The organism is Kangiella koreensis DSM 16069 (assembly GCF_000024085.1).
Lineage (GTDB): Bacteria > Pseudomonadota > Gammaproteobacteria > Enterobacterales > Kangiellaceae > Kangiella > Kangiella koreensis.
Map to the genome: position 1 here is coordinate 1,613,515 of NC_013166.1, position 115,343 is coordinate 1,728,857.

Sequence of the window (115,343 nt, forward strand, 5' to 3'; positions counted from 1 at the left end):
GTACCCAAGAGATATATCACCAATCTACGCTAAGCATAAAACCCAGACACAAAAAAACCGCTAATATTCCCATTAGCGGTTTTTGCTTCCCTCTCCAATAGAAGGGGAAAAGATTTGGTGGGTTGCACAGGGATCGAACCTGTGACCACCTGATTAAAAGTCAGATGCTCTACCAACTGAGCTAGCAACCCAAATCTCTTGTCAGGCCATGGCCTAACTCGATGGCGCGTATAATACCGTTTTGAGCTGAAAACTCAAGCCTAAATTCCGATTAAATTTCACTTAATTGAACATTTCTATCAGCTGATTATTTTAGGGGCAGTTTAAGTGGGGAGCTCAGACATCAAGTAAGCAATAATGATAGGCATAAAAAAACCGCTAATATTTCCATTAGCGGTTTTGTTCCCTCATGCTTTGAGGGAGAATTTGGTGGGTTGCACAGGGATCGAACCTGTGACCACCTGATTAAAAGTCAGATGCTCTACCGACTGAGCTAGCAACCCAAATTCTCTTACGAGAGTCACCAAAGTGCGTTTTTGGTGAGACGCGTATAATACTGTTTTTTGCAGAAAATACAACCTTTTGTTGGCTCTTTTCGGCTTTTTCTAAGCTCTGGAATCGCCCTATTCAGCCTCTTCTATCCAAGCCATCTGAATAGCTTCTAGAATACGCTCACCACAACGCTTTGGGTCATCATCAAACTCTTCTAAACCCATGACGAACTTCTGCAAATCCACGAAATTAACGGTTTTTGGGTCCACATCAGGATGCTTTTCATATAACTCAATGGCAATATCTAAACTATCGATCCATTTCATAGGAGTTCTCTCATAAAAAATAGGCCTCTCAAAAACTGGCCTCTAATGACGCTCAGAGACTTGGTTGATGGTGTATTTAGGGATTTCCACCGTCAAATCTTCATCATCAACCACTGCCTGACAGCTTAAACGTGACTCAGGCTCAAGCCCCCACGCTTTATCCAGCATATCATCTTCAAGCTCATCGCTCTCTTCCAACGAGTCGAAGCCTTCTCGGACAATGACATGACAGGTTGTACAGGCACACGACATTTCGCAGGCATGTTCGATCTCAATATCGTTGCGTAAGGCAACATCCAGAACCGTTTCACCCTCTTCGGCCTCAAATACAGCGCCTTCTGGGCATAACTCTTCATGGGGTAAGAAAATAACTTTAGGCATGTTTAACCCTTATATTTCATCAATTTCATGGCCGACCAAGGCTTTTGCGATACTCGCATCCATCCGGCGGCTGGCAAATTCTTCTGTACTCTTATCGACTACTTTAATAGCTTCTTCAATAGCTTCAATGTCACCATTGTCACTGATGTAGGCAAGTTGTTTCAATGCTTGCTCAATGGCGTGACGCTCATCTTTGGACAGTAACTTGTCACCACTTTCAGCTAAAGCAGCCTGCACAGCTTCAATCACGCGTTTGGCTTCGACCTGTTGCTCACGCAACATGCGCGCCTTCATATCGTCTTCAGCATGACTCACGGAAGACTGTAGCATCGTCGTAATTTGTTCATCATTCAGGCCATAAGAAGGCTTAACCGTAATATCAGACTTGACACCAGTTATGGTTTCTTCAGCGGTTACTTTAAGCAAGCCATCGGCATCCACCTGATAAGCCACTTTAATGCGTGCTGCACCCGCAACCATTGGCGGAATACCACGCAACTCAAAACGTGCCAACGAGCGACAGTCTTCAACCAATTCACGCTCACCCTGCACTACATGAATCGCCATAGCCGTTTGACCATCTTTATAGGTGGTAAACTCCTGAGCTCTAGCAATTGGGATTGGCGTATTTCTAGGGATGATCTTTTCTGCAAGGCCACCCATAGTTTCAACCCCGAGCGATAAAGGAATAACGTCTAACAACAACATATCCTCATCACTTTTATTACCAATTAAAACGTCTGCTTGAATCGCAGCGCCAATGGCAACTACTTTATCAGGGTCAATATCGGTCAAAGGCTTCTTGCCAAAATAATCTTCAACTTTTTGGCGGACAAGCGGAACGCGGGTTGAACCACCGACCATCACAATATCCTGCACCTCTGACGCTTTGAGTCCTGCATCTTTTAAGGTGCGGCGACAAGCGGCCAAGGTTTTATCAACAATGGGCGCGATCAATGATTCCATGAGCTTTCGATCCATTGAGCCTTTCCAGTGTTTAAAATTAATCTCAACACTATCATGATCAGTCAAAGCTTCCTTAACGTCGCGCGCTTTAATCATGGCCATCTGATAAGCACCCCGATCACCTTTATCGATATCGGCTTGCTCTACCAAGTAACCCGCTATAGCTCGATCAAAGTCATCGCCACCCAGGGCACTATCGCCGCCAGTTGACATCACTTCGAACACGCCTTTTTCAAGACGTAAAATGGAAATATCAAAAGTGCCGCCACCCAAATCATAAATGGCATGGATACCTTCACTACCAGTGTCTAAACCGTAAGCCAGAGCCGCAGCGGTTGGCTCACTGATCAAGCGCAAGACTTTAACCCCAGCAATTTGTGCAGCATCCTTAGTCGCCTGACGTTGAGCTTCATCGAAGTATGCTGGCACCGTTATTACGACACCGCCTAATTCACCTTCCAATGAATCCTCAGCACGTTTAACTAAGGTTTTTAAAATCTCGCTAGACACTTCAACCGGATTTTTAATACCGCAGTCCGTTTCAACCGCAGGCATTCCGGTACCAGATGCTGTTAATCGGTTGGCGCTAAACTCTTTAATCTTCTGAACATCTTTAAGTCCACGGCCCATTAATCGCTTAACCGAACTGATGGTATTGAGAGCATCAGAACAGACAAATAGTTTTGCCGACTTTCCAACTGAGACCGTTCCATCTTTTGCGTAGTGAACAATGGAAGGCATTATGTGATCGCCTTCCAGGTCAGGCAACGTTTTAGCCTTACCGCTACGTACAGTCGCAATCAGAGAGTTGGTCGTTCCAAGGTCAATACCTGCCGCCAATTTGTGTTGGTGCGGGTCAGTGCTTTTGCCAGGTTCTGAAATTTGTAATAACGCCATAAATATAGTTACTGGTTCAATGTATTTAGCTTATAAGCTTGTCTTCTGCTTGCTCAATATCAGACAAGGTTTTATGCAAGAATTGGAGCTTATAAATCGCTTTTTCAAGTTCTTCAGTATTCAGGGGCTGATGAGCAAATAATTCTGACATCTGCTCTTCCTGCTTTTCTTCTAACTCACTGATTTTATCAGCAAATTGATTTAATCGGGAAATGTCACCACTGGCAACAATATCTTCCAGCTCTTCCCGTAATTCTAACTGTTGCATCAAAAATTCAGGGTCATTGACCGTATGATCTTTTGCGGTATCAATACCTGTTTTCAGGCGCAACAAATACTGAGCACGTTTGACAGGATTTTTTAACACAGCAAATGCATCGTTCAGTTGCGTCGTCTTCTGCATGGAAAGCATTTGTTGCTGAGCGCCAGAGCTGGCAAATCGATCGGGGTGCACACTATTGAGGAGTGTTCTTAGCTTAGCTGAAACTTTTGGAATATCGATAGAAAAGTTCGGCTCAAGGCCGAACATTTCAAAATAGTTTTGCTGTGAATTAGCCATAACAGGAATTCTTATTGAAGAGTTAAAAGCAAGTCGCGCGACAAACAGTCTTATTACTTTGTGAAAGCTTCACAGACTATCAAACTGTGAAAGACTCACCACAACCACACTCGCCCTTAACGTTCGGGTTCACAAACTCAAAGCCCTCATTCAGACCTTCCTTTATAAACTCCAGACGAGTGCCGTCGAGATAAAGGCTACTCTTGGGATCAACAATCACCTTAACGCCTTTATCTTCGAAAACAACATCATCTTCATTCAGTTCATCAACGAACTCCAAGACATAAGCTAAGCCAGAGCAACCTGTGGTTTTAACGCCCAGACGAACGCCAAGTCCTTTGCCACGATTGGCTAAGAAACTTTTAACACGCTCTGCTGCTGCATCGGATAAGGTGATTGCCATATTAAATCCTAACCTTCTTACCTTGTTGTATTACTTGATGAATAACAAGCGACGAATAATCAATTACTGACCGTGCTTTTCTTTGTAATCTTTCACTGCAGCTTTAATTGCATCTTCAGCTAACACTGAACAGTGAATTTTTACTGGAGGCAAAGCTAACTCTTCAGCAATCTGGGTATTCTTAATGGTCTGTGCTTCATCGACTGTCTTGCCCTTAACCCACTCAGTGATTAAAGAACTCGAAGCAATCGCAGAACCACAACCGTAAGTTTTAAATTTCGCGTCTTCGATAATGCCCTGCTCATTGACTTTAATTTGCAGTTTCATGACATCGCCACACGCAGGCGCACCGACCATACCTGTACCAATGCTAATGTCAGTCTTTTCGAAAGAACCAACGTTGCGTGGGTTTTCATAATGATCAATTACTTTTTCGCTATAAGCCATAGTAGTATCTCCTACAATTGTTTAGTGGGCCTGCCACTCAACTTTAGACAAGTCCACACCCTCTTTGTACATTTCCCAAAGAGGTGATAATTCACGTAAACGGCCAATTGAGTTTTGAACTTTCTCAATGGCATGATCAACTTCTTCTTGCGTCGTAAAGCGACCGATAGTGAAACGAATTGAGCTGTGCGCCAATTCATCATCACGACCTAGCGCTCGCAATACATATGAAGGCTCCAAACTGGCTGATGTACAAGCCGAACCTGAAGAAACTGCTAAATCTTTAAGCGCCATAATCAATGACTCACCTTCAACAAAGTTAAAGCTGATATTGATAATACCGGCGACACGTTTTTCCGAATGACCGTTCAGATACACTTCTTCCATATCTTGAACACCATTCCATAAACGCTCACGCAAACTAATAATGCGTTCGTTATCGCTCGCCATATCTTCTTTTGCTATACGAGCCGCTTCGCCCATACCGACAATCTGATGAGTAGGTAAAGTACCAGAACGCATACCGCGCTCATGGCCACCACCGTGCATTTGCGCTTCTAAGCGAACACGCGGTTTACGACGTACATATAAAACACCGATACCTTTTGGGCCATACATTTTATGACCTGAAATCGACAATAAATCGACTTTAGTTTTCTCAACATCAATCGGCAACTTGCCAGCACTTTGCGCTGCATCGACGTGGAAAATAATTTTTCGTTCACGGCACATTTCACCAATGGCGTCGATATCCTGAACCACACCCGTTTCGTTATTAACATGCATCACGCTCACTAGAATAGTGTCATCACGCATAGCATTTTCGAGCGCTTTAAGGTCAAGCAAGCCGTCTTCCTGTACATCCATATAAGTGACTTCATAACCTTCACGTTCAAGTTGGCGAGTTGTGTCCAAAACCGCCTTATGTTCTGTTTTTACGGTAATGATGTGTTTGCCTTTCTTACCATAAAAATGTGCAGCACCCTTAATCGCCAAGTTGTCAGACTCAGTTGCACCTGAGGTCCAGACAATCTCACGCGGGTCTGCGTTGATTAATTCAGCTACTTGTTGGCGAGCAATGTCTACCGCCTCTTCCGCTTCCCACCCAAATTTGTGAGAACGAGAAGCCGGGTTACCAAAGATACCGTCAACACCCATGTATTGAACCATCTTCTCGGCAACACGCGGATCAACCGGCGTTGTTGCTGCGTAATCAAGATAGATGGGTAATTTCATGTTTTTCTCCGCTGTTTTGTTTGCCTATTAACTGCTAACCACTAACAGTTGATAAATCGTTAACTAAATAAAATAACGTCTTCTTCGCGAAAACGATGATTTTGACGTTCTGCAACCTTTTGCACGAACTGTCTTTGAATCACTTGTTCTAAAGTGATGCCACTTAAGAACTGATAGATCTGGTCACTTAGCTCAGTCCATAGCTGATGTGATAAACACAGGTCGCCATCTTGGCAGCCACCTTTTCCGTTACACTTAGTCGCGCTAATCGGTTCATTGACCGCAAGCACCACCTCTGCAATAGAAATCTGGCTCGATGGACGTTTGAGCTCATATCCACCACCGGGACCACGCACACTATCGACCAAGCTGGCTTTTCTCAACTTGGAAAATAACTGCTCAAGATAAGACAAAGAAATATCCTGTCTACTCGAGACTTCTGCTAATGTGATCGGGCCATTTCCGCTATGTAGCGCCAAGTCCAGCATGGCGGTCACAGCATATCGGCCTTTAGTACTTAGTTTCATAAGCTCTTCCTGTAAATTACCCACTAATGATCCCATACCTGACTAAATTAGTCAACTTTGAGAATGGCAATAAAAAGCTTGGAGTAAATGTAACCCATTGATTAAAAAGAAACTAATGCAAACATCAAAATCCATTATAATATTTAATGATTTAGATCAACAATATAACTTAATAAATTACTCGGATATTTATAGATTATTCGCTTTTATCGGACTTTTCGTCTGAAGCGCTATTTTGAGCCTCTCTGGGCTTATTGGACTGCTCATTACAATCATCCTTGGAACCCGTTACTTGGCTAGCATCTTGCTGATTGGTTTGTGGCTTACCATTTCCATCAAGGATCTTACTGCAATCCATATCAGGCAGATCGAGTTCAGTCAGGTCAAAACCTTTCGATTTCATAGCACAACAAATAGCATGAAGCTGCGCTTCCATAGCATTAGCATGAGAATACATGGTACGAATGGCCTGGGTTATAGGATCTTGCTGATCGGCACTGATACCGTAGGCTTCGAAAATTTCATCACCATCATGTTTAGCGCGGGAGCTTTCGCGTGCAGGAATACCGATTACCGTAGTATCTTCAGGAACATCTCTTATGACCACAGCGTTTGAACCGACACGCGCATTTTTATGTAAGGTAATCGGGCCCAGGACTTTTGCACCAGCGCCGATGACGACACCATCTTCTAAGGTTGGATGACGCTTACCCGCTTTCCAGCTAGTGCCGCCCAATGTCACTCCATGGTACAAAGTACAGTCATCGCCAATCTCGGCGGTTTCGCCAATCACCACCCCCATGCCATGATCTATAAAAAAGCGACGTCCAATTTTAGCTCCGGGATGAATTTCTATGCCAGTTAACCAGCGAGCCAGAGTAGATAAGGTTCGAGCTAACCATTTCCAGTTAGCCTTCCATAGTTTATGCGCCAAACGATGAAACCAAACGGCATGCAGGCCAGGATAATTGGTCAAGATTTCAAAGTTGTTCCGCGCCGCTGGATCGCGGTGGTACACACTTTTAATGTCTTCTTTCATGCGCTTAAACATACTATGAGCCTTTTACTTTACATGCCGCTTTATATACTTATCGATAGAGGATAGAAACCCTCGTAAAATATTGACCTCACCTTTATTAAGGCGAGCCTTTGCTAAAATCCTGCGTATTCTAGCAGGTAATAATTTAGGTTGCTCGGGGTTGTAGAATTCCGTTTTGTTCATAGTGGATTCTAGATGGTTATAAAGCCCATCAACTTCTTCAAAACTGGCCAACTGTTCACTCTCTTTGTCATGCTCTGACTCAGCTTGTGCATCATAACCTAGCTCAGCATCAACAGGCTGTGAATCTTTCCTAACTATTTCGGCTATCATTTTACTGGCCAATCTTATTTCATAGGCAATAAGCTGAACCGCCGAAGCAAGGTTCAGTGACATGTACTCCGGATTGGCTGGAATATTGACGTGGTAGTGACACAGCTGTAACTCTTCATTAAGCAAACCGGTGCTTTCACGACCAAACATAATGGCCACAGGACGTGCTTCAACGTGTTCTTTTATCAGCTCCCCCATTTCCCGCGGCTCAATCAGTGGCCATGGCAAGGCGCGATTACGAGAGCTAGTACCGATGATTAGTCTGCAATCGGCCAAAGCCTCCTCAACAGTGTCAACAACCTGTGCATTCTCAAGAACGTCTAAAGCGCCGGATGAACGAACCATAGCTTCTTCAGATGGGTAATCTTTAGGTTTAACCAGAACCAGGTGCTTCAAGCCCATAGTTTTCATAGCGCGAGCTGCCGCGCCGATATTACCCGGGTGGCTAGTCTGGCAAAGTACTATCTTAATGCTATCTAGTAGTTGCGGATCAAATTGTGGCTCTTGAGGCGTGGAATTACTCATAAGGTGTTGAAAAGAAGCAAAAAATTAAAGCAATATGATAACAAAGCGTAAACGATTACCCTATTTAATAATGATAAATATTTTACCTGGTATAAATATTTGGTATGATGCGCCCGTTTTTGGCCTTAGAGCCAACAGTTCTTTGACAGTGGTGGTGTATCAATATGAATGCGTACAAAACAATTGCCGTGCGTGCGGCTAATCGTGCGGGTGACTATATAGCGAAAGCGTTTAATGATCGTGATCGTATTATTTCGCAAAGCAAAGGTCTAAATGATTTTGTCAGCAACATCGACGAACAAGCAGAATATCTGATTATTGATACCATTAAAAAGAGTTATCCTGATCATGCCATCTTCGCTGAAGAAAGTGGGCACCAGGGTAACAGTGACACTGTTTGGGTTATCGACCCGCTCGATGGCACTACCAACTTCCTACGTGGCATTCCTCACTTCTCTATATCCATTGCTGTTCGCCAGAAAGGCAAAACGGTTGCTGCAGTGGTTTACGACCCAATGCAAGACGAAATGTTCAGCGCAGCTAATGGCTCGGGAGCCCAGTTAAATAACAAGCGCCTACGCGTTAGCAATGCCAAGAAACTGGAAAATGCCCTATTAGCCACTGGCTTTCCATTCCGCGAAGGTCAAGACTTGTCCAAATACCTTGAATACTTCCAAGCGCTCTACCCACATTGCATTGATATGCGTCGCGCAGGTTCAGCGGCCCTTGATTTGGCTTACGTAGCGGCTGGTCGTCTTGATGGCTTCTGGGAGTTTGGCTTGAGTGATTGGGACACCGCTGCAGGTGCTTTAATCGTTAAAGAAGCTGGCGGAATGGTCAGCGACATCAAAGGTAACCAATACACGGGCGATTCAGCGAGCATTCTGGCCGCGAACCCTGGCTTATTCAAGCATTTCCTACAAACAGTCAAAAACATCTAAAACATCGCAAAACTCAATCTTTTTCAGATATCACTAGAGAACGACGGGCCAATTATTATACAATTGGTCCGTCCTCTTACCAGATTCACACAAAAGTACAAAGGTAGTTATTGATATGAATACTCTTTTTAATGCACTTTGGGAAGATTACATCCAAATCACTCCAGACGCATTGACTATTCACAATAAATTCAAAGCGTTAGGTGAGGAAGTTATCACCAACGATCACATAGCATTAAGAACCTACAATGATGGTTTGATCAGCCTTAAGCACATAGCTGAACACTTGAAACAGTTTGGTTATCAGGAAGCAGGCGAATATCATTTTGAAGAAAAAAAGCTTTATGCGAAGCATTTTGCTCATGAAAGCGAATCCGACGCACCAAAAATCTTTGTCAGCGAACTATTGCTGGAAGAATTTTCTCCTGAACTGCAAATGTTCTGTCGCGGTCTAATCGCCGAAGCTAATTGGAATATCAACAAGAACGGCTTACAACTTCCAAGCCGACCTTGGGGTAAAATTTCTCGTACAGCTTACGAAAAGTTATTAGAAGAAAGTGAATACGCCGCATGGCTGGCAGCTTTTGGTCTGCGTGCAAACCACTTTACCGTTTCAGTAAATCATTTATCCAAACTGGGTACGCTTGAAGACGTCAATGAGTATCTTAAACAGAATGACTTTGAGCTCAACACTAGTGGCGGCGAGATCAAAGGCAATGAAGACGTCTGCTTAAAGCAAAGCTCAACTATGGCCAATATGGTTGAGTGGAAATTTGAAGACGGCACCTACCCTATCCGATCATGCTTCTATGAATTCGCAGAACGCTTTGCGATGAACAATGGCGAGCTATATCAGGGGTTTGTTGCTGCAAGTGCCGACAAAATTTTTGAGTCAACCAATGCAGCAGCTTAATTTAAGACTGTTCTGACTGACATAAAAAAACCGCCAAATGGCGGTTTTTTTATTGCTTGGAATAGTATTACTAAAGCGATTCTATTAGCTCTGGAACCACTTTGAACAAATCAGCTACTAATCCATAATCTGCGACCTGGAATATTGGAGCTTCTTCATCTTTATTGATGGCAACAATCACTTTGGAGTCTTTCATGCCAGCCAGGTGTTGAATGGCTCCTGAAATACCGATAGCGATATACAATTCCGGGGCAACGATTTTACCGGTTTGACCAACCTGGTAATCGTTTGGAACAAATCCTGCATCAACGGCTGCACGTGAAGCGCCAACAGCTGCGCCTAGCTTGTCTGCTAATTGCTCGAGCATGGCGAAGTTTTCACCACTGCCCATACCGCGACCACCTGAAACAATCACTTTGGCAGAAGTCAGTTCAGGACGCTCAGATTCTGTCAGCTCTTCGCCGACGTAGTCTACTAAAGCACTATGCTGCGTTGCGTCTACAGTTTCTACTGAAGCTGAACCGCCTTCATGAGACAAGGCATCAAATGCTGTGGCACGTACAGTAATCACTTTCTTGCTATCGTTACTTTTTACCGTAGCAATCGCATTACCTGCGTAGACTGGGCGTTTGAAAGTATCATCACTTTCAACAGAAATGATGTCAGAAATTTGTTGAACGTCTAGCAGCGCTGCAACTCGAGGAGCAATGTTTTTACCGAACGTGGTTGCTGGCGCAAGAATATGACTGAAACTCTCTGCTTGCTCAACCACAAGCTTGTCCAAATCTTCGGCCATCAAATGCGCGTAATGCTCAGCATCTGCTAATAAAACTTTATCAACACCTTCCGCTTTAGCGGCTTCATCGGCGACTGATTTACAATCATGACCGGCAACTAAAACTACGGTTTCGCCAGCTAATTGTTTTGCTGCTGCAATGGTATTAAAAGTTGCAGGCTGAAGTTCGCTGTTATTGTGTTCTGCAATGATTAAAGTGGCCATTAGATCACCTTCGCTTCATTCTTAAGTTTGTCCACCAACTCAGCAACCGTTTCGACTTTGATGCCTTCTTTACGTGCCGGAGGGTTTTCAACAGTTAATGTTTCAGTGCGAGGAGCAACGTCAACACCCAAATCAGCAATCGCCAGCTCATCAAGCGGCTTGCGCTTTGCTTTCATGATATTAGGTAGTGATGCGAAACGAGGCTCGTTCAAACGCAAATCGGTTGTGATAATGGCTGGCAATTTAACGGATAAAGTTTGTAGACCACCATCAATCTCACGAGTCACCTGAGCTTTACCATCAGCAACTTCAACTTTTGAGGCAAAGGTACCTTGCCCCCAACCTAATAAAGCACCAAGCATTTGACCAGTTTGGTTGTTATCTCCATCAATCGATTGCTTACCAAGAAGCACCATTTCTGGCTGTTCTTTTTCGACAACGGTTTTAAGAACCTTAGCAACAGCCAAAGGCTCTATGTCATCTTCTGATTTAACCAGAATGGCACGATCAGCACCCAGAGCCAACGCTGTACGCAAGCTTTCCTGACACTGTTGATTACCAATCGAGACTACTATCACTTCGCTGGCAACGCCCTGCTCTTTCAGGCGCACCGCTTCTTCAACAGCAATCTCACAGAATGGATTCATGGACATTTTAACATTGGCCATTTCCACGCCAGTATTGTCCGCCTTAACGCGAACCTTAACATTCGCATCAATAACACGTTTTATTGCAACGAGAATTTTCATGAAAACCCTATCTATGTATAATTTCGCCAGATATAGACGACTGCGGCGTCTATCTTTAGTAAAATAGGCGGCAATGGTGACGTTTTAAGGCCTTAAGGTCAATAGTAAACGGTCAATTTGCGCCAAATTTGAACAGATTTTAACCGTTTTTGAGTAAAAAAACAGATAAGGGGAGAATTAAGTGGAACGTGAATTTATGGAGTTTGATGTCGTTATCGTTGGTGCAGGCCCTGCGGGCCTCTCAGCAGCGATTCGTCTTCGCCAACTGGCAGTCGAAAAAGACCAGGATTTGATGGTCTGTGTGGTTGAAAAAGGCTCCGAAGTTGGTGCGCACATCCTATCCGGTGCCGTTTTCGAACCTACCGCATTAAATGAACTCATCCCTGACTGGCAAGAAAAGAATGCTCCTCTGTTAACCAAAGTTTCAGAAGATAATATTTACCTCTTTAGAGGCGAGAATAAATCAATTAAGATTCCAAACCTCTTTGCTCCCAAAACCATGCACAACCATGGTAACTATATCGTCAGCTTGGGTAATGTTTGCCGATGGTTGGCCGAACAAGCTGAAGCATTGGGCGTAGAAATCTTCCCGGGCTTTGCTGCTTCTGAAGTACTCTATAACGAGGACGGCTCAGTAAAGGGTATTGCTACCGGCGATATGGGCATCAGTCGTGACGGTGAGAAGAAAGATAGCTACATGCCAGGCATGGAGCTGCATGCTAAATACACATTGTTTGCAGAAGGCTGCCGTGGACACTTGGGCAAAGAGCTTATTGCAAAATATGAATTAGATAAAGGCAAAGAGCCGCAGCATTACGGCATCGGTATTAAAGAACTGTGGAAAGTTCCTGCTGATCAACATAAAGAAGGCTTGGTGGTGCATACTGCAGGATGGCCTTTAAGCGAATCGGGATCAGCTGGTGGCGGCTTCCTTTACCATATCGAAGACCATCAGGTAGTTGTTGGGTTAATCACTGACCTTTCCTACTCTAATCCACACGTCAGTCCATTTGATGAGTTCCAGCGTTACAAACATCAGGCAGTCATCAAGCAATACCTTGAGGGCGGTGAGCGTATCTCTTACGGAGCTCGAGCTATCACTAAAGGCGGACTTCAATCGCAGCCAAAAATGTCTTTCCCTGGTGGCTTGTTGATTGGCGATGATGCTGGAACCTTGAACTTTGCCAAAATTAAAGGCTCTCACACAGCCATGAAATCCGGCATGATTGCTGCTGAAACGGTTATCAACGCTATTGCCAGCGAAAAAGATAATGATGATTTAGTTGAGTACGCCGATAATTACAAACAGTCTTGGGCTTGGAAAGAACTCCACACACAGCGTAACTTCGGCCCAGCGCAACACAAGTGGGGCAATCTGTTAGGCTCTGCGTATGCCTTTATTGATTTAAATATATTCAATGGCAAGTTGCCTTGGACTTTAAATGACCCTGAACCAGACTATGCACAATTAAAGCTGGCATCAGAGTGCAAAAAAATAAACTATCCAAAACCCGATGGTAAATTATCCTTTGATAAACTGTCCTCGGTCTTTGTCTCCAATACTAATCACGAAGAAGATCAACCGGTACACTTAAAACTTAAAGACCAGTCAATACCGATTGAAGTTAATTTGGAAAAGTTTGACGAGCCGGCTCAGCGCTACTGCCCTGCGGGAGTTTACGAGGTCGTTCGTGACGATGATGGGAATAATCCTAAGTTTATTATTAATGCGCAGAACTGCGTACACTGTAAAACTTGTGATATTAAAGACCCCAGCCAGAACATTCATTGGGTTACTCCAGAAGGAACCGGTGGTCCTAACTATCCTAATATGTAAGCCTGAATTATCACCCATAAAAAAAGCGGCAAATTGCCGCTTTTTTTATGACACTAATTTCATATGGACGGGCTAACTTTTCTTTCTTCTTAAACCAAACAAACTTAAAAGAACAAGCATCATAAATGGAACACTACCACCACCAGAATTATTATCTTCTTCGATATCGCAGCTTTCAACTGCTCCTCCTGTAGGGTCGAGTCTGAAAGCTCTTATCTCTCCATCTTTTGCTCCAAAGCCTATAATTTGACCTGCGTTGTTAATGTCGGTTGCTTCAGTTAATTTCCAACCTGAGTTACATGGAATTAATTCATTGAGATTTTTCATCTCTTCATCTTCATAAATAAAGGCAGCAAACTCATTCAATGTAGGTGCGGATACAAGTGCTCTGCCGACAATTTGTCGGTTATCATTAATAGCTCTAGCTCTAGAGTCAGTAAAATCTGAGCGCAAGAAGCCTAAAAAGGTTAACTCTTCGGAGCCACTCTGTGCATCATAATAAAAAGCTTCTTGATTGTCTCGAGTACCCGAAATGTAGACGCTTCCTACAACCTCATCATGAATATTGATTCCATGGGCAAAAGTAGCACGATTGTCTACGGTTGGAATCTCGCTGATGCTAAAGTTATTATTAGCATCTACAATAAAAGACTGGATAGTAAATTGCCCAGAGTTTGGCACAATTGCGTCGGCAAATCCAATCGCCTTCCCAGAGTTATTAATGGCAGTCATGTACGATTTTCTAGAGACATCATCTGCCAAAGATGGCACCATAAAATAAGTTTGGTCGTTATTATTATATACGAACCCTCTATCAACAGCCTCGTTATCATCTTCTGTATCAACATCAAACATGCCGTAACCCACGATCAAGTTGCTATCATTGATGTCAGAAACACGTGTTTGTGAAAGGTTATCCTTCTCAATTAATTTTTCGATTCCGCCATCAAAAATAATCGCGAAAAGTTTTTCCTGTATTACTGTATTACCGTTTTCTTGTTCCACTTCGCTTAGCTGATTAGCGTAACCCACGGCAATACCAGAAGAATTAATGCCCACAGCCTCACTAAAGGTTCCATCAGTCAGAACACCAAGATCCTCATTGCCTCCTTGCTGAAACTTTACGGCATGACCAAAAAACTCTCTTCCACCATCGTCGGTTTCGGGACCATTAGCAACACCCACAGCAATTCCCTGCTCATTAAGCTTATAGGCTACACTATAATTACCATCAAGACCGCCCAAGTCTACAATCTCATAAGGTGCGGATAAGGCAAGTCCCGTGCTTAATGTAAGCAATGAGGCAAGTAAAGTTTTCTTAAATCGCTTTTGTTTCATTCTATTTCTCTTATATTAACGAATTTGGTGTAATCAATGCACTTCTGTCATGCGACATCAGGATGTCATCATCAGATATCACTCAGCGTCAGGCTGTGATTCTGGCCTGGCGTCTTTAAAGGCGTCTAATGTTAAGCAGTGCTTCTCTACTTCAACCAGACGCGGGTAATCAGTCAAATCGACATTAAAGCGTCGAGCATTGTACATTTGTGCCACAATAAAGACATCCGCTAAAGTAAGCATCTCGCCAAAAGCGAAAAAGCCCTGCTCTTTGTAGCTTTGTAACTCTAGCTCAATCGCTCTGAACCCTTCATGAATCCAGTGTCGGTACCATGTATCTTTAGCTTCATCACTGACATTCAACTCACCCTTCAGATACTTAAGCACTCTCAAGTTATCGAGTGGATGTATGTCGCATGCAACGATTTGACATAAGCTTCTGACTTTAGCTCTCAAAAAAGGTTCATCGGGTAATAACTTTGGCCCCTTGAAACTTTCATCCAAATACTCACAAATTGCCAAGGATTGACTCAGTAGTTTGCCATTGTCATCAAGTAAAGGCACAAGCCCTTGTGGGTTTTGCTCCAGGTATTCGGGCTTATGCTGCTCACCACCATCTTTCACTAAATGAACAGGGATCATTTGGTAAGACAGGCGCTTCACATTAAGCGCAATACGCACTCGGTAGGCTGCCGTTGAGCGCCAGTAACTATAAAGTTTCAGCATAAACCCTCCTGAGTTCTATATTGCGTACTATGCTTTTGGGTCGTACTTTTCAACAACTTGGTTAATTTGCCCGAAAATACTATCGCCATTACTATCAAACATTTCAATCGTAACCCGATCGCCAAACTGCATAAATGGTGTTGTCGGTTTGCCATTGGCAATAATTTCCAGCATGCGAACCTCGGCTAAACACGATGAGCCCGTTGACTGATCTTTGTTCGAAATAGTACCTGATCCAACAATAGTGCCCGCACTTAATGGGCGAGTTTTTGCAGCATGCGCAACCAGAGTTGGAAAGTCAAAAACCATGTCTACACCACAGTCAGGCTTGCCTAATAAGTTTTCATTGAGATGTGTTACTAAAGGTAAATAAACTTTTTTGCCGTCCCACTTATCGCCTAACTCATCAGGAGTCACTGCGACTGGTGAGAATGCAGAAGAAGGTTTTGCCTGGAAAAAGCCGAAGCCTTTAGCTAACTCGCCTGGAATCAGGTTACGCAATGAAACGTCGTTCACTGTCATCAACAAACGAATTTCTTTTTCAGCTTGCTCTGGTGTTGCATCCATTGGCACATCGCCAGTGATTACAGCTACTTCAGCCTCCATATCAATTCCATACTCTTCGCTGGCCATTTTGATTTTCTCACGTGGGCCAAGGAAAGTATCGCTACCGCCTTGATACATCAAAGGGTCTGTCCAGAACGTTTCTGGCATTTCTGCACCACGTGCTTTACGCACTAATTCAACGTGGTTTACATAAGCACTGCCATCGGCCCATTGATAAGCGCGCGGCAAAGGTGACTCACAGGCAGCTTGGTCAAATTCAAAGGCATCATTGGCCTTGCCTTCGTTAAGGTCTGCGTACAATAACTCAAGCTGTGGTTTGAAGTTATCCCAGTCATCTAATGCTGCCTGCATGGTTTTAACAAAGCCAGGTTTAACAGCACGCGTTAAATCACGACTAACGACTACTAATTGCCCATCTCTTGAGTCATCTTTTAATGTTGCTAATTTCATTGTTACTTCCTAAATTCTTATCAAATCAATTGAATGGTATGAATGAAGTTATTTGCTGGCTTTCCAGCTATTACAGTACTCTTCATTTTCAACACTGCTCATCTCATCCGAAACTTCTAGCGCATCGCGAGTATCAATCATCACCGCCACTTCATCGGTTGCTTTCTTGGCATAGTTACGCCCTGCTTCAAATGCTTTTGGGTGTGGACCATGCGTAAAACCAGACGGATGGAATGTGACCATACCAGCATCAATATTGTCGCGGCTGAAGAAATCACCTGCGTGATAAAAAATCACTTCGTCAAAGTCATCGTTATTGTGATAGAAAGGCACTTTCAATGCACCAGGATCCGACTCAATCGGACGCGGCACAAAAGTACAAATCACAAAACGACTAGCGACAAAAGTGGTATGAGCCGATGGTGGCAAATGATAGCGGTGTGACATCAATGGACGAATATCACGCCAGTTGATGCGAACAACCGATAAGTCACCGTGCCAACCGATCGCATCAAGCGGCGAATAGTTGAAGTGGACTTTTGAAAGTTGATCACGACGTTTAATTTCTACCGACCATGGCTTGTCATCCTGCTGCGCCAGAAACTTATCATTGACGCTTGGAACATCCAACATCGCCGGATCGAAAATGGCCTGCGGACCAACCAATCCTTTTTCAGGCAGCTGATAGCTATCGTTGGTCGCTTCGATTAACAGCATAGTCATCGGCTCTTGTGGCTCAAGACGCCACATGGTTCCGCGTGGAATAACCACATAGTCACCATCTCGAATTTCCATATGCCCATAGTCACAGAATAAATCACCTTTACCCTTATGAATAAAAAGCAATTCATCGCCATCGCCATTACGCGCCAATGCTGGCATAGCTTCAGCGCATTCCCAGATACGGAATTTGCAGCTGGCGTTATGCAACAATTCTTTGGCGCTCCAAGGCGAGAGGCTCGCCTTGTCGAGGTCGTTTAAGTCAAACGCTCGTGGGCGTAATGGGCCTTCCCACTTCTCCCACGAAGTTGGCGCACGTTTATGATGAAAGTGTGCGGTTGGACCAAAGAAACCACTTCGCCCTGCTTCGCGCTCGTAGATCGCCTCTTCAGGCAAGTCCGCGTGCGCCTGACGTGAAATGGTTCCTTCTTTATGAGGGAACGCAATCCATTTACGCATCTTAAATCACTCCGCGCTGGATTTGGTCTAACTCGATAGACTCAAACAGTGCTTTAAAGTTTCCTTCACCGAAGCCTTGGTTGCCTTTACGCTGAATGATTTCGAAGAAGATAGGACCAATCACTGTATTAGTGAAGATCTGAAGCAGGATGCCTTCTTCATGATCTAAAGACCCATCAATCAAGATGCGGTTTTTGCGCAATACATCAACGTCTTCATGATGCTCTGGGATACGCTTTGGAATCATATCGTAGTAAGTATCTGGCGTATCCATGAACTTCATGCCACCAGCACGCAAGTCTTCAATAGTCTGATAAATATCGTCTGTTGATAGAGCGATATGCTGGATACCTTCACCGTTGTATTCTTTCAAGAACTCTTCAATCTGTGATTTCTCATCTGAAGATTCGTTGATTGGAATACGCAGCTTGTTGCATGGGCCAGTCATTGCTTTTGAGAATAGACCCGTTTGCTTACCTTTAATATCAAAGTAGCGGATTTCGCGGAAGTTGGCGATGTTTTCATAGAAAGTTGCCCAAACGTCCATACCACCACGTTTAACGTTATGTGTTAAATGGTCAAGGGTAAGCAGGCCTCTGCCTTTAGGAAATTTCTCGACGCCATCATAGTACTCAAAGTCGTCATCATAGAAACTGTTCGGCTTATTGCCCCATTTATCAATGAAGTACAGCACCGAGCCACCGATACCATAAACTCCAGGGTGAGACATGTGCTCTTCCTGATCAAAAGGCTTGGCACCTTTTTCTACCGCATAATCAAAGGCTTTTTGTGCATCTTCTACACGCCATGCCATAGCACAGGCGCAAGGACCGTGATCTTTACTAAACTCATGGAAGTAACCACTCATTTCGCTATTCACGATGAAGTTGATGTCGCCCTGACGGAATAAAACCGCATTCTTAGATTTATGCTTGGCGATTTCGGTAAAACCTAGTAACTGGAATAATTCTTTTAACTTCTCAACGCCCTCTTCATTTGGCGCTGTGTATTCAACAAACTCAAAACCATCGGTGCCTAGCGGATTAAATGTTGTATCAGTCATGTTTGACTCCTAAATCTTATGTGAGGCTTAACTCTTCTGTTCTAAACCTCGAATTTAAAGCTATGTGGCGAATGTAAACTATCTTGTACTAACATTCGCCTATTTAAAGGGTTGGTCCATAATTTTAATAACTGGATGAAAGATTACAGACCCGGCGCAGGAAACCATACGCTAAGAAACTGAACGCTAGCTCCATTGAGCGCGAATTTGGTCGGCAACGATAAACGTTGGTGTGATTTGTTTGGTAAACATCAATAACATATAGTTTTTTTGCCCTGTAACAGCTTGATTTTAAAGTAGCTATTTACGATCCCTTCATTATGCAACAGCCCGCCAATATTAACAATATCGCGGGCTGCTTCGGTAGAATGTTCAGCTATATCTTAACTGGCCATTTTCTCTTCTTTTGGTGGAAACAATGGTTTATGCAAACCTAAACGCTTGGCCTCTTTCACCATCGCCATGACGTCAGAGTTAGCTAATTCAAAAAGTTGCTTGAAATCATCCAGCACGAAGTACTGCGGCTGCATGATATCGATACGATATGGGGTACGCAGCATATCAATCGGATCAAAAGGCTTACGAATCACTTCTGGGTCTTCCAGGCTATGCGGCGTCTCACCAATTGATGACAAAATACCACCACCGTATATACGCTGACCTTCTGCAGTATTAATCAAACCGAATTCAACAGTGAACCAATATAGGCGAGCAAGGAAAACTCGGTCTTCTTTTGACGCTTCATAGCCTAATTTACCGTAAGCACTGGTAAATTCTGCAAAATAAGGGTTGGTGAGCATGGCGCAGTGGCCAAAAATTTCATGAAAAACATCAGGTTCTTGCAGATAGTCCATTTCTTCACGGGTACGAATAAAAGTCGCACAAGGGAATTTTTTATCCGCCAACAAAGCAAAGAATTTATCGAAATTAATTAAAGCAGGAACCCAGGCCACTTCCCAGCCGGTTTCCTTTCTAAGTACGCTGGAAACCTCTTCTAACTGTGGAATGCGGTCTTTAGGTAAGTTAATCTTATCAAGTCCTTCGAAATACTCTGGACAGGCACGACCTTTGATCAGCTTCTCCTGGCGTGTGATTAACTCATGCCAAACCTGATGTTCTTCGTCTGTATAGTGAATAAAGCCATCTTCATCCATTGGACGAGCTTTATACTTGGTACCTGTACCCATGTAACTACCTCTTCAATGTTTCAATTAGTTTATCTAACCTTTATCTAACTTCGCGCATCTCGCGGCACATTATCAATACCTTGGACCACGAAAACAAGTAAAAATTGCCAAACATTTCAATTAACCGACGGAACTTTTAAGTGCCTTGCAATACTAAAGTTTAGTAACACTTTTCACATGAATTACACTTTAAGTTACATAAGCTTCTTGATATAAATTCCATCGCTAATTTATTTAACAAACAACCCACGCAAAACGTACCTAAACAGAAAACAAACGATGCAAAATATTCAAACAAGCGTATTGTATAAGAACGACACTCAAATTAACGTAAACCTGCAATTAGTCACTCAAGGATGTTAATGACAATGCGAACATTAGCTATTGCTTTATCTCTTACCATTGTAACCCTTTTTAATATAGCACAGGCCAAACCAGCCTATACCACGGACCAACAAGCCTATCTAGAAGCTGAAAAGGCCTTTAAACAAGGAAAAAGTACAGAATACCAAAAGCTCAAGCAGAGCCTTGCTAACTATGCGCTACTTCCTTATCTGGAATACGAAGAAATAAAGAAAAACCTCAATAAAAACAGCCGACAAGCAGTGGACGACTTTATTCAAAAATACGAGTCTTCACCACTAAGCAACAGGCTTCGTTGGGACTTTGTACGCTTGCTCGCTAAGGCAAACAAATACGACTTGATGGCACAGTACTACTCCTTTGGTTCTGTCACTAGCTATGACTGCATGTTGTTAAACCACCAGCTCAAACAGGGAAAGCCTATCAGCGCTTTATCCGAACAGATCTCCAATTTATGGAATGTGTCTAAATCACAACCTAAAGAGTGCGATAGTGTTTTTGAGAAATGGATTGATAACAATCAGTTACAACAGGATATCGCCTATCAACGATTTTATCAGACCGCTCACGAAGGTCCTGTAGGCTTACTCAGTTATCTTAAGCGCTACCTGCCTCGCGATGAACAATACCTAGCTGACCTATGGCTGAAAGTTCGCCGTAACCCTAAAGTAGTCACCCGCTCTAACTTTTTTCCAGGCAAAAACCCTGAGAAGGAAGCCAGTCTTTTGGTCTATGCCGTTAAGCGCTTAGCCTGGGATGATCGTGACGATGCTTATAGTGCCTGGAAGCGGACACAAAGCCGAATTCCCTTGGCTGGAGGCCACACATCTGATGTAGAAAGAACGCTGTTCCTTGCTCTTGCTACCGAAAATAACGCTAAAGCTGTTGATATGGCTAAAGACCATATTAATGACTATTTAGATGATGAACTGGTCAATCACTGGAAGTTGGTCACTTTATTAAGAACCGAAAATTGGCAAACCATTACCGAGCTGTATGATCTATTACCTTTTGAACAACAAAGTAGCGAGCAATGGCGCTACTGGTATGCCGTATCGTTAGATCATCTGGGAAAAAAAGAAGAAGCCAAGATTCTACTAAGCGATCTAGCAAAGGAACGTGATTATTATGGTTATAAAGCAGCCACAAGACTAAAGCTTCCAATTCTTCTCAATCACACTCCTCTGATCATCCCCGAAGAAACTATGAACTCTGTCCGTCAATCAGCTAATGTCGAGCGTGCAAAAGAATTATACGCCATCGAGCGCTACCTTGATGCTAGCCGAGAATGGCGAAGCCTAATGAGCAAACTGGAATCACCGCAAGAGTTTCATGCTGCTGCGGTGATAGCAAACCAATGGGGCTGGTATAACCAAAGCATTCTAACCATTGCCAGAGCTCAGTCGTGGGATGATACAGACATTCGTTTTCCAACGGCTTTTAAAGATGACTACATTAGAATGGGCAAGCAGGTGCAACTACCACCTCACTGGCTAATGGGAGTTGCTCGACAAGAAAGTGCTTACGGACCAAGGGCTGTTTCGCCCGCTGGAGCTTACGGCTTAATGCAGGTAATGCCCAATACAGCGAAAACCTTCGCACGGAAGTTCCAGATCCCCTATTCGCATCGCAGTGACTTGTTAGATCCGGCAATCAACATTCAAATGGGCAGTCGCTACCTGCAAATGCGCTACGAAGAACTTGAACAGAACCCTATTTATGCTTCAGCCGCCTATAACGCCGGTAAGAGCAGGATTGAACAATGGAAAACATTTGGTCGTTACCCAACGGAAATCTGGATAGAGGCGATTCCGTACACTGAAACTCGCGAATACATTAAGCGTGTTATGACCTATCGCCAAGTATATGCTCTCAAGCTCGGGCTTGATGACGATATATTTGAGTATATTTTAACCACCGAAACTGGTGACAAAAAATAAAGGCGCCAATTGGCGCCTTTTGCATTTCACACTCGGTAAACACCTTAGAAATACCTTTCGAAACTAATCGACAAATAGTCATCATTTCTGAATGGGTATAAAAAGCTATCCATAGGCCTAGTTTCGTCAATTCCCTCAAACCAACGTCCTTCAATCACCAGCTTCCAGCTATCCCCTAACCGGCGACTGGCTTCAAGATTAATAAACTGTTGGTTTTCCGCATATGAGTACCCCAACAATACTTCTGTCGATGGAATATCATTCATGGCCAAGCGTAACCCCCCGACCCAGATATCTTCCTGTCTAAAACCTCCAGGAAGCACATCACGGGAATCATACTGATACTCCATGATCACTCCTAAATCCGCACCGGATTCAGTAATCCCATAAAATGAATACTCAAATCCGCCAACTGCTGCCGAGTAACGACCTTGCTCAAAGCCCGAACGCGACATAGCCTCAAGCTTCCATAACCAGGCACCTTTGGTTGCTTGAACATCGATACTGGTTTGATCAATGGTTACATAAACAGGCCTTAACTTAAGATCTTGTGGATTGCTGCTATCCAGTACAAATTGTGGATCACGACTGGTTCCTGAAAAATGTGCAATACCAATATCCCAGTCCCCGATCCAATGCGACCAGCGGATAGCACCATCTAGTCTCGACTTACCATCTGGATCAGCATAGATCGGATTGTCAGTATCAATCACATAAGGAAAACGCAGTCGTCCCTCTTCGCCAGCAAAAGTTCTCTCGCGGAAACCGGGTAAGGCAAAAATGCTCAGCAAGCCCCAATCGCGTTCAGTAGATAATGTGAGCAGAGGCTGACCAAGCTTGTCCTCACCATCGATATTTTCGACAAAATCAGTCTGATTAATGATATCCACTAAGTGTTGTGATTCAGCAACTCCCCAAAACACTTTGCCAATCCCAGCCTTAACGTCCCACTCATCACCAACGTATTGCAACATCAGCTCACGAATATCGCCATGAGTACGCTCGTTGTCCATGCTGTCCCATCGATAGAATGGCTTGAAAACTAGGCTGAGATTGTGTTCATCCCAGCTATGGTAAAATTCAGGCTCAATCATAATTGAAGCGAGCTCCTGATCCTGCCCAAAGTCACCCTCTTCAAAATAATACCTCACGTCTGTGGCAACAACGCCCCGCCACTCAGCAGACAAAGACGGTAAACTTAATAAAATCAATACACTAGAAATGATAGCTTTCAGCAGTTTGGTGGTAGACATTTTCTTCCATACTAGTTGGTCTGTTATTTGTCGCCATTGTAAATAATGAAGGGCCGAAATACTAGCTGCCATTGTTTGTTAATCCACGTCGCATAATAGACAATATCAATTGTCGATATCGTGCATTTTTTAAACAATATTGATACTCTGAACACATAGCAATAAAGGAGGTCACATGGCACAAGAACTACTGCCCTTACGTGGCCATTGGTATAAACGTTCAGACCTAAACACTATCTTTGAAGTCGTCGCGATTGACGACGATGACGGAACCATTGAAGTTCAGTACTTCGGTGGTGAAATTGAGGAACTAGACTTACACAGCTGGGAATTGCTTGAACTGAGTCAAGCAGCCCCGCCTGAAGACTGGAGCGGTGCTTTAGAGGTAGACGATTATACCCTTGGCGATGAACTCGAATTAGCACCAGGCTCATTAGACGATGTTTTAAACATTATCGACTCCAATGACCATTAAAATTGAATTAACAACCAATAATTCAATTCCTTACAGCTAAAAGAACATAAAACACTTAAACGCTAGCCATCACCTGCTCATTCGCTATAATCTAAAAAACAAAAGATAAGCTCCTCACTTTATGACAGAGTCGTTTTCCACCTGGGCAGATGCTCTAGCGGCAGTAAAAAAACAAGACTTTTTCCAGAACCTATTAGACTTGGTGCAATCTGAGCGACAAGCTGGCAAAACCATTTACCCACCCCAAGACCGTATCTTCGCCGCACTAAAACTGACGGAGCTAAAAGATGTCAAAGTCGTCATCTTGGGACAGGATCCCTATCACGGCCCCAACCAGGCTAATGGCTTATGCTTCTCAGTCAATCCCAATCAGCCTCTACCTCCTTCCCTGCGAAACATCTATAAAGAGCTTGCAAGTGATTTACAGTGCCCCATACCCATTAACGGCGACTTATCTCACTGGGCGACACAGGGAGTACTGCTTCTCAACACGGTATTAACAGTGGAAGCCGGCCAGGCAAACTCACATAAAGGGCGAGGCTGGGAAATCTTTACTGATGAGGTGATAAAAAGTCTCAATAAGGCCCCACAGCCCATTGTATTCTTGCTATGGGGGTCACAGGCTCAGGCCAAATCCAGCTTGATAAATAACCCTAAACACACTATCTTAAGCGCTCCGCATCCGTCGCCTCTTTCGGCACACCGCGGTTTTTTTGGCTGTAACCATTTTTCAAAAACGAATCAAATACTTGTTGATAATAACCAAACACCGATAGAATGGATTTAGGCTCATCTCAAAATACAAGTATAGCTGGCGTTACCAAGATAGATTTTATATAACTACATGAATAATCATAGTTTTAGTGCGCATCTGTAACAAGGAATATAGAAATATTGATGGATTATGAACTGCTTTTTTAGGGCTTTTAAAAACACCTCCTATCTGCTCATAGCTTTACTCCTATTTGCGGGCGGGTTTCGTTTTGCCTATTCGGCAGAGCCCCAAGTTTCAAAGGGTGACAATGAGCCACTCCATGAAAAAAAACAAATCACTATCATTGCTCAGCACTTCTCTAGCCACTTCTCTAATATTGCAAAAAGCTTATCGCTTTCCTCTTTATCTGATACCCATAGAGTGGTTAACATGTCGCTATCTGACTGGAAGCAGCAGCAACCTGAATCAGCACTCATTATTAGCTTAGGCCGTTCCCCGCTAGAAGAGCTGGTTAAAACAGGGTATGAGGAGCCTATTTTAGCCGCAGTGATCACTTATCAGGACTTCAGGGAAATTGTTACACAGGAGTCCGCTCAAAATAGCTTAAGTGCAATATTCTACGACCCAGATCCTTTAAGGCAGCTCATATTAGGTAAATTATTGCTGCCATTTTCAGACGCTGTAGGCGTTATGCACTCAATGGAAACTCCTTTCTTTATTGAAGAATACCAAGCCATAACAGAAACCTTAGGCTTATCACTGAATGCCATACCACTAAAGCAAACGACCGAGGTGGCTATTCAGTTCCCCAGACTGGTCCAGAAGGCCGACTTTATCATTGCTCAACCTGACTCAGTAATTTATAACAGTCAGACATTACCTAGAGTCCTGTTAACCAGTTATAGGCAAAGAAAAGTGGTCATAGGTTATTCAACTGGTATTGTTAAAGCAGGCGCAGTAGCAACCACCTATACTACAGCAGAAATGCTGATTGATGACCTAGAAGAATCAGCTCTGGAGATATTGAGTAATAAAAAAGACTCGTTTACCAGGCATAGCAAATATTATGATATCAGTTACAATCTTGAGGTAGCTAATTCACTGGGACTGGATATAATTTCTAAAGAAGAACTACAAACAAAAATTGCAGAGCTATATCTAGAACCCCTAAACGAGACCAACTCCCAATAAACAGGTACTGCCTTTGAGACGCTCTAAATATGTCAATCAATATAATCTGGCTTTCATAGTTGCGGTTATTACGTTACTGCTACTTGCCAATTATCTGTTTACAATTCTGACGCAAAAACAGCACTTGTTTCAGCAACAAAACTTAAGCCAGTCTATCCTATCTAACCTGACAATCGAACTGGAGTATGGCTTATCTTTTGGTAACAAAGTTGACTTGAAAAACTCACTGGAAGCACTAAGAGATAATAAAGGCGTCGCAATAATAACGGTTTATGATAACCAAAAAAATACGATGGCAGAGTTGGATAACAGAGAGTCTTTATCCATTCCCGATGACCAAGAATTGATCGAAATAATCAAACCGATCGATCAGAGCCCAAGTAGCTCACTGAGCGACTCTTTGCTGCTCAATGAAGAAATCCTCAAAAGTGTTAAACTTGAGCGACGCTTGGGTGAAGTCAGGCTGGGCATGACGCCTCTTGCATACAGTCAAGTCTCTGAAGTTCTGCAAAACTATAGAATGGCGCTTAGCGGCTCCATCATATTACTCATGGCCATGCTTTGGATCTATATGTACTACCGACTAAGCTATACCAGTCGAGTCATGAAAAAAATGACTGAATCACTCAATCAATCAGTCTTACCACGTAATATACTTTATAACATTAAGACACGTGAAGCACAGGCATTAACAAAAGCTATTATTGATGTATTCCTACACAACAAAAATCTTGAGCATCAATTAACTTTACTTAAAACCGAAGTGACCCAAGCGAGAAAAGATGCCAATACTGAGCTGCAGGAGTTTTTAGGCTTTTTATTGAAAAACCCCATCGAACATGATGATGAAACCATTCAACTTTTTTATCAGTCTATTACTCAGGAGATGGGTGACAGAAAAAGTTCTATCTGGTCTAGAGACTTGCTCAAACAAGTCATCACTGAACTATCCAGCTTAACAAAAAATGAAAACGTTATTATTTATGATAATTACGGTGGAGACCGAATTAATAGACAGGTGATTATCGATAAAGATAACTTTAAACGTTTTTTGTTGTTATTACTACAAGAATTGGTAACAGTCTGCAAAGGTTATCAGTTAACAGTCTCTTTTGACCAAAGACAAGCACTTAATGATGCTACCGTATTGCGTATTGCCATTGACTCTGATGCGCCAAACTTTATTCAAGGTCTCAATACACAAAGCTTGTTCCACTTTACACATGATGCACCCGTAACTTGTTATAGCAACAATATCCACCTCATTGCAGCGAAGCATCTCCTTAGAAAATTTGGCGGTGAATATTTTTACTTCGAGAAGGAGGTTAGATTAGAGATTCCTGTAGCGACACTGGCAACTGATGAGCCTGAAGTTTGGACTGATAGTGTTAGCCCCATTGATACTAATATCAGCGCCTTAATTTTCGACTCTGATCCGATTGATAAGATGGTATTGCTGGGATATTTAGAAAAGCTTGGTGTCATGACGGATAAAGCCTCAACCAAACAAGTAATCCTACAAAAAATCCGTCACGAAAGGTTCGATGTAATCATGGTGAACTCTGACTTTTTTAATGAGCCAGATCCATTCTTTTTTACCAACCTGCTAAGCGAGCTCAACCAGCAGGCTGTACCAATAAAGATTCTTGTCATTAGCAGTGACAGCGATGTACAGAATAACGAGCTGTTTAAATCTCTAAATGCCAGTTATATTGCCAAACCTATTGATATTCACGAGCTAAAATCAAAGCTTATTAAGCTATGCACTGACTCAGACGATTAATAGCTTTATGATATTGATGTCTTATTCTTTCTTCATTTCGATGAACTCCATCGCTAACCTGGCACTCACCATTAACCCAGACTGAGCGAATAACATCATTGTTGAACTGATGATTAAAAATAAAGGCATCAATCAATTGGTGATCACTTTTTCCTAACAATGCAAAACTCTCAGGGTTTAACTCAATAAAGTCTGCTTTGTTGCCTACCTTAATGGCCCCTGCTTTACGACCAAGGGATTGCGCCCCTGCTCCCGCTGCCTGTTGCCATAACCACAAGCCATTAGAACTGTTCTCTTTTTCAACCAACAAAGTGCGCGACTGCTGTGCTAATCGCTGTTGATACTCAAGCCAACGCAACTCTTCAACCGCATCAACTGAAATATGGCTGTCACTTCCGACTGACCAGCGACCTTGATGCTTTCTGTAATCCAGCATTGGGAAAAAACCATCACCAAGATTGGCTTCCGTTGTAGTGCAGATTGCGGCAACGGCGTTCGATTGAGCGACTCTTTGCGTTTCTTGCTCTGTCATATGAGTGGCATGAACCAAACACCAACGCTCACTCACATTCAGATTATCCAGCAACCACTCGACTGGTCGCTTGCCATGAAAAGCTAAACAATCATTTACTTCTTTCATCTGTTCAGCGATATGTATATGAATAGGAGCTTTGTCATTAAGCGAGTTTAAATGGTCAATTGCGAAACTTAAGTCCTGTTGATTTACGGCGCGAAGTGAATGAGGCGCGATACCAAAAGACTGCTGATATTGCTCAGACAGTTTCGCCACATTATCAATCAAGGTCGCATAAGCTTGTTGGTCATGAATAAAACGCTTCTGTCCATCGTTTGGAGCCTGCTCCCCAAAGCCGCTATAACGATAGAAAACCGGCAATAGTGTAAGACCTATACCAGATTCTTTGGCTGACTCAAGAATGCGCTGCGACATTTCAGCAGGATTGTCGTAGGCTGCACCGTTAGTATTATGGTGCAAATAATGGAATTCACCGACCGAGGTATAACCCGCTTTCAGCATTTGCATGTAAAGCGCTGAAGCTATCGCCTGCAAATCTTCGGGGCTGATGGCATCAACAAAACCGTACATCGCCTGACGCCAGGTCCAGAAACTATCACCTCCCTTGCCACTTTTTTCGCCTAAGCCCGCCATCGCCCATTGAAAGGCATGAGAGTGACTGTTTGGTAAGCCTGGAATCACACTGCCCTGCAACTGTACGCCAGAAAAATCAGCATCAAGCCGCGAGTCAGGTTTCAATTCTAAGACAACGCCATTACAATCTAGCTTGATTAAAACATCTTTAGCCCAACCCGACTCGGTGAGAAGGTGTTTGGCAAACAGTTGCTTATCATTGTTTTCAGGCATAATAGCGTCAATCCAAAGTTGAAAGTAAAGTCAAAAGTTAAACGAGATCATAATATGAGCCAAGCAGAAACGAAACCCTTTGATTACCTTATTCATAATGTCAATGTCGCTACCATGGCCAATGGCACCGATTATGGTCTCATCAACAATGCCTGTGTTGGTGTAAAGTCAGGTGTCATTCGCTTTATTGGCACTCAAGAACAATTGGTGTCGCCTAATAACTTGGAGCAGAATGCTGAGAACTTAGTAAATGCGCATAATCAGTGGCTAACGCCAGGTCTGATTGATTGCCACACTCACCTGGTTTACGGCGGGAACCGTGCTAATGAATTCGAAATGCGTTTAAACGGCGCTGCTTATGAAGAGATTGCCAAAGCAGGTGGCGGTATTCTTTCTACCGTTCGAGCAACTCGCAGTGCAAGCGAACAAGATTTATTTGATAGTGCCTCAAAACGATTAAAGTCATTATTGAAAGAAGGCCTGACCACAATTGAAATCAAGTCCGGTTATGGCCTTGATACCGAATCAGAAATTAAAATGCTAAAAGTTGCTAAGCGACTGGGCAAAGAATTTCCAGTTCGAGTGGCCACCACATTTCTAGGTGCTCATGCGTTGCCAGAAGAATACAAGGAACGTGGTGATGACTATATTGATCTAATCTGTAATGAAATGCTTCCCACCATTGCTGAACTTGAACTAGCCGATGCGGTTGACGCCTTTTGTGAAAACATTGGTTTCAGTTATCAACAGACGAAAAAAGTTTTTGAAACGGCTAAACGGTTAGGTCTCCCAGTCAAGCTTCACGCCGAACAATTGACCGATCAATCAGGTGCAGGACTCGCCGCAGATTACAATGCTCTTTCTGCTGATCATCTAGAGTATTTATCACAAGACTCCATTGAGAAGATGGCTAAGAGTGGTACAGTCGCCGTGCTATTACCTGGGGCTTTTTATTTCCTACGAGAAACCAAACTGCCACCCATTCAAGCACTTCGCGATGCCAATGTACCAATGGCAATTGCAACGGACAGTAATCCGGGTACATCACCAGCAGAATCCATTTTGTTGATGCTTAATATGGCCTGTACCTTCTTTAGAATGACACCGCTTGAATCGCTACAAGGAGTGACCATCAATGCGGCAAAAGCGCTTGGATTACAAAAAGAAATTGGTTCCATTGAAATTGGGAAAAAAGCGGATATGGTACTGTGGGATATTGAGCACCCTAATCAGTTAAGTTACCAACTGGGTGGTAGTAACTGGACGCGAACTTTTAAGAGTTGAGCTTTTAAAGCCAAGGCTTTGAAAAACACATTTTTTAAGAAAAAACACTTCCATAAAAAAGAGCGCCTTTCGCGCTCTTTTTTTTCACTGCTTGAATTAGCTTGGTATCAGCTTTCTCAACCACCTACTCTACAATGATGACACCTTTCATCATGAAAGAATGGCCAGGGAAACTACAGATAAACTCGTAAGTACCCTTCTCTTTCAAAGTGAAACTAATGGTATCGCTTTCACCGCCGCCAATCACTTTGGTGTGTGCTAAAACACTGTCGTTACCTTCTGGAATATAATCATTGGCTTTAGCCTGAATTGCAGCGTTAGAAAAGGCTTGAACATCGGTGCCTTGAGCTAACACAACGAAGTTATGGCCCATAACATCTTTGCCCAACTTACCCGTGTGATTCAAGGTCAGTTTAATTTCTTCGCCAGCCTTAACTTTGATTTCACTGACGTCAAATTTCATAGCATCATCACTGTTTACAACAACGTCTTTTGCAAACAATGGCAAAGCAAATAAGGCTAAAACAACTGTTAATAGAATCTTACGCATTTTGTCACCTTTCGGGTTAGATTAAACACGCATTCAGCATACCAGTTTAGTGTGAACAAGGCATGAATTTGAGCACATTTTCACGGTATATCTTTTCATAAATAAATCAAAATAGATTACTTCTACTTATGCAAAGACAGCCTTAATTCTTCAAACAGTTTTGCTATAACCTTTTGCACACTCTGTGTCTTCGCTTTATCCAACAATCGCAACTTTTCATTAAGATAAGTAATCTGCGAAAGTTCAAGCTGCAAACAGTAAACTTGGTTCCCTGGATCAGCGTAATGGCGAGTAATATACCCCCCTTTAAAGCGACCGTTGATGATTTTGCTATACTGCTGGGTATCGAAATTTTCTAATACTTTTGCAAGCGGCTCATTAAGAGTTGCACCGCTATTGGTACCGAAATTAAAGTCTGGTAACTGACCTTCAAAAAAGCGAGGCACTTCCGATTGAATAGTATGCGCTTCAAACAACAGACAAAAGCCATGCTGTTGTTTCGCTTTCTCTATTAAGTGCACTAACTGGTCATGATAAGGCTGCCAATATTGCTCAACTCGGCGCTTTATCTCCGCCTCAGTTGGCACCTTCTCTACAGCGTATAAAGGCTCACGATCAAAGTTGCTGGTTGGACATAGCTCAGTATTGTCAGCGCCAGCATAGAGAACTTCACCCGACTTATCGCGATTTAGATCAATCAGATAGCGCGAGTAGTTAGCGTTAATCCGAGTGACGCCTATCTTGTCCAAAAAACTGTACAAATCGACCAGATACCAGTCGGTATCTGCGCTGTCGAAAGCTGCAGACTGCATTTGCTTAATCACATCATGGGGAATGAATTGCCCATGATGAGGCATCGACACAATAATAGGTGAATCGTATTGCTGACAGTCAAAAACAGGATAGTCAGCTGCTTGTAGCTTTAAGGTCGCCCTGTCTAAAGACAGTTTGTCAGGTTTAACAAAGTCTTCACGAGCTCTCTGCGAATCAATCACTTCAGGTGAATAGTAGATATTAAGCAATGACTTAGCATCCGTCATTAAGAAGCCACAACGTGCTTCAACCTCATCCCACGATTCACTGTTTAAATACCATTTAACCTGCAATAGATAGTCAATGAAAAAATCGGTTAGGGTTCTATGATATTTATTTTCTGCACCGAGAGCTTTAGTAAGCTCAATCAACCCTTGATGAATTTTCTCACGGGCTCTATTGATCGAGTAATGATTAATGTAGAACCAGGCAACTCTCAAGTGATTGCGATGATTAAAGTCACTTGCCGCAATAGACTGGGCTTCAAATTGTGTAACTAACTCATTGATATTCATATCGTAACTAAATTCTCTTAAGTTTAGATGTTTAACATTAAGGAAGTTTGTTTATAAAAAATTGGCTACTGGAGTTGCTTTTAAGCAGCGTTTTTGGTTGTATATACAACCTAGCATACAAGATTGATTTTATTAGTCAAACAGACTCTAGCAGACAGCTTGTAAAATGAGCTGAAACTGGCTAATAACTAACAATATAGGCTCCAACAATGACTGAACAGAATACTCGCCTTTATATCACGGTGAAAGAGTTTATTAAGCAAGGTATTGAGCAGCAGCGCTGGAAAGAACACAAGCGCGTACCTTCGGAAAATGAACTGGTGGAAACCTGCAAAGTGAGCCGCATGACAGCACGTCGTGCCCTTGATGAGCTCACTGAAGAAGGCGTTCTCTATCGCGTACAAGGCCGCGGCACTTTTGTGGCGCCTAAAAAACTCTACTCGCCGATGCTCAAGATTAGGAACATTGCCGAAGAAATCATAGAGCGTGGTGGCGACTATTCAAATGAGCTCATTTTATTGCAACAAGAACATTGCCCTACTCATCTGTTGGATCGCTTCGAACTTAAAGAAGGTGAAAACATTTATCACTCGATCATGGTTCATAAAGATAATGACAAACCCATTCAAATTGAGCAGCGCTACGTCAACCCTAAAGCCGCGCCAGATTATTTGAAGCAGGATTATGCCAAGATCACGCCGAATGTTTATTTATCTAAAGTTGCACCGCTAACCGAGGCGGAACACCAAATTGAAGCCCGCCAGGCCGATCCATTTATGCAAGTAACCTTAAAGCTGCAAGAAAACGAGCCTGTACTGTGTATTGATAGAGCGACCTGGTCAAATGATACTCTGGTCAGTTACAGCCAGCTTTATCATCCAGCGAGCCGCTTTCAAATTACTGGCCGCTTCAAAACTGAACATCAATTAACCGAGCTATAGTAGCTCGATAAAGAGGATATGAATATGACTGACAAGAATCGCTTAGATACCGATCGCGTCATTCGAGCACCGCATGGCAAAACTCTCAGTGCAAAGTCATGGCTCACAGAGGCGCCACTTCGCATGTTAATGAACAACCTTGATCCCGATGTTGCTGAACATCCGCAGGGGTTAGTGGTTTATGGCGGTATCGGTCGCGCTGCTCGTAATTGGGAGTGCTATGACAAGATTGTTGAAACGTTAAAACGGCTAAATGACGATGAGACTTTACTGGTTCAGTCTGGTAAACCGGTAGGAGTATTCAAAACTCATAGCGATGCACCGCGAGTGTTAATTGCTAATTCGAATCTGGTTCCACACTGGGCTAACTGGGAGCACTTCAACGAGCTCGATAAGAAAGGCTTAATGATGTATGGCCAGATGACAGCCGGCTCCTGGATTTATATTGGCAGTCAAGGCATTGTTCAGGGTACCTACGAAACCTTTGTCGAGGCGGGACGCCAGCATTTTGATGGCAATACCAAGGGCAAATGGATCTTAACTGGAGGCCTTGGCGGCATGGGGGGCGCACAGCCACTGGCTGCAACTATGGCTGGCTACTGCATGATTGCTGTTGAGTGTGATGAGACTCGAATCGATTTTCGTATCCGTACTGGTTATGTCGATAAAAAAGCAACCAGTGTTGATGAAGCTATTGCTCAGCTCAACGAAGCACTGGATAAAGGTGAGGCAATCTCGATCGGTTTGCTAGGCAATGCCGCGGATGTTTTCCCTGAACTACATAAGCGAGGAATCAAGCCCGATCTGGTTACCGACCAAACCTCTGCGCATGATCCGGTGAACGGCTACTTGCCGATTGGCTGGACAGTTGAAGAGTGGCGCAAAGAAGCGCAAGCTAATCCTGAGCGCGTCAGTAAAGAAGCAAAGAAGTCAATGGCGGTTCAAGTGCAAGCCATGTTGGACTTTTATCATGACGGCATCCCAACGGTAGACTATGGCAATAACATTCGTCAGATGGCGCTTGAAGAAGGTATCAGCAATGCCTTTGATTTCCCCGGCTTTGTTCCGGCCTATATTCGCCCTCTTTTCTGCCGTGGTGTTGGCCCGTTTCGTTGGGCAGCTCTATCTGGTGACCCGGAAGATATTTATAAAACCGATCAAAAAGTTAAAGAAATCATTGCCGACGACCCACACCTGCATAACTGGCTGGATATGGCCCGTGAACGTATTCAATTCCAGGGCTTGCCAGCACGTATCTGCTGGGTAGGTCTTGGCTTGCGCCACAAACTGGGCTTAGCGTTCAATGAGATGGTGCGTAACGGCGAATTAAAAGCACCTGTCGTTATTGGTCGCGACCATTTAGACTCTGGCTCAGTTGCCAGCCCTAATCGCGAAACAGAAGGCATGATGGATGGCTCTGATGCCGTTTCTGATTGGCCATTATTAAACGCTATGCTCAATGTCGCGGGCGGCGCAACCTGGGTCTCGTTACATCACGGCGGCGGCGTTGGAATGGGCTTCTCGCAACACTCCGGTATAGTCATCTGTTGCGATGGTAGCGAAGAAGCCGACAAACGTATTGAGCGGGTATTGTTCAACGATCCAGCTACAGGCGTGATGCGCCATGCCGATGCGGGTTACGATATCGCTATTAACTGTGCCAAAGAGCAAGGTCTCGATCTTCCCATGCTCAACGACAAAAATTCCTAAGAGGTTATGCTGATATGTTTCAATTTACTTTAACCCCAGGCGAGCTTTCATTAAGCGACTGTAGAAAAATTTATCAAGAGTCGGTATCCGTAAAATTGGAAGAAAGCTTTTATCCTGTCATAGACCGTGCCGCACAGACTGTAGCTGATGTCATAAAGAATGATGAAACCGTTTATGGGATTAATACTGGTTTTGGCTTACTGGCTTCAACTCGCATTCCGAAAGAAAAGTTGGAGCTACTTCAGGAGAGTTTGGTGCTTTCTCACGCAGCTGGTATCGGTGAATTACTACCAGACAATGTTGTGCGCTTGTTGATGGTATTAAAACTCTCCAGTTTAGCTCAGGGCCATTCAGGCGTACGTCGTGAAACTGTCGATGCATTGGTTAGCCTGGTGAATCATGAAGTCTATCCTTGTATTCCAGAAAAAGGCTCGGTTGGCGCATCAGGTGATTTAGCACCACTGGCCCATATGAGCTGTACTCTAATTGGTGTGGGCGAAGTTCGTCATCAAGGTAAAATCATTTCTGCTGTTGAAGGCTTAAAAATCGCTGGGCTGAAGCCTCTGACACTGGGTGCCAAAGAAGGGTTAGCTTTATTGAACGGTACACAATGCTCAACTGCGTTGGCTCTTGCTGGCTTATTCGGTGCTGAAAATAACTTTGCCGCAGCAATAGTTGCCGGTGGTCTTTCTGTTGACGCAGTGATGGGTAGTGTTGCACCTTTTGATGCTCGTATTCATGAAGTTCGCGGCCATAAAGGGCAACAACAAGTAGCATTAAGTCTGCTAAACCTAATTAAAGGCAGCGAAATAAACGAATCGCACGAAGATTGCGAAAAAGTTCAAGACCCCTACTCTCTTCGCTGCCAGCCTCAGGTCATGGGTGCTGCGCTTGATCACATGCGCTTTGCGGCATCGGTATTGCTCACTGAGGCCAACGCCGTTTCAGACAACCCACTTGTGTTCCCTGAAGAAGGAGACATTATTTCTGGCGGTAACTTCCATGCTGAGCCAGTAGCAATAACGTCTGATTTATTAGCAATTGTCATCTCGGAAATTGGCGCCATTGTAGAACGCCGAATTGCTTTGATGCTTGATAAGCACCTAAGTGGGTTACCCGCATTTTTAGTGCAGGATGGTGGCGTCAATTCTGGCTTTATGATTGCTCAAGTTACAGCAGCGGCCTTAGCCTCCGAAAACAAGACTCTGGCACACCCAGCGTCAGTTGATAGCTTACCAACGTCAGCAAATCAAGAAGACCATGTATCGATGGCAACTTTCGCTGCTCGTCGCTTGCGCGATATGAATTTTAATACCGCAGGAGTAATTGCTGTTGAATTATTGTCTGCGGCACAGGGGATTGACTTCAGAGCCCCCCTGAAAACTTCGCCACGCTTAAAGAAAGCCTATGATCTAGTTCGTGAAAAAGTATCCTATTACGAGAAAGATCGTCACTTTGGGCCTGACATTGAGGTTATCAAGGGATTGATTGATCAGGGAGTGTTCAATGAGATGGTTGATGAACTGGAGCTTCCCAGCATCCAATAAATCATGTTAAGCAGAAATGCAAAGGCGCTCAATTAAGAGCGCCATTTGCTCTGCTTTACTATCGCTATGTTAGTAAACTGGTGGGAGTTTCTTCTTTTATTCAAATTTCTTAAACAATTACTCACTGAAGCTCGCCAATCCTAGTGATACTTCAGCAATTCTACGTCGAGCCTGACTTAAATATTTAGCGAACTTTTGATTCTCTTTTAACTCACTGAACTCTTCAGATTCATAAAGTTCTTTAACTTGTAATTTCTGCTCAGTAAATTCATCTGGCAAGTAATCAACCCCTACTTTACACCAAGCCATTCCTTTAAGACGCAAGTCTTCAGGATGACCTTTTCCTTGAACAAATTTGCAAATAGAGGTGATTTGACTTGCCATCTGGGAGTCAATTTTAAGAACGTTCGCTTGTGCGTTGAGTGATATTAAAAACATCACAGCAACTGTTAAAACAGAATGTTTCATACGGGCTTTTGCTATATGGTTTTAAGCCCGCTAAAACTTTAACGAGCCAGGGTTATTGTTTTAAAACTACTTTATAATCCACTTCGACCTCATGCTTCACCCAATCAGGGTTCTTCCAAGCACCAAGTCCAAGCTTAAAATCGAGTCTGTTTAATGTATAGTTTCCTGATAATTCTATCAAGCCACTCAGTTCCACATAATTCATGAACAGTGTCACAGGTTGTTCAATTCCCTTAATAGAAAGCAAGCCTTCAACCTTATATTTCCCATCACTTTCAGCTTCAATTTTGTTGCTAACAAATATCCCCTGTGGAGTATTTTCAACATCGAACCAATTTCCCTTTTTGAGCATCCCGTCACGCTTTTCGCTGCCACTTTCTACACTCGCCAAATCGACTTCTACACGAATAGAGCTCGCCGCCAAATTGTCCTTGTCGAACATAATGATCGGTGAAAAAGATTGAAATTTCCCGTTAAACTCAGTTTTCTTATTCTGCACACCGCTAAACTTAATGTAGCTCTCGTCAGCTTTGACTTTAAGCGGCTCATTGGCTGAAAGGCAACTGGCAAATAAAGCAGTCGCAAGCACTAATCCAGTCATCAGAACCTTATTAAAAAACTCCATAACACCTCTTTATCAATTCAATTATTGGCCGTAGTAACCCTTTTCGGTTAATCTGGCGTTTATATGGACACGATTACAACATAAGGTAATGAGCATGAAAATAACATCAAGCACAAAGTCGTTATTACATAAAAGAATAGTACTTGAGCGTATAGTACCTCAAAGAATCATCGCGACGGCCCTAACCCTCACTCTAATTGGCTGCAACACGGATGCTGTTGCTGAGGAACAGGATGCAGTAACGATTTATAGCAGCGCTCAACCAGGCGCCATAGACCCAGACCTATACCGTCCGATACCGGGCCAAAATCGCGGCCATTACACGATTCCAGGGTATGGGGTTGTTAAATCAACTCGCAATTATGATCTCAGCAAAGGTCAGAGCCGTATTCAGGTTAGTGATGTAGCTGCTTTTATCGACCCGACAACAGTTTCATTCCGATCTCTTAATAATAAACAGACGCGAGTGTTAGAGCAAAGCTACCAGTTTGATCTGGTCAACCAACAGCAACTTCTACAACGATTTCTAGGCAAAACGGTCACCGTTCAGCAGGCACAAGGCGATGATATGGTTGACATTAAAGGTGAGCTACTAAGCGCTGATGGTAACCTGGTAGTCAAAACTGATAAAGGAAATATCCGAAGTATTGGTTATTACGCTGGAATTATTTTCCCAGACTTACCTGAAGGACTACGAACTAAACCGACTTTGATCTGGGACCTTTACTCCCCTTCCGCTGGCAAACAAACCGCTGAGCTAAGCTATCAAACTGAAGGTATGACATGGTGGACGGATTACAATGTCACTTATGATGAATCTGACAACTGCAAGATGGATTTATCCAGCTGGGTGAGCATTATTAATCAGTCGGGTGCCAGCTATAACAATGCAAAGCTTAAATTGATTGCCGGCGACGTTAATCGCGCACAAAAAAATGAACCTCTAAGAGTGATGGCCTCACGGGTTGCGGAAGAAGCAAGGATGGATAAAGGGTTTGAAGAAAAAGCCTTCTTTGAATACCACCTATACACTTTGGGACGCCCTGCTAACTTGCCCAACAACTCTACGAAACAACTTGAGCTTTTCCCATCGGTTAAAGATGTTCAATGTAACAAAGAACTAGTATTTGACGCTTCCAAGCAGTTCTATAGCTATTCAGGCATCAACACTAACGAAGGTTATGGCAAGAATTCCTCTGCTGACGTCAATGTTTATTTACGCTTTGCGAACGAAGAAAAGAATGCATTAGGCATTCCCTTACCGGCTGGCAGAATTCGAGTGAATCAACGTGATACCGATGGTAGTCTAGAGTTCATTGGTGAAGATATTATTGACCACACGCCAAAGAATGAAGATGTGCTAATCAAAGTAGGTAATGCTTTCGATATTAAAGGCGAACGTAAACAGACAGACTATAAAATTAATACCAGTGGTAAAGAGCTTACCGAAAGCTTTGAAATTACGCTGAAGAATCATAAAGATAAGACCGTTGAAGTGGTTATCAGAGAAAACCTCTATCGTTGGTCAAACTGGAGCATTACACGAAAATCTCATGACTATAAAAAGCAAGATTCGCGTCATGTCCATTTTAACGTCAAAGTACCAGCGAACGGGGAAACTAAAGTAAGCTATACCGTTGAATATGACTGGTAAACAATATGGTTATCGAAGGAAGGAACAAAAAAGCCACGAATAAATCGTGGCTTTTTCTTATCCGAAGCTCTAAAGTTAATCAGCTTCTAGCTTTGCTTTATCACCTGCTTTAATGATTGAAATATTATCCATCTTGATATGACGGCGGAAGGCTTCATTCACATCCTTTAGAGTTAAAGCTTTCAGTTTCTCTTCGTATTCCTTCGACCATTTCATAGTGCGGTCAAGATCCAGGTTGCCAGCTAAAGTACTCACTAAACGCGAATCCTTAGAACGATCAATTCGATTATTCTGCAAAACACCATCACGTGCTTTATCCAGTTCTTCTTGAGTAAAGCCATCTTTTAATGCACGCACTAGCTCTTCCTTGAAGCCTAACTCAACACGAGGCAAGTTCTCCGGGGCAGAAATAGCATAAGCACCAAACAATGCATTTTCATCTTCAGAACTCGCATTAAAGAATGAGCCGGCTCCATAACTTAAACCATCTTTTTGACGAAGACGCGTTGCTAAACGACTATTTAAGAAACCGCCACCAAAGATTTCATTTGCCATTTTAAGCGCTGGATAATCTGGATGTTGGTCACTTAGTTCTATCTTGGTCATAGCAGCAAATGCTGCACCGGCTTTATCGGGCGTATCAATAAACTTATTGATGGCTTCAACGTCAGCCACTGTTTGCTTGATGCGCTGATAGGCAACTTTAGCATTCCAGTCGCCTAGAGTGGCTTCTAATTGATTCTGCAATGAGTCACGCTCAAAATCACCAACTATTGCTATATCTGCATCTTTCGCGCCCATAAAGTTGTTATGAAAGGCTTTCAGGTTATCCACATCAACAGCTTTAATCGCTTCAATCTGTTCGTCTATGCTCATACTATAAAGTGGATGGCTAGAATCATAAGGATTCAAATGTTGGCTAAGCTGCCTGAAAACTTGCGATTGTGGCTGTTGCTTTTGCTGCTCAAGCGAAACGATTTGTTGCTTTTTAAGAACATCTAATTCTTTGGAATCAAATGCTGGTTTCTTAAGAACTTCTTCAACCAATGTTAGTACTTTTGGTAAGTTTTCTTTCACCGTTTGGATTCGTACAGAAGTGCTAGTTGCTCCACCTGAAACACTCACATTGGCTTTAAGACGATCAAATTCAGCTTGCAACTCTTCTCGAGTATAGTTTTCTGTACCACGCATTAACATGCTAGAAGTGATTGATGGAACAACACCAGAATTACGTAAGTCTTCAAGGTTGCCGATATCAAGCTTAACAGTCATAACTACAGACTCACCACGGGTTTTCTTTGGCAAGAAAACGACCTTGGCACCGTTTGATAAGGTTGTACGCTCGCTACGGGCATCAATGTTGGCATAAGATGCATCAAAATCTTCACCTTGAGCTACAGCCTCACGGCCTGTATAACCTTCTAGCATTTCTTTAACGTCTTCATCGTTCAGTCTAACAATTGAGTCCGCTCGGTCAGGCTGAGCTTCCGGAATAAACAATGCTAAAGTGCGGTTGTCGTTCACCAAGTATTCTTCTGCTGCTTTTTGAACATCTTCTGCAGTGACTTTCTCTAAGCGATCACGGTTTAAGAAAAGTAATCTCCAGTCACCCATGCCAACCCACTCGGTTAATTGAAGTGCAACACTTTGAGTATTGTTGAAGCTAAGCTCTATACCTTTTAATAGCTTGGTTTTTGCACGCTCAACTTCTTCTTCAGTGATTGGATTGTCAGATACACCTTCCAATGTATTAACAAAGGCTTGCTCTGTTTTGGACAACTCTTTGTCTTTGGCAACTTGTGCCATAAATAATAAGGCGCCAGGCTCCGCTAACTGAAAAGCAAATCCGCCAGCAGATGCTGCTAGATCTTTCTCAACTAACTCTTTACGCAGACGTCCGGTTTGAGAGTCACCCATGATTTGTGATAACACTTGAACTGCCGCAAAATCTTTGTGTGGGCCAGCTGGAGTTTTAAACAAACCACCAACGACTTGCACATCACCAGTTCTGCGAATAGTTACTTTACGCTCACCATCCTGAATTGGCTCTTCGGTATATAGCTCAGGAAGCTGACGTTTGGGCTTTTTAATGTCGCCAAAGTATTTGTCGACCTTCTTGATCGTTTCTTCTTCATCGATCTTACCGGCAATAATCAAAGTCGCGTTGTCAGGCTGATAGTATTTCTTATAAAAACCCTGGAGGTTTGAAATATCTACATTTTCAAGGTCTGCGCGAGCGCCAATAGTCGACTTACCATAATTATGCCAATCATAAGCAACAGCCATTAAACGCTGCATCAAAACACGAGTTGGACTATTCTCACCATTTTCAAGTTCATTGCGAACAACCGTCATTTCACTGTCTAAATCTTTCTTGGCTATAAAGGAGTTGATCATACGATCAGCTTCAAGATCTAGAGCCCAGTTTAAATTGTCCTCTGTAGCAGCAAATGTTTCATAATAGTTAGTGCGGTCAAGCCAAGTGGTGCCGTTTGGCTCAGCACCTCGTTCACTCAATTCTTGAGGGATATCTTTATGATTTGGTGTACCTTTAAATACTAGGTGCTCAAGTAAATGGGCCATACCTGTTTCACCATAATTTTCATGTTTTGAACCCACATGGTAGGTGATATTGACGGTAATTGACTCCTGAGTCTTATCAGGAAACAGTAATACTTGTAGACCATTATCAAGGCGATATTCAGAAATACCTTCAACTGTAGTAACTTTTTCTACACCTTTGGGTAATTTTGCAAAAGCAACAGAAACACTGGTAGTAAGCACCAGAGCCAAAGCTGCACTTTTAAGCTTTAGAGTCATATATCCCTCTTAATTTTCAATAACTATAAGACATTCCAATACGAGCTTGGAGTATCCTTGAAAGCGATGTAACTGTGTAGTCGCTATTTGTTAATAAATATTACAATTTCTTTCTGCAAATATTACAAACACAAAAAAAGCCGCTCAGGGCTCCCTGAGCGGCTTTAATTTCAAACAGGCTGCTAATTACCAGCCTGTCACTTCTTTCAGTCCATTACCAATATCAGCTAATGAACGAACGGTCTTAACACCTGCGTCTTCCAAGGCAGCAAACTTCTCAGCAGCTGTACCTTTACCACCGGCAATGATAGCACCGGCATGCCCCATACGCTTACCGGCAGGCGCTGTTACACCAGCAATGTATGAAACTACGGGCTTGGTAACGTTTTCTTTAATGAACGCAGCGGCCTCTTCTTCTGCAGAACCACCAATCTCGCCAATCATTACGATAGCTTCGGTTGCTGGATCATCCTGGAACATTTTCAAAATATCAATGAAGTTAGAGCCTGGAATTGGATCGCCACCGATACCAACACAGGTCGATTGACCAAAGCCAAAGTCTGTAGTTTGCTTAACGGCTTCATAAGTCAAAGTACCTGAACGAGAAACGATACCGACTTTACCCGGCAAGTGAATGTGACCTGGCATGATACCAATCTTACATTCTCCCGGAGTGATAACACCAGGACAATTTGGACCAATCAAACGAACACCTAAATTGTCACAAACAATCTTGGCTTCAAGCATGTCCATAGTAGGAATGCCTTCTGTGATACAAACAACCAGTTTAATACCACCGTTTGCGGCTTCTAAAATAGAGTCCTTGCAGAATGGAGCTGGTACATAGATAACAGAAGCTTCTGCGCCTGTTGCTTCTACTGCATCCTTTACTGTATTGAATACCGGCAAGCCCAAGTGAGTTTGTCCACCTTTACCAGGAGTCACACCACCAACCATATTAGTGCCGTATTCAATCGCTTGTTCAGTATGGAAAGTACCTTGTGAACCAGTGATACCCTGACAAATAACCTTAGTGTCTTTATTAATTAAAATACTCATTATTTGTCCTCCGCTGCAGCAACTACTTTTGTAGCCGCATCAGTTAAACTTTCTGCCGCGATGATGTTCAAACCTGATTCAGCTAGAACCTTTCTACCTAACTCAGCATTGTTGCCTTCAAGACGAACAACAACTGGAGCTTTAACGCCAACTTCTTTAACCGCACCAATAATGCCTTCAGCAATCAAGTCACAACGAACAATACCGCCAAAGATATTAACCAATACAGCTTTTACGTTAGAGTCTGAAAGGATAATCTTAAACGCTTCCGTGACACGCTCTTTAGTAGCGCCACCGCCCACGTCTAGGAAGTTAGCAGGCTCACCACCATGCAACTTAATGATATCCATGGTACCCATTGCCAAACCAGCACCATTAACCATACAGCCGATGTTGCCATCAAGTGCTACATAGTTAAGTTCGAACTTAGCTGCATGAGCTTCGCGCTCATCTTCTTGCGAAGGGTCGTGCATTTCGGATAATTTAGGATGACGGTACATTGCGTTTCCGTCGATGTTGATTTTGGCATCAAGACAATGCAAGTCGCCATCTTCTTTAATAACCAATGGATTGATTTCAAGAAGTGCCAAATCTTTTTCCACAAACATCTTGGCAAGCTGCAAGAAGATATGAGTGAATTGCTTAACTTGTTTGCCTTCCAAGCCTAACTTGAATGCAAGTTCACGGCCCTGGTAAGGCTGAGCGCCAACCAATGGGTCGATAGTTGCTTTAAGAATCTTCTCAGGAGTTTCTTCTGCAACTTTCTCGATTTCAACACCACCTTCAGTTGAAGCCATAAATACAACACGACGGCTTGAACGGTCAACAACTGCGCCCAAATAAAGTTCTTGAGCAATGTCGGTGCACTCTTCAACTAAAATTTTGCTAACTGGCTGACCGTTAGCATCGGTTTGGTAAGTAACCAAATTTTTACCAAGCCATTGCTTAGCAAAATCTTTAACTTCTTCTTTGGTCTTAACAAGTTTTACACCGCCAGCTTTACCACGACCACCGGCATGTACCTGGGCTTTAACCACCCACACATTGCCACCGATGCGACCAGCTGCTTCAAACGCAGACTGAGGATTATCTACCGCGTAACCCTCGGATACTGGTAAACCATACTCATTAAAAAGCTGTTTACCTTGATACTCATGTAGGTTCATGTTTATGTTCCTATTGCTTTGGCATAAGTGCTTTTACAAGCACATAAAATTTAAAACTTAGGGTGATTAAAAACACCAATGCCGAACCTAGGTTCGGCATCAGCGCTTACATTCTGGAATTTACAAATCCAGTAACATACGAGCTGGGTCTTCAATGAATTCTTTAATCGTTTTCAAGAAGCCTACAGACTCGCGTCCATCAATAATTCTATGGTCATAAGATAGCGCGACATTCATCATCGGACGAATCACAATCTCGCCATTTATAACCACAGGACGATCTTCCATACGGTTCATACCAAGAATAGCACTTTGCGGTGGGTTAATAATGGGCGTAGCCATTAATGAACCGAAAACACCACCGTTTGAAATAGTAAATGTACCGCCGGTCATATCTTCAACTGTTAGCTTGTTATCACGAGCTTTTACGCCAAACTCACGAATCTTAGCTTCAATTTCAGCAAGACTCAGAGTATCTGCATCACGCAAAACTGGTACAACTAAGCCACGTGGAGAAGAAACGGCAACACCGATATCATAGAAGCCGTGATAAACAATATCATCTCCATCAATTGATGCGTTGACAGCCGGATAACGTTTTAGTGCTTCAACTGTTGCCTTCACGAAGAACGACATAAAGCCTAAGCGTGTGCCATGAACTTTCTCAAACTGTTCTTTATAGCGCGAGCGTAGCTCTACCACTTCTTTCATATTGATATCATTAAACGTGGTTAGAATTGCTGCTGTTTGCTGCGCTTCGACTAAACGCTCAGCAATACGCTTACGAAGTCGCGTCATTGGGACACGCTTTTCTTCGCGCAAACCTGCAGATACAGGCGCAGAACCAGAATCTTTCTTGCTCTCAGATGATTTAGCAGAAGCGCCACCATCCTTAATAAATTTCTCTACGTCTTCTTTGGTTAAACGGCCACCTTTGCCACTCGCTGGAATCTGCTTAGGATCAAGGTTATGCTCGGCAACCAAACGACGTACTGCTGGTGATAGAACATCCAGGTCTGCAGAAGAAGCTTCTTCTTTATCAGATTTTGCTTCTTCTTTATCGTCTTTCTTGCTCTCTTTTGAAGAGTCATCTTTCTTTTCATCACTGCTATCAGCTTTGGCATCGCCTGATGCACCCGCTTCAAACTTAGCGATTGCTTCTTCCTGAAGTACTGTGTCGCCCTCTTCTTTAATGATTTCAGAAATCACGCCATCATCTGGAGCAACCACCTCTAAAACGACTTTATCTGTTTCAATATCAACCAAGTTTTGGTCACGTGATACAGACTCACCTGGCTTAACGTGCCATGTAGCAATAGTAGCGTCTGCTACTGACTCAGGTAACACAGGAACTTTAATTTCGATAGCCATGTTTTAACCTTTTACCTTACCTAAATAAATTCAATTCGATTATTTGATGCCGAGTGCATCTTTAACAAGTTGTGCTTGCTGCTCATTATGGATAGAAGCGTAACCGACAGCTGGTGCTGCTGATGCCTCTCGTCCTGCATACTCTACTGACACATCAGCTGGAACTGCTTCGTCCAAGTTATGACGTGAACAATACCAAGCGCCTTGATTTTGTGGCTCTTCTTGACACCAGACAAATTCTTTCGCCTTCTTATATTGAGCAAGAATCTCCTTCACCTCGTCATGAGGGAAAGGATAAAGTTGTTCAATACGGATAATGGCAACATTATCCAACTCTTCAGTGCGACGTTTCTCTAACAAGTCATAATAAACTTTTCCTGAACACATCACGATACGAGTTACTTTCTTTTTATCCAAGCTATCAATTTCATCGATAGCATTTTGGAATTGACCTTTGGTCAACTCGTCGATTGTTGAAACTGCCAACTTATGACGCAACAAACTCTTTGGCGTCATAACAATAAGTGGCTTGCGTAATGGTCGAATCATTTGACGACGAATCATATGAAACGCCTGAGCCGGCGTTGATGGCACTACAACCTGAATATTATGTTCAGCAGAAAGTTGCAAGAAACGCTCTAATCGTGCAGAACTATGTTCAGGGCCTTGACCTTCATAGCCGTGTGGCAAGAACAAACTTAAGCCCGACAAACGGCCCCATTTTTGTTCTCCTGAGCTTATAAACTGATCAATAACAACCTGAGCACCGTTCGCAAAATCACCAAACTGAGCTTCCCAGATCACCATAGAGTTCGGTTCATTGGTTGAGTAGCCATATTCAAACGCTAACACAGCTTCTTCAGAAAGAACCGAATCAATCACCATGAATTGTGGCTGGTCGTCTTTAATATTCTGAAGTGGGATATAAACTTCAGCATCGTCTTGATCATGCAAGACCGCATGACGATGGAAGAAAGTACCACGACCACTATCCTGACCACACAAGCGAACTTCGAAATCCTGATCCAGCAGAGAGGCATACGCCATTGTTTCTGCAAAACCCCAGTCCATGTTAATTTCACCCGCAGCCATTTTCTTACGTTCGCCCATGAGTTTTTTAACGCGCGACTGTAATGGAAGATCGCTTGGATAGTGGCAAATTTTTTCAGCAAGCTCTTTGAACTTAGACTTATCCAGCTTAGTATCTGCCGGAGATTGCCAAGTTTGTTCTAGGAATGGAGACCAATCGACGTTGAACTCACGCTCCCTATCTTCAATCCGATTGAGTACCACACTCTTTCCAGCGTCGAGTAAATCTCGATAGTCGTCTAACATCTTTTTTGCATCGCCTGAGGATACAACGTTATTATCGACCAACCGATCCTCATAAATCTTACGAGGTGTAGGATGCTTTTTAATTTTTTGATACATCAATGGCTGTGTCGCGTTTGGCTCATCAGCTTCGTTATGACCATGGCGGCGGTAGCACACCAAATCAATCACAACATCTTTCTTAAATTTCTTGCGGAATTCTAATGCAAGGCGCGATACATACAACACTGCCTCAGGGTCATCGCCATTAACGTGAAAAACTGGCGCTTCGATCATTTTGGCAACGTCTGTGCAGTACGCGGTAGATCGGGTGTCGTGCAGCTTGGATGTCGTAAAGCCAACCTGATTATTAATCACAACATGGATTGAACCACCAATATAGAAGCCGCGCGCTTGCGACATATTAAAGGTTTCCATGACCACACCCTGACCAGTTATGGCAGAGTCACCATGGATTAGAATAGGGATCACTTGATCGCAATCTTTATCCTTGCGACGTTCCTGACGAGCTCGAACAGATCCAAGCACCACAGGACTAACGATTTCAAGGTGAGACGGATTAAATGCCAAGGCTAAATGAACTGGGCCACCCTCTGTTTCAACATCATTGGAATAACCCATATGATATTTAACATCGCCTGAAGAACCATTTTTAACAACCGCATTTTTTCCTTCAAACTCGTCAAACAACACTTGCGGATTTTTGCCAAGAACATTGACTAATAAATTCAAACGACCGCGGTGCGCCATTCCGATAACGATTTCTTTTGCGCCCACAATACCGGCCTGATTGACAAAATCACGCATCATCGGTACTAAGCTATCGCCACCTTCCAGTGAAAAACGTTTTGCGCCGGGGAATTTTGAGCCTAAATATTTCTCCAGGCCTTCCGCGGCTGTTAAGCCCTCTAAAATTTTCTTGCGGGTTTCTTCGCGGAAACTATGTGATGAGTTCGCTTCTTCCAGCTTTTCCTGGATCCAGCGACGTTCAGTTAGATCATTAATATGTAAGAACTCAGCACCAATCGTATTGGAGTAAGTTTCTTTTAAGCGCTGAAGAATCTCTTTGATGGTTTGCTGGTCTGGCCCGGCTAAATTACCAACATGGAATTTCGTATCCAGATCAGCCTCTGATAGCTCGAAACTCTCAAGGCTCAAATTAGTAGGATAAGGATGTTTCCACAGACCTAAAGGGTCGATATTAGCGTGGTGATGACCACGAGCACGATATGATTCAATCAGGTGCAATACCTTGACCTGCTTTGGGTCTGCAACCGAAGAGCCACCGCCCTGAGTAAAGGCAATCTTCTGGCGATTTAAGCCAATCTGACGAAAGTGCTCACGAATATCGCTATGAGGAACATCTTTCGCATCACTGCTCTTTGCAAACTCATCGAATTTTTGTCTCCAGTCAGAATCAACCGACTGAGGATCTTCTAAGTATTGCTCGTATAGTTCTTCTAGATAGCCAGCACTGCTACCTGATAGGTAGGCGCTCTCAAACATCGCCTCTAACCCATTTTTCATGTACGTAACACCACTCTTGGTATTTATAAGTCGCTATGATAACTAAAAATCAGGGGTCTTAACACAGTATTAGCTCTTTAATTGTTAAAAGTACTGGGTAAAAAAGCCTGATTAACTCATTGTTTTTATGATCTAGTGGCAAATCCAGTTCTGCACCAAACCTGACAATCTCTTAAGGTGATAACAGCTATGTATCAAAAAGTAGCCTGTTTATCGCAAAAAAAGACGAAAAGAACAGAGATAAACTCCAATCTTTTCGTCTCGTAGCCTTAATTAAGAATCAGTCGAACTAGACTCCGCTTTTCAGAAGCATTGAGCGTATGTGGCCGATAGCTCGAGTCGGGTTCAAACCTTTCGGGCATACATCCACACAGTTCATAATGCCACGACAACGGAATACGCTGTATGCATCATCCAGATCCGCCAAGCGTTCCTCAGTCTGTGTGTCGCGACTATCGATCAAGAAACGATAGGCTTGCAACAAACCTGCTGGACCAACAAACTTGTCCGGATTCCACCAGAATGATGGGCAAGAAGTTGAACAACAGGCACACAGGATGCACTCGTAAAGACCATCAAGCTTTGCACGATCTTCAGGTGACTGAAGACGCTCTTTTGCAGGTGGCTCATCATTCGCAATTAAGAAAGGTTTAATTTTCTCATACTGCTTGTAGAACTGAGCCATATCAACAACCAGGTCACGAACAACTGGCAGGCCGGGTAATGGACGAACAACAATCGGCGTTTTTAAGCTTGATAATGAGGTAATACAGGCCAAACCATTTTTACCATTGATGTTCATGCCATCTGAACCACAAACGCCTTCACGACAAGAACGACGGAAAGACAAGGTTGGATCCTGATCTTTTAACGCAACCAGTGCATCCAACACCATCATGTCTGACCCTTCAGGAACCTCTAAATCATATTCCTGCATGTAAGGCTTTTTATCCGTTTCAGGGTTGTAGCGATAAATACTAAATTTCATTTGCTTCACTCCGTATTCTGTTGCTACAGATTAATATGTACGGGCTTTCGGAGGGAAAGCTTCGATTTTGGTTGGGCTCATATTCACATCACGCTTACCCATTTCTTCAGTGGCTGGATAATAGACAGAGTGAACTAACCAGTTTTCATCATCACGATCTGGGAAGTCTTCACGACTATGAGCACCACGACTTTCAGTACGGAACTCAGCAGCCTTAGCGGTTGCATAAGCAACTTCCATCAAGTTCTCAAGCTCAAGACACTCCACACGCTCTGTGTTGAAGGCTTTGGACTTATCTTTCAGGCGAGCATTTTTCATACGCTCACGAAGTTGCTTAACTTTGTCCAGACCTTCTTTCATCAAATCGCCAGTTCGGAATACACCGAAATGGTTTTGCATGGTGTTTTGTAGCTCGCGACGAAGCTCAACCGGATCTTCACCCTCGTTAGAATCATTCCAACGCGTATAACGATTAAGCGCGCGCTCAGCATCGGTGTCATTAAAGTCAGCGAACTGCAAGCCTTCACGTAGTGACTCTTCAAGGTGTAAGCCTGCTGCACGACCAAATACCACCAGGTCAAGCAATGAGTTACCACCCAAGCGGTTAGCACCGTGTACCGATACACAGGCAACCTCACCGACTGCATAAAAGCCTTTAACGATTTTTTCGCTACCGTCTGGAGTGCGGTCGATTACCTGACCATATTTATTGGTTGGAATACCACCCATCATATAGTGACAGGTTGGAACCACAGGAATTGGGTCTTTGGTTGGATCAACGTGTGCAAAGATTTTGGCTAGCTCGCTGATGCCTGGTAAACGAGTATTAAGAACTTCTTCACCAAGATGATCGAGTTTCAAGAATACATGGTCGCCATTAGCGCCAGCACCACGTCCGGCTAAAATTTCTTTCATCATTGAGCGAGCAACTACGTCACGTGACGCCAGGTCTTTCGCGTTTGGCGCATAACGCTCCATAAAGCGCTCGCCATCTTTATTGATCAGGTAACCACCTTCACCACGGCAACCTTCTGTAACCAGAACACCTGCACCGGCAATACCAGTTGGGTGGAACTGCCACATTTCAATGTCTTGTACCGGCAAGCCAGCACGCAATGCCATACCAACACCATCACCAGTATTGATCAAAGCATTAGTGGTTGATGCATAAATGCGACCGGAACCACCTGTTGCAAAGACTGTAGCGCGCGATTTAAACAAAGCAATTTCGCCGGTTTCGATGCACATTGCTGTAACACCGCACACATCACCGTCTTCATTACGTACCAAGTCCATTGCATACCACTCGTTAAAGAACTGAGTGTTAGCTTTTAAGTTGGCTTGATATAAGGTGTGTAATAGTGCGTGACCAGTACGGTCAGCAGCAGCAGCGGTACGAGCAGCCTGCTCACCACCAAACTCTTTGGATTGGCCACCGAAAGGACGTTGGTAAATTTTACCGTTATCCAGACGCGAGAAAGGCAAGCCCATGTGCTCCAGTTCATAAACCGCAGCTGGGCCATTTTCACACATATACTCGATAGCATCCTGGTCACCAATATAGTCCGAACCTTTAACGGTATCGAACATGTGCCAGCGCCAGTCGTCAGGGTGCGTATTGCCTAATGCAACGGTAATACCACCTTGAGCAGATACTGTGTGCGAACGAGTTGGAAATACTTTTGAAATCAATGCGACTTTTTGGCCACTTTGTGCCAATTGCAGCGATGCACGCATACCTGCGCCACCGCCACCAACGATTACCGCATCAAAGGTATAGGTTGGAATCGAGGAGATTGGGTTAGACATGCTTTATAGGCTCCACAAAATCTGAATGCCCCACACCAACAGTGTAAGACAGATAAGAATGACTAATACTTGGAAGATGAAACGAATTGCCAATTTAGGCATATAGTCAGTGGACACAATCCACAAACCAATCCAAGCATGTCCAATGACTGACAAGAGTGCCAGTAAAGAGAATACTTTCATAAAGGTCGATGCAAACAACTCTTGCCATACCGGGAACGTCAGTTCAGGAGTTGTGCACAAGAAATAACCCAGGTAAATCACATAAGCCAGCATAACGAGAGCTGATACTCGCTGGATAATCCAGTCATGTAAGCCTGAGCGACCTAGACTTGTTGATGCTGTTACTAAGCCCATACCCACACTCCTAATACCGCTGCAGCAACTGCAGAAAGAATAATGACCAACCAGGCACCACGACGACCGCCTTCAAGCGACTCACCAATATCCATATCCATCAGCAAATGACGAACACCTGCAATGACATGGTAGGCAACAGCAGTGGTAATGGCCCAAAGAATGAATTGCCATAAGAATGACTCTGCAAACATAGTTTGCAATTCACTAAAACCGGCTGGAGTTAAGGATTTTTGTAGCATCCATAAAAGGATAGGTACAGCGAAGAATAATATAACGCCTGTAATACGGTGCAAAATTGAGGAAATTGCAGGTACAGGGAATCTTATCGTAGCAAGATTCAGGTTTGTTGGTCTCTTTTGATTCACGACGTATCTTATCTATGTTTGCCCAGGTCGCCAGGGCGTGAGAGTCTCTGTGTCCCGTCTTGCTTCATTGCGTGAAATGCGACCGAAAAGTACGCTGCAGACAGGAACCCCGTAGTGATACAAAGTTTCGGAGGCAAATTATATAAGTGCTTGTCGGTGATTACAATTAATTAACCCAATAGATTTTCTATATATGCCAAAATCTTATTGATCATCATCAAGTGTCACAAAAATATCTCATGTAAAATGTGACAAAATTTTGTAGAATGCACCACCTGATTGAGATTAAACTCGATTATTTGAGTAAAAAGTAAGCAATTTATAGTCCAAAGGAGACTTTATGTCGCAACAAACAGCTAAACTTAGCTTACCCAATGGCGAAGAATTGGATTTGACCGTACTTTCCCCTACTTTGGGTAAAGACGTTATCGACGTACGAGCGTTAGGCAAAGCTGGCTACTTCACTTATGACCCTGGTTACGTATCAACAGGCGCCTGTGAATCTAAAATTACCTTCATTGATGGTGAGAAAGGTCAGTTACTTTACCGTGGCTACCCTATTGAGCAGCTTGCCGAGCAGTCGAACTTTGAAGAAGTTGCTTACCTGCTATTAAATGGCGAATTGCCTAGCAAAGAAGAATTTGAAAATTTTGTAGCAAAAATTAATAACCACACCATGGTTCATCAACAGATGATGAACTTCTTTAACGGTTTCCGTCGTGATGCTCACCCAATGGCGATCATGGTGTCCGTAGTAGGCGCACTATCGGCTTTCTATCACGATTCGTTGGATATTAATAACCCAGAACACCGCGATATCAGCGCCTTACGCTTAATTGCAAAAGTGCCCACTATTGCCGCTATGTGCTATCGCTACAGCGTTGGTCATCCATTCGTTTATCCTGACAATGACATGAGCCTGGCTGAGAACTTCTTGAATATGATGTTCAGCATGCCAACCAACGACTGGAAACCTGATCCAGTATTGGTAAAGGCCATGGATCGCATCTTTATCCTACACGCTGATCATGAACAAAATGCATCAACGTCAACGGTTCGTTTGGCTGGCTCTTCTGGTGCTAACCCATTCGCAGCTATCGCATCAGGTATCGCCTGCTTGTGGGGTCCTGCGCACGGTGGTGCTAACGAAGCCTGCTTAAACATGCTACGTGAAATTGGTGACGTCAGCCGAATTCCTGAATTTATTGAACGAGCGAAAGACAAAAATGATCCATTCCGTCTGATGGGCTTTGGTCACCGTGTTTATAAGAACTTTGACCCACGCGCTAAAGTCATGCGTGAAAGTGCGCACGAAGTTCTGGACTTATTAGGCAAGCACGATGATCCAATCTTCAAAATTGCACTTGAGCTTGAAAAAATCGCGCTTGAAGATCCATACTTCATCGAGAAGAAGTTATACCCGAATGTAGACTTCTACTCAGGAGTCATTCTGGATGCGATGGGTATCCCAACCAATATGTTCACGGTGATTTTCGCCTTGGCACGTACTGTGGGCTGGGTATCTCAGTGGCACGAAATGATTGGTGAAGATGATCGCCGCATTGGCCGCCCTCGTCAGTTGTACACCGGCGCAACTGAGCGTGACTATGTTGATCTTAATAAACGCTGATCTTAATAAACATTAATATCAATAAAAGCAGCTCGCACCAGTGAGACTGGCCTACTTTGAAAAATTATTGCTGACAATATTTTTTTCAAAGGTCTATAATTTAAAGGAGCACTTCAGGTGCTCCTTTTTATTTATCTGAATATTATTTCTGACTGTTGAAATAACCATAAACAAAAACTAGACAGTCGATGACAAAACAAATGGTGGACCATGCAAAAAAATACTAAACCCTGTTACTATCCTGAGTACCTTCAGCTTAATAAACTGTTAGATGCCCAGCACCCTGAGAGCACAAAGTATGGTGCCGAGGCGCATGATGAAACTTTATTTATTATTGTGCATCAGGCATATGAATTGTGGTTCAAACAAGTGCTGCATGAAATCCACTCAATTCTACCAGTGCTTTCTCAAAGCCATGTCGATGAAAGCAACATAAGCACCGTGAATTTACGACTAGAGCGTATTCATCGAATTCAAGATGTGTTGGTGGACCAAATTGATATTCTCGAAACTATGACCCCGCTCGATTTCCTTGATTTCAGAGACTATTTAATTCCAGCTTCCGGTTTTCAGAGCATTCAATTCAAAGAGATTGAAATTCTGTTGGGACTCAAATCCGAATACCGTATTAACTTCGACAAAAAGTCTTTCTACAGCCGCTTAAATGAAAAGGATCGTAATTACCTGATGGACCTTGAGGAAAAACCGTCACTGTTTGATGCGGTTGAAAAATGGCTGGAACGTATGCCATTTCTTGAGTTTGGTGATTTCAAATTCTGGAATATTTTTAAAGACGCCGTCGAAACCATGCTCGCTCACGACGAAAAAGTGCTCAAAGACGCCGATTACTTGAGCGATGCTGAGAAGACGTTCCAGCTAAATGATCTTGAAAATACTCACGCTACATTTGATGCGTTATTTGACAAAGAAAAATACGATGAGCTGAAAACCCAGGGCCGTTTCCGCATGAGCCAGGAAGCGACGTTAAGCGCTCTTTTTATTAATTTATACCGCGAGCAACCGATGCTCAATGGCCCCTTCCGCCTACTGCAAAGCCTGGTTGAAATTGATGAGAAATTCACCACCTGGCGCTACCGCCATACCACTATGGTATTGCGTATGATTGGCTCTAAGATTGGTACCGGCGGCTCAGCAGGACACGATTACCTACGCCAAACCACTCAAAACAACCGCTTCTTCCGCGACTTATTTAACCTGACCACATTCCTGATCCCACGCTCGGCGCTTCCAAAACTGCCAGATGAAGTGATTAAGGCAATGAATTTTTAGGGGTTATAAAAGCTTAAAGGTAAAAAAGCAAAGCTCAGGCTTTGCTTTTTTCGTTAAGGCTTAATTATTTCGCAAACAACTGGCTTAAATCATTAAAAGCTTTAAACTCCAGCGCATTACCGGATGGGTCATAAAAGAACATGGTCGCCTGCTCGCCAGGCTGTCCTTTGAAGCGAATATAAGGCTTTATGGCAAACTTGGTGCTCTGCTCTTTTAAGCGGTCAGCTAAGTCCTGCCAAGTAGTCATCTCTAAGACTACGCCAAAATGAGGCACCGGCAAGGCATGACCATCGACCTGATTATTGGCTTTATCATGATCAACCCGCATAGCTTCATCAAGATGCACCACCAGCTGATGGCCATAACAGTCATAATCAATCCAATGATCACTGGAGCGGCCTTCGGCAAAGCCTAATACCTGGCCATAAAAGTGACGTGCTTGCTCTAAATCATGCACTGGAATCGCTAGATGAAAAGGACGAATGCTCATGTCGGAACCTACTGTGGGAATTGTGTCTGCTTAGTAAAGGTATTTAATAATAAGGTCAAGCCATCGGCATCTTGCTGATCAAAGCGATTAGTGATGGGGCTATCGATATCCAGCACGCCTTTTAACTGACCATTAATTACCACAGGTATCACAACTTCGCTTTGCGAGGCGGCATCACAGGCAATATGCCCCTCAAACTTATGAACATCTTCAACCAGTTGAGTTTCAAGAGTTGCCGCAGCCGCCCCACAGACACCACGCCCATACGGGATATGGACACAAGCGACTTTGCCCTGATAAGGGCCAAGAATCAGGCTATCAGCTTTTTCAGGGTTGACCAGATAAAAGCCAGACCAGTTCAGGTCAGGTAACATCTGGAAGATGAAGGCCGACATTTGCGCCATATTGGTAATCCAGTTGCTGTCTTCTGCTAACAGGGCGTCGAGCTGAAGCGCTAACTGGCGATAATACTCAGGCTTATCATTCTGGTACTCTTGAATTTGTGATTCGTCTAGTTGAAACATGGTATTTTCGGGAAATGTGCAATAGCGGCAAGATAGCTGACAGCCCCAACAATTACAAGCCTTAGATGGTAACTGAGTATTACCACATCTTGTGCTTATGTATTAAGATTATCACTAGCCAATGACAGCTTCTCACGGTAACATACTGCGTTTGTTTTTTCGTGAGTTTTGCGGGAGAGATCGTGTCCATTTCAAACAAAAACCAAAGAAGTCCTACTTCCTCGCCATGCATCGGCGTCTGTAGCACTGTCTTGGGCGATGAAGTGTGCCGCGGCTGTGGCCGAACTTTCGACGAAGTCTTAAACTGGCATACTTTTACGGATGACCAGAAAAAAGCGGTTAACCTTCGCCTGAAACTCGAAGGTAAACAGAAGTTTTAATAGCAAAACAAATACATACCCTTATCCTAATTTTTAGAAGGTAAATCGGAGCCTAATTATCATGTTAGTATCTATTGTCGACGCCCTAGCGGGCAAACCTGGCGAAGGTGAGCAAGTCACCGTTCAAGGCTGGGTACGTACTCGTCGTGATTCAAAAGCCGGACTATCGTTCGTCAATATCCACGATGGTAGCTGCTTTAATCCTATTCAGGCAGTAGTCGATAATAATGTGGCTAATTATGAATCCGAAGTGATTAAAGTAACCGCCGGCTGCTCTATTCGAGTAACCGGGAAGTTGGTCGAATCGCAAGGTAAAGGTCAGTCTTATGAAATTCAGGCCAGTGAAGTCGAAGTGCTAGGCTGGGTTGATGATCCTGACACCTACCCTATCCAGCCAAAACCGCATTCTGTTGAATTCTTACGTGATAATGCACACTTGCGTCCACGTACCAACTTAATTGGTGCAGTCACGCGAGTTCGTAACTGCCTGGCGCAGGCTGTTCACCGCTTCATGCATGAACAGGGTTACTTTTGGATTCACACACCAATCATCACTGCTTCGGATGCCGAAGGTGCCGGAGAAATGTTCCGTGTCAGTACACTGGATATGACAAACCTGCCAAAGACTGACAAAGGCGATATCGACTACAGCAAAGACTTTTTCGGTAAAGAATCCTTTTTAACGGTATCGGGTCAGTTGAATGTTGAATCTTACTGTATGGCAATGTCCAAGGTTTACACATTCGGACCGACTTTCCGTGCTGAAAACTCCAACACCAGCCGTCACTTAGCTGAATTCTGGATGGTTGAGCCTGAAATTGCTTTCGCCAACTTATCGGATAACGCTGATTTGGCCGAAGCTATGATGAAGTATATCTTCAAAGCAGTTCTAGACGAATGTGCTGATGATATGGCCTTCTTCCAGCAACGCGTTGATAAGGACTGTATCAACCGTCTTGAAAACGTCATCAACCACAACTTCGAACGCATGGACTACACCGATGTGATTGATGTACTGAAAAAAGCAGACAAGAAATTCGACTATCCAGTTGAATGGGGCATCGACCTGCAATCAGAGCATGAGCGCTACATTGCGGAAGAGTATGTTGGTCGCCCGACCGTAGTGATGAACTACCCAAAAGACATTAAAGCCTTCTATATGCGTTTGAACGACGATGGCAAAACCGTCGCGGCGATGGATGTTTTAGCGCCGGGCATTGGTGAAATCATCGGCGGTGCACAACGTGAAGAACGCCTGGACGTGCTCGATAAGCGTATTGAAGAAATGGGCTTACCAGCTGAAGATTACTGGTGGTATCGCGACCTGCGTCGTTACGGCACAGTACCACACGCTGGTTTTGGCTTAGGTTTTGATCGCTGCGTGTCTTATGTTACTGGCGTACAAAATATCCGCGATGTGATTCCATTCCCTCGTGTGCCTAACAATGTGAAATTCTAATTTCTTAAAGTTGCACAAAAATGATTAAGGCCACAAACGTGGCCTTTTTTATTGCATTGAGCTAGTATGAAGTCAGTACACAGTCAACGGATACAGTGATGTCAAAAAAGAATTACACCAGTGAAATCACAGACTTTTTGCAAGAGCTTGATGAGACCATTAAACCTGACTCACCCTCTCGTAGAGCTGAAAAAGCGAAGTATGATGAGATCAACGAAAAACGTGATAACCCTGACTACAAAGATAAAAAATCAAAGCTGTGGGAAGAATTTTAACCCTTCCCTTTTCCTCTCTCTCGCTCTATATCTAATCTAATTAAACCCAGCTCACAAAGTCGTCGACTTCAGGGATTGGCTTTGCTTTAAGCTCCATGTCTGGAGTCCCTATATAAATAAAACCAACGATGGTGTCATTGTGGTCCAAACCTAATAAAGGCTTAAGGTGCTCATTAAAAGCCAATGGACCCGTTCGCCAATAGGCGCCATAGCCCAAGCTATCAAGTCCAAGGATTAAATTCTGTACGCCCGCACCAGTAGACAGGACTTCCTCAATATGGGGAACTTTCTCATGCCCTCGTGCTTTAGCCACAGCGACTATTACCATCGGGGCTCTATGCGGTAATGACAGAGAACGCTCCTGCTTTTCTGGTTCCATTGCAGGATCTTCAGAAACACAGGCCAGGCGGTATTTTTCACCTAGCTCACTCAACGCTTTCTCACCCTCAAACACAATATACTGCCAAGGCATTAAGCGCTTGTGATCAGGAGCCCTTAACGCAGCCTTGAAGACCTGATTCATTTCTTCTTTTGTTGGAGCTGGTGCTTTTAAGCGACCACAAGAAACACGATTAATTAAAGTGTCTAACATAGTATTATCTCAAAGAGTTATAACTTAAATTGCAAGCGACTATAGCATAAATTGATTGTTCTAAAATGAATAACATTTTGCAGTTTTCTGACTCCATACAAACACGAAAACCTCGCTCCTAAGCCACCTAAGTGCTAAGTAAGGCAATTATATGAAGCTTGCTCTGCCACTGGCGTAACCGCATTTATCATTTGATTTTCAATCAATTGTTCCGTATTTTAAATCCTGGACATTAAAACAAAACACAGTAAATGGGGATATTATTATGAAAAACTTAGGTTCATTCATTGCTTTATTGGGGATTGCATCAATCGCTTTATTCTTCTTCGACTATGAATTAAAAATACTTGGCTGGATTAACAATTGGGGTGAAAACATCGCATGGACAATCCGTGGAGGCTTAGTCGTAGTTGGTGCACTATTATTCCTTATGGCACCTTCAGAGAAAGATTCAGAAGAAGCTGCTTAAGTTAGCTGTAACCGTTCTAAAAGCCCGACCATGTGTCGGGCTTTTTTAATTCGGATATAAAAAAACCAGCCACAAGGTATCAGGTCAATATAGTACTCGTTTGCCGGGGAGGCCGAAAATTGAATCTGACTGACAAGGATGTCAGGAATGCCGAAAATGCAGGGAGCAATGATACCCGTAGGGGAGTACTCAGCACATCTGACTAACATGGACGTTAGAAATGTCGATAATGCAGGAGCATTTATCGACCTGTGCTTCGCCCTTCGGGCCAGCGTCGCTGCGCTCCGCTGTTAAAATTTCTGACCTCCATGGATGGAGGAAATGCAGAGGTTTGTCGGGAACAAATCCTGCCCGACAAATTTTTCGAACCCTGACAGGGGTTCTCGTCCACCGACAGAAATCAGATATAAAAAAACCCAGCCACAAGGGCTGGGTTTTATTTATATGGCATCCCGTAGGGGAGTCGAACCCCTGTTACCGCCGTGAAAGGGCGGTGTCCTAGGCCTCTAGACGAACGGGACACAATGTTTGAAACTGTTCTCTCAAACGCGGGCGCAATAATAATGCCCCTACCCTCGTTTGTCAAAAAAATAATGAGGATTTCGCTGTTTTTTTCAGCTTTATAAGAAAACTGGGCATAAATCAGTCAGATAGGTTAAGAAAGGTACAGTTAGCCTAAGCTCCAATTAAACAAATGAGCTCGACCACTCTCTTCTGATTCGCCCCGAATTTCAAGAAAAAACCAATACAGTGGTGCCATGTTAAATAAATAGTATTATCCAGAGTCAGTATCTGCTCTTAGAAAACCTCTTGGCCACTCCTTAGAAGAAGCCACAAGGGCTAAAGTCCACCTTAAATTCGATGAATACCGGGGAGGCCAAAAATGCAGGGGCAATGATGCCCGTAGGGGAGGCAGAATTTTGCTCCATGCAAATTCTGCACTCCCGCCATCTGACCTCCATGGATGGAGGAAATGCAGAGATTTGTCGGGAACAAATCCTGCCCTGGTGCTTGTCGAACGAGTTCTCCTGCTCTTTCGTAATGACATAAAAAAAGCCCGACCTGAAGGTCGAGCTTTCTTAATGTGGCATCCCGTAGGGGAGTCGAACCCCTGTTACCGCCGTGAAAGGGCGGTGTCCTAGGCCTCTAGACGAACGGGACACAAACTTTTCAAAATATCAATTTATTTGAATGCGCGGCAAAAGATGAGGAAGCTTACTCCAGTAAGCGACGATTCTTTTAACAAAGCAGTCAATTAAATTTGGTGGAGCTAAGCGGGATCGAACCGCTGACCTCTACACTGCCAGTGTAGCGCTCTCCCAGCTGAGCTATAGCCCCAAAACAATGGCGCGCATTTTAGCACGGGGCTTGTTACTGTCAACTGGAATTTGATGCAAATTATCGACTTAGCTTGAAAAGCTGAGTATAGTTTTCGCCATCTAACACTAACAAGAGTTTGAGTCTGTTATGAAACCTTTATACTTATTGTTTGGCTTACTGGCATTTAGTGCTGGTGCTGGTGCTGGTGAGGCTGAGGCGTCTAAGCCTTTTACGGCTGAAGACATGGTGACTATGAAGCGGGTTGCCTCCCCTGCTCTGTCGCCTGACGGCAATTCTGTAGCTTATGTGCTTCGCTCGACTGATCTTGAAGCTGACAAGGGTACTTTTGATATATACCTGACCAGCGCAATTGATGAAGACTCTGAGCCAAAACAGCTCACTTCCGACCCAGCAGCTGATACTAGTCCTAAGTGGTCGGCAGATGGCAAGCATCTCTATTTCTTGTCCAGCCGTAGCGGCACTAATCAGCTTTGGCGCTATAGCGTTGCATCTGAGTCAGTTGAGCAGGTTTCTGATGTGCCGGTCAGCATTGGCACTTATAAAGTCTCTGCAAAGAATGATCGAGTGGTATTCAGCGCATCGGTTTTCCCTGAATGCGAAACTCTAGTCTGCACAAAAGAAAAATCTGAAGCGGCTAGCAATAGCAAACAAGAAGGCAAGCTGTACGACAAAATGTTTGTCCGCCATTGGGATCACTGGCTGGATGGTACCCAAAGCCGCCTGTTTAGCGCGAAATTAGGCAGTAAGCCTTTTTCCGATGCCACCCCCCTATCCCACAGCCTGAATGGTAACGTGCCATCGAGCCCTTTTGGCGGTGATGAGGAATACACCATCAGTCCGGATGGCAAAACAGTTATTTTTACCTTGCGAATCGCCGATAAGAATGAGCCAACCTCTACCAACTTTGATCTGTATGAAGTTTCTATCTCGGGTGGCAAGGTTAACAACCTGACTAAAGAAAATTTGGCCTGGGACACTTACCCTGTATTTAGTCCTGATGGAAAGAAACTAGCCTGGCTGGCTATGGATCGTCCTGGATTTGAAGCCGACCGTCGCCAACTACACATTCGCGATCTGAAATCAGGTAAAACAGAAAATGTTACTAAAACTTGGGATCGTTCTTTTTATGGCTTTAAATTCAGCAAAAATGGTCAGCAAGTTTTCTTATACGGTAACCATATCGGCAAAAACGTTATCTGGTCATTTGATTTAAAGACTAAGCAGCGCTCGCAATTAACCGATGAAGGTTATGTATCCGCATTTGATTTAGGCAAAGATAAAATCATTTATCAGTATGACGACTTGAACCAACCTGCTGATTTGTTTGTGATGGATCTTAATGGCGATAATAAGCGTCAGCTAACGCATGTTAATCAAGATGTCATGTCCGAGCTTGAATTTGGTGACTATGAACAGTTCAGTTTCAAAGGCTGGAACGATGAAACGGTATACGGCTATATCGTCAAGCCTGTCGATTTTGAGGAAGAGAAAGAATATCCCTTAGCCTTTTTGATTCATGGCGGCCCACAAGGAAGCTTCGGTGATCACTTCCACTATCGTTGGAACCCACAGACTTACGCAGGTCAAGGGTTTGTCGCGGTCATGATCGACTTCCATGGCTCTACCGGCTATGGTCAGGACTTCACAGACGCAATTACTGGCGACTGGGGTGGCAAACCACTGGAAGATTTGCAGAAAGGTTTGGCTTATGTTGAAGATACATACACGTTTGTCGATACTAATAACGCCTGTGCTTTAGGTGCTTCTTATGGCGGTTACATGATCAACTGGATTGCCGGTAATTGGTCTGATCAATTTAAATGTCTGGTTAATCATGACGGTATTTTCGACAACCGCATGATGTACTACTCAACAGAAGAGCTTTGGTTCGTTGAATGGGAAAATGGTGGTACTTATTTCGATAATCCGGAAAATTTTGAGAAACATAATCCAGTTCACTTTGTTAAAAACTGGAAAGCACCAATGCTAGTCGTTCAAGGCAGCAAGGACTATCGAGTTCCTGAAACACAGTCTTTAGCCACTTTCACAGCGCTTCAGCGCCAGGATATTCCAAGCCAATTATTAATATTCGAAAATGAAAATCACTGGGTTTTAAAGCCTAATAACAGCATTCAGTGGCATCAAGTAGTCAATAACTGGTTACATCAATGGCTAAAAGACGACTAATTCAGGCTATCGAACTAAACCATTCATAGCTAATCACTATCTAAAATCAACAAAAAGGTGCCTCCCGGCACCTTTTTTTCACATTTAACCCTTTAAAATACTATATTGAAACATTTGTTAACCTTTTGTCATTACTGAACATTAGGTTATAAAAAAGGTCGAGCGTTATAATATCCAAGAGTTGGAGTAATCCTAAAATTTTTGAAAGCGGGAAAAAATAATGACCAAGAGAATCCTAGTTGGTACAGCAATAGTTATTGCAACCATAATTATTATTGGTGTACTACTGAAATTAAAACCTGAGCCACCAAAGAAGAAACCCTTTGTCCAAGCTATCGTCGTTGAAACCAAGACAGTCGAAGGTGAAGACATTCAATTCATTGTTGACAGCCAAGGACCAGTCCTACCAGTTGAAAACTCAACGATGGTTGCTGAGGTTAGCGGCCGCATTATCAGTGTCTCTGATAACTTTCGAGTTGGCGCCTTTGTGGAAAAAGGTGAAACTTTGTTCGCTATTGACCCAGCAAACTATGTCGCTAATGTTCGCAGCGCAGAAGCTGCCCTAGCACAAGCTCAGGCAAGTTATCAGGATGCAAAAGCCAGAACAGAACAAGCTCGCAAGGACTGGAAAAAAATTGGTAAAGGTGAACCTTCTGACCTGGTTCTAAGACTCCCGCAACTCAAACAAGCAGAAGCTTCGGTTCAATCAGCAGAAGCAGATCTAATGCGTGCCCGTCGCGATTTAGAGCGAACAAAAGTTAAAGCCAGTTTTAACGCCTTAATTCAAAGCAAGATGGTTGGCTTAGGTCAGTTCGTTAATGTGGGTAGTCAGGTAGCCACTCTGTACGGTACTGAGTATGCGGAAGTTCGCTTACCGGTTCCGGATCAAGAGCTAGCTTATCTGAGCTTACCGGATATGGAAAATCCCCAAAAACAGCCAGATGTCCGCCTAATGGGTAGCTATGCAGGAAAAGAGCAAAATTGGTTTGGTAAGATTGTCCGCACCGAAGGTGTTGTTGAGCAAACGAACCGCTTAACCTACTTAGTTGCTCAGATTCAAGACCCTTATAATTTAAAAGCACAGAATAGTGATGACAGACCGCTTAGGTTCGGAACATTTGTCCGAGCTGAGATTGCAGGTAAACAGCGTGAAGGCCTTATAGCTCTTCCACGCCAAGCTCTTTACTTCGGTAACACCGTTTTAATCCTGGAAAATGAAAGTGAGATTCGCTTGCAGGAAGTTACTTTAGCGCGGACCGAGGCCAACACTATTTACATCGATACTGGTCTGAACTCTGGTGATGAGGTCATCGTAACGCCGGTCCACAATCCCGTTAACGGTATGAAAGTCCAAAAAGTTGGCAGCCAATCAAAGTCCAGCACTGCAAATACCAATGACACCGCTTTAAGTTCAAGCGCTGACACAGCTAAGCAATAAGGAATTCGCAGATGGTCAAACAATACGACACACACACGGGGATCATTTCCTGGTTCGCGCGCAACTCAGTTGCTGCGAACCTACTGATGATTTTCATCATTGTTGCCGGTTTTATAGGGCTTAGCCACCTTCGTCAGCAAGTATTTCCAGACATTGTTATCAACTCGGTAAGCATTCAAGTCCCCTACCCTGGTGCTGCGCCTCAGGAAGTTGAAGAAGGGATTGTGATCCTGATTGAAGAAAATATTAAAGAAATTGAAGGGATCAAGAAAGTTACTTCAACTGCTTCTGAAGGAATGGGAAGCATCAATATAGAAATCCAGGATAACTATGAAGTGTCTGAGGTGATGGACGAAATCAAAGTCAGAGTTGACGCCATCCCTAATCTACCAGACCTTGCCGAACGCCCAGTCATTTATGAAAACCGCATGCAACGTCAAGTGATGCGCCTCAATGTGTTTGGCGATGCTAATGAAAGAACACTCAAAGAGTATGGTAAAGACATTAAGAATGAACTACTGGCACTACCCAATGTTGGCCTGGTTGAAGTTGAAGGTGCTCGTCCTTATGAGGTAGGAATACAGGTCAGCGACCATCAATTACGCAAATATGGCTTAACTCTACAGGATGTTGCCAATGCCGTTCGAAGCCACTCTTTGGACTTACCTAGTGGCACCATTAAAACTCTGGGCGGCGATATCTTGGTTAGAACCAAAAACCAGGCATACGATGCTTACGATTTTGCAAAAATACCGGTCATAACGCGCCCCGATGGCACGACTCTCTTGCTTGCAGATATTGCAGCAATTGATGATGGTTTTGCTGAGTGGAACTTCCTATCGCGCTTTGATGGCAAGCCCACAGTCAGCTTGAGAATTCGCTCGTCTTTAGAATCAGATGACCTGCTCATTGCTGAACAAATTTATGATTACCTTGATAAAAAGACACCCACACTTCCTGCAGGCCTGTCCATAGAGGCATGGGGCGATGGCACCTATTATCTTAAGGGTCGCCTGGAGATGATGCAGAAAAATATGTTCGTGGGCATCTTGTTGGTGTTCATTGTTCTTGCACTCTTCTTGCGCTTTAAACTGGCTTTCTGGGTCATGATTGGCATACCGCTCTGCTTCCTGGGGGCATTTGCTTTAATGTACATGTATCCAGGCTTCGCCATGACCATTAACATGATTACCCTCTTCGGATTTATTCTGGTGCTGGGGATCGTGGTCGATGATGCGATTATTATTGCGGAGTCGGCCTGGGCATCAATCGAAGAAAAGGGACACAGCATTGACAGTGTTGTGGAAGGCTCAAAGAGAGTTGCCCTTCCCGCAACCTTTGGTGTATTAACCACCATTGCAGCATTTTACCCGATGCTAGCTATCAGCGGTCCATGGAGTAATGCGATGGCATCCATGGGTCTCGTGGTGATGTTCTGTTTGATGTTCTCCCTAGTTGAATCAAAACTTATTTTGCCGGCTCACTTGGCTCACATGAAACTCAACAAACTTGAAGATACTAAAAATCCGAAAGTAAGAGCCGTCAAAGGTTTCTTCCGCGCGATACGTTTAAAAGTTAAAGATCTTCTATCCCGCTTTATTAATAACGTTTACAGACCCAAGCTCGAGATGTTTCTTAAATACAAAGGGCTAACGATCTTAAGCTTTGTCTGTATCTTATTTATTACAACGATTGGTTTCATTGGTAGTGGTTGGGTAAAAACCAGCTTATTCCCGAACATACCTAATGACGGTGTATTTGTAGAAATTAAGATGGCTGAAGGTGCGACGGCAGAACAAGCCATGAGTAATGTTCAGATTGTATGGGACAAACTTAACAAGCTGCATAAAGAAGTCGAAGCTGAGCATGGGATTGGAGTATTCCAACATGCCTTTATGTGGACTCGCGAAAATACTGGCGGTTATATGTGGACCGAACTGGTGAAGAGTGAAGATTTGCCTATTCATCAGTTTGAACTGATTGACCGCTGGCGTGATATGGTCGGTACCCTACCCGCAGTTGAGGAAATCAGCTTCGGTGGCGGTGGTGGCGGCCCTGGTGGTGATGGCGTTGGTTATCGTCTAGTGGGAACAGACATTGACGAATTACAGATTGTGACAGAGAAGATTCGCGCTAAGCTGGCTGAGTATGATGGTGTTTATGACATCAGCGACAATTTGTCTGGTGGTAAAGAAGAAATTGTAGTTGAGGTGAAGCCACATGGTTATAACCTGGGTTTAAGCACTCAAATACTATCTCAGCAAGTAAGGAATGCTTTCTATGGTTCAGAGGCTCAGCGCTTCCTTCGTGACAACGAAGAAGTTAAAGTTTTTGTTCGTTACCCTCTTGAAGACAGACGCTCAATCGGCAACCTGGAACAAATGCCGATCAAAACGCCATCAGGCGAGTATGTGAGCTTTACTGACGTTGCAGATTATCAAGTTCAGGAAGGTTATTCACGCATTTCGAGAATTGACGGTGTACGTGCCAACCGCATCAGTGCTGATGTTAGTCCTCAGGCGACAATCACCTCAGGTGAAATCCATGAAGACATGATGCAGAATGTCATTCCAGGTATTTTGGCACAACACCCAACGGTTAAACTTGAGCCAGGCGGCCCAAGCGAAGATCAGCAGAAACTAAGCAAAGAGCTGGGCATCGGTGGTTTAATTGCCTTAATCCTCATTTATGGTTTGATGGCCATTCCTCTAAAATCATACATCAAACCAGTAGTGGTGATGTCAGCTATACCGTTCGGCATCATTGGTGCCATGGTTGGTCACTTATTGCTCGGCATTAACCTCAGTATGTTCTCCTTCTTTGGTATTATTGCCTTGTCAGGAGTTGTGGTTAATGACAGCTTATTGATGGTTGACTTTATTGGTCGTGCGCGTGCTGAAGGTATGTCACGTATTGAGGCTGCTGTTAATGCCGGTACCCGCCGTTTCAGAGCGATTATCCTGACCTCACTAACGACCTTCTTTGGTTTGTTGCCAATTACCACTGAAACCAGTTTGCAAGCACAATTAGTTATCCCAATGGCAGTTTCACTGGCCTTCGGTATCGTATTTGCTACCGTGATTACTCTAATCTGGGTACCCTGCCTGTATGTGACATTAGGCAGCGTCAAAGATTGGTTCCTTGGTCGTGATGCTAAAAGCTTAAGCAAAGAGCAAGAAGCATACGAAAACAATTAAGTTTTATGCTAATACAAAACAAAGGGGCTATCTGCCCCTTTGTTTATATTAAATGTTTTATAAAAACTTAATACTGATCAATAGCAGCCCCCCTTTTTTTTCTCTACAATGGTGTTGTTTTTATAAAGCCTGGCTTTACACTATTACGTATCAAACACCGAGCACAAAATCATATGTTCAAACGCACAAAAATTGTTGCCACCCTAGGTCCTGCTACAGAATCCGACGACACCATTCGATCATTAATCAAAGCTGGCGCTAATGTTTTTCGACTGAACTTCTCTCATGGCGAAGCTAAAGATCACATTCACCGAGCTGAACAAATCCGTAGAATTTCTCGCGATATGAATCGCTATATCGCAATTCTTGGTGACTTACAAGGTCCTAAAATTCGTATTGCTCGCTTTCAGAATGGCAAAATCAATCTAGAAGTCGGAGCAACCTTCATCCTTGACTCAGAACTGGAGAAAGAAGCCGGTAACGAAGAACGCGTAGGAATTGATTACAAACAACTCCCTGCTGATTTAAAGGAAGGTAATCATCTGATGCTGGATGATGGCCGAATTCAACTTGAGGTTAAGCGTTTAACTGCTACAGAAATCGTTACCGAAGTCATTATTGGCGGTGTATTAAGTAATAATAAAGGGATTAACCTATTAGGTGGTGGCCTTTCAGCACCAGCCTTAACTGACAAAGATCGCTCGGACATCAAAATTGCTGCCGCAATGCATGTAGATTATTTAGCCGTTTCATTTCCAAGAAGTGCTGACGATATGCATGAAGCTCGTAAGCTGCTGCAAAAGGCAGGAGGTAACAGCAACCTGGTTGCAAAAATTGAGCGTGCTGAAACCGTTAACGACGATAAAATCTTAGACTCTATTATCATGGCATCCGATGCAGTTATGGTCGCTCGTGGTGATCTGGGTGTTGAAATTGGTGATGCTCAATTAATCGGTGTGCAAAAACATATTATTTCACGCTCGCGAGCACTCAATCGTGTGGTAATAACAGCCACACAAATGATGGAGAGCATGATCCACAACCCTATTCCGACTCGAGCTGAGGTATTCGATGTCGCTAATGCTGTTTTAGATGGTACCGATGCAGTGATGTTAAGCGCAGAAACCGCAACGGGCGATAATCCGGCCCGTACCGTTCAGGCTATGGCAAATGTCTGTCTGGGCGCAGAAAAACAGTCCATGATCCGCATGTCTCGTCATCGTAATGAGATGTCTTTCGAATTGATTGATGAAGCAATTGCCATGGCAACCATGTACACAGCCAATCATCTCAAAGGCGTTAAAGCAATTGTTGCCCTGACCGAGTCTGGCTCAACCGCATTATGGTTATCGCGGATTCGCTCTGGAATGCCAATCTTTGCCTTAAGTCGCAGCGAGCAAACTTTACGCAAAGTTGCACTCTATCGTGGTGTTGAAGCGATTGAATTTGATCCAACCGTACTGGCCAAACATGATGTGAACCGCCTTGCAGTAGAAGAATTAAGATTACGCAATTTCGTAGAAGACGGTGACTTGGTGATTATTACCAAAGGTGACTCAATGGGCGTACTTGGTGGCACCAACGCAATGAAAGTTGTACGAGTTGGTCAAGTATACTAACTCTAAATAACTGCCACTAACCTCCACTGTTATAAACAAATACAATCACGCCAAGGAAGGCCAGCACTACACCCGCTAAACGTCGTTCGTTAATTTCTTCTTTCAGGAATAGCCAAGCAAATAGTACAATAAATGCTATTGAAGTTTCGTTCAAAACCGAAGCAATAATAGCGTCAGTGTATTTATAGCCCCCCAGCCAAAGCATCATCGAGATATAGGTTCCAAGCACACTGGCAATTATTAAGATCCGCCAGTCTCTAGGCTGCTTCAGCTCTCGGACTACACTTAAAAATTTACGACCGATGAGCAGCAGGATAATTGAACCAATTATGCCACCGATAAGGCGTAAGCTGATAATCCAGAAAAAACCATCGCCTTCCAGAATCCTCTTTACCATCACCACGCCAACCGCATTCAGGAAAACAGCTCCGGCTGCGAGTGCCAGACCTTGCCACAAAACTGGTGCATCAACATTTTTGCGATTGCGTTGCCAGGTTACCAGGACGATTCCCATTAACACCATTAAGAAACCAATAAACTGGCTCCAGTGCAAAGTTTCATTTAAAAATAAGACTGAAAGCACTATGACGAATGGGCTGTAAAGACTAGAAACAATAGCGGTATTTCCTGCTCCGACTTTCCGCAAAGCCAGAAAATACCAAGTGTCTGACAAAGCAATCCCAATAAAGCCACTAACGGCTACAATCGTCCAGTTAAGAGTATCCAACTGCGGCAATTGAAATCCTTCCATTAATAAAGCAGTGGGTACTAATAGAAATGTTGCCAGGGTGTTTTTGAAGAGGTTGAGCGCGGTCGCACTGAGAGTTTCGCCAGAATGTTTGAATAAAATGATCGCGGTTGCCCAGCATATCGCTGATGAAAGCGCGAGTATCTCGCCGAAACCAAAAGTCATAAATCAATCTCAATACAGTGGCGAAAGCCAAAATAGCTCAGCGACTGGGCCATAAAATAGCGCAACTTAGCATAAAGTGGCCTCTTGGCCTATAGTTTTAAATAGCTCAGGTATTGGGAATTAAGACAGTATAATCGAGATCTAATACAACATTCTCTGGGAAGTCTGTTTTAGGGTTGGTAGCTGAACACACCTGCTCCTTGATAGACTCCCATTGCACATTCTTAAAACCAATGGTTCTAAGTCTTAGTGCGCCCATGCCAAAACCCAGTTCGTACTTATTCTGCACTTGTGTCGCTGCATAAATCGTATTGCCCGCGTAGCAAGGATTAAGATGCGCTCCACCATTAATAGCAGCTAGCCACTGAGCATTAGCCAGTCCATTATGCGACAGGCTACGACATAGCGAAATAATATGGCCTCCATAAACTAAGCGTTGTTGGTGCTGACTGTCTTGCATTTGGTGGTAATTAAAATGCACTTTGGCATTGTTCTGATATAGCTTAGTTGCCATGGTGTGTTCGCTAGCATCAATTGTCAGACCATCAATATGATCAATCCACTCCCCTACTTCATAATCCTTAAGTGCAAACTCTTCGCCACTAGATATATAACTATACTGATCGGCATTAAACTGATCCGGCAAGGCAAGGTAAGCCGGACTGACTTCTGAATTTAGCTGTGGCTCGACCGCAAAAGTGTTCAACATTCCCTCTGCTTTTTTATGCACCATAACCCAACGCTTCCAGCTTGCCACTGAATGACCATCCTGATTCATTGCTCTAGAATGAACATAGACAATACCGGTCTTGCCATTGGAGTTCTCTTTTAAACCTATCACTTCAGATAGAACAGAAATGGTATCGCCGATAAATGCAGGCAACACAAATTGCACCTCAGCATAACCAAGGTTGGCAACCGCATTGAGCGAAATATCCTGAACCGTTTTACCAAAAGCGATATGAAAAAGGAGAAGGTTGTCGACAGGAGGCCGATCAAAACCCACTTTACGGGCAAGATGGTGGCTACTGAATAAACTAAAACGGCTACCAGTTAATGCGATATAAAGACTAACATCGCCCTCTGTAATGGTGCGAGGAATAGGATGCTCAATAATCTGGCCTAAGGAAAAGTCTTCAAAGAACCGTCCAACCGATGATTTATTCATGCTTTATCGCTTTTGATAATATTGTTTTGTTAAAACACTACCTGAAATAGCGCTTATCGGCTAGCCCCAATTAACTCATTCTGGCCTAACTCTTTAACAGTGTCATAAAGCGTTAAAACTCGTTCAGCCCACTCTCTTAAAGAAGGTTCGATTAAACGGTCCTCAATAACCGCAACATTACGCCCTTCTTCGTTGGCTTGTTTAATCGCCGTAATGATAGCTTTGGCTCTATTGATATCATCAAGCTTAGGAGTAAAGGCATCATTGGTATAGTCCAGTTGAATGGGATGAACCACCGCCTTACCATCAAAACCAAGGTCACGCGCCTGACGACAGGAAAATTCGCAGGCTTGAACATTCTTTAAATCAAAATGCGGACCATCGATCACACACTTTTTATGAGCTCGAGCCGCTAACACCACCAGAGACAAACTGGTCAACAAACCGGCTCTATCATTGGTCTGAGTGATTTTTAATTCGTTAGATAAGTCAGTAACTCCCATAACCACACAGGAGACACGCCCACTTGCAGCACAAATCTCTTCGGCACGTAGAACACCTAGCGGGCTTTCAATATTGATCATAATATTCAGCTTATTCGAAAACACATCATCAATCTGCTCAATATACTGAAGTAAACTTTCTGCTGATTCGATTCTAGGAAGCAATATTGCATCAATATCCAGATTTTTTATGGCGGCAAGGTCCTGTTCTCCCCACTCAGTACTCAGTGGATTGATACGTACAATGCGTTCTGAATACTCAAAAGTAGACGAGTTGGAGAATGCATTGAGCAAAACATCACGGGCAGTTTGCTTATGTTGAGGAGGAACTGACTCTTGCAGATCGAACACGATACTGTCGGCAGCTAAACCTCTGGCTTTTTCCAGATAACGCTCAACATGGGTAGGCACATAAAGCATGGTTCTGCGTGGACGATAATTGAGTGTTGGTTCCATCTTTTATCCTTTGAAATTAATTGCTTTGTGATTAAAGAGTTTAAAGTAAATATTGATCTAAGTTTTGTAATAACTTCTTGCGAAGCACTTTGCCATTCTTAGTGCGGGGGAAATCGCGCACTAAGTACACTTTTTTTGGTGCCTTATATTTAGCCAACTGCTCCTGCCCATAATCTAACATTAGCGGTTCAGTAATTTGTTTACCTGGCTCAGGGATAATACAAACAACGACCAATGTTTTATCTTTGCCAACATCTTCACCCAAGGCAACGCAGTCTGCAACATCGGGGTGTGCCTTGATGACTCGTTCGACTTCGTGTGGCGAAACGCGGAAGCCGAATGTATTGATAATGTCGTCTTTACGCCCCAGGAACCACACATAGTTCTGCTCATCACGCTTTGCATAGTCACCAGTAAAAAACCAGCCATCATGAACGGCTTTGACCGTTTCTTCCGGCAGATTCCAATAGGACAAAAATAATCCAGGATCATCTGCTCGAATACAAATCATGCCTTCTTGACCATTGGGGACAGGCTTTAACTCATCTTGCTCAACGTCTAATAGCGCAACCTGATGACCGGGCTGAATAAAACCCGCAGCACCAGGTACAACCTTCGCCTGCTTGTGCTGAGAAATATAATACGAAATTTCGGACATACCGATAGCTTCATAAATCGGAGCATTGAATCGAGCCTCCCAAAGTGACTGCATTTCATCAGAGAGGTGCTCCCCCGCACTCATACAATGTTTAAGTGATGGCAAATCTTCACCACTATATTCTGTCTTCTGAATAATTTGTCGATAAATAGTTGGCACACCAATAAAAATACTGCACTCATGTTTCTGAATCAGTTTCGGCCAAGTATGCGCGTCATTATGCCCTTCGTATGCAATAACGGTATGCCCATGCAACAAAGGGTCCATCAAGGCTGAACCTAGCACATAAGTCCAGTTAAACTTACCGGAATGCATAATCCGCTCGGTTGTCCCTTCCTGAAAATCAAACCAGTAACGACTAGCGGGCAAGCGACCTAATAGCGCTCGTTGAGCATGTAGCACACCTTTGGGATAGCCCGTCGTTCCAGAAGTATAAACAAGATAAGCGGGATCATTTACCGCGGTTTTGGTCGATTTAAACTCAACTGATGCGTTATTTAATGCATCATTAAAATCAATCAGCTTAAAATCATCGGTTTGTGGTAGTTCCCCTGCTCCCGTTAAGAATACGATTTTGATGGCCGTATTCTTTAATTCGCTTTCCAGCTCCTGCCACATGGATTTATGCGTAACAAGCACACTTGCTTGCGAGTCATTAGCCAAGTAAGCAACTTCACTTGAAGCAAGTAACGTCGAGGTTGGTACAGCAATGGCTGAATATTTAATCGCACCAAAAAATGCTATTGGGTATTCCAAAGAGTTAGGCAGGCGAATTAATATTCTGTTGTCAGAGTCAATGTTTAAAGATTGCAATAAATTAGCAAACTGAGAGGTTTTCTGAGCTAACTGAGCATAAGTGATTTGGCTAGTACCTAGTGACTCATCTTCGACGATAAGTGCTGCCTGATTAGCTTTATCACTTATTGCATGTTGGTCAACACAAGCCTCGCAAATATTAAAATGACTGGGAAGTTGCCATTGCCACTCGTCAATCTCCTGATTGTAGTGAACAACATCTTCAAAGGTATATTTCATGATAGCCCTTAAATCATTCCATAAGGCCAGTTCTCACGAATTACATGAACCGGTAATCGTTTCAGTACATCCAGTGCGAAAGCCTTATCTTTTTCGTCCAGCGACTTCAGTGCATAAGCTCGTAGCAAACTTTGCAGTGCTTTACCAAACATTGGAGGATCGAGCATCTCCCCTTCAAACTTAATCGCGCCACCTAGCAATGCATCGGCATCAATCGCTGCCTGAAGGACCTTTACGTTACGCTCAATTTGCAACGGTGATGGGGTAAAAGCAACTTTGCATAAGTGAATGTGAAAAGGATGAATCACCTGCTTGCCCGTTAAGCCCATTTGCGCCTCTTCTAAAGCATGGTGGTGTACAACATGTGACTCACGCTCGCCATGTAAATCAAGCCAGCGACGGACATCATGAGGCTCAATATAATTCTCAGGCATTGGCGTTTTGTTAATTAAAACCTCAACACCGCCTATCACACCCGTCCCAGCGATACGCGCTTCTAGCAGCAGCATTCGCAAATACGTTTTCAGTTCATCAATCCAACCTTCAGGTGTTAAGTGAATTGCCATCGCTTTCGAAAAATCATGAATACCAAACACTACATGACGCACGGTTGAAAACTGCATCAACTCTGGAGAAATCTTGAGTGAGCGAGGATGCTCAATGATTGGCTGAATTTCAATTTTAGGATTAACGCTAACCAGCCAGGACGAAAGGTCGCGTATTTCTGCGGCACCGTAAACCTCACCCGCCTTGGCCAAAACGATCACATCAATATAATCCGACATATCGCGGATCAGCTTTAAGTCTTCTTCATACTCATCGGTACGGAATGGGTTGATGCGGACTGCGATTTGAAAGGTTCGATTTTCGAATAGTGGGAGTTCTTGACGTAATAATTCTCGACTCATGGCTTTTTGTCGACAGCCATCCTCAAGATCAAATAGCAGTGTGTGCGCGTTAGTATTATGTGCGTATTTTCTCATCCGCGCAGAGGCTTGCTCCATAGTTTCATAGACACCATCTGCCGGAGAGTACTTCACTGGTGGATAATACAGCTGAATTCCTGGCCAGAAGCCCCCCAATACGACCTGTTCATCCACTTTTTCTAAAAAAGAGTGCTCTTGCATCATTTATACTAATCCGACCAGTTGTTTGCATAAATAAATCATATTCAAACGATTAATTCAAATTTTTGTTTGAATTTAATTCGCTGCGCGATAGTATAAATTAGACATCGTAGCCTGCTAATAGGTTGCAACTAGAGTTATCTACCTGATAAATAAGGAGAATATAGTGAGTTCAATGGTTCATCCTAAAGAGGCATTGTTTGATGCAGAAAAACCATTTCCGGTCATTCCAAGCTGCGAACATTTCGCCGGAAGTGAAAAACTAATCCGAAAAGCACTCGAAATGCAGGATACCATTGGACCCGTATTTGATATTACTTGTGACTGCGAAGATGGCGCTCAAGCCGGCAAAGAAAAAGAACATGCCACCATGATTGCCGAGGTATTGTCGAGCGATGCTAATAAGCACAAGATGGCGGGTGTTCGAATTCATGATTATCAGCACCCACATTGGAAAGCTGACCTTGATATTCTCGTTCCAAAGATTGGTAATATCGTAACCTACTTCACCCTGCCTAAAACAACTTGCGCTGCACACATTCAAGAAATGGTGGATTACATTAAAAGCTTATGCAACAAGCACGGTATTGATCGTAACATTCCAGTGCACGTGTTAATCGAAACACACGGCGCTTTAAGAGAAGTTTGGGATATTGCACAAATTGATAGCGTTCAGGTTTTGGATTTTGGCATGATGGACTTTGTCAGTAGCCATCAAGGAGCGATTCCAGCCTCCTCCATGCGCAGTCCAGGCCAGTTTGATCATCCACTGCTAGCACGTGCTAAAACTGAAATGTCTGCGGCTGCATTAGCCAATGGAGTTGTTCCTTCGCATAACGTCACTCTGGATCTTAAAAACCCCTATCAGACCTACAAAGATGCAGAACGAGCTCGTAATGAATTCGGTTTCTTGCGGATGTGGAGTATTTATCCCACTCAAATCAAATCGATCGTTGATGCCATGAAGCCAGACTACTCGGAAGTCAATGATGCCGCTAATATTTTAATCGCTGCTCAAGATAACCACTGGGGCCCGATTCAATACGATGGTGAACTCCATGACCGCGCTACTTATCGCTATTATTGGCAGTTATTAGAACGCGCTCACCTTAGTGATTTAGCCTTACCAGATGAAGCCCAAAAGCGATTCTTTGCTTAATGTTTCTCGAATATCACACAAAAAAGTAGCCGTTTATGACTGCTTTTTTGTGTATGCCATATAAGTACTGTAACAAAAGCAATAAAAGAGTTTAATGCAATATTAAGTAGAATGACTTTCTGCTAACTGATCACTCATCAAATGATAGTACGTACCTAACCTCTGCTCTCTTAAATACTCGTGAGTACCTTGTTGAACGATTTTGCCATTTTCAAGTACGATTACTCGATCTGCTTTCGAGATTGTTGAGTATCGATGCGCAATCATAATGGTTGTTCGACCTTGCATCAAATTGTCTAAAGCTTGTTGAACTTTTAGTTCACTAAAAGAGTCCAGCGCACTTGTAGCTTCGTCCAGTATCAGTATTTTAGGATTACGTAGCAATGCTCTAGCAATAGCTATTCGTTGCTTTTGCCCTCCGGACAACTGTACACCTCGCTCACCAACAATGGTCTTATATCCATCAGGAAAGCCTTCTATGAAGTCATCAGCAAAAGCTTGCTTAGCCACCCTTTTTACATCATCTAGAACTGCTTCAGCATTTGCTCCGTAGGCTATATTATCAAAAATACTACCATCAAATAATGTAGGATCTTGCTCAACAATGGCAGAGTGTTTTCGAATATATTCTTTCGATAGCTCTAAGCTCGACCTTGAATCAAAGTACAACTCTCCTTCCTGGGGCTTGTAAAAACCCAAAACTAATCTCGCAACCGTTGACTTTCCCGCCCCCGAAGCCCCAATTAAGGCAATTTTCTCACCTGCTTTAATAGAAAGGGAAAAGTTTTGCAGAGCCTTAACCTGCCGTCTCTCAGGGTAGAAAAAAGTAACTTTATCGAACTCTAGCTTGCCAGTCAGTGGTGGGCTCTTTGTTAATTCTTTGAATAGAACTTTGCTTATTGATGCAGAGTCGATGATTTCAAAAATTCTTTCAGTAGAACCTATCGATCTTTGCCAATTCTGCCAAAAGTCACTCAAAGCGCCTGCCGAAGTAGCGACCATCGCAGAATAGATAACAAAACTGGTTAATTCACCTATAGTAAGATTATCGTCCATTATCTGTAACGCACCTAACCACAAGGTAGCTAATAAAACTAAATAGATAACTAAAGAAGCTGCCCCTTGAAATGAAGCAACAAACCGAGCACAGCTTTTGGAGACATCTAATGCTTTATGAATCGACTCATCGTAGTGTCTCAATGCTGTTTCTTGTCGATTAAAGGCTTGCACCAATCTGATGTTGGAAAAATTTTCATGAGCCACTTTACCTGCCTTGGCGTGGCATTCTTGTATTTGTTTTGAGCGTTTCTGAATATTGCTGCCAACCCACTTTGCGAAATACATAGTCACAGGCAAGAAGACAAGTAAAATCAAACTGAGCATTGGTGATGTAATCAACAACAAGACCAATCCACCGAGGCAGACCAGAAAGGCACGCAAAGCCACGGCCAATCCTGTAGTTAATGTGTCGTGTAGAACCTCCACATCGGATGATAGCCGATTGGTTATCTCACCGATATTATGTCTATCATAAAAAGAAATACCTTTACCAACCAAGACCTGGTGCAATCTTGTTCTAATCTTTGCTACAACCATATAACCAGTAGTCTCAAAAAAGTAATATCTAAGCGCAGTTGAGATAGCATAAATAGTTAGCAAAATAATCATGCCAATAGCCAGCAACGTGTAATTATGTTGGGGATCACCATCAGCCAGCGAGTCTATAAAGTCCGAAACGGCAACTGGGTACAACAGTTGAATACCCACCGTGATAATCATAAACAGCAAACCTAATAACAATCTCTTAACAAATGGCCTTACTAAAGACAATCTTTTTAGGTGAGGGTTTTTCTTTTTGCTACTCATGCAACGGCCTCGCTATCACGACCACCTTTGACTTGCTCGGCAAAGCTTTCCCAATCAGAATCACCTATAAATCCATAAGCTTGAAGCTTTGCCTCGTGACTAATAAAAAGGTAAAAAGGCGAAGCAAAAGTTGGATTAAGTTTCTTATAGTTTTTATTACTGACAAACCAAACGTTATCAAGCAAGATAGAGTTATTTAAAAAGCTCTTCATTATTACTGTTGACTCTTTACTTATTATTGAGATGCAAATACCTAACTCGCGCATTAATGGATGTAAATACTCAATTTGTGGTATCTTTTCCTGGCATTTTGGGCATTGACTAGAAACAAATAATAAAACCGATGGAGCCCCAGTAATATTAAGTCCCTCATAATCGTTGCTTGATATTCGTCTTCCTTTAATATCTGGGACTTTTTCTCCGATATGAACCGGAGAAATCTCATCTATTGTAGATGAACTATCACGGATTATTTTTAATAAATTTAGCGTTAACTTAAAGTTTATTGCTGAAATCAAACATAAAATAACCAATACTATGTATACCAACTCCATACCCATTTACATCACCCTATGATTTAAGAATCATCATTACATCATCCAAATTGATCAAAAATATGCTTAAAAGCAACCCGGTAGAGGCCAGTAACAAGTGCCCAGAAAGATCAATAGACTCGTTTAAACTACCAGTTGTAATATACAGACCTGTAGAAACGATTATTAGTCCATTTCTGAAGAAGTCCCAAACAGAAACGGGGCGTTCACTCTTGCCAAAACAGTTGCACCGAATGCTACTATCCCTTCTCCAAAATGACATAACAAACAAGGTGATAACAACGAATAGCACTAAAGTGATAAGCATAACCCAATATGTAAAGAGATTAGCAAAAAGGAGTATAGATAAAGTTGCTTCAACAGTAATAAGCGAAATCGAAGAAATACTTGACTGTCTACCAGTGAAATCAAACGAAGAAACCAAGTTCATTTTAAAATCACCATAATTGAACCCCTTTGCCCATGCAGCCCCAAATAGAATAAAACCAATCAACCATCGAATAATTTCGCTTATTAGTTCCATTACTCATTAACCTCTAACTGATTCCATCTAGGAGCTAAACCATCAGGCTGGTTATAGCGGACATAACCTTTCTCACTACTGAGAATCATAGTATCGACCCAAGGATCATCGACTGAATGACGCAATGAACCTCCCACAGTGGCTTGTATTTCTTCCGAAATCACCCAAGCAAGGTCTTCCACCTCTCCATCACGAATGATGTTTAAACCCATATCGTACATTTCATCGGTAGTTATCGCATAATGATGTGAATTGTATCCATGCATAAGTTTACCAATCACTTTTTTCCTGATACCCACATTAGTTAGCTGATTACTTAATAACTCATCAGCAATTTGTTCTGCTTCTTGTGTGATGCGATAGAATGCTGTGAGGGTAGGAGGAAAAATACTATTACATAACAAACTCACCTGCTCTTCATTAGCTTTGGCAGCATCTACTCCAAACCATCTTTCACACATATCGCCAAATTGCTTAATGTCTAAAAAAGATAATGTTGACTCACCTCCACCACCTGATGAACCACTTAAGTGAGGATCTATCGGTGAAAAGATCGCCATGTCACCACTGATAATTTCATCAGCAGACAATGCAAGTATAGTTCCGGATGACTCACAGTAATACGGAACTATAAAGCTTAATTTATCTGTAAACTTACGAAGCAATAAGGCTATTCTTCTTGCAGCATTGACAACCCCGCCACGAGAGTGAATCAAAACATCAAGGTGCTTAACATGTCCTATTAACTTTAAATGCGAATAAAGCTTAGGAATTATCTCTTGATCGAGATTGGAACATGCCAGCACCAGCAGTTTACTCTGTCTAATAGTTTCAATTCTTTTCATCTGAGAAATTGAGTTAAAGTATTTTAAGTTCGACATTCGACTTCTCGACTTAAAGTAGCGGCTAATTTTTCAAGAATATTAAACTCAGGGATTAGCTGTTGAATATATAAAAAGTTTCCACTGGGATTATTCTCTAGAAATACATACTCATCATCAGGAGTGACAATAATATCCATGGCACTGTAATTTAAATCATAGCTTTTTATTAAAGACAGGCAGCGATCTTTGATGTGTTCAGGAAGCTCCGTAGCTTCATACAAAATTTCAGCAGACATATCCCTCGAATCTACCCTTGTACGCTCATCATCTTGTGAATGAATTTTGGCTGCAAATACTGCGTCTTCCACAACGGTAACTCTTAATTCATATTTTTTTTGTATGTACTCTTGAAAGTGGCAAGGTATTTCTCTAACAGCATCAAGATTCTCCATCATTTCTTCATCAACGATTACCGTCGACAGACCATCAGTAACTCGCTCATTATCCTCAACAGAACCACTCGCCAAGTCAGCTGTAGACAAAGTTTTAAAAATGAGGTCACTCCTAATTAACGATTTAAATTTAAGGACCTCTTCAGGGCAGTTAGTAACCAATGATGCTGGAATTTCAAAACCAAAGTTCCTCGCGCGATTCAACTGCTCTCCTTTCCAACCTGCACCTCTAAGTGCAACTGGATGACTGACCCAAAAACAATCTAAAGGATACAGCAACCCAAAAAGTGCTTGCTCGGTTTCTTGTTTTGCAAAAGCTAATTCTTGATTTAATAGATCATTACTGATGAATGAAAATGGAGCTGGTCTTCTATTCCATACAGCTCCAACAGTATTTAAATCGATAAAGTTTCCGGAGGGAATATGCTCTATAATTACCTTTGACACTTTTCCAGTGTACTTTTGCAAAATTTTATAATCACGAGGGAACTGGTCCAAATTGATACGAAAATATGTCTGATCTTTTTTCTGAAAAATGGGCGAGATTAAATCAGCATGAATATCCATGCTATTGCTTATAATTAATATTGTTTTCATAGCACTAGTAAAAAAGCCCTGGCCGTAGCCAAGGCTTTCTGACACTCCGTTATTAACAGAAAATTCCGTTTTCGTTACCCCAACGGTCATATCCTCGAGCCCACCAACCGGTACATCCAGCGGTAGAAACACCGTCACGAGCTTTCCATTGGTTTTCAGCTTTGGTGGCATGTGTCTTTTCTGACATTTTGAAAGCAAACAATTTAGTTTCATTTTGCTTTTTCATTGTTTTCTCCTTTGTTTAGATTTAAGTATGCGGCAAGCATACGACCACTCGCCGCAACTAATCCTACAGTTAGAAAACAAAAAATGTCAACAAGATATCCATAACAAATTTAATGCAAAATCGCATCGACAAAACAAGGCAAATTCGCATTAAACATTTGTTTTTAGTTAACTAAAATTCATTATCTTGAAAGAAGCGAAACCCATAAATCATTAGATTAACTAATCGATAGAATGCTAAACATATCCGCACCCCCCCTTACTTAAGGCTCAACAAATAAGACAAACAAATAGTCTTAATAATGAGAGCTTAGCAAGAGAATTGCTGAGTTCTCAATGCAATATTGAATCGAAAAAGAATATCGCCAACAGCCCACCAATGCAGATTTGATTTCCAACATTAAGCAGTTCCCTCATAAAAGTTAAAGCTGGAACGCGTAACTGAATTTAGAAAAGAAAGTTTTACCTGTTTTTTCAAAACGATTCACCGTATCGTCTTCAAACCCATTATCAGAATAGCCAAGATAAAATACCGTTCTGGGGTTCCATTTGTAACCATAGAGAATCTGTCTGTTAACAATGGTTTCTTTACTAACCTGACTTGGATTTGAATAAAGTGGTGCATTAAAGTCAACGTCTGTATAGCGTAGAACTAATTTTAAATAACTATAATTATTAAACTGGTAACGTGTGTCAAAGTTAAATATATCAGCTTCAAATAACTGCCCCTGGTCAACCTTAAAATCAGTAAACTGCCACTCGCCTCTAAATGACCAATGTGCATTTACTTGCCAGCTTGCAAAAATACCGTATTCAGTAAAGTCAGCTGCTCTGGCATGACGATAATCAACACTATCCCCCCAATCGATGTTGTAACCAATCTGCAAAGCGTTATCAGGATAAAAGGAGCCGGTATGTGAGTAGTACTGCTGAGGTAACCAGTTATTCTGATAAAACTCATAACTCACATTTCCAATAAGATTAAAGCCTGAGCGGTATTTACCGTTTGCATTCAGAGTGACAGTTGCCAGATCCCAGAGTTTTTGATCAGTATATTCCGTAACCCGCTCACCTTTTACCTGAATGCTATAGTCTGCAAAAAAGTCGCCCTGTGACTGATCGCCGAACCACCGACGCTTCACTCCAAGAGCCTGCCTGTCATAGCCTACTTGTGGCTTATAGCCAAGATCAGTTCTAAAATCTTCATCGAAGTCGATATGGGTAGCAAAGACATCCCAATTGCGCCCGTTATGCGAATAATTAATCCTATACCCTAACCCGCTACTAGTTGGTGCCAGGCCAAATTCCTGCTGCAATTGCTCAGGGTTTTCAGAGTCCGAGTACATGATTTCATAGCGCAATTCATCCACATCCGTAATCGAATATTTACCATCAATCGCAGCAACACTATTACTGTACCCCTCTCCTCCACGGTGAGTAACCATGCCACCAATCTGCGACTTCTCACCCAAGTCATAAGCATATCTTGCAGCAAAAACATCTGACTCCATATTGCTACCGTCAGAGTTTTGCAAAGTGGCAAAGCTAGAACCTAGACTGCCAGGAATTAAAAATGAAGTCTGTTGATCGCGGCTAGCAAGAATGCCATAAGAATGCTCATCTGACTTGCCAATATATTTAGCGCCAAAATCTGGGTCAGCAATGGTTCTAGTATGCAACAATGTAAATGGGGTTCTAAAGTATTCAGCTCCCTCTAAAAAGAAAGGCCGCTTCTCTGAGTAAAACAAGGAAAACTGAGTGTTAACATCAAGTTGAGCGGCATCCGTTTCAACTTGCGAGAAGTCAGGATTAATAGTGGCATTAAGCATCGAACTATCGGTTATTCCCCAACGCAAATCCATTCCAGCATCCCAGTCAACACCCTCGCCCTGCCAATCAGGCTCTGTCGGTGGGTTACGCACTTCTGAATCCTGGGCCGCAATATAAGGCGTAAGTTCAAGGTTGCGACCACTTTCAATATTTTCAAATCCCTGAGCTTTATCAATTTGACAGACGTAACAATTAACATCACGCTCTTGTGGTGACAGCGCAAAGCGATGCATGAAACCACGAGGATAGAAACGAACAAAATCGATGCCCCAAGTTTTTACTCCTTTGTCATCAGGGAAGCGTAGCACTTTAAAGGGCAATTCAATTTCAACGGTATAACCGGTTTCAGTGATTTCTGCAGCGCTATACCAAATCCCATTCCAAGACGTATCTTCTGATAAGCTTACATCATCTTCAATACTATCAGATTGAATGCCAACGGGATTGACAAAGAAGTTATAGGCTTTGCGACTATCATTGAAGGTATCAACCTTAAAACCTACCTGGTCATCACCCCATGCTGTATCACGATCTCGGTAGGAATAATGCAACTTTTGCGGTTCCGGATCTTCTGCCACAAAAGCTACCAATAAGGATGAGCCATTTTGTGCAATATAAGCAGTGGTCTTAACCGGTGCTGGTGTATTTTCACCGGGACGGGTTTCATAGTCTAAAGTGACCTTTTCCGCACTGTCCCAGATCGCTTCATCAAGCTTACCGTCCAAAGTAAGCTCTCCCTCTACCTGGGGAATATTGAGCGTGTCAATTTTCTCAGCGAATACAGCAGATGAGCTGGTCGCAAGTACTATAGAGATAAAATAGTTTTTCAACAGTTGCATTATAGTTATTCAGTTTCCTTCGAATGGCGATTATTGTAATTTAAACATAAGCTTATGGTGGCAAAACTTGTAACAGGATATTACAAGCGCATATAGACTACAAGAAGGCATACTTTCAAGTTTCAGATATAAAAAAACAGCTGACTGGCAGCTGTTTTTTTATAGGTGTATTAAATAAATCTGTTAACTTTGCTTTCTACGAGCCCAACCCAATAAGCCGAGTAAAGACAGTCCTAAAAGACTCCAACTACCACCGCCAGAGCCATAACTGGTTGATGATGGAGGTGGATTTACCACTGTACTTTGCATATCACGCTCTGCATCTTCTAATGGCACTTCAAGAAGTGGCGAAAACTCGCTAGATACATCGTCTAATATTTCGCCCGTATTGGCATCAATCAGTTCGATACGGAAGTCATAGTAATCAGTCGGGTAGCCAGACTGCCACTCCGCATCTACAGCAATCACATCATCAGCATTGGCACCGACCACAGTAAATACAGCAGTTTCAGTCTCATACTCCCAGCTGTAGCCTGGTCTTCTTTGGTATAACACCGCATAGACATCTCTTGAACTTTGCTCAGTGTCAACATCGAAACTGATGGTAAAGTCACGGTAAAAACCATCATTATCATTGTCCGTCCAGATTTCAGTTTTAACGGTGCTCACCCAAGTATCACTTGATACATTACCTGACTCATATGTTTTATCCTCCAGTGGCAACCAGCCAAGATCAGGGTCATCATATTCAGAAATAGTATCAACCACACCTGAGTAACCATACTCAAACAAGTCAATCAATACCTCATAACGACCCGGAGGGAAACCGCTGTTAAGCTTAGTGGTCACCGTATAGTCATCAGAAGAATTGTCCCCATAAATGCTAAATACATCGGTTGTGTAATAGTGCGTCCACTCGCTTTCACCATTTTTACGAATAAATAATTCAGCATAAACGTCATAATGCTCGTCATAATAAGCATCAACATCAAAGTTTACGCTTAGCTTGGTGTAATAACCATCAGCATCATAATCCTCATAAAGATAAACCGAGGCATCATAAAAATATAAGTGGTTCAGGCTCGAACTTGAGCTTTTTTCAGATGCTTCAGGAAGCTCGCTCTTTTGAGCGCGCATAACGCTACGAATTTTTTCAGGTGTCTTGTCTAATTCAAGCTGTAACTCCGCCTTTAAGTTTGTGGTCACCTGCTTTGATGAATAAGAAGATGTACGATTAACATCTACGGCCTCTTCGGCAACCTTACTTACACTACTGGAGGTTTCACTTTTACTCTCTACCACGCTGGTGGTGGCTGACTTGGTAGCAATGCGAACCTGAGGTTCATTGGCTAAAGCCTGCCCTGCAAACAAAATGTAGGACAAAGTCACCCCAAGTGGCAGTAATGTTTTTGCTATTTTCATAATGGACTCCTAGTACCCAACGCCTTTTTCACTGCTTGAAGCTCGCTAAAAGAGGCAGAAAAACGATGTGATTACTCATCTATGGCCTTATTAAAGCAATCAGCAACTGAATCCTTCCTGAATTAAAAAACTAGGAACTTGCTAATAAATGCACGCTTTAGCGTGTGAAAATTTCAAGCCTATAACCTATAATGAGTGCAAAATTGAAGATTGAGAGTCGTATGCCATTACCCACTTTTCGTGTTGAATTAACCGAAAACCAACAAATAACACCTAAAGTCCATAAACTTGTATTCAAGTTTGTGGAGCCTCAGCACTTTACCTATGTTCCAGGTCAGTTTGTGTCTTTTATCTTGCCCCACGAAGGCGACAAACCTTTAAAACGAAGCTATTCCATTGCCAACCTCGAACAGAACCCTGAAAACACCCAGCACCTTGAAATCGTGGTCGCTTATGTGGAGGGAGGCAAAGCAACTGAGTTCTTTTTTAATGCCAGACCCGGTCTAGAGATTGATATCACCGGCCCATTTGGACTCTTATATCTACCCGAAGAGTTACCCAAACGTGTGTTTTTAATCGGTACAGGTACTGGCGTTGCGCCCTACCGCTGTATGCTCAATCAGCTCAACGATTATCCAGACACAGAGTTCCATATTCTGTTTGGTGCTCAATATGAAGAAGATATGTTTTACCTGGATGATTTTAAACGTGCAGCTGAGCAAGATAATATATTCTTTCATCGTTGCTTAAGTAAACAGGATCCCTTGTCAGAAGGTTGCTCAAAAGGCTATGTTCAACATAAGTTAGAAAGTTTTGATCCCAGCCCAGAAACCGATCTGGTTTATTTGTGTGGCAATCCAAACATGGTTGACGATGTCTTTAATCTTTTAAAAGACAAAGAATTTGGGGTAAAACAAGTCAAACGTGAAAAATACGTATTTAGTAAATACTAATCTATAAATTAAAACTATTAGAATCAGGACACTATTATGAACAAGACCTTATATTTGAAAAAAACAGTGTGCACCTTATCTTTTGCCATCGCATTAGCGCTTGGTGCTTGCAGCAACGAATCGGAAACAGTTGTAACACCAGAGTCCAATGAACAAGTAGCTGAAGTGACTAGCGAAGGCCAAACTCGAGGCTCTGATCAGGATATAATTAAAGAAAGTGTCGAGTATAGCCGTTTTGATATTTATGCACCTTTTACGTTAACCAGTGATTTGTCACATTTATCAGCTAACCAAAAGAAAATGATCAGCTTGCTGATCGATGCTGGCAAAATTATGGACAACCTGTTCTGGAAACAAGCATACGGTGATAAAGAAGCTCTATTAGCCAAAATTGAAGACCCTAAAGCCAAACAGTTTGCCATCATTAACTATGGTCCATGGGATCGCTTGGATGGCAACAAACCTTTTATTGAAGGTTATGACGTTAAAAACAAAGGAGCACAGTTCTACCCTGCCGATATGACTGTTGCTCAGTTCGAAGCTTGGGAGCAGAAAGATAAAGATGGTCTATACTCCCTGGTTCGTCGCGATGAAAATGGTAAATTAAAGCTCGTTCCTTACTCGGTTGCTTTTAAAGATCAACTTGAAGAAGCCAGTCGTTTGTTAAAAGGTGCTGCATTACTTGCTGAAAATGAAGGCTTTAAGAAATACCTTGAACTTCGTGCTGATGCTTTATTAACCGACAACTATCAACCTTCGGATTTTGCCTGGATGGATATGAAAACCAATCCTGTAGAAGTTGTCATAGGCCCTATTGAAAACTACGAAGATCAGCTGTTTGGCTATAAAACTGCTTTTTCAGCATATGTATTAATCAAAGATTTAGCATGGAGCGAACGCTTGTCTCGCTTCGCTGCCTTCCTACCAGAGTTGCAGAAAGGACTGCCCGTCGATGAAAAGTACAAACAAGAAATGCCTGGAACTGACAGCGATCTGAATGCTTATGATGTGGTTTATTATGCAGGCGATAGCAACGCTGGCTCAAAAACGATTGCAATTAACTTACCCAACGACGAGCAGGTTCAGCTAGCGAAAGGAACCCGTCGCCTGCAACTCAAAAATGCAATGCAGGCCAAGTTCGATAAAATCCTGGTTCCTATTTCTGAGCAACTTATCACCCCGGAACAGCGCAAGCATATTACTTTTGATGCATTTTTTGCTAACACCATGTTCCATGAAGTTGCGCATGGCCTTGGCATCAAAAATACTATCGATGGTTCGAATACCGTTCGAGCAGCGCTTAAAGATACAGCATCAGCCTTAGAAGAAGGCAAAGCGGATATCTTAGGGCTCTACATGGTTAGTAAGCTTTACGAGAAAGGTGAAATTAAAGATGGAGAGCTAATGGACAACTACGTCACCTTCCTTGCTGGCATATTCCGCTCGGTTCGCTTTGGCGCTTCCAGCGCTCATGGACGCGCAAACATGGTTCGCTTCAACTTCTTTAAGGAAGCTGGTGCCTTCAGCCGTGATCCAGAAACAGGGTATTACAGTGTGAACTTTGACAGGATGACAGTAGCAATCGACGCGCTTTCAAATAAAATCCTAACCATCCAAGGCGATGGTGATTATGAAGGAGCACAAAAACTGTTAGAAGAACAAGGTATTATCGATGATCAGCTTGCAAGCGACTTAAAACTTCTAGAAGAAAAGCAAATACCAGTCGATGTAACTTTCAATCAGGGAAAGGAAGTATTAGGTATCGACTAAAGAACCAACTGTTAACAAATATTCTATATCAAAGAAAAGGCGTCTACGGACGTCTTTTTGATATTTACCTTGTCACTTAAGTTCCTAACCTGTGCTAGGACTAAACAATGCTCTCTGCTAAAATGCATCCCATCGCATTCTTATTTCTCACTAACTAAGCTATAACAACCCTATGGCAACTTACTCACTACTAGTAACCGCTAGCCCCTACTCTTCTCAGGGACAGCTGAGTGCTATTCAATTTGCTAAAACTTTGCTTGAGCAAGGTCATGAGCTAATGCGTGTATTTTTCTATGCTGATGGAGTATTAGTAGCCAGTCGCTTACATGCCCCACCTGCAGATGAAATTAATTTAACTAAGGCTTGGGCGAAGCTTGCTATAGAAAAGGATATTGAATTGATAGCTTGTGTTACTGCAGCCAACAAGCGTGGCATTGTGAACGTTGCTGAAGCAGAGCGAAATGCTTTGACTGGCAACAACCTTGACCCTGCCTTTGAAATTAGCGGTCTTGGCCAACTCACCGAAGCGATGCTTAACAGCGACCGCTTAGTCACATTTGGATAAATCATGATGAACAAATCCATTTGCATAGTATTTAACAAGGCACCCTACGGCTCGCAAGCAGGCCGTGAATTATTAGACATTGCTTTGATGGCGGCAGCTTTTGATATGCCAATAACAGCACTATTCGTTGAGCAAGGTGTCTATCAATTATTAAAGGGACAAGAACCGGATATTCTTAATATCAAGAACCATTCTGCAACATTTAAGGCGCTGCCTCTTTATGGCATTGAAGATATTTTGGTAGAAGAAGATGCACTACAAAAGTTTAATTTAAATGTGCAGGAACTAGTAGAGATTGACGAGTTAAAAACGATTAGTTCCAGCCATGCACAAATCCTTCTCGCGAACAGCGATTTTGTTTTAACGCTTTAAAGGTTTGCTCATGAAAAGTTTGTATATCATTAACCAACCACAAAAGCTCAATCAGGCATTACCTTTTATCAGCGAGCATGATGGTATTTTGCTGATTGAGGATGCTGTTGTAGTGGCAACCTATAACAGCGTTCAAGTTAACCATCAGACTCTTTATGTGTTAGTTGAAGATTTAATTGCTCGTGGTTTAAAGGATAAGGCTGGAGCAGAACAATGGACTTTAGTTGATTACCCACAGTTCGTGGAACTAACACTGCAATACGACAAGTCTGTTTCTTGGCTATAGGGAGTATGCATGAACGATTTACTGGCAGGCTTACCTCGCGACAAACAAGGCTATTTAACCGACTCAAGCTTTTGGAATGAGGATGTTGCTAACGCCATAGCTAGCGAAGAAGCTATTGAATTAACCGAAGACCATTGGCAGGTTGTCTGGTATGTGCGTAAATTTTATGAAGAGTTTAATACCAGTCCCTCCATTCGCCCTTTAGTTAAGTATCTGGCCAAAGAGTGGTCACCCGAAAAAGGCACCAGTATCTACTTGCATCTGCTTTTTCCTGAGGGCCCGGCCAAGCAAGCAACAAAAATTGCTGGGTTACCGAAACCAGCACGCTGCGTCTAACTTCAATAGATCAAGCAATCCAGCTGATTTTTATGCTGAATTACAACTTTTACAGAAATATATAAGGTGTTACAAATTACACATTAAGCTTGCGTTAAGTTTAATTGTTTAGGATAGCAAGCAAGAGTAAAATGGCGACATTCAATGAATGGCAAATTGTGACGTAAATTGCGTCTAAGAATAACAACCCGACATTAATGGTTAAGGTGAACCTATGAAACGCATTGTTAATCAAGTACTTGCAGTGATAGTAATATTTGGATTGAGTTTTGCAGCTAGCGCAAAAGTTGATCCAAAAGTCCACTTAGAGCAAGTAACACAACAAATCAGTGCTGAGATTCTTGAAAATAAGGATAAAATCAAGGCTGATGCAGAATACGCAAAAGGTCTTATTGAGACCTATTTATTACCTGAGGTAGATACAGAGTATATGGCGAAGCGTATCTTAGGTCGGGAATACTGGACAGAATCGACTGAAGCACAACGTCAAACCTTCATTGAGCAGTTTATCAGCTTATTATTAAACAGCTATGCTAAAGGCTTAGCCAATTATGATGGTCAGCCAATTACTTATGAAGACACTCAATATTCAACCAGTGGTAACACTGCCAATGTACGCTCAGTCATCATCCCTCAAGAAGGCGAACCAATCCTGATTGATTATCGCTTAAAACTTGGTGCTGATGATAAATGGTTGGTGACTGACGTTATTATCGAAGGTGTCAGCATGGCTAAAAGTTATGCCACTCAATATCGTGAAAGAATTGCACAAATTGGTATTGAAGCAACTTTGCAGGAACTTGCTGAAGAGAACAAAAAAGCTAAAAATGCCAGCGAAATCAGTGACGAGAATCCAAACGAAAAAACATAATCAACTCTCATAAAAAAGGCCAGCCTCCAAGCTGGCCTTTTTTGTAATAAGCAAACTAGAGTTTGCTTAGAATGTTTTCCGCAGAACTTTTTTCAAAGCCTTTCTCATCAACTTCCAGCGCTTTTACTACACCATCGTCAACAATCATGGCAAAACGTTTACTGCGTACGCCCATACCGAAACCTGTAGCATCCATCTCGATACCCATTGCTTCCGTAAAATCAGCGTTTCCGTCCGCGAGCATCATGATCTCATCAGCATTTTGCGCCTTGCCCCAGGCATCCATCACAAACACGTCGTTAACAGACATACATGCAATAGTATCAACGCCTTTAGACTTGATATCATCTGCTTGCACCACGAAACCAGGCAAGTGTGCTGCACTACAGGTCGGCGTGAAAGCACCTGGCACTGCAAATAAAACCACCTTCTTGCCTGAGAAAATATCGTCCGTTGAGATATCCTGCGGGCCATCTTTGCCCATCACTTTCAGGGTTACATTGGGTAACGCGTCACCTATTCCAATCATAGTTTTCCTCTATATTTCTCTGTTATTTGAACTATTATCTTAACGCTATATTTATTTATAGGGCAAAGTTTATTAGAGTACCTGTACACCACAGGAGAAAATTCATGAAACTATCATTCAGAAACCTCGCTCTGTTCACATTATCATTAGGCTTATCAGCCACAATGCTTACAACATGCCTGCAAGCTGCCGACAGAGTTACTGGTAAAGAATTTGCTACACGCTCCGAAGTCATTGCACAAAATGGCATGGCGGCGACCAGTCATCCGCTAGCAACCCAAATTGCTCTGGATGTCATGAAGAAAGGTGGCAATGCAATTGATGCAGCCATCGCAGCCAACGCCGCTCTTGGCTTAATGGAGCCCACTGGTAACGGTATTGGTGGCGACCTATACGCCATTGTCTGGAGCGCAAAAGACAAGAAACTACATGGTCTTAATGCTTCTGGACGCTCTCCTCTTGGCTTGTCTTATAACGAGCTAAAAACCGAACTCGATAAATTAAATCGCCAGGATCTTCCACCCTACGGCATGTTGCCTATATCAGTACCCGGCACAGTTGATGGTTGGTTTGAGCTACACGGTAAATTCGGCAAATTACCAATGAAGCAAGTTTTGGCTCCAGCCATCAGCTATGCTGAGAATGGCTTCCCAGTTACTGAACTGATTGCTTATTACTGGGACCTGAGCGTGCCCCGCCTAAGCCCACAGCCTGGTGCTTTCGCTGAAACTTTCACTATCGAAGGCAAAGCACCGCGCAAAGGCCAAATCTTCAAGAATCCGGATCTGGCGAATACTTACCGCACTCTTGCTGCAAAAGGTCGTGATGCTTTCTACAAAGGTGAAATCGCGCGCAAGATCGATACTTTCATGAAGGAAAATGGTGGCTACCTGCGATATGAAGATTTTGCAAAACACACTTCAGACTGGGTTGAGCCACTAGGCGTTGACTATAAGGGGTACACTTTGTGGGAACTGCCGCCAAATGGCCAAGGCATTGCTGCATTGCAAATGCTGCAAATTCTCAAAAACTTCGACCTAAAAGCCATGGGCTTTAACACCACCGAGTCTTTACACACGCTTGTTGAAGCTAAGAAACTGGCTTTCGAAGATCGAGCTAAATTCTATGTAGATACGGACTTTAGTAAACAGCCCATTGATGAACTGATTTCAGAAAAATACGGCAAACAACGCGCCAAACTGATTGGTGATCGTGCAGCACGCACGGTACAAGCAGGTAACCCAGGGCTAGAAGAAGGCGATACCATTTATTTAACAACCGCCGATAAAGACGGCAACATGGTGTCTCTAATTCAAAGTAACTATCGCGGCATGGGCTCCGGCGTGGTCACACCAGGCCTTGGCTTTGTATTCCAGGATCGCGGCCAATTATTCTCCATGGATCCAGAACATGCCAATGTCTATGAACCTGGCAAGCGTCCTTTCCACACCATTATTCCAGCCTTTATCACCAAAAACGGAAAGCCATTCATGAGCTATGGCGTTATGGGCGGCGCTATGCAGCCACAAGGCCATGTCCAGATCCTAATAAACATGGTGGATTATGGCATGAGCCTGCAAGAAGCTGGTGATGCCACACGTTGGCAACACTTAGGCTCAACAGAGCCAACTGAAAGCCAGGCAGCCTATCTGAAAAATGGTGGCTACATTGAGTTTGAATCAGGTGTACCACAAGAAGTATTACGCGACCTGCAACAACGTGGACATGATGTTCGCTTCGGTAATGGTGGCTTTGGTGGTTACCAGGCCATTATGTGGGATGAGGAAGAAGGTGTTTATTATGGCGCTTCAGAGTCTCGCAAGGATGGTCACGCGGCTGGATATTAAAGTGTTTCAGTAAGAGCTAACAAAAGCTCTGCCAGATTGCTTGTAACAGTCTGGCAGAGCTTTTTCTATATCATCTATCACTAACTACTCTTCAGGCAATACAATCCATAAAATCAAATAGACCAAGACGCCCGCAAAGGCGGTGAAAATACTTAGTAATACATAGACTAGACGTGTCGGATTAGGCTTCCAGCCCAACCACTTGGCTAAACCACCACAGACACCCGCTATCATACGATCTTTGCTACGCTTTAGTTGTGCCATACATTTCCCCTTTCCTTATTAACTTTTAAGATTAGCATAGCAACAGCTTAGCTGTTGACCAACCAGCAGTTTGTAAATCTTTGTGATAGTTCAAGAAGTTAACAACATAAAAGACGAGCCGCTACAGACTGCTCAGTCATACAGTCATATAGCGGCTCTGGGGTAGAACCTTACGTAACAAGTTAAGAAAGGTCTTCTGTAAGCTTTCCTTCAGCTAAATTCTAATTGCTTGCCGTGGTAGATAAGCGGTAAGTGAATTTGAGTTGGTTTAAGCGAGAATTTAAACCACTTACCGCACATTATTCCCAACCGTTAAATTTGTTAACAGTTACAATCTACCGCTCAATAACTTCAGAATATCCATTATAGTTAAAAAGCTAAGACTACAATCAGTAGTGGAAAGCGAACGAATGGCATTCTAGAGCAAATTCTAAGATTTATCTAGATACAGCATTGCAATTAAATCCTGACTTATAACTATTGGGCATAAATACACAGTGGCTATAATAATTCAGTTGACAGGATGGCAGCTGCTTCATAGGATTGAAGCATGAACATACACACCCAACAGTTTTACTTTTATTTCTTTACTCTGAAATTTTCGGAGGAGCCTTGTTCGCGTAACTAAAAGTAAAACACATAGAACAGCTGAAAAACCTCCCTCTTGGGAGGTTTTTTTTTGCCCACAACAATGTAAAAAGAGCATGAGATATGAACAAACCAGAAGTCGATCTAAAACAACTTCGCAAGGCGATAAGCAGTCTTGATTCAGAGCTACTTAGTATATTTGCACAGAGGCGCCAACTAAGCCTGCAAGTTGCAGCCTATAAATTCGACAACAGTGGACAAATACGGGATGAAGGAAGAGAAAAGAAACTGCTTACCCAACTGGTCGATAAAGGACTAGAGTTTGGAATCGCACCGAACACTACCCTAACCCTGTTTCACAGCATTATTGAAGACTCGGTACGCAGTCAGTATGACTTCTTTTTAGAACAAGAAAAGGGACAAGGATTACATACAGTAAAGGTTGCAGTTTTGGGAGAGCCTGAATCCTACAGCCACATTGCGTTAAAAAATCATTTCTCCACCAAAAAGCAAAGACTTGAAACTGTGCATTGCCACTCCTTCATGCAAATATTCAAGGAAGTGGACAATGGGTCTGTGGATCTGGGTATCGTGCCAATCGAAAACACCACCTCAGGAAACATTACCGAAATCTACGACCTGCTTACAGAGCATCACCTTAAAATAGTCGGTGAAGAAAAACTAAAAGTCCGTCATTGCCTCGTAGGCACTGAGCAAGCTTCTCTCGAAACATTGAAAGATGTCTATTCACATCCTCAAGCCATCGCTCAATGCAAAAAATTCTTCCTTGATCACCCACATATTCAAAGTCATTTTCGCAGCAGTTCCAGCTCGGCGATCAAACTGGTAGCCGAATACCAGAACCCAAGCATTGGCGCCATTGCCAGCGAACAAGCAGCCGAACAATCGGGACTGAAAGTTTTGTCATATGCCATCAATAACTACCAGGAAAACTATACACGGTTCTTACTAATTGCTAAGCAAGCTATAACTGTTCCATCGGTGATACCCGCCAAAACCACTTTAGCTTTGGAAACTGGACAACAACCCGGCGCCCTGCTCGATTGCCTGCAGATCCTGAAAAATCATCGGATCAATATGAGCAAACTGGAATCGAGGCCAATCCCAACCCAACCTTGGCATGAGCGGTTCTACATTGACCTGGAGGGTAATGCTTCAGATAGCAACGTATTAAATGCCTTAGACGAACTTGAGAAAGTAGCCCACAAACTTGAGTGTTTAGGTTGTTACGCAAAACATGACGTTGTCGCAACCAAACTCGATACATCCATTATTGAACACTCGGAGCAAGACCAATGAATTCTGCAAACCCCATTCAAATCAAATCCGCTAAAGTTGAGAACGCTAATATTGAACGGCTAGATTTACTTACTCCACCACAGCAACTCAAACACCAACTGCCTCTTTCGGGACAGGCCAAAAGTACGGTCGTAAATAGTCGTTCAATTATTCAGAATATTTTAAACGGCGAAGACAAAAGGCTAATGGTGATTAGTGGTCCTTGCTCTATTCATGACATTGACAGTGCAAAAGAATACGCAACACGTCTGTATCGACTCCACCAGGAATTTAGCGATAAGCTTTTCATCATCATGCGAGTGTATTTCGAAAAACCTAGAACCAATGTCGGTTGGAAAGGGTTAATCAATGACCCTGAACTAGATGGTAGCAACAATATCAACTTAGGTCTGCGCAAGGCTCGCTCTTTATTGCTCTGGTTAGCGGAATTAGGGCTTCCTGTTGCCACAGAAGCACTCGATCCCATCACTCCGCAATACATTTCCGATCTCATCAGCTGGTCGGCCATTGGCGCGCGTACCACAGAGTCGCAAACCCATCGTGAAATGGCCTCAGGCTTATCCATGCCAGTAGGCTTTAAAAACAGTACTGACGGTTCGCTTGATTCAGCCGTCAATGCCATTCTGGCCGCATCTTCCCCACACAGTTTTATTGGCATTGATAATAGTGGTCAAAGCGCCCTGCTTCATACCCGAGGAAATCCTGACTGCCATATCATTCTACGTGGTGGAGCTAAGCCAAACTATGATCAACAAAGTGTGGCTAAGTGTGTTGATAAATTACAGCAAAAAAAACTGAACACAGCAGTCATTATTGATTGCAGTCACGGCAACTCAAATAAAGATTTCAACAATCAACCAAAGGTTATGCAGGATGTGGTTAAACAGATCACAACCGGTAATCATCATATTAAAGGCCTCATGCTGGAGAGTCATTTAAAACAAGGTAATCAATCGCTGGGCGCGAATTTAACCTACGGACAGTCGATTACGGATAGCTGCATTAGCTGGGATGTAACAGAGAAATTGTTAAAAGATACTTTTAATAGCTTGAGTTAAATTTGCGGTTTCTTGCGCATTGATTTCTTTTGTCCGTGTTGTGTTTTTTTATCAAGACGTCGTTTTTTTGCCGCTTTGGATGGCTTAGTTTTAATCCGCTTTTTCTTGGGCTTGGCAACTGACTGAATCAGAATACGCAAACGTGACAAAGCATCATCACGATTACGCTCCTGAGTACGATGTTTCTGCGCTTTAATGACCACCACCCCGTCTTGGGTAATACGGTTGTCATTGAGCGCTAACAGTTCGGTTTTATAAAACTCAGGCAATGAGGAAGCGTTAATATCAAAGCGCAAATGAATCGCACTGGCGACTTTGTTGACGTTTTGACCACCCGCACCCTGCGCACGGATAGCCGTTAAATCAATTTCAGAATCCGCAAGAACAACATTGTTGGAAATAACCAATGGCATAACTTAGCGCTTAGCCTTTTGTTTCTGCATTTCTCTGACACGCTTCTTTTGTTGGCGGCGTTTGGCAATGGCTGTCAGTACCTCTGAGCCAATGTGCTCTTCACCGCGCGCTTTGGCCAGTTGAACCTGGCGTTCGCGCTCTGCGTAACGCTGACGCTGCTCAGGCGTTTGCTGGTCATAGCAATGAGGGCAACTGACGCCTTTCTCATATTTTTCATGTTGCATTTCTTCTGCCGTAATCGGCATACGGCAGGCATGGCACTGATCATACTGGCCTTTCTTCAGATCATGATCGACAGCAACACGATTATCGAATACAAAACACTCCCCTTCCCATAGGGTTTCATCTTTAGGTACTTCTTCTAAGTACTTAAGAATACCACCTTCCAAATGGAAGACACTTTCAAAGCCCTGCTCTTTTAAATAGGCAGTGGATTTTTCACAGCGAATACCGCCAGTACAGAACATGGCGACTTTTTTATGTTTATTCGGGTCAAGGTTTTGCTTAACGTATTCAGGAAACTCACGAAAGGTTTCTGTATTAGGATTGAGAGCGCCTTTAAAAGTACCGATTTGAACTTCGTAATCATTACGAGTATCCACCAGCACCACCTCAGGGTCAGAAATCAAAGCATTCCAATCTTCTGGCTTAACATAAGTGCCAACCACGCGTTTAGGATCAATTCCTTCAACACCCATGGTGACGATTTCTTTCTTTAGCTTAACCTTGGTGCGATAAAATGGCATCGCTTCGTCATAAGACTCTTTGTAGTCAATATCGGCCAAACGCTCATCGTGTTTGAACCAGGCCAGGAGAGTATCAATTGCCTTGCGAGTTCCCGCCACAGTACCGTTAATGCCCTCTTTCGCTAACAGCAAGGTGCCTTTGATATCATTATCCAGCATCACATCCAGCAACGGTTGACGGATAGCTTCGAAATCCTCAAGGGTGACAAACTTATACATGGCGCAGACCACAATCGGGTGCGTCGTTGCGTTATAAATAGAAGATGATGTAGACACAGCAGATGATTCTGCTGATACAGATTTGGTTTGACTCATTGTTACCTCTCGCTCGCTGGAACGTAAAACCAGTGCAAAATTCAGCCGCGATTGTAACGGTTATTGAGGTATTTGTGTAGGGTTTGTGGTTGTTTTTTAAACAAATCACATAACTGTATTTCTCGAAATAATGTGATAATTTTAAGATCAAAGCAACCAATACCCCTTTCCTCAGGGATACTTCGCGCCTTCAAGACTACATTTTCTGATTTGTCCTTTAGCACTCTTCTGATGCACCATAACCACAATGAGAAGATAGCCAATATTCACTTCTCGAGAAGTCAGAAAAAGCAATTAACCCTTTAAGTTCTGAAAATAAAAAACTTGATATGAAATTATCTTCATTACCAAAAACACTAACACGTAATACGTTTATGCTCTTACCTAAAACTGCTACTTCTAATTGTTCAACATTGTCATCACAAGAATGTATTCCATGCCTATCTGAAAGCTCCACTCTAAAAGTATAAATACCATATTGCCAAGAGATATCTTCACAATATGAAGCAGAGTTAAATTGTTCAAATAAATCATGAGGGATTGTAATCACAGAGTGGTACATAATTAAGCACACGCTAAACTGCTCATTTGTGCAAACATCTACATCAGTAACATCAGCAGTCCCGTACTCAACAAGTTGAACAGACTTTGAGTCAGAAACAGACAAACTAACCTTTGCCGAGCTTAACGAATAGTATTCATAATTTTTGGTTTTAGCATCTACAGTACTTAACGATACTAACAATAAAGCTAATAATATGCTTTTCACACTGTCTCCGAATTTGATATAGCACTCATGATTTCAACACCAGACCTTGTGCCCGTGCTCTTTAAGCCACTGTTCTGACTCTCGATAGTCGGGGCAGTTGGCTTCAACCAGTCGCCAGAAGTGATTGGAATGATTCATATATTGTAGATGGCAGAGTTCGTGGATGATTAAATAGTCTTGTACGGGGACTGGAGCCATCATTAAAAGCGGATTAAATTGCAACACGCCTTTTGCGGTGCAATGTCCCCACTTGGTTTTGGTTTTACGAAAACGGACAGCGTTAACTTTGCTCTCCACTTCCATCACTGAAGCGATTTGCCAGACTCTGGGTTCGAAGTCTTTTTTAGCTTGCTGTAGTAACCATTGTTGAAATTGCTTTTTTATATAGTCTTCTTCCAGTTGGCGCACCTGAATATAAAGATTTTCGCTATCGACATTGACCTGATTTTTACCAAGCGAGAGGCTTAGTCGATATTCTTTACCACAAAACAAAATAGGTTCGCCCTCTTCTAACTTTAAGCGCTCACTATTCTTTTGCTTCTGAAGTTTGAGTTTTTTAAGAATCCAGGGGCTTTTCAGTTCGACAAATTCATCGATCCAGTTTTGCGGCGCTTTTAGTGGCGCACGCACTTCGACGCCATCATCACGAACATAAATGACCAAGGTTTTGCGCTTGCTGCGCGTGATGGTTAGCTTAAAGGGTTGGTGCTGCATTGGTTATGGTTTATGACCTATGGCTTATAGTTTTAGTTTACTTTTCGGGGGGATTTCGTTGATCACCAGCTTACCTGAAGCGAGTAATTTTTTTTGCTCTCTGGTCAATCGCTTGACTTTAATCTCTGCTTTTAGCGCTTCTGATTTACTCTCAAACTCAGTGTGAAAAATCATCGTCAATGGTTGTCGGCCACGCAAATACTTGGCGCATTTCGGCCCATTCGACTGATGTTCTTCAAAACGACGATGCAGATCATTGGTGATACCCGTATACAAGGTATCGTCACCACAACGTAAGATATATAAATGCCAGTTCATTAAATTGATTTACTCTTACTTTGCTCTTACTTGACTCACGACAAAATCTTTACTTATTCTTTATAGAGGCGGCCAGCACGGATCAAGCGTGGTTTAAAATAAGGATTGTCCATGGTGGTTACGGAAACCGTTTTACCGCTCGATGGCGCATGTACAAACTGCTTATTGCCGATATAAATGCCCACATGGGACGGTTTGCCATTGATACGGTAAAACAATAAGTCGCCCGGTTGTAACTCTTCAATTCTTACTTCACGGGATGCGTACAACTGGTCACGTGATGTCCTTGGAACATAGTCGCCGACCTGAGTATGGGTAAAATACACTAGGCCACTGCAATCAAAACCCTGCTTTGGTGTTGAGCCGCCATAACGGTAGCGTTTCCCCAACATGGATTGTGCCATTAAAGCGATATTTTCGCCTTTGTCAGAAGTTGCTTCATAACGGCTCTGAGTAGACTGCCGGCTAGAATCGCTAATCGTTCGTTCAGGCGTGCTAGAGCAGGCAGCAAGCCATAAGCTCGATACCACGATAAGAATGAATAATGATAATTTTTTGTTCATTGTCCTACCCTAGCAGATGAAATCTGAACTTACCCTAAACCAGCGCACAGTCATTATGCCCCACAGTTAATTCTTACTACACATTTAACAATTCTAAAGCAGGCTCTTGTAGCTCGGCAAATTGACTCCGAAGATCTAAAATCTGCTCCTCCCAATAACGAATCGAATCAAACCAGGGAAAAGCCTGTTGAAATGCAGGATCGCTCCAGCGCTTTGCCAGCCAGGCGCTGTGATAAAACATACGCAGAGTTCGTAAGGGTTCGATTAATTTTAGTTGCTTTACCGGAAACTTTTGAAACTCTTCATAACCCTCAATTATTTCTGCTATCTGCGACAGCTTTTGCGGACGCTCGCCGGACAATAACATCCACAAGTCTTGCACCGCAGGCGCCATCCGCGAATCATCGAAATCCACAAAATGAGGGTTATCATCACGCCATAATATATTACCAATATGGCAATCGCCATGAGTCCTAATATAATCAAGCTCGCCTACTGCCTGCCACTGCTTGCCCACTTCCTTCAAAATATCTTCAGCCAAGGTTCGATACGGCAAATGATACTCACGAGGTACAGCATGTTCCATCAGATACTCAAAGCTCTGTTGACCAAAAGTCTCGACAGTTAAGCTTGGGCGGAATTGATAGGGTTTGATTTCACCTAAGGCATGAATACGACCAATGAATCGACCCAATGTAAATAGGCTGTCCAGGTCGTCCAGCTCGGGGGCATGACCACCTTTGCGCGGATACAGCGCGTAATAAAAACCGTCATACTCAAACAGAGTTTTACTGTGCAGCGACAGTGGTGCTACAACCGGCAACTCAGATTCTGCCAGCTCAGTGGTAAACTCATGTTCTTCTAGTATTTGCTCTTGCGTCCATCGCTCTGGACGATAAAACTTAGCAATAATCGGTTGCTGTTCTTCAATGCCAATTTGATAGACTCGATTTTCATAACTGTTAAGAGTTAGTATTCGACCATCGCTATAAAACCCCAAGGCTTCAATCGCATCTAGGATGAAGTCTGGAGTCAGCTTATTAAAAGGATGTGCTTGCGACTGCTCGCTCATGAAAAGTTAACCTTCATCGTCGTTCTTATCTTTCTTAGAGTCGCTCTTGGAGTCTTCCTTAGCATCTCCTTCATCTTCTTTAACTTCGGCTTTATCAGGAGTGACGACAGATTTATCCGTTCCCATTGATGCGGTCAGTACTTTTTTCATGGCATCGCTAGGCGACATATCCAGATCTTTACACTTCGACTTCGGCATGAAAAATGTAAAGCCACCAATCTGATAGCTCATGGGTACATAGACTGCTACCAATTCATCACGCTCGCCTAAACTCACATCGCTGGCTGTAATAAACCCAATAACCTCAACACCCTCACTCACTTCGCATAAGACTGCCTGCTTCAAGTCTTCTTCTTTATCGGGTGACAGGAAACGCATAATGTCATTAAAAGCATTATAGATGGTGTTAACAAAAGGAATTCGTTCCATCAGCTTATTAAGGCCTGACAGAATCAACTGCCCCAAATAAAACCTAATCAGCAGTCCTAAACCAAAAATCAGCAGCAGACCTAAAATCAATCCTAACCCAGGCCAATAAGCATCTTCAGAAATGACCAGCAACAAAATCTCGCGCAGATAGGTTTCAAGCGTACTTAACAACCAACCAATCAAGGCAATGGTTAGCAAAATAGGCAGAATCGCAATCAGTCCCTGTAGGAAAATCCCACTAATATCTTTCATACCGCCAATTTTCATTTATTCATTATTCCGTTCAAGAAAACATGCCGAAACAATAGCATACTTACTGTATAGCGACTATGAATGCTTTGCGGTAGATTTGTATGCTGAGTGAGCCTCGTAATAGTCTAACAATTGATCAATTTCTTTAGTCTCATAGCGTAGCGCCTTATCAATTGCCTCACGAAAAGCTGGCTCAACAATATCATGGTATGAATAGGTCAACACAGGGTTAAAACCTCTCGCCAATTTATGCTCTCCTTGCGCACCAGGTTCGAAAACCTCAAGCTTTTGTTCAATGGCATAATCAATTCCCTGGTAATAGCAGGTTTCAAAGTGCAAAAACTCTTCCTCAACTAACGAGCCCCAATAGCGACCGTATAGATGTGTTTTTGAGCGAATGAAGTAGGCTCCAGCCAACCGCTGATTGTCCTTCTTGGCGAATAGCAATAACACCTGATCTCCCATGCTTTTTGCCAGCAAAGGGAAAAACTCAGGCGTTAACTGTGACCAGCTACCTTTTTCATCAAAGGTCTTCTTATACATATCGTAGAAAAGCTGCCAGTCTTCATCCGTTGCTTGCCTCCCCGTCAACCACTCAAAGCTCCAGCCACAGCTAGCAACCTGACGTCGTTCACGCAGAATATTCTTACGTTTTTTAGCTTTAAGATTCGAGAGAAAGTCATCAAATGAGGCGTAACTCTGGTTCATCCAATGAAACTGAATATCACGACGAGGCAATAAAGAGCTGTTCGATAGCAGATCAACTCCATCTTGATCCAGGAAGTTAATGTGCCATGAACTGATGTAGTTCTGCTTTAGCCATTCAGACACAGTATTGATAATGGCAAGCTGCTGCTCTGGTTCAAGATTCTTGTGCAACAATCTAGGGCCAGTAATGGGCGACAAAGGCGATGCAGTCAAAGCTTTAGGATAATACTCCAGCCCATGCCGTTGATAGGCATTAGCCCACGCCCAATCAAAAACGAACTCACCAAAGGAGTGGCCTTTAATATAAAGTGGCATAAATGCCACAAGCTGGCCATTCTGATAGGCCACAAGATGCAGAGGCTTCCAGCCCCTCTCTGCTGTAACCGAGCCACTGTCCTCTAACGCCTGCAAAAAGCGGTAATCGATGAAAGGATTGGTTTCATGAGCTACAAAGCCTAGCCTCGACCATTCAGAGTCACTGATTGCAGTAATCGACTCTACAAAGCTAATGGATAGGCCATCATCAGGACTGCTGATTTCAGTGTTATTAGAAGTGTGTTGACTCAAGGTAGTTTACTGCTAAGAGATTTCATTTAAGCTATCACGAAACCTTAAGCAAAAAAAAGCCCACTCAAAAGCATAAGTGGGCTAAACTTGGGGGTAAGTTTTAAAACAAAACAATCTATAGGGGTGCTCGTTGGGGCAAATCATCAGAATTGATTATAAATTCTGACAAAATTCATAATTTATAGTAATGCAATGACAAGCATTGAAACAACAATGGCTGCAATTACTAGTTCTAATGCACCTTCAGTAATCTCGTTCATGTCTATCTCCTTCAGTTAATGACTCTATGTCTCTGTTACGGAGTGAATTCTACTCCTCTTGTGTTACATTTTTAAGACAAATTCGCTGGATATTTTTTAGGGGCAAGCATTAGTTTTATTTATATAAAAAGTCGCATTTGCAATATTACGCAAACGTCATAACTGATTAATTCACCTAAGTTACTCTAATCCTTATGAAAAGCATCAAATCAAATCTGCAGGGATATTGGCGGTGCTGATATAGGTTAAGGACACGCTACTTAAGTCTTTGATTTTAAATTGTGAAGCAGGTCTGTTTTAAAGTGATATGTACTAGTCTCAGAAACAAAAACAGCCACCCGAAGGCAGCTGTTTTGGCATAACTTGATTAGCTAATCTATTTAATCAATCAAGCCACGACTTTTTAGCAAGTACTTTGGATCGGCTTCTTTGCCACGGAATTTCTTATACAACTCCAATGGGTCTTCAGTTCCGCCCTTCGATAAAATATATTCGACGAATTTATCAGCTGTTTCCTTATCAAAAATACCATTTTCACGGAATGCCTGGTAAGCATCAGCACCAAAGATTTCTGACCATATATAGCTGTAATAGCCTGCTGAGTAGCCACCCGAGAAGATGTGCGAGAAATAAGTGGTGCGATAACGTGGAGCAATCTCAGGGATCAGTCCAACCTCATCAAGAACCGCTTTTTCAAAAGCATCTGCATCTTTAATCTCATCACCCACTTCCTGAGTGTGCCATGCTAAATCCAACAATGTCGCAGCCATATATTCAGTGGTTGCAAAACCTTGGTTAAACTGAGACGCAGCCTGAATTTTGTCAATCATCTCCTGAGGAATAACTTCGCCGGTCTTGTAATGTTTAGCGAATTTACCCAATACTTCTGGCTCCAACATCCAATTCTCAAGCACTTGCGATGGGAACTCAACAAAGTCACGAGGCACCGAAGTACCGGTTTGCGATGGATAAACGCCGTCAGAAAGCAAACCATGGGTTGCATGACCAAACTCGTGGAATAAAGTGCTCGCCTGATCAAAGGTCAACAATGCTGGCTCATCACCTACTGGGCGCGGAAAGTTTAGGACATTAACGATAATTGGTTTAACGAACTCACCGTCTTCAGTAACGAACTGCTTACGATAAGAGTTCATCCAGGCACCACCACGCTTGCTATCACGAACATAGAAGTCAGCAAGGTAAATACCAATTAACTCACCCTTTTCATCCTTTACTTCGAAAGTACGGACATCCTCATGGTATTTAGGCAAGTCGAAGCGCTCTTCGAAGTTCATTCCAAATAGACGGTTTGCCGTATAGAACACACCTTGAAGAGTGCTATCCAGAGAGAAATAAGGCTTTATTTCTTCTTCGTTAAGCGAGTACTTGGCTTTGCGGATTTTTTCCGCATAGTGACGCCAGTCATGAGCCGCAAAAGTAAAGTCACCGCCCTCTTTATTTATCATTTCCTGCATGGCAGCCACTTCTGCTTTTGCCTGCTTGATTGCAGCTGGCCACACCTGGTCTAACAATTCGGAAACGTTTTCAGCATTTTTAGCAGTACGCTCCTCAAGAACAAAGTCAGCATGTGACTTGTAACCCATCAAGTCAGCTTTTTGTGCTCTAAGGGCAGCTAACTCAATGGCAATATTCTTGTTGTCATACTCGTTATCATTGTCACCACGATTGGTGTAGCCTGAATAAACTTTCTCACGCAGATCACGTCTGGTTGAATTAATCAGGAAAGGATCTTTGCTTGGGCGATGTGTGGTAATGACCCATTTGCCTTCATGGCCGCGCTCTTCAGCTGTTTTAGCAGAGGCATCAATAAACCATTGCGGTAAGCCTGCCAAGTCTTCTTCTTTATCAAGAACCAACTCCCAATTATTGGTTTCAGCAAGCACATTTTCAGCGAACTGTAATGACAATTGAGTCTCTTTCTTATTCAACTCACGCAACTTTTGCTTTTGTTCATCGTTGAGCTCAGCACCACCACGGACAAACGATTTATAGCTATCTTCCAATAGGCGCATCTGATCGGAGCGCAATCCCAGCTCATCTTTCTTAGCGTAGAGTGCAGAAACACGCTTAAACAAATTCTCGTTTAAATTAACATCGTCTCGAAGCGATGAAAGCTGAGGGCCGATCTCTTTTGAAATAGCTTGTAAAGTCGGATTAGTATTAGCTGACGTCAGGTTGTAAAAAACATTCGTCACTTTATTCAATAACTTGCCATTATATTCCATCGCCTCAATCGTATTGGCGAAAGTTGGCTCTTCTGGATTATTCGCAACCTCATCAACTTCAATGCGAACTTCGGCAATAGCACGCTCAAAAGCGGGCTTGAAATGTTCATCTTTAATCTGGTCGAAAGGTGGCATGCCGTACGGTGTATCCCACTCTTCAAAAAATGGATTAGATGCAGTTGCATCATTCTTGGTATCCGTACCGTTAGCTCCATCCACTGACTCTATAGACTGAGCTTTTTCGGATTCAACAGGACTCTTCTGCTCCGAACTATCATTCGAGCACCCTGCTGCAATTAATGCAGACATTACGGCTGCGGCTACGGTTAGTTTTTTCATCATAATTACCTTGATCATAGTTACTTTAAATTTAGATTTCCCCAATACACACCTGCAAACAAGTGTGCCAAAATCTCATATAACCCATCGGTTATACGGGCTCCCAGGGTAATAGGCAAGGTGGTCGCTTAGCAAATATGTAACAAATCTCAACAAAATAAGCGTGCGGGGGTATTTTAAGCATCAATTGTTAGCGGGCTACATTCTGTTAATACTCAGTTAAGCTATTGATATGCTATGCTTTGCGCACATCAGCAGAAATAAATATAACATTATGAGAATTGGGGTCTTTTTACTGTTTTGGAGCTTGTCCAATACCAGTCTGGCTAATGATGCAGAGCCTCTGAACCAATGCCAGAGTGCCATAAAGTCACGCCCACACTCTGAAGCTCTAAAGACCTGCCTGCACTCCCTGGAAGCGCAGCAAAATAAAAGCTCTCCAGTGACGATTCAGCTCTGGCTTGAATTAGCCGACTTATACTCACAGCAAGGTCTTCACGCCGATACTGATTATTATTTAGCCAAAATTAAGCAAAGTGAGTTTTTCCTCAGTAATACAGAGGTTCAATATCGTTGGAACCGATTGGTAGGTCTTAAATTATTGCATCAAACCAAGTATGAACAGGCCAAAGAATATCTCCACCAAGGCTACAAGATTGCGAAAAACGAAAGTAATAAAGAATGGCTTGCCAAAAGCAGTAATGATCTGGGATTGATCCACTTTAAGCAGCTTGATTACAAAAACGCCCTCTTGTATTACAAGGAAAGCCTTAAGCATAAAGAAGCGATTGGTAACCTTTATTATATAGGTACGACGCTTAATAACCTTGGCCTGCTAAATAAGGATATGGGAGATATCGAACAGTCCATCAGCTATTACGAACAGGCGCTACAAACCTATTTGGATTACACTCAGCTTGATGACTTTGATGTTCGCGTCTTTTCGAATATTTCCCACCTCTACGAAGATCTCGCTGTTATTTATGCTCTCAGCGGCAATAATGAGAAACAAAACCAATACATAGATAAAATTATTGCCACTTTCTCTACTAAGCTTTCAAACAATGAAAAAGTCAGGGCTTTAAAAAATCTTGCTCTGGTTCATATCAAGCAAAAGCAAAGCAGCGAAGCGCGTAAATTTATAGATAAGGCAAGAAAGTTTGCAGGGGATGACTCAAACTATCTTGATGAAATCTACTACATTGAAGCCTATATCAGCTATTTAGAGAAGAACTATGAGCAAGCCATATCGCTAGTCAATACCGCGATAAGTCATACCAAAGAACATAGTAAACCGCGAGTGTTAAGTGACTCTCATCAGCTGCTATACACTATCTACGAACAACGAGGTCAATATCAAAAAGCCTTCGAGCACCTAAACAAACATTACCAGTACAAAGAGCAAGAGCTTCAAGCGCAATACCAAAGCGATTTTCAGTTGATTAAGCAGCAAATATCCAAGGAGCGATTGGAGCGCCAACTGGTCACCGAACAATTAGCCAATGAGAAGCAGAGCAATAGAATCCGCTCATTATCGAATATTATTCTTGCCTCTTTAATCATTCTTCTGGCTCTGGCCTTTCTTGTCATTTTTCTGGTTTACCGAAAACGCAAAGAAAAGCAGGCTCTACTGGCCTCTATAAAGTCACATAAAGAAAAATTATTATTACTAGAGTCCGAAGCACTGCAAGAAAAAGATAGCTTAGAAGATAAAAATTCTGAGCAAAAAAGTTTGCTAGCAGAAAGATTCGACGATGAAGCCTGCACCGATGAACAATTTAGACAGTCCCTGGTAGAACTGCTGATAGAAACAGTTAATCTATGGGAGAAAGCGAGTCAGTTGGACAGGATTGAGCTTGCCGAAAAAAGTCGCATATGGCGAGTATCAATTGATGAAGGTCGTCTAAGAACACGATCTCTGGATAAATACCTGAATATCCAAAAAATCCCGCAGAACCCGCGCTGGCGTAATGTGGTTAAAACGAGCCACTACGTATTAGCCGAGTGTGAGCTAAGCCAAAGTGACCGAGCTTTATTAGAAGACAAACTTGAACAGGTTATGTCTCTTATTAAAGCCCGATCCATGGAACATGGTTAAAGCTTAAAAAGTGCTACGAACTTTTATCGGCTCTACCTCACGTATCTCATAAACACAGTCAAAGCTCAGCCCCTGAGTGAAATCATAGTTAACATGATGTCCGTCTGCGGCCTGTAAATTATCCACAAAGCTCAGAGGTGCTGTAAAACGAGGTATCAATCCCTGTGGGTATTGATCGGCATGTAGCGAAGAATAAGCGTTACAGGTATTGGTGCCAATCATTGCAGCTTGATAAAAATGGTCAACCTGACCGCAGGTTTTCTGGTTCGACACCTTCTCACTCTCTAACTCACAAGTCTCTTTTGACTGTGTGCCACCCTTCTTATGCGCCAACCAGCTGGCATAATCGAAAAACTGCGCATAATTGGTGTATTGATGGTTCAATTGCGCTTCATTAAAGTTAAAGCTCACCACAACAGCGACATTAGCATTATTAGTATTGAATGAGTCGGTTGGTAATTCATGAGCTTTTAGAGGCGAAAGTAAGGCTAGGCTTGTTAAAGCAAAGCATATTTTTTTCATAATCTGTATGACTCCAATCATTGATTTTATTTGTCAATCTACACTCTAGGCGGGAATATCCAGTTTGACCAGTTTTATATAGGGTAAAAATGGGTAAATAACATTAAAAACAATAGGTTATGAAAAGCCTGTAGCTTATATATCTACCATCCAAATCGCTTGCCACAATTCTTATTTGACATGACTATATTCGAATAATGCGTGCAACTGTACATTATTTAAACAGCAATACTGTTAAAATACCTCTAAGTAACGCTAGATAAGGAGGTTTATCATGTCACGCTTACTCTATCGATGCGACAATCTCGCAGAAATTGAAAACACCTATAAAGATCTTCGCGATGCCGGTGTTGAAGATGCCCACCTGCATGTCATTGCCAAACAGGATGGTCAATTGTTAAGACGTGGTCTGAATGCCGCTAATACCTGGTATAAAACCGATATCCTTAATGGCTGGAGTAAAGGTGTACGTTATGGCTTAGCTGCCGGTATTCTTGCCAGCCTGATTTTTGCCGCTTCTGAGGTGTTCAGTGGTTACTATGGCTTTTGGGGGATACTGACCACTCTTGTTGTGTTTACCGCTTTTGGCACCTGGCTGGGTGGCTTTATAGGCTTACAAACTAAAAACCACGCTCTTAAAGACTTCTATCATTTCGTTGATGAGGGTGAGTATTTGCTGCTGATTGATCTCAGTTTGGCCGAGGCTAAACACATCAAAACAGTTTTACAATATCACCCCAACCTTAAACTGGTCAGTGATGAAGTGGAAACCACCATTCCTTTGGACATCATGGAGCGTATGCACTGAGCTGTTTGTTTATCCCGCGTTTCAATTAGCCCCCGAAAGAGGCATAATAGCGCCTTTTTCAGGGAGTCCTTGCCATGAGCATTCTTAATACCCTAACTGAGCGCGCCAATAACCAATGTGAATTATGCGGCTCTAACGAAAACCTATCCGTTTATGAAGTCCCGCCAGCAGAAGCAAACTCCGACAAATGCATTCTAGTTTGTTCAACCTGTAGCAGCCAGCTCGAAACCCCAGAGTCGATTGATGTAAACCATTGGCGTTGTTTAAATGATTCGATGTGGAGCCAGGTTCCTGCTGTTCAGGTTGTATCTTGGAGAATGCTCAAAAAGCTCGCAAGCATGGGTGAAACCTGGGCTCAAGATCAGCTCGATATGATGTACATGGAAGATGAAGTGCGTCAATGGGCTGAAATGAGTCTAGCCGATGACTCTCGTGAACCAACCCTCGACAGCAACGGCACGCCACTGCAAGCTGGTGATAATGTGGTACTGATCAAAGACCTCGACGTCAAAGGCGGAGGCTTCACCGCCAAAAGAGGAACCGCAGTACGCGGCATATCTTTAAGCGATAATCCTTTGCATATTGAAGGCCGCGTCAACGGCCAAAGAATCGTCATAATTGCTGCCTACGTGAAGAAGTCGTAACTGACAAAACTCCACAAGATAATCACACACTCTAAAGCATGTCATCCTGACGAAAGTCAGGATCTGCTCTTTAGTGCCTTTTGCCATCCTCCTAATTTCTAACCTTCCGCTTCTGCCTATACCAAAACCAAAACCAAACCCCAGTAACCGATAACAAAATCAAAGCCAATCCACTGAGGAAGATCAGCGTCAGATAGATATTGCCACCAATATTGGCGATATGAAGTGGATAGACTTTTTGCGCTAGTCGATAACCCAAAGTCTGCTCGCGAATATTGGTCCATTCGCTAACCTCATGGGTTGCGGAATCAAAGGCAATTCTTGTGCGACCATTTTTGTGCCACTCTTCAGGCTGAGTCATTCGCATACTGTTTGAAGCCCAGGAAATTAACTTAGGTTGAGCTTCGGGCATTATGACTTCGGCTGCCGCAAAGCGCTCCTGCCAGCTTGCACTGCTTAAAATGGGAATGTCTATTAATGGCCGCTCTTGACCCTTCTGAGGGAAGAGTGTCTGCAGAGCTGTTCCCACGGCAGTGCTATACATCATGGCAGTGCCAGTTGCTACAGCAATGAGGATGGGCACAAATAGTATGACGCCAACCGTTCGATGGGACTGCCACAAAGTCTGCCCCCATTGCTTCTGGCTTGGTTTTGACAATCTTACCGAAAAGTCCTTCTTACTCCATCGCTTTCTAGGCCACCACTTTATCAGCCCAGAGAAAATCAATAACAGACAGCCAATGCCAAAAATACCCTGTAACTCTTTACCCAGTTCATGCAAAAAAAGATGGTGATGAAACTCGACCATCCATTCAATCCAGTCACCCATCGCCGAACGCGACAATAATAAGTCACCTTCGGCCGAGTAATAATGGTGAGTCCCTTGATCGTCAACCGTCTCTATCCACGGATGATATTCGGATGGCACAAATCCATAATTAGCGGGACGTTGGTCAAAGACCTTAGCTGCCTGTTCCTGTGAGGGAATGGTTGGTAAATTCAATGAGGAATACGTCAGCTGCAATAGTTCTGTTTTAAAGAGCAGCAAGGTCCCAGTAATCGCTACCAATAAAAGCCAAAGGCTGAGCGCAAGGCCCAGCCATTTGTGTAGGATAGTAATGACCCGTCTAGTTCGCATACAACATCTCGCTACACTAGACGGTTACAATAATGACTAGCCATTACCATTGTTTGCGCCAGTTGATGCTTACCGTACGACCACGTCCGGTAAAGTTACGGCCGTCATTGCCCGCTGTTTGTGCGTAGTAAGTGAAGTAGTATTCATCGAAAAGGTTTTCCAGACCGATAGTAAACTCACCTGCATTTTGCGTTGCAATGTTCATGGTGAAATCTACAGTGTCATAACCATCAAAGTTATTAATAGCTTCGGCACCTGTATAAATATTTCGATCAAACAACTTATTCCATTGCAGACGCGTATTGATATCTCCAGTCCAGTACTGAGACCAGTACAGGTTCAAGCGACGCGGTGTCATGTTGCTGCCACCTAATGGAGTATCAACCTGACCATCACCATCGCTATCAAAGTCACCATCAGTGTCTGCGTACATCAAACCAATTGTGGCATCATTGTTCAGTGCATAGTTGGTATCAATTTCAAAACCTGAAATCTCAGTCTTTTCACGATTGACGATGAAGATACCATCCGAGTTAGGCGACAAACGCGCTCCAAGGTCTGAATTTGATTCGAAGTAGCTTGCCGAAAAGTTTAGCGAGTCACCGCGATATTCAACACCCACTTCATTATTATCAGTCACCACAGGCTGAAGGTTCAGGAAAGTTTCGACCTGCTGATCAGGTTGGTCAATTGCACGCAACACTCGACCCACATCAGGCATGCTGAATGCTTCAGAAACACTGATAAAACCACGCCATTCGGAGTTAAAGTTATAGACCGCACCAAAGTTGGTTAGCAGCTCATTAAATGAAGGGCTACCGCCCTCAACAAAGGTACTGTTGTATGAATACAGAGTCGTGAAGTCATCAACTTTCAAGTTGCCGTATTCATAACGCAAACCAGCACTTAAGGTTAAACCATTATTCATATAGCGGGCTTGCACATAAGGAGCCCAGTTCTCAAAGCTGGTTTCTGGCACCCACTTACGACCTGTCTGCGCCAACTCTTGATAAGTTGTGTCCTCAAGGAAGTCGACACCAGCGGTCATATCCACTGGCATATCCGCAATTTGCTGCCAGTTAAGCGTTACGCGTGAACCTAATTTACTGGAGTCATTACGTGACTGATCAAAAATATCAGTACCATATGCAGGGTCCTGGAACGTTGCAAAACGACCGCCACCATATAGTGCAGAAAAATCTTGTGAGAAAAGTTGCCAATTCAGTGCACCGCCAAGGAAGTCGCTATCACGCCACTCAAAGCTGGCAGTAGTTATTTCATTCTCAGCAGGATCACCTTCTAGTAAGCCACGCTCTGATATTGCAGGAATACCAGCGGCACGATCGCCGGTAACTGTAATATAGTCACCATTAGAAGCCAATTCATAGTGATTCAACATCACACGGAATTCTTGCTCGTTGTTAAGACGGTAGACAAACTTACCAAAAATATCCTGGCTTGAAGAATCCATGGTATCGCCCTGAGTGGTATCAACACCGATAGCGTTACCGTTACCATCAAAATATAAGCCCGTTTCACGCAAATGCGCGCCCAGCATGATTTCGTAATCGTCAGTGCCATGACTCCATAAATAGCCCGCATGGTAACCAAGACTATCGCCTGAATCGGTAGGTTGCATCGAAACACCCGCGTTCACTTCATGCGAAGTGCCACTAGCTGATTTGGTCACGATGTTAATAATACCGCCGCTGGCACCCATTCCCTGAATGGCGCTAGCACCATGAATAACCTCAACACGTTCAATCATTAACGGGTCAATAGTATTGGCAGCACGCGCACCATCACGTAATGGATTTGACTGAGGGACACCATCAATCAAATACAGAGGTTTGCGACCACGAAGAGTTTCACCCGAACTGGTTAGTTTCTGGCGTGATGGACTGAATGAAGGCACCAGGTTCCCTAGGATATCGGATAAAGAATTAGCGACAGACAACTGCAAACGGATTTCTTCACCGTCAATGACTGTAATTGTTGCTGGAACTGAACTGGCCGGTAATGGCGCGCGAGTGGCCATGATGGTTAATACTTCGGCGTCTTCTTTGGACACTGACTGCTCAGAAGTGCTTTCTTCTGCTGCGTATACTTTCCCTGATAGAGCTAAGCCCGATAAAGCTGCTAAAACAGCTATTGAAATGACTGATTGTTTCATGACTTTACAAATCTTCTTAAATGAGGATGCAAATGATAACAATTCCCATTAGCAGATCAAGTCTTTTTTGCATTAACCTATAAAATTATAAACATGAACTTTATAAGGTTAACACCATAGGACAAACAGCTCCCAAATAAGCATCAGGGATTGCCTTTTCTGGGCAATTCATATATCTTACGCCGCCTAGATTGCAAGGCAGTCTAGGCAATTTACGGTGAAGTGTCCGAGTGGCTGAAGGAGCACGCCTGGAAAGTGTGTATACGTTAATAGCGTATCGAGGGTTCGAATCCCTCCTTCACCGCCATACAATAAATACCCGCCTTGTGCGGGTATTTTTGTATCTACGGTAGGGATGAACTTTGAACAGCAAAGCTGCCCGAAGGGTAACGAGCGAAGCTCCACTATAATCCATCTGACCCACAGGGCAAGTAATGCTCCAAGCATTACTATTGCATTCCCCACATCCATGTGGGTCAGATGTGAGGAATAATCGAACTTATCCAGAACAAGTTTAGTGCTTCACCAACCTACAATCTAAAAAGCAAAATTTAGGCTCTCTGAGCTTCCCTCTTCCCCAACCAATACTTATGTATCTGCCAATAGCTGAGAAATAACACACCACTAAACAATAAATCACCCATCATGCTGCGTTGCAAGAATGGTAAAGCCATGGTGTAGCATTCAATCAGCCCTGCCCAGGTTATACTGTAGTAGCCTGAAACTAGCCATACGCCAAAGTTGCTGATCAGAAAAAATACCAATGAGCTGCTGATGGTTGCACCTATGACTTTCAGACTGCTGACTCTATTGTGTAACCAAAAGCCTATCAGTACAGCAAAGGCCATAGCTGCATAAACAAAAATGATGGTGTTGTGGAATCCTAAAAACAGATCGGCCAGCAACATTGAAGCCAACGGTACGGCGAAAGCCATCCACTTTTTATCAAAGTAAGTACCGGCGAATAAAGCCAGCGCCATCACCGGAGTGATGTTATGGGGGTGCGGAAAAATACGGTAAAGTGACACTGCCACAATCAGTGCGATTAAAGTATAAACTTTAGGGTTTATTTTTTGCATTCCGGTTTCCTTTAACGTTGCCACTGAGCTTCTTTAGTTGACTCGGTTCGGGCAATCATACGACTTATAATAAATAACAAATCCGACAATCGATTGAGATAAATAATACTCAACTCAGTCACCTCTTCTTGCTCTATCAGTGCAACCAATCGCCGCTCTGCTCTACGCGCGACGCAGCGAGCAAAGTGAGCTTTCGCCGAAGCAACACAAGCACCTGGAATTACAAACTCTTTTAACGGCGGTAGCTTCTGATTCCAGGTTTTTATCCATGCTTCAAGTTGCGCTATATCAGATGTCTTTAGCAACACTTGAGAGGGACTTGCTAATTCACCACCCAGACTAAACAGCTGATTTTGAATGTTTTTCAGCGCACTAATAATCGCCTCATGTTGCGGCTTTTTGATAGATGCTACTAACATACCCAAGACTGCATTAAGCTCATCTACCGTACCAATTGCCTCAATACGAGGATGACTTTTTTTAACGTGCTGCTGATTGGCAAGGCGAGTCATTCCTTTGTCGCCCTGCCCTGTTGTGATTCGAGTTAGTCGATTACTCATTGATTCACCGCTTCATCATATAAACTTAAAAGACCAGATCAAAGGTCACAACAAAATCACGACCTTTGGCTGGGTAATAACCGTTAAATTGTGCGTAATCAATATACTCTTTATCCAACAAATTATCGACTCTAAGCCCGATGCGGGCATTGTCTAAGCGCCAGTATAAAGCGCTGTTCCATAAGGTATACCCATCAACCTTTGCCAATGAATTGGAGGTATCGCCTTCTTGATAACGCTCACCACGATAGTGTGCTTCAAGGTACCAACTCACATCCTGTGCGACTTGCCAGTCATACCAGGTCGTAATGGTGTTTTTTGAAACACCGGGTACTGTGTCATCAGCAGGCTCTGAGTTGGCATCAACCCAATGATAAGTAACACCCAGTTCGTCTTCTTCGATAAGAAGCCGATAATCAAGCATTAGACCCAGTCGCGTTGACTCAGCGCCATTAACATTTGCGCCAGGGAAAAAAGCACCCGCCGGCGGAGTCGCTGAAGGGTCAAAAAAGATCTCATCTTCAAGCTTCAGCTGATAGACAGAGGCCTGCAATGAACTGGTTTCAAACTGACTGGTGATGCCAGCTTCGATGGAACGACCTTTTTGAGGTTCAAGACCCAACACAGTTTCTGAGGTATAGGCTTGCTCATCAACTTTAGCAAAACGATAGTTGTTACTGTAGCGAATATAACCATCCAACACATGACTAAACTCATGACTT

The 115,343-nt window shown here is 43.0% G+C and carries 104 protein-coding genes and 6 tRNA genes (1 of these 110 running past the window's edge); 38 read left to right on the forward strand and 72 right to left on the reverse strand.

Features of this window, described 5'->3' with window-relative positions; translation table 11 throughout:
• Nucleotides 1–115: 115 nt before the first annotated feature.
• The 12 genes from KKOR_RS07510 to KKOR_RS07565 form a co-directional block, all read right to left on the reverse strand.
• Nucleotides 116–191 (reverse strand) — tRNA-Lys (locus KKOR_RS07510).
• 236 nt (nucleotides 192–427) lie between these two features.
• Nucleotides 428–503: transfer RNA gene (locus tag KKOR_RS07515), tRNA-Lys, on the reverse strand.
• A 120-nt stretch (nucleotides 504–623) separates the two neighbouring features.
• Nucleotides 624–818, reverse strand: coding sequence for a Fe-S cluster assembly protein IscX (iscX, locus tag KKOR_RS07520; RefSeq protein ID WP_012801426.1), 195 nt, complete (start codon nucleotides 816–818; stop codon nucleotides 624–626).
• Between the two features lie 42 nt (nucleotides 819–860).
• Nucleotides 861–1,199, reverse strand: coding sequence for an ISC system 2Fe-2S type ferredoxin (gene fdx, locus KKOR_RS13575; protein ID WP_012801427.1), 339 nt, complete (start codon nucleotides 1,197–1,199; stop codon nucleotides 861–863).
• A gap of 9 nt (nucleotides 1,200–1,208) precedes the next feature.
• The gene (gene hscA, locus KKOR_RS07530) at nucleotides 1,209–3,062 is read right to left on the reverse strand and encodes a Fe-S protein assembly chaperone HscA (protein ID WP_012801428.1); all 1,854 of its coding nucleotides are present in this window, start codon (nucleotides 3,060–3,062) and stop codon (nucleotides 1,209–1,211) included.
• A gap of 25 nt (nucleotides 3,063–3,087) precedes the next feature.
• The gene (gene hscB, locus KKOR_RS07535) at nucleotides 3,088–3,621 is read right to left on the reverse strand and encodes a Fe-S protein assembly co-chaperone HscB (protein ID WP_012801429.1); all 534 of its coding nucleotides are present in this window, start codon (nucleotides 3,619–3,621) and stop codon (nucleotides 3,088–3,090) included.
• Nucleotides 3,622–3,700: 79 nt separating this feature from the next.
• Nucleotides 3,701–4,024 carry an iron-sulfur cluster assembly protein IscA gene (iscA, locus tag KKOR_RS07540; protein WP_012801430.1) on the reverse strand — a complete coding sequence of 108 codons (324 nt, stop codon included), beginning with the start codon at nucleotides 4,022–4,024 and terminating at the stop codon, nucleotides 3,701–3,703.
• A gap of 63 nt (nucleotides 4,025–4,087) precedes the next feature.
• A complete protein-coding gene (gene iscU / locus KKOR_RS07545) occupies nucleotides 4,088–4,471 on the reverse strand; it encodes a Fe-S cluster assembly scaffold IscU (protein ID WP_012801431.1) in 384 nt (127 codons plus the stop codon).
• Nucleotides 4,472–4,492: 21 nt separating this feature from the next.
• On the reverse strand, nucleotides 4,493–5,707 hold the full coding sequence (locus KKOR_RS07550) for an IscS subfamily cysteine desulfurase (protein WP_012801432.1): 1,215 nt from the start codon (nucleotides 5,705–5,707) through the stop codon (nucleotides 4,493–4,495).
• A 59-nt stretch (nucleotides 5,708–5,766) separates the two neighbouring features.
• Nucleotides 5,767–6,234: an Rrf2 family transcriptional regulator gene (locus tag KKOR_RS07555; RefSeq protein ID WP_012801433.1), complete on the reverse strand. Its 468-nt coding sequence runs from the start codon at nucleotides 6,232–6,234 to the stop codon at nucleotides 5,767–5,769.
• Nucleotides 6,235–6,430: 196 nt separating this feature from the next.
• Nucleotides 6,431–7,285 (reverse strand): serine O-acetyltransferase, encoded by an 855-nt coding sequence (cysE, locus tag KKOR_RS07560; RefSeq protein WP_012801434.1) that lies wholly within the window; start codon nucleotides 7,283–7,285, stop codon nucleotides 6,431–6,433.
• A gap of 12 nt (nucleotides 7,286–7,297) precedes the next feature.
• A complete protein-coding gene (locus KKOR_RS07565) occupies nucleotides 7,298–8,131 on the reverse strand; it encodes an RNA methyltransferase (protein ID WP_012801435.1) in 834 nt (277 codons plus the stop codon).
• Between the two features lie 164 nt (nucleotides 8,132–8,295).
• On the opposite strand from KKOR_RS07565, the gene KKOR_RS07570 reads away from it, so the two are divergent.
• Both KKOR_RS07570 and KKOR_RS07575 read left to right on the forward strand, forming a co-directional pair.
• The gene (locus KKOR_RS07570; RefSeq protein ID WP_012801436.1) at nucleotides 8,296–9,072 is read left to right on the forward strand and encodes an inositol monophosphatase family protein; all 777 of its coding nucleotides are present in this window, start codon (nucleotides 8,296–8,298) and stop codon (nucleotides 9,070–9,072) included.
• Nucleotides 9,073–9,187: 115 nt separating this feature from the next.
• Entirely contained in the window at nucleotides 9,188–9,985 is a 798-nt protein-coding gene (locus tag KKOR_RS07575; protein ID WP_012801437.1) for a DUF1338 domain-containing protein, read from the forward strand.
• 70 nt (nucleotides 9,986–10,055) lie between these two features.
• Here the strand turns inward: KKOR_RS07575 and KKOR_RS07580 are convergent, their stop codons facing one another.
• Together KKOR_RS07580 and KKOR_RS07585 are read right to left on the reverse strand one after the other, a co-directional pair.
• Nucleotides 10,056–10,985, reverse strand: a complete 930-nt coding sequence (locus tag KKOR_RS07580) for an electron transfer flavoprotein subunit alpha/FixB family protein (protein WP_012801438.1) — start codon at nucleotides 10,983–10,985, stop codon at nucleotides 10,056–10,058.
• Nucleotides 10,985–11,734, reverse strand: coding sequence for an electron transfer flavoprotein subunit beta/FixA family protein (locus KKOR_RS07585; protein ID WP_012801439.1), 750 nt, complete (start codon nucleotides 11,732–11,734; stop codon nucleotides 10,985–10,987). Before KKOR_RS07585 ends, KKOR_RS07580 begins: the two co-directional genes overlap by 1 nt.
• 181 nt (nucleotides 11,735–11,915) lie before the next feature.
• Here KKOR_RS07585 and KKOR_RS07590 point away from each other — a divergent pair, with 181 nt between their 5' ends.
• Nucleotides 11,916–13,571, forward strand: coding sequence for an electron transfer flavoprotein-ubiquinone oxidoreductase (locus tag KKOR_RS07590; RefSeq protein ID WP_041296031.1), 1,656 nt, complete (start codon nucleotides 11,916–11,918; stop codon nucleotides 13,569–13,571).
• 72 nt (nucleotides 13,572–13,643) lie between these two features.
• On the opposite strand, the gene KKOR_RS07595 is transcribed toward KKOR_RS07590, so the two are convergent.
• The 6 genes from KKOR_RS07595 to phhA all read right to left on the reverse strand — a co-directional run bounded on the left by KKOR_RS07595 (nucleotide 13,644) and on the right by phhA (nucleotide 20,081).
• Complete coding sequence (locus KKOR_RS07595) at nucleotides 13,644–14,909, reverse strand: DUF3466 family protein (RefSeq protein ID WP_012801441.1); 1,266 nt, start codon at nucleotides 14,907–14,909, stop codon at nucleotides 13,644–13,646.
• Between the two features lie 78 nt (nucleotides 14,910–14,987).
• Nucleotides 14,988–15,635 carry a maleylacetoacetate isomerase gene (gene maiA, locus KKOR_RS07600; RefSeq protein WP_012801442.1) on the reverse strand — a complete coding sequence of 216 codons (648 nt, stop codon included), beginning with the start codon at nucleotides 15,633–15,635 and terminating at the stop codon, nucleotides 14,988–14,990.
• A 27-nt stretch (nucleotides 15,636–15,662) separates the two neighbouring features.
• On the reverse strand, nucleotides 15,663–16,652 hold the full coding sequence (locus tag KKOR_RS07605; protein ID WP_012801443.1) for a fumarylacetoacetate hydrolase family protein: 990 nt from the start codon (nucleotides 16,650–16,652) through the stop codon (nucleotides 15,663–15,665).
• Between the two features lie 48 nt (nucleotides 16,653–16,700).
• Nucleotides 16,701–17,831, reverse strand: coding sequence for a homogentisate 1,2-dioxygenase (locus KKOR_RS07610; RefSeq protein WP_012801444.1), 1,131 nt, complete (start codon nucleotides 17,829–17,831; stop codon nucleotides 16,701–16,703).
• Nucleotide 17,832: 1 nt separating this feature from the next.
• Nucleotides 17,833–18,894 (reverse strand): 4-hydroxyphenylpyruvate dioxygenase, encoded by a 1,062-nt coding sequence (gene hppD / locus KKOR_RS07615; RefSeq protein WP_012801445.1) that lies wholly within the window; start codon nucleotides 18,892–18,894, stop codon nucleotides 17,833–17,835.
• 383 nt (nucleotides 18,895–19,277) lie between these two features.
• Nucleotides 19,278–20,081 carry a phenylalanine 4-monooxygenase gene (gene phhA / locus KKOR_RS07620; RefSeq protein ID WP_012801446.1) on the reverse strand — a complete coding sequence of 268 codons (804 nt, stop codon included), beginning with the start codon at nucleotides 20,079–20,081 and terminating at the stop codon, nucleotides 19,278–19,280.
• Between the two features lie 362 nt (nucleotides 20,082–20,443).
• Here phhA and KKOR_RS07625 point away from each other — a divergent pair, with 362 nt between their 5' ends.
• Nucleotides 20,444–22,384: a transglycosylase SLT domain-containing protein gene (locus KKOR_RS07625; protein WP_012801447.1), complete on the forward strand. Its 1,941-nt coding sequence runs from the start codon at nucleotides 20,444–20,446 to the stop codon at nucleotides 22,382–22,384.
• 44 nt (nucleotides 22,385–22,428) lie between these two features.
• Here the strand turns inward: KKOR_RS07625 and KKOR_RS07630 are convergent, their stop codons facing one another.
• A complete protein-coding gene (locus KKOR_RS07630; RefSeq protein WP_041296032.1) occupies nucleotides 22,429–23,637 on the reverse strand; it encodes a hypothetical protein in 1,209 nt (402 codons plus the stop codon).
• Nucleotides 23,638–23,812: 175 nt separating this feature from the next.
• Here KKOR_RS07630 and KKOR_RS07635 point away from each other — a divergent pair, with 175 nt between their 5' ends.
• The 4 genes from KKOR_RS07635 (at nucleotide 23,813) to KKOR_RS07650 (ending at nucleotide 27,801) form a co-directional block, all read left to right on the forward strand.
• The gene (locus KKOR_RS07635; protein WP_012801449.1) at nucleotides 23,813–24,112 is read left to right on the forward strand and encodes a DUF6763 family protein; all 300 of its coding nucleotides are present in this window, start codon (nucleotides 23,813–23,815) and stop codon (nucleotides 24,110–24,112) included.
• 121 nt (nucleotides 24,113–24,233) lie between these two features.
• Nucleotides 24,234–24,899, forward strand: coding sequence for a uracil-DNA glycosylase (ung, locus tag KKOR_RS07640; RefSeq protein ID WP_012801450.1), 666 nt, complete (start codon nucleotides 24,234–24,236; stop codon nucleotides 24,897–24,899).
• Nucleotides 24,900–25,256: 357 nt separating this feature from the next.
• Nucleotides 25,257–26,018, forward strand: a complete 762-nt coding sequence (locus tag KKOR_RS07645; RefSeq protein WP_228638547.1) for an ABC transporter substrate-binding protein — start codon at nucleotides 25,257–25,259, stop codon at nucleotides 26,016–26,018.
• 13 nt (nucleotides 26,019–26,031) lie between these two features.
• Nucleotides 26,032–27,801, forward strand: a complete 1,770-nt coding sequence (locus tag KKOR_RS07650) for a PleD family two-component system response regulator (RefSeq protein ID WP_012801452.1) — start codon at nucleotides 26,032–26,034, stop codon at nucleotides 27,799–27,801.
• Here the strand turns inward: KKOR_RS07650 and KKOR_RS07655 are convergent.
• Nucleotides 27,773–29,182 (reverse strand): formimidoylglutamate deiminase, encoded by a 1,410-nt coding sequence (locus tag KKOR_RS07655; protein ID WP_012801453.1) that lies wholly within the window; start codon nucleotides 29,180–29,182, stop codon nucleotides 27,773–27,775. The two genes, KKOR_RS07650 and KKOR_RS07655, sit on opposite strands and share 29 nt — an antisense overlap.
• A 54-nt stretch (nucleotides 29,183–29,236) precedes the next feature.
• Between KKOR_RS07655 and hutI the strand changes: the two genes are divergently transcribed.
• Nucleotides 29,237–30,466, forward strand: coding sequence for an imidazolonepropionase (hutI, locus tag KKOR_RS07660; protein ID WP_012801454.1), 1,230 nt, complete (start codon nucleotides 29,237–29,239; stop codon nucleotides 30,464–30,466).
• A gap of 124 nt (nucleotides 30,467–30,590) precedes the next feature.
• Here the strand turns inward: hutI and azu are convergent, their stop codons facing one another.
• Together azu and KKOR_RS07670 are read right to left on the reverse strand one after the other, a co-directional pair.
• The gene (azu, locus tag KKOR_RS07665) at nucleotides 30,591–31,016 is read right to left on the reverse strand and encodes an azurin (RefSeq protein WP_012801455.1); all 426 of its coding nucleotides are present in this window, start codon (nucleotides 31,014–31,016) and stop codon (nucleotides 30,591–30,593) included.
• Between the two features lie 122 nt (nucleotides 31,017–31,138).
• The gene (locus KKOR_RS07670; RefSeq protein ID WP_012801456.1) at nucleotides 31,139–32,344 is read right to left on the reverse strand and encodes an N-formylglutamate amidohydrolase; all 1,206 of its coding nucleotides are present in this window, start codon (nucleotides 32,342–32,344) and stop codon (nucleotides 31,139–31,141) included.
• A 209-nt stretch (nucleotides 32,345–32,553) separates the two neighbouring features.
• Here KKOR_RS07670 and hutC point away from each other — a divergent pair, with 209 nt between their 5' ends.
• From hutC to hutH, 3 genes are read left to right on the forward strand one after another with little or no spacing between them, the layout of a single operon-like run.
• Nucleotides 32,554–33,285 (forward strand): histidine utilization repressor, encoded by a 732-nt coding sequence (hutC, locus tag KKOR_RS07675; protein ID WP_012801457.1) that lies wholly within the window; start codon nucleotides 32,554–32,556, stop codon nucleotides 33,283–33,285.
• A gap of 24 nt (nucleotides 33,286–33,309) precedes the next feature.
• Nucleotides 33,310–34,995 carry a urocanate hydratase gene (hutU, locus tag KKOR_RS07680; RefSeq protein ID WP_012801458.1) on the forward strand — a complete coding sequence of 562 codons (1,686 nt, stop codon included), beginning with the start codon at nucleotides 33,310–33,312 and terminating at the stop codon, nucleotides 34,993–34,995.
• Between the two features lie 14 nt (nucleotides 34,996–35,009).
• Complete coding sequence (gene hutH, locus KKOR_RS07685; protein WP_012801459.1) at nucleotides 35,010–36,542, forward strand: histidine ammonia-lyase; 1,533 nt, start codon at nucleotides 35,010–35,012, stop codon at nucleotides 36,540–36,542.
• A gap of 117 nt (nucleotides 36,543–36,659) precedes the next feature.
• Here the strand turns inward: hutH and KKOR_RS07690 are convergent, their stop codons facing one another.
• Together KKOR_RS07690 and KKOR_RS07695 are read right to left on the reverse strand one after the other, a co-directional pair.
• A complete protein-coding gene (locus KKOR_RS07690) occupies nucleotides 36,660–37,010 on the reverse strand; it encodes a hypothetical protein (protein WP_012801460.1) in 351 nt (116 codons plus the stop codon).
• A gap of 52 nt (nucleotides 37,011–37,062) precedes the next feature.
• On the reverse strand, nucleotides 37,063–37,635 hold the full coding sequence (locus tag KKOR_RS07695; protein ID WP_012801461.1) for a YceI family protein: 573 nt from the start codon (nucleotides 37,633–37,635) through the stop codon (nucleotides 37,063–37,065).
• A 94-nt stretch (nucleotides 37,636–37,729) separates the two neighbouring features.
• Between KKOR_RS07695 and KKOR_RS07700 the strand changes: the two genes are divergently transcribed.
• The gene (locus KKOR_RS07700; protein WP_012801462.1) at nucleotides 37,730–39,289 is read left to right on the forward strand and encodes a DUF4139 domain-containing protein; all 1,560 of its coding nucleotides are present in this window, start codon (nucleotides 37,730–37,732) and stop codon (nucleotides 39,287–39,289) included.
• Nucleotides 39,290–39,364: 75 nt separating this feature from the next.
• Here KKOR_RS07700 and KKOR_RS07705 read toward each other — a convergent pair whose 3' ends face one another.
• From KKOR_RS07705 to sdhC, 9 genes are all read right to left on the reverse strand, one after another.
• A complete protein-coding gene (locus tag KKOR_RS07705) occupies nucleotides 39,365–42,109 on the reverse strand; it encodes a M16 family metallopeptidase (RefSeq protein WP_012801463.1) in 2,745 nt (914 codons plus the stop codon).
• A 186-nt stretch (nucleotides 42,110–42,295) separates the two neighbouring features.
• Nucleotides 42,296–43,168, reverse strand: coding sequence for a succinate--CoA ligase subunit alpha (gene sucD / locus KKOR_RS07710; protein WP_012801464.1), 873 nt, complete (start codon nucleotides 43,166–43,168; stop codon nucleotides 42,296–42,298).
• Nucleotides 43,168–44,334, reverse strand: a complete 1,167-nt coding sequence (gene sucC, locus KKOR_RS07715; RefSeq protein ID WP_012801465.1) for an ADP-forming succinate--CoA ligase subunit beta — start codon at nucleotides 44,332–44,334, stop codon at nucleotides 43,168–43,170. Before sucC ends, sucD begins: the two co-directional genes overlap by 1 nt.
• Nucleotides 44,335–44,454: 120 nt before the next feature.
• Complete coding sequence (gene odhB, locus KKOR_RS07720) at nucleotides 44,455–45,705, reverse strand: 2-oxoglutarate dehydrogenase complex dihydrolipoyllysine-residue succinyltransferase (protein ID WP_012801466.1); 1,251 nt, start codon at nucleotides 45,703–45,705, stop codon at nucleotides 44,455–44,457.
• Between the two features lie 39 nt (nucleotides 45,706–45,744).
• A complete protein-coding gene (locus KKOR_RS07725) occupies nucleotides 45,745–48,564 on the reverse strand; it encodes a 2-oxoglutarate dehydrogenase E1 component (RefSeq protein WP_012801467.1) in 2,820 nt (939 codons plus the stop codon).
• Nucleotides 48,565–48,853: 289 nt separating this feature from the next.
• Nucleotides 48,854–49,552 (reverse strand): succinate dehydrogenase iron-sulfur subunit, encoded by a 699-nt coding sequence (locus tag KKOR_RS07730; RefSeq protein WP_012801468.1) that lies wholly within the window; start codon nucleotides 49,550–49,552, stop codon nucleotides 48,854–48,856.
• Between the two features lie 30 nt (nucleotides 49,553–49,582).
• Nucleotides 49,583–51,361, reverse strand: coding sequence for a succinate dehydrogenase flavoprotein subunit (sdhA, locus tag KKOR_RS07735; protein ID WP_012801469.1), 1,779 nt, complete (start codon nucleotides 51,359–51,361; stop codon nucleotides 49,583–49,585).
• Nucleotides 51,362–51,364: 3 nt separating this feature from the next.
• Nucleotides 51,365–51,718, reverse strand: coding sequence for a succinate dehydrogenase, hydrophobic membrane anchor protein (gene sdhD / locus KKOR_RS07740; RefSeq protein WP_012801470.1), 354 nt, complete (start codon nucleotides 51,716–51,718; stop codon nucleotides 51,365–51,367).
• On the reverse strand, nucleotides 51,709–52,086 hold the full coding sequence (sdhC, locus tag KKOR_RS07745; protein ID WP_012801471.1) for a succinate dehydrogenase, cytochrome b556 subunit: 378 nt from the start codon (nucleotides 52,084–52,086) through the stop codon (nucleotides 51,709–51,711). Before sdhC ends, sdhD begins: the two co-directional genes overlap by 10 nt.
• A gap of 340 nt (nucleotides 52,087–52,426) precedes the next feature.
• Between sdhC and gltA the strand changes: the two genes are divergently transcribed.
• Nucleotides 52,427–53,716: a citrate synthase gene (gltA, locus tag KKOR_RS07750; RefSeq protein WP_012801472.1), complete on the forward strand. Its 1,290-nt coding sequence runs from the start codon at nucleotides 52,427–52,429 to the stop codon at nucleotides 53,714–53,716.
• 210 nt (nucleotides 53,717–53,926) lie between these two features.
• On the forward strand, nucleotides 53,927–55,006 hold the full coding sequence (locus tag KKOR_RS07755) for a tryptophan 2,3-dioxygenase family protein (RefSeq protein WP_012801473.1): 1,080 nt from the start codon (nucleotides 53,927–53,929) through the stop codon (nucleotides 55,004–55,006).
• Between the two features lie 64 nt (nucleotides 55,007–55,070).
• Here KKOR_RS07755 and KKOR_RS07760 read toward each other — a convergent pair whose 3' ends face one another.
• Both KKOR_RS07760 and KKOR_RS07765 read right to left on the reverse strand, forming a co-directional pair.
• On the reverse strand, nucleotides 55,071–55,496 hold the full coding sequence (locus KKOR_RS07760; protein ID WP_012801474.1) for a VOC family protein: 426 nt from the start codon (nucleotides 55,494–55,496) through the stop codon (nucleotides 55,071–55,073).
• Nucleotides 55,497–55,504: 8 nt separating this feature from the next.
• Nucleotides 55,505–56,020, reverse strand: a complete 516-nt coding sequence (locus tag KKOR_RS07765; protein ID WP_012801475.1) for a GAF domain-containing protein — start codon at nucleotides 56,018–56,020, stop codon at nucleotides 55,505–55,507.
• Nucleotides 56,021–56,202: 182 nt separating this feature from the next.
• On the opposite strand from KKOR_RS07765, the gene KKOR_RS13425 reads away from it, so the two are divergent.
• From KKOR_RS13425 to KKOR_RS13580, 3 genes are all read left to right on the forward strand, one after another.
• Nucleotides 56,203–56,400 carry a DUF1289 domain-containing protein gene (locus tag KKOR_RS13425; protein WP_012801476.1) on the forward strand — a complete coding sequence of 66 codons (198 nt, stop codon included), beginning with the start codon at nucleotides 56,203–56,205 and terminating at the stop codon, nucleotides 56,398–56,400.
• 61 nt (nucleotides 56,401–56,461) lie between these two features.
• A complete protein-coding gene (asnS, locus tag KKOR_RS07775; protein ID WP_012801477.1) occupies nucleotides 56,462–57,859 on the forward strand; it encodes an asparagine--tRNA ligase in 1,398 nt (465 codons plus the stop codon).
• Between the two features lie 98 nt (nucleotides 57,860–57,957).
• Nucleotides 57,958–58,134: a CBU_0585 family protein gene (locus tag KKOR_RS13580; protein WP_012801478.1), complete on the forward strand. Its 177-nt coding sequence runs from the start codon at nucleotides 57,958–57,960 to the stop codon at nucleotides 58,132–58,134.
• Nucleotides 58,135–58,174: 40 nt separating this feature from the next.
• Here the strand turns inward: KKOR_RS13580 and KKOR_RS07780 are convergent, their stop codons facing one another.
• A complete protein-coding gene (locus KKOR_RS07780; protein ID WP_012801479.1) occupies nucleotides 58,175–58,726 on the reverse strand; it encodes a nitroreductase family protein in 552 nt (183 codons plus the stop codon).
• 265 nt (nucleotides 58,727–58,991) lie between these two features.
• Here KKOR_RS07780 and KKOR_RS07785 point away from each other — a divergent pair, with 265 nt between their 5' ends.
• Nucleotides 58,992–59,195: a hypothetical protein gene (locus tag KKOR_RS07785; RefSeq protein WP_012801480.1), complete on the forward strand. Its 204-nt coding sequence runs from the start codon at nucleotides 58,992–58,994 to the stop codon at nucleotides 59,193–59,195.
• Nucleotides 59,196–59,640: 445 nt separating this feature from the next.
• On the opposite strand, the gene KKOR_RS07790 is transcribed toward KKOR_RS07785, so the two are convergent.
• The 3 genes from KKOR_RS07790 to KKOR_RS07800 form a co-directional block, all read right to left on the reverse strand.
• Nucleotides 59,641–59,716, reverse strand: a tRNA-Glu gene (locus KKOR_RS07790).
• A 564-nt stretch (nucleotides 59,717–60,280) separates the two neighbouring features.
• Nucleotides 60,281–60,356 (reverse strand) — tRNA-Glu (locus tag KKOR_RS07795).
• A 101-nt stretch (nucleotides 60,357–60,457) separates the two neighbouring features.
• Nucleotides 60,458–60,533, reverse strand: a tRNA-Ala gene (locus KKOR_RS07800).
• Between the two features lie 129 nt (nucleotides 60,534–60,662).
• Between KKOR_RS07800 and KKOR_RS07805 the strand changes: the two genes are divergently transcribed.
• The 4 genes from KKOR_RS07805 to pyk all read left to right on the forward strand — a co-directional run bounded on the left by KKOR_RS07805 (nucleotide 60,663) and on the right by pyk (nucleotide 68,977).
• Complete coding sequence (locus tag KKOR_RS07805; protein WP_012801482.1) at nucleotides 60,663–62,723, forward strand: S9 family peptidase; 2,061 nt, start codon at nucleotides 60,663–60,665, stop codon at nucleotides 62,721–62,723.
• Nucleotides 62,724–62,943: 220 nt separating this feature from the next.
• Nucleotides 62,944–64,161, forward strand: a complete 1,218-nt coding sequence (locus KKOR_RS07810) for an efflux RND transporter periplasmic adaptor subunit (RefSeq protein ID WP_012801483.1) — start codon at nucleotides 62,944–62,946, stop codon at nucleotides 64,159–64,161.
• Between the two features lie 11 nt (nucleotides 64,162–64,172).
• Nucleotides 64,173–67,358 (forward strand): efflux RND transporter permease subunit, encoded by a 3,186-nt coding sequence (locus KKOR_RS07815; RefSeq protein WP_015780576.1) that lies wholly within the window; start codon nucleotides 64,173–64,175, stop codon nucleotides 67,356–67,358.
• Nucleotides 67,359–67,531: 173 nt separating this feature from the next.
• The gene (gene pyk / locus KKOR_RS07820) at nucleotides 67,532–68,977 is read left to right on the forward strand and encodes a pyruvate kinase (protein WP_015780577.1); all 1,446 of its coding nucleotides are present in this window, start codon (nucleotides 67,532–67,534) and stop codon (nucleotides 68,975–68,977) included.
• Nucleotides 68,978–68,993: 16 nt separating this feature from the next.
• Here the strand turns inward: pyk and KKOR_RS07825 are convergent, their stop codons facing one another.
• From KKOR_RS07825 to KKOR_RS07845, 5 genes are all read right to left on the reverse strand, one after another.
• Entirely contained in the window at nucleotides 68,994–69,890 is an 897-nt protein-coding gene (locus KKOR_RS07825; protein WP_015780578.1) for a DMT family transporter, read from the reverse strand.
• Between the two features lie 106 nt (nucleotides 69,891–69,996).
• On the reverse strand, nucleotides 69,997–71,058 hold the full coding sequence (locus KKOR_RS07830) for a MaoC family dehydratase (protein WP_015780579.1): 1,062 nt from the start codon (nucleotides 71,056–71,058) through the stop codon (nucleotides 69,997–69,999).
• 53 nt (nucleotides 71,059–71,111) lie between these two features.
• A complete protein-coding gene (locus KKOR_RS07835) occupies nucleotides 71,112–72,017 on the reverse strand; it encodes an HpcH/HpaI aldolase/citrate lyase family protein (RefSeq protein ID WP_015780580.1) in 906 nt (301 codons plus the stop codon).
• Between the two features lie 40 nt (nucleotides 72,018–72,057).
• Nucleotides 72,058–73,710 (reverse strand): acyl-CoA synthetase, encoded by a 1,653-nt coding sequence (locus KKOR_RS07840; RefSeq protein ID WP_015780581.1) that lies wholly within the window; start codon nucleotides 73,708–73,710, stop codon nucleotides 72,058–72,060.
• Nucleotides 73,711–73,718: 8 nt separating this feature from the next.
• Nucleotides 73,719–74,840: an HpcH/HpaI aldolase/citrate lyase family protein gene (locus KKOR_RS07845; protein WP_015780582.1), complete on the reverse strand. Its 1,122-nt coding sequence runs from the start codon at nucleotides 74,838–74,840 to the stop codon at nucleotides 73,719–73,721.
• Between the two features lie 172 nt (nucleotides 74,841–75,012).
• On the opposite strand from KKOR_RS07845, the gene KKOR_RS07850 reads away from it, so the two are divergent.
• Nucleotides 75,013–75,996, forward strand: coding sequence for an HpcH/HpaI aldolase/citrate lyase family protein (locus KKOR_RS07850; RefSeq protein WP_041296033.1), 984 nt, complete (start codon nucleotides 75,013–75,015; stop codon nucleotides 75,994–75,996).
• Between the two features lie 102 nt (nucleotides 75,997–76,098).
• Here the strand turns inward: KKOR_RS07850 and KKOR_RS07855 are convergent, their stop codons facing one another.
• The 8 genes from KKOR_RS07855 to KKOR_RS07885 all read right to left on the reverse strand — a co-directional run bounded on the left by KKOR_RS07855 (nucleotide 76,099) and on the right by KKOR_RS07885 (nucleotide 85,128).
• The gene (locus KKOR_RS07855) at nucleotides 76,099–77,862 is read right to left on the reverse strand and encodes an ABC transporter ATP-binding protein (protein ID WP_015780584.1); all 1,764 of its coding nucleotides are present in this window, start codon (nucleotides 77,860–77,862) and stop codon (nucleotides 76,099–76,101) included.
• Nucleotides 77,859–78,422, reverse strand: coding sequence for a redoxin domain-containing protein (locus tag KKOR_RS07860; protein WP_015780585.1), 564 nt, complete (start codon nucleotides 78,420–78,422; stop codon nucleotides 77,859–77,861). Before KKOR_RS07860 ends, KKOR_RS07855 begins: the two co-directional genes overlap by 4 nt.
• Nucleotides 78,423–78,432: 10 nt before the next feature.
• Complete coding sequence (locus KKOR_RS07865; RefSeq protein WP_015780586.1) at nucleotides 78,433–78,939, reverse strand: MauE/DoxX family redox-associated membrane protein; 507 nt, start codon at nucleotides 78,937–78,939, stop codon at nucleotides 78,433–78,435.
• On the reverse strand, nucleotides 78,939–79,820 hold the full coding sequence (locus KKOR_RS07870; RefSeq protein ID WP_015780587.1) for an SDH family Clp fold serine proteinase: 882 nt from the start codon (nucleotides 79,818–79,820) through the stop codon (nucleotides 78,939–78,941). The genes KKOR_RS07865 and KKOR_RS07870 overlap by 1 nt, the downstream gene beginning before the upstream one ends.
• A complete protein-coding gene (locus tag KKOR_RS07875) occupies nucleotides 79,808–80,902 on the reverse strand; it encodes an ATP-grasp domain-containing protein (protein ID WP_222831894.1) in 1,095 nt (364 codons plus the stop codon). Before KKOR_RS07875 ends, KKOR_RS07870 begins: the two co-directional genes overlap by 13 nt.
• A complete protein-coding gene (locus tag KKOR_RS13585) occupies nucleotides 80,865–81,038 on the reverse strand; it encodes a hypothetical protein (protein WP_015780589.1) in 174 nt (57 codons plus the stop codon). Before KKOR_RS13585 ends, KKOR_RS07875 begins: the two co-directional genes overlap by 38 nt.
• A gap of 421 nt (nucleotides 81,039–81,459) precedes the next feature.
• Nucleotides 81,460–83,706, reverse strand: a complete 2,247-nt coding sequence (locus KKOR_RS07880; RefSeq protein ID WP_015780590.1) for a carbohydrate binding family 9 domain-containing protein — start codon at nucleotides 83,704–83,706, stop codon at nucleotides 81,460–81,462.
• A 183-nt stretch (nucleotides 83,707–83,889) separates the two neighbouring features.
• Nucleotides 83,890–85,128, reverse strand: coding sequence for a choice-of-anchor H family protein (locus tag KKOR_RS07885; protein WP_015780591.1), 1,239 nt, complete (start codon nucleotides 85,126–85,128; stop codon nucleotides 83,890–83,892).
• 191 nt (nucleotides 85,129–85,319) lie between these two features.
• Here KKOR_RS07885 and KKOR_RS07890 point away from each other — a divergent pair, with 191 nt between their 5' ends.
• The 7 genes from KKOR_RS07890 (at nucleotide 85,320) to KKOR_RS07920 (ending at nucleotide 90,281) form a co-directional block, all read left to right on the forward strand.
• Nucleotides 85,320–86,081: an FAD-binding oxidoreductase gene (locus tag KKOR_RS07890; RefSeq protein WP_228638550.1), complete on the forward strand. Its 762-nt coding sequence runs from the start codon at nucleotides 85,320–85,322 to the stop codon at nucleotides 86,079–86,081.
• A 36-nt stretch (nucleotides 86,082–86,117) separates the two neighbouring features.
• Nucleotides 86,118–87,851 (forward strand): dipeptidyl-peptidase 3 family protein, encoded by a 1,734-nt coding sequence (locus KKOR_RS07895; protein WP_015780593.1) that lies wholly within the window; start codon nucleotides 86,118–86,120, stop codon nucleotides 87,849–87,851.
• A gap of 172 nt (nucleotides 87,852–88,023) precedes the next feature.
• On the forward strand, nucleotides 88,024–88,416 hold the full coding sequence (gene tusD, locus KKOR_RS07900) for a sulfurtransferase complex subunit TusD (protein ID WP_015780594.1): 393 nt from the start codon (nucleotides 88,024–88,026) through the stop codon (nucleotides 88,414–88,416).
• A 3-nt stretch (nucleotides 88,417–88,419) separates the two neighbouring features.
• Nucleotides 88,420–88,788 (forward strand): sulfurtransferase complex subunit TusC, encoded by a 369-nt coding sequence (gene tusC, locus KKOR_RS07905; RefSeq protein ID WP_015780595.1) that lies wholly within the window; start codon nucleotides 88,420–88,422, stop codon nucleotides 88,786–88,788.
• 10 nt (nucleotides 88,789–88,798) lie between these two features.
• Nucleotides 88,799–89,074, forward strand: coding sequence for a sulfurtransferase complex subunit TusB (tusB, locus tag KKOR_RS07910; protein WP_015780596.1), 276 nt, complete (start codon nucleotides 88,799–88,801; stop codon nucleotides 89,072–89,074).
• A 9-nt stretch (nucleotides 89,075–89,083) separates the two neighbouring features.
• Nucleotides 89,084–89,410, forward strand: coding sequence for a TusE/DsrC/DsvC family sulfur relay protein (locus KKOR_RS07915; RefSeq protein ID WP_015780597.1), 327 nt, complete (start codon nucleotides 89,084–89,086; stop codon nucleotides 89,408–89,410).
• A gap of 214 nt (nucleotides 89,411–89,624) precedes the next feature.
• On the forward strand, nucleotides 89,625–90,281 hold the full coding sequence (locus KKOR_RS07920; protein WP_015780598.1) for an MlaC/ttg2D family ABC transporter substrate-binding protein: 657 nt from the start codon (nucleotides 89,625–89,627) through the stop codon (nucleotides 90,279–90,281).
• Nucleotides 90,282–90,336: 55 nt separating this feature from the next.
• Here KKOR_RS07920 and KKOR_RS07925 read toward each other — a convergent pair whose 3' ends face one another.
• A complete protein-coding gene (locus KKOR_RS07925; protein ID WP_015780599.1) occupies nucleotides 90,337–90,810 on the reverse strand; it encodes a peroxiredoxin in 474 nt (157 codons plus the stop codon).
• A 164-nt stretch (nucleotides 90,811–90,974) separates the two neighbouring features.
• On the opposite strand from KKOR_RS07925, the gene ggt reads away from it, so the two are divergent.
• On the forward strand, nucleotides 90,975–92,657 hold the full coding sequence (gene ggt, locus KKOR_RS07930) for a gamma-glutamyltransferase (RefSeq protein WP_222831912.1): 1,683 nt from the start codon (nucleotides 90,975–90,977) through the stop codon (nucleotides 92,655–92,657).
• Nucleotides 92,658–92,741: 84 nt separating this feature from the next.
• On the opposite strand, the gene KKOR_RS07935 is transcribed toward ggt, so the two are convergent.
• Complete coding sequence (locus KKOR_RS07935; RefSeq protein ID WP_015780601.1) at nucleotides 92,742–92,921, reverse strand: PspC domain-containing protein; 180 nt, start codon at nucleotides 92,919–92,921, stop codon at nucleotides 92,742–92,744.
• 711 nt (nucleotides 92,922–93,632) lie between these two features.
• Here KKOR_RS07935 and pheA point away from each other — a divergent pair.
• A complete protein-coding gene (gene pheA, locus KKOR_RS07940; RefSeq protein WP_015780602.1) occupies nucleotides 93,633–94,829 on the forward strand; it encodes a prephenate dehydratase in 1,197 nt (398 codons plus the stop codon).
• 20 nt (nucleotides 94,830–94,849) lie between these two features.
• Nucleotides 94,850–95,887, forward strand: coding sequence for a 3-deoxy-7-phosphoheptulonate synthase (locus tag KKOR_RS07945; protein WP_041296185.1), 1,038 nt, complete (start codon nucleotides 94,850–94,852; stop codon nucleotides 95,885–95,887).
• Here KKOR_RS07945 and arfB read toward each other — a convergent pair.
• The 10 genes from arfB to KKOR_RS07995 form a co-directional block, all read right to left on the reverse strand.
• Complete coding sequence (arfB, locus tag KKOR_RS07950) at nucleotides 95,884–96,300, reverse strand: alternative ribosome rescue aminoacyl-tRNA hydrolase ArfB (protein WP_015780604.1); 417 nt, start codon at nucleotides 96,298–96,300, stop codon at nucleotides 95,884–95,886. The genes KKOR_RS07945 and arfB overlap by 4 nt on opposite strands.
• A 3-nt stretch (nucleotides 96,301–96,303) precedes the next feature.
• Complete coding sequence (gene trhO, locus KKOR_RS07955; protein ID WP_041296186.1) at nucleotides 96,304–97,266, reverse strand: oxygen-dependent tRNA uridine(34) hydroxylase TrhO; 963 nt, start codon at nucleotides 97,264–97,266, stop codon at nucleotides 96,304–96,306.
• Between the two features lie 313 nt (nucleotides 97,267–97,579).
• The gene (locus KKOR_RS07960; RefSeq protein WP_015780606.1) at nucleotides 97,580–98,131 is read right to left on the reverse strand and encodes a hypothetical protein; all 552 of its coding nucleotides are present in this window, start codon (nucleotides 98,129–98,131) and stop codon (nucleotides 97,580–97,582) included.
• A gap of 33 nt (nucleotides 98,132–98,164) precedes the next feature.
• On the reverse strand, nucleotides 98,165–98,845 hold the full coding sequence (locus KKOR_RS07965) for a M48 family metallopeptidase (protein WP_015780607.1): 681 nt from the start codon (nucleotides 98,843–98,845) through the stop codon (nucleotides 98,165–98,167).
• A 24-nt stretch (nucleotides 98,846–98,869) separates the two neighbouring features.
• Nucleotides 98,870–99,163, reverse strand: a complete 294-nt coding sequence (locus KKOR_RS07970; protein ID WP_015780608.1) for a GIY-YIG nuclease family protein — start codon at nucleotides 99,161–99,163, stop codon at nucleotides 98,870–98,872.
• Nucleotides 99,164–99,216: 53 nt separating this feature from the next.
• Entirely contained in the window at nucleotides 99,217–99,726 is a 510-nt protein-coding gene (locus KKOR_RS07975; RefSeq protein WP_015780609.1) for a C40 family peptidase, read from the reverse strand.
• Between the two features lie 76 nt (nucleotides 99,727–99,802).
• Nucleotides 99,803–100,798 carry a serine/threonine protein kinase gene (locus tag KKOR_RS07980; RefSeq protein ID WP_015780610.1) on the reverse strand — a complete coding sequence of 332 codons (996 nt, stop codon included), beginning with the start codon at nucleotides 100,796–100,798 and terminating at the stop codon, nucleotides 99,803–99,805.
• Nucleotides 100,799–100,804: 6 nt separating this feature from the next.
• Nucleotides 100,805–101,494 carry a DUF502 domain-containing protein gene (locus tag KKOR_RS07985; protein ID WP_015780611.1) on the reverse strand — a complete coding sequence of 230 codons (690 nt, stop codon included), beginning with the start codon at nucleotides 101,492–101,494 and terminating at the stop codon, nucleotides 100,805–100,807.
• A gap of 60 nt (nucleotides 101,495–101,554) precedes the next feature.
• A complete protein-coding gene (locus tag KKOR_RS07990; RefSeq protein ID WP_015780612.1) occupies nucleotides 101,555–102,754 on the reverse strand; it encodes a GNAT family N-acetyltransferase in 1,200 nt (399 codons plus the stop codon).
• A gap of 640 nt (nucleotides 102,755–103,394) precedes the next feature.
• A complete protein-coding gene (locus KKOR_RS07995; RefSeq protein ID WP_041296034.1) occupies nucleotides 103,395–105,599 on the reverse strand; it encodes a M3 family metallopeptidase in 2,205 nt (734 codons plus the stop codon).
• 274 nt (nucleotides 105,600–105,873) lie between these two features.
• On the opposite strand from KKOR_RS07995, the gene KKOR_RS08000 reads away from it, so the two are divergent.
• Nucleotides 105,874–107,697 carry a tetratricopeptide repeat protein gene (locus KKOR_RS08000; protein WP_015780614.1) on the forward strand — a complete coding sequence of 608 codons (1,824 nt, stop codon included), beginning with the start codon at nucleotides 105,874–105,876 and terminating at the stop codon, nucleotides 107,695–107,697.
• A gap of 3 nt (nucleotides 107,698–107,700) precedes the next feature.
• Here KKOR_RS08000 and KKOR_RS08005 read toward each other — a convergent pair whose 3' ends face one another.
• Nucleotides 107,701–108,219: a hypothetical protein gene (locus KKOR_RS08005; RefSeq protein WP_015780615.1), complete on the reverse strand. Its 519-nt coding sequence runs from the start codon at nucleotides 108,217–108,219 to the stop codon at nucleotides 107,701–107,703.
• A 274-nt stretch (nucleotides 108,220–108,493) separates the two neighbouring features.
• Between KKOR_RS08005 and KKOR_RS08010 the strand changes: the two genes are divergently transcribed.
• Together KKOR_RS08010 and KKOR_RS08015 are read left to right on the forward strand one after the other, a co-directional pair.
• On the forward strand, nucleotides 108,494–109,027 hold the full coding sequence (locus KKOR_RS08010; protein ID WP_015780616.1) for a hypothetical protein: 534 nt from the start codon (nucleotides 108,494–108,496) through the stop codon (nucleotides 109,025–109,027).
• Between the two features lie 74 nt (nucleotides 109,028–109,101).
• Nucleotides 109,102–109,671: a PhnA domain-containing protein gene (locus tag KKOR_RS08015; protein WP_015780617.1), complete on the forward strand. Its 570-nt coding sequence runs from the start codon at nucleotides 109,102–109,104 to the stop codon at nucleotides 109,669–109,671.
• A gap of 91 nt (nucleotides 109,672–109,762) precedes the next feature.
• On the opposite strand, the gene KKOR_RS08020 is transcribed toward KKOR_RS08015, so the two are convergent.
• On the reverse strand, nucleotides 109,763–110,809 hold the full coding sequence (locus KKOR_RS08020) for a PepSY-associated TM helix domain-containing protein (RefSeq protein ID WP_015780618.1): 1,047 nt from the start codon (nucleotides 110,807–110,809) through the stop codon (nucleotides 109,763–109,765).
• Nucleotides 110,810–110,852: 43 nt separating this feature from the next.
• Nucleotides 110,853–112,982 carry a TonB-dependent receptor gene (locus tag KKOR_RS08025; RefSeq protein ID WP_015780619.1) on the reverse strand — a complete coding sequence of 710 codons (2,130 nt, stop codon included), beginning with the start codon at nucleotides 112,980–112,982 and terminating at the stop codon, nucleotides 110,853–110,855.
• A 216-nt stretch (nucleotides 112,983–113,198) separates the two neighbouring features.
• On the opposite strand from KKOR_RS08025, the gene KKOR_RS08030 reads away from it, so the two are divergent.
• A tRNA-Ser gene (locus KKOR_RS08030) sits at nucleotides 113,199–113,289 on the forward strand.
• A gap of 244 nt (nucleotides 113,290–113,533) precedes the next feature.
• On the opposite strand, the gene KKOR_RS08035 is transcribed toward KKOR_RS08030, so the two are convergent.
• The 3 genes in view from KKOR_RS08035 to KKOR_RS08045 are tightly spaced (at most 25 nt apart) and all read right to left on the reverse strand, a layout consistent with a single transcriptional unit that may run on beyond the window.
• Nucleotides 113,534–114,061 (reverse strand): DUF6580 family putative transport protein, encoded by a 528-nt coding sequence (locus KKOR_RS08035; RefSeq protein ID WP_015780620.1) that lies wholly within the window; start codon nucleotides 114,059–114,061, stop codon nucleotides 113,534–113,536.
• 11 nt (nucleotides 114,062–114,072) lie between these two features.
• Nucleotides 114,073–114,621 carry a cob(I)yrinic acid a,c-diamide adenosyltransferase gene (locus KKOR_RS08040; protein WP_015780621.1) on the reverse strand — a complete coding sequence of 183 codons (549 nt, stop codon included), beginning with the start codon at nucleotides 114,619–114,621 and terminating at the stop codon, nucleotides 114,073–114,075.
• A gap of 25 nt (nucleotides 114,622–114,646) precedes the next feature.
• Nucleotides 114,647–115,343 carry the end of a TonB-dependent receptor gene (locus KKOR_RS08045; protein ID WP_015780622.1) on the reverse strand. The gene runs 1,268 nt beyond the window's last position, so only the last 697 of its 1,965 coding nucleotides appear in the window; the start codon falls outside the window, past its right edge — the gene reads right to left on this strand; the stop codon is at nucleotides 114,647–114,649.

Coding starts and splice junctions, on each gene's coding strand:
- KKOR_RS07725 (WP_012801467.1), bottom strand. CDS start 48,564: ATGAAAAATGGGTTAGAGGCGATGTTTGAGAGCGCCTACCTATCAGGT.
- KKOR_RS07985 (WP_015780611.1), bottom strand. CDS start 101,494: ATGAAAATTGGCGGTATGAAAGATATTAGTGGGATTTTCCTACAGGGA.
- KKOR_RS07970 (WP_015780608.1), bottom strand. CDS start 99,163: ATGAACTGGCATTTATATATCTTACGTTGTGGTGACGATACCTTGTAT.
- KKOR_RS07865 (WP_015780586.1), bottom strand. CDS start 78,939: ATGGAACTAATAAGCGAAATTATTCGATGGTTGATTGGTTTTATTCTA.
- KKOR_RS07690 (WP_012801460.1), bottom strand. CDS start 37,010: ATGAAACATTCTGTTTTAACAGTTGCTGTGATGTTTTTAATATCACTC.
- tusB (WP_015780596.1), top strand. CDS start 88,799: ATGAAAAGTTTGTATATCATTAACCAACCACAAAAGCTCAATCAGGCA.
- KKOR_RS08020 (WP_015780618.1), bottom strand. CDS start 110,809: ATGCGAACTAGACGGGTCATTACTATCCTACACAAATGGCTGGGCCTT.
- asnS (WP_012801477.1), top strand. CDS start 56,462: ATGTTAGTATCTATTGTCGACGCCCTAGCGGGCAAACCTGGCGAAGGT.
- hscB (WP_012801429.1), bottom strand. CDS start 3,621: ATGGCTAATTCACAGCAAAACTATTTTGAAATGTTCGGCCTTGAGCCG.
- KKOR_RS07840 (WP_015780581.1), bottom strand. CDS start 73,710: ATGAAATATACCTTTGAAGATGTTGTTCACTACAATCAGGAGATTGAC.
- KKOR_RS07890 (WP_228638550.1), top strand. CDS start 85,320: ATGAGTGCAAAATTGAAGATTGAGAGTCGTATGCCATTACCCACTTTT.
- KKOR_RS07755 (WP_012801473.1), top strand. CDS start 53,927: ATGCAAAAAAATACTAAACCCTGTTACTATCCTGAGTACCTTCAGCTT.
- iscX (WP_012801426.1), bottom strand. CDS start 818: ATGAAATGGATCGATAGTTTAGATATTGCCATTGAGTTATATGAAAAG.
- KKOR_RS07875 (WP_222831894.1), bottom strand. CDS start 80,902: ATGACCGTTGGGGTAACGAAAACGGAATTTTCTGTTAATAACGGAGTG.
- ggt (WP_222831912.1), top strand. CDS start 90,975: ATGCTTACAACATGCCTGCAAGCTGCCGACAGAGTTACTGGTAAAGAA.
- KKOR_RS08025 (WP_015780619.1), bottom strand. CDS start 112,982: ATGAAACAATCAGTCATTTCAATAGCTGTTTTAGCAGCTTTATCGGGC.
- KKOR_RS13585 (WP_015780589.1), bottom strand. CDS start 81,038: ATGAAAAAGCAAAATGAAACTAAATTGTTTGCTTTCAAAATGTCAGAA.
- KKOR_RS07570 (WP_012801436.1), top strand. CDS start 8,296: ATGAATGCGTACAAAACAATTGCCGTGCGTGCGGCTAATCGTGCGGGT.
- KKOR_RS07845 (WP_015780582.1), bottom strand. CDS start 74,840: ATGATGCAAGAGCACTCTTTTTTAGAAAAAGTGGATGAACAGGTCGTA.
- ung (WP_012801450.1), top strand. CDS start 24,234: ATGACAGAGTCGTTTTCCACCTGGGCAGATGCTCTAGCGGCAGTAAAA.
- cysE (WP_012801434.1), bottom strand. CDS start 7,285: ATGTTTAAGCGCATGAAAGAAGACATTAAAAGTGTGTACCACCGCGAT.
- iscU (WP_012801431.1), bottom strand. CDS start 4,471: ATGGCTTATAGCGAAAAAGTAATTGATCATTATGAAAACCCACGCAAC.
- KKOR_RS07760 (WP_012801474.1), bottom strand. CDS start 55,496: ATGAGCATTCGTCCTTTTCATCTAGCGATTCCAGTGCATGATTTAGAG.
- KKOR_RS07830 (WP_015780579.1), bottom strand. CDS start 71,058: ATGAATAAATCATCGGTTGGACGGTTCTTTGAAGACTTTTCCTTAGGC.
- gltA (WP_012801472.1), top strand. CDS start 52,427: ATGTCGCAACAAACAGCTAAACTTAGCTTACCCAATGGCGAAGAATTG.
- trhO (WP_041296186.1), bottom strand. CDS start 97,266: ATGTATAAGTTTGTCACCCTTGAGGATTTCGAAGCTATCCGTCAACCG.
- KKOR_RS07965 (WP_015780607.1), bottom strand. CDS start 98,845: ATGCAGCACCAACCCTTTAAGCTAACCATCACGCGCAGCAAGCGCAAA.
- KKOR_RS07645 (WP_228638547.1), top strand. CDS start 25,257: ATGTCGCTATCTGACTGGAAGCAGCAGCAACCTGAATCAGCACTCATT.
- KKOR_RS07815 (WP_015780576.1), top strand. CDS start 64,173: ATGGTCAAACAATACGACACACACACGGGGATCATTTCCTGGTTCGCG.
- KKOR_RS07610 (WP_012801444.1), bottom strand. CDS start 17,831: ATGCGTAAATGGATTGCGTTCCCTCATAAAGAAGGAACCATTTCACGT.
- KKOR_RS07825 (WP_015780578.1), bottom strand. CDS start 69,890: ATGACTTTTGGTTTCGGCGAGATACTCGCGCTTTCATCAGCGATATGC.
- azu (WP_012801455.1), bottom strand. CDS start 31,016: ATGCGTAAGATTCTATTAACAGTTGTTTTAGCCTTATTTGCTTTGCCA.
- KKOR_RS07605 (WP_012801443.1), bottom strand. CDS start 16,652: ATGAAATTAGCAACATTAAAAGATGACTCAAGAGATGGGCAATTAGTA.
- KKOR_RS13580 (WP_012801478.1), top strand. CDS start 57,958: ATGTCAAAAAAGAATTACACCAGTGAAATCACAGACTTTTTGCAAGAG.
- KKOR_RS07575 (WP_012801437.1), top strand. CDS start 9,188: ATGAATACTCTTTTTAATGCACTTTGGGAAGATTACATCCAAATCACT.
- KKOR_RS07670 (WP_012801456.1), bottom strand. CDS start 32,344: ATGAATATCAATGAGTTAGTTACACAATTTGAAGCCCAGTCTATTGCG.
- KKOR_RS08000 (WP_015780614.1), top strand. CDS start 105,874: ATGAGAATTGGGGTCTTTTTACTGTTTTGGAGCTTGTCCAATACCAGT.
- KKOR_RS07915 (WP_015780597.1), top strand. CDS start 89,084: ATGAACGATTTACTGGCAGGCTTACCTCGCGACAAACAAGGCTATTTA.
- KKOR_RS07635 (WP_012801449.1), top strand. CDS start 23,813: ATGGCACAAGAACTACTGCCCTTACGTGGCCATTGGTATAAACGTTCA.
- KKOR_RS07805 (WP_012801482.1), top strand. CDS start 60,663: ATGAAACCTTTATACTTATTGTTTGGCTTACTGGCATTTAGTGCTGGT.
- tusD (WP_015780594.1), top strand. CDS start 88,024: ATGGCAACTTACTCACTACTAGTAACCGCTAGCCCCTACTCTTCTCAG.
- KKOR_RS07780 (WP_012801479.1), bottom strand. CDS start 58,726: ATGTTAGACACTTTAATTAATCGTGTTTCTTGTGGTCGCTTAAAAGCA.
- KKOR_RS07555 (WP_012801433.1), bottom strand. CDS start 6,234: ATGAAACTAAGTACTAAAGGCCGATATGCTGTGACCGCCATGCTGGAC.
- KKOR_RS07730 (WP_012801468.1), bottom strand. CDS start 49,552: ATGAAATTTAGTATTTATCGCTACAACCCTGAAACGGATAAAAAGCCT.
- KKOR_RS07765 (WP_012801475.1), bottom strand. CDS start 56,020: ATGTTTCAACTAGACGAATCACAAATTCAAGAGTACCAGAATGATAAG.
- sucD (WP_012801464.1), bottom strand. CDS start 43,168: ATGAGTATTTTAATTAATAAAGACACTAAGGTTATTTGTCAGGGTATC.
- KKOR_RS07630 (WP_041296032.1), bottom strand. CDS start 23,637: ATGTCTACCACCAAACTGCTGAAAGCTATCATTTCTAGTGTATTGATT.
- KKOR_RS07975 (WP_015780609.1), bottom strand. CDS start 99,726: ATGAACAAAAAATTATCATTATTCATTCTTATCGTGGTATCGAGCTTA.
- maiA (WP_012801442.1), bottom strand. CDS start 15,635: ATGCTGAAACTTTATAGTTACTGGCGCTCAACGGCAGCCTACCGAGTG.
- KKOR_RS07625 (WP_012801447.1), top strand. CDS start 20,444: ATGACAATGCGAACATTAGCTATTGCTTTATCTCTTACCATTGTAACC.
- KKOR_RS07995 (WP_041296034.1), bottom strand. CDS start 105,599: ATGAAAAAACTAACCGTAGCCGCAGCCGTAATGTCTGCATTAATTGCA.
- KKOR_RS07835 (WP_015780580.1), bottom strand. CDS start 72,017: ATGGAACCAACACTCAATTATCGTCCACGCAGAACCATGCTTTATGTG.
- KKOR_RS07705 (WP_012801463.1), bottom strand. CDS start 42,109: ATGACTCTAAAGCTTAAAAGTGCAGCTTTGGCTCTGGTGCTTACTACC.
- KKOR_RS07880 (WP_015780590.1), bottom strand. CDS start 83,706: ATGCAACTGTTGAAAAACTATTTTATCTCTATAGTACTTGCGACCAGC.
- KKOR_RS08010 (WP_015780616.1), top strand. CDS start 108,494: ATGTCACGCTTACTCTATCGATGCGACAATCTCGCAGAAATTGAAAAC.
- fdx (WP_012801427.1), bottom strand. CDS start 1,199: ATGCCTAAAGTTATTTTCTTACCCCATGAAGAGTTATGCCCAGAAGGC.
- KKOR_RS07980 (WP_015780610.1), bottom strand. CDS start 100,798: ATGAGCGAGCAGTCGCAAGCACATCCTTTTAATAAGCTGACTCCAGAC.
- tusC (WP_015780595.1), top strand. CDS start 88,420: ATGATGAACAAATCCATTTGCATAGTATTTAACAAGGCACCCTACGGC.
- KKOR_RS07550 (WP_012801432.1), bottom strand. CDS start 5,707: ATGAAATTACCCATCTATCTTGATTACGCAGCAACAACGCCGGTTGAT.
- KKOR_RS07580 (WP_012801438.1), bottom strand. CDS start 10,985: ATGGCCACTTTAATCATTGCAGAACACAATAACAGCGAACTTCAGCCT.
- KKOR_RS08040 (WP_015780621.1), bottom strand. CDS start 114,621: ATGAGTAATCGACTAACTCGAATCACAACAGGGCAGGGCGACAAAGGA.
- hutI (WP_012801454.1), top strand. CDS start 29,237: ATGAGCCAAGCAGAAACGAAACCCTTTGATTACCTTATTCATAATGTC.
- KKOR_RS07785 (WP_012801480.1), top strand. CDS start 58,992: ATGAAAAACTTAGGTTCATTCATTGCTTTATTGGGGATTGCATCAATC.
- pheA (WP_015780602.1), top strand. CDS start 93,633: ATGAACAAACCAGAAGTCGATCTAAAACAACTTCGCAAGGCGATAAGC.
- sucC (WP_012801465.1), bottom strand. CDS start 44,334: ATGAACCTACATGAGTATCAAGGTAAACAGCTTTTTAATGAGTATGGT.
- KKOR_RS07585 (WP_012801439.1), bottom strand. CDS start 11,734: ATGAAAATTCTCGTTGCAATAAAACGTGTTATTGATGCGAATGTTAAG.
- KKOR_RS07565 (WP_012801435.1), bottom strand. CDS start 8,131: ATGAGTAATTCCACGCCTCAAGAGCCACAATTTGATCCGCAACTACTA.
- odhB (WP_012801466.1), bottom strand. CDS start 45,705: ATGGCTATCGAAATTAAAGTTCCTGTGTTACCTGAGTCAGTAGCAGAC.
- hutH (WP_012801459.1), top strand. CDS start 35,010: ATGTTTCAATTTACTTTAACCCCAGGCGAGCTTTCATTAAGCGACTGT.
- phhA (WP_012801446.1), bottom strand. CDS start 20,081: ATGGGTACAGGTACCAAGTATAAAGCTCGTCCAATGGATGAAGATGGC.
- hppD (WP_012801445.1), bottom strand. CDS start 18,894: ATGACTGATACAACATTTAATCCGCTAGGCACCGATGGTTTTGAGTTT.
- KKOR_RS07885 (WP_015780591.1), bottom strand. CDS start 85,128: ATGAAAATAGCAAAAACATTACTGCCACTTGGGGTGACTTTGTCCTAC.
- hscA (WP_012801428.1), bottom strand. CDS start 3,062: ATGGCGTTATTACAAATTTCAGAACCTGGCAAAAGCACTGACCCGCAC.
- KKOR_RS07920 (WP_015780598.1), top strand. CDS start 89,625: ATGAAACGCATTGTTAATCAAGTACTTGCAGTGATAGTAATATTTGGA.
- KKOR_RS08015 (WP_015780617.1), top strand. CDS start 109,102: ATGAGCATTCTTAATACCCTAACTGAGCGCGCCAATAACCAATGTGAA.
- KKOR_RS07895 (WP_015780593.1), top strand. CDS start 86,118: ATGAACAAGACCTTATATTTGAAAAAAACAGTGTGCACCTTATCTTTT.
- KKOR_RS07850 (WP_041296033.1), top strand. CDS start 75,013: ATGGTTCATCCTAAAGAGGCATTGTTTGATGCAGAAAAACCATTTCCG.
- KKOR_RS07655 (WP_012801453.1), bottom strand. CDS start 29,182: ATGCCTGAAAACAATGATAAGCAACTGTTTGCCAAACACCTTCTCACC.
- KKOR_RS07870 (WP_015780587.1), bottom strand. CDS start 79,820: ATGTCGAACTTAAAATACTTTAACTCAATTTCTCAGATGAAAAGAATT.
- sdhD (WP_012801470.1), bottom strand. CDS start 51,718: ATGGGCTTAGTAACAGCATCAACAAGTCTAGGTCGCTCAGGCTTACAT.
- KKOR_RS07700 (WP_012801462.1), top strand. CDS start 37,730: ATGAAAATAACATCAAGCACAAAGTCGTTATTACATAAAAGAATAGTA.
- KKOR_RS07810 (WP_012801483.1), top strand. CDS start 62,944: ATGACCAAGAGAATCCTAGTTGGTACAGCAATAGTTATTGCAACCATA.
- KKOR_RS07935 (WP_015780601.1), bottom strand. CDS start 92,921: ATGGCACAACTAAAGCGTAGCAAAGATCGTATGATAGCGGGTGTCTGT.
- KKOR_RS08035 (WP_015780620.1), bottom strand. CDS start 114,061: ATGCAAAAAATAAACCCTAAAGTTTATACTTTAATCGCACTGATTGTG.
- KKOR_RS07695 (WP_012801461.1), bottom strand. CDS start 37,635: ATGGAGTTTTTTAATAAGGTTCTGATGACTGGATTAGTGCTTGCGACT.
- KKOR_RS07595 (WP_012801441.1), bottom strand. CDS start 14,909: ATGAAACAAAAGCGATTTAAGAAAACTTTACTTGCCTCATTGCTTACA.
- hutC (WP_012801457.1), top strand. CDS start 32,554: ATGACTGAACAGAATACTCGCCTTTATATCACGGTGAAAGAGTTTATT.
- KKOR_RS07925 (WP_015780599.1), bottom strand. CDS start 90,810: ATGATTGGAATAGGTGACGCGTTACCCAATGTAACCCTGAAAGTGATG.
- hutU (WP_012801458.1), top strand. CDS start 33,310: ATGACTGACAAGAATCGCTTAGATACCGATCGCGTCATTCGAGCACCG.
- sdhA (WP_012801469.1), bottom strand. CDS start 51,361: ATGTCTAACCCAATCTCCTCGATTCCAACCTATACCTTTGATGCGGTA.
- KKOR_RS07855 (WP_015780584.1), bottom strand. CDS start 77,862: ATGAGTAGCAAAAAGAAAAACCCTCACCTAAAAAGATTGTCTTTAGTA.
- pyk (WP_015780577.1), top strand. CDS start 67,532: ATGTTCAAACGCACAAAAATTGTTGCCACCCTAGGTCCTGCTACAGAA.
- KKOR_RS07860 (WP_015780585.1), bottom strand. CDS start 78,422: ATGGGTATGGAGTTGGTATACATAGTATTGGTTATTTTATGTTTGATT.
- KKOR_RS08005 (WP_015780615.1), bottom strand. CDS start 108,219: ATGAAAAAAATATGCTTTGCTTTAACAAGCCTAGCCTTACTTTCGCCT.
- iscA (WP_012801430.1), bottom strand. CDS start 4,024: ATGGCAATCACCTTATCCGATGCAGCAGCAGAGCGTGTTAAAAGTTTC.
- arfB (WP_015780604.1), bottom strand. CDS start 96,300: ATGCCATTGGTTATTTCCAACAATGTTGTTCTTGCGGATTCTGAAATT.